Raw genomic sequence first — 115343 nt, forward strand, 5'->3', positions numbered from 1 at the left:
CTGGAGTTGTTGGCGCAGTATTCGCCGTCGTTCGGGTGTACGTTCGCCAATTTCGTGCCGGTGGTGCAGAACGCGCAGGACGTGATCGGTGTCGGCGACGAGTACCGAGGCATCAACGTGTCCGCTGCTTTCGTCAATCCGAAGGGGCGCTACCTTCCCAACCAGGACGAGCCGCGCCTGTTCGACGACCGCGGACCGCGTTGCTACACCCCGGCGGACACGGCTGCGGGGGAGTTCTTCCCGCAGTACCCGGGCGGATCGGCGAACGACGGTTCCTACCAGGTGCCGTCGAGGAACCCGGGACCGCAGGATGTTCCGGAACTGCCTGCTCCGCAGTACTCGCCGCTGCCGGGCATCGTCGAACAGACGCCGGTGTCCTACGCGGGCTCGGATTTCGAACGTGACACTCTCGCCGTGATCTACGGCGGGGCAACGGGAACCGCTCCGGAGGATGTTCCTTCCTGGGTTACTTCGGCGGGGGCGCCGGCATTGAGGGGTGTGGAGGTGACCATCAAATGAGGGGGCTACTCGCACCGCTCGTCAAGCTGATCGTGTTCGCTGTCGTCACGATTCTGGCGACCGCCACCCTGGCGTTCTCGATCGCGAACATCTCCGGGGGCGGGGGAAAGACGTTCAACGCGATCTTCAGTGACGTTGCATCGCTCAACAAGGGTGACGAGGTCCGCATTGCCGGTGTCCGCGTCGGCGACGTCAAGAACATCGAGATCGTCAACGAGCGCGAAGCCATGGTCGAGTTCTCGGTCGACGGCCGGGATTACCTGCCTGCCTCGGCGACGGCCAACCTCCGTTACCGAAACCTCGTCGGGCAGCGGTACATCGCGATCGAACAGGGTGCTGGTGACCAGGGCGGCAAGATCAACCCCGGTGAAACCATCCCGTTGAGCCAGACCAAGCCCGCCGTCAACCTCACAACTCTGTTCGACGGCTTCAGGCCGTTGTTCCAGACATTGAGCGCCGATGACGTGAACAAGCTGTCCTACCAGATCATCCAGGTCTTCCAGGGTGAGTCCGGAACGATCAGCGAACTGGTTCGCAGTACCGCAAGCTTGACCAATACGGTCGCAGACAAGGACGCGGTGATCGGCGCCGTCATCACCAACTTGAACACGGTGCTGCAGACGGTCAATCAGAACGACGACCAGCTGGATTCCCTGATCACCAACACTCAGGCGTTGGTGTCGGGACTGTCCTCCGACCGCGACGTCGTCGGATCTGCCGTCACGTCTCTCGCCGGCCTGACGGACGCTACCGCGGATCTTCTGGAACCGACGAGGCCGTCCATCCAGGGATCGATCGCCGCACTGAACACTTTGGCGACCACGCTGAACAACCGTGAAGCAGAGGTCACCAAGGTCATCCAGACCATGCCGAAGAAGCTCGACAAACTGATCCGAACGGCCCAGCAGGGTTCGTGGTTCACGTTCTACCTGTGCGGCATCGACATTCAGGCAGGCCCGGGCACGTCGCCCAACCTGAACTTGCCGACCGGGCTTCCGACGGTGAATCAACCGCTGTACACCAACGCGGCCGAGCGTTGCAAAGCTGGGGGGATCAAGGAATGAAAAAGCGTAGCCCGCTCGTGGCCGGCGCGCTCGGCATCATGATCGTGCTTCTGGCTACCGTGTCGGTGTTCTTTCTGGACAAGCTGCCGATCCTGGGAGCCGGCTCGACGTACACGGCGCAGTTCAAGGAAGCGGCCGGGCTCAAGCCCGGCAACGAAGTGAGAATCGCGGGTGTCAAGGTAGGGCAGGTCGATTCCGTCGAGCTCGACGGCGACAGGGTCAACGTCGACTTCCGCGTGCAGGACGCGTGGGTGGGCAACAACTCGTCGGCGTCCATCCAGATCAAGACCGTCCTCGGGCAGAAGTATCTGGCCATCGATCCTCGTGGTGACGACGTGCTCAAGCCGAAGGATCCCATTCCGTTGGAGCGCACAACTTCCCCGTACGACGTCATCGACGCGTTTTCCGACGCAGCATCGACGATCGAGGACATCGACACCACTCAGTTGGCGTCGAGCTTCGAAACTCTGTCGCAGGCGTTCTCCGAGACCCCGGCGGACATCCGTGCCTCGCTCGACGGTGTCAGCCGGTTGTCGCAGACCATCGCGAGCCGGGACGCCGAACTGCAGAGGCTGTTCGAGGCGACAGGTCAGACGTCGAAGGTGTTGGCGGACAGGAACGAACAGTTCACCAGACTCATCGCCGATGCGGGGCCTCTGCTGGAAGAGCTGAACAATCGCCAGCAGGCGATCTCGCAGCTGCTCAGCGGAACCAGGCGTCTGTCGACGGAACTGACCGGCTTGGTCCGCGACAACGAAGAGCAGATCACTCCGATGCTCGAACAACTGAACGGCGTGATCGACATCCTCAACGAGAACAACGAGGCCGTCGAGCGCGGCCTGCAGCTGTACTCACCGTTCGTTCGCATGTATGCGAACGTGGTCGGTAACGGCCGCTGGCTCGACATCACCCTGGCGAACCTCACGCCTCCTGGTCTGCCGTTGATCCCCGGCTACCGTCAGCCCGCGCGTGATCTGGGAGGCAACTGATGACCGACAGCACAGCTGACGGAACCACGGAGAACACCAAGAAGACCGGTGGCACGCGCGCAGTCATTGCAGGCGTCGTCATCGCAGCGCTGGTGATCGCAGGCGGCCTCTGGTGGCTGTTCACCCGTGCGGGTTCGACCGACATCACGGCATACTTCGACAAGTCCGTCGGTATCTACGAAGGTTCCGACGTCCGTGTCCTCGGCGTCGCAGTCGGCAAGGTCACCTCGGTCGTGCCGCAGGGCGATCAGGTCGAAGTCAAGATGCGCGTCGAGCGCGGCGTCGACGTTCCAGCCGACGTGAGGGCGGCGCAGATCACGCCGTCGTTGGTGTCGGATCGATACGTTCAGCTCGCACCTGCCTACTCGGGTGGGGAGAAGATGTCGGGCGACGCGGTGATTCCGCGTGACCGGACCGCAACTCCCGTCGAGGTGGATCAGATCTATGCCAGCATCGACGAACTGTCCAACGCACTCGGACCCAACGGGGCCAACGCGAACGGGGCGCTGACCGATCTGGTCAACACCGGCGCCGCGAACCTCGACGGCAACGGCGAAGCGCTGGGCAACACCATCACTCAGCTCTCGGAAGCGTCGCGGACACTCAGCGACTCCCGCGGAGACCTGTTCGACACGGTCAAGAACCTGCAGACGTTCGTCTCGGCCCTCGCGGCCAACGACGCGCAGGTCCGCGAGTTCAACAACCAGCTGTCCGATCTCACCGGATTTCTCGACGGGGAGCGGGAGAATCTCGGTGCGGCACTGAATCAGCTGTCGATTGCCCTGGGCGATGTGGCTGGATTCGTGGCGGACAACCGCGATCAGTTGGTGCGGGCGGCCGACGGACTGGTGCAGCCCACTCAGGCGCTGTCCGACAATCGCCAGCAGCTGGTGGAGACACTGACGATTCTGCCGCTCGCGATCAGCAACCTCGTCAACTCGTACGACGCCGAATCGGGCACTCTGGCCTCACGTGCCAACCTGCAGAACGAGACTCAGGACCCACTCGGCACGGTGTGCCGCCTGATCGACCTCGGCAAATTGGTTCCCGGTGACCCGAGGTTCGAACAGCTCGGTGCCCAGATCCAGCCGATCATCGACCGGTGCGGTGAGATCACGACGCTGATCCAGGGCCCGGTTCGCGATTCCGGACTGGTGCTTCCGTTCGGTGTGCTCACGAACGACACCCAGCAGGGTGACGTCGTGCCGGGGACGGTGCCGGGTGTCGTGTCACCGAGGTTGGGCGAGAACAACACGCTGCCAGGACTGCAGGAATCGCTTGGAGGGGGACGATGAGCGCGTCGATGAGAACGTGGATTTCGTCGAAACGGTCGTTGACGTCCGTCGTCGGTGCAGCCGTTGTGGTCATGTCGGCCACGGCATGCTCGCAGGGCGTGTACGGAATTCCGTTGCCCGGTGGTGCAGATGTCGGCAGCAACCCGATTCGTCTCACGATTCAGTTCCAGGACGTTCTCGATCTGGTCCCGCAGTCGACCGTCAAGGTCGACGGAGTCGAGGTCGGCCGGGTCGACTCGATCAGCGTTCCGGACGGTGAGTGGACCGCGAACGTCGATGTCATCGTCAACGACTCGACCGATCTGCCGGCCAACGCGACTGCGGCGGTCGAGCAGACGTCGATCCTCGGCGAGAAGTTCATTCAGCTGTCGGTTCCTGCGGGTGACGCGGATCCTCAGAAGCTGAAGGACGGGGACACCATCCCACTCGACCGGACCCGCGTGACGACGAACATCGAACAGGTTCTCGGCGCTCTGTCGCTGGTGCTCAACGGCGGTGGCGTCGGGCAACTGGCTCCGATCGTGAAGGAACTCAACGCAGCTTTCTCCGGTCGAGAGGGAACCACCAAGAGTCTTCTCCAGGAAGCGAACACGCTGATCGGTGGACTCGAAGAGCAGCGCGACGACATTACTCGAGCGCTCGACGGTCTCGACCTCCTGACCACGCAGGTCAGCGGGCAGACCGAGAAGATCGACCGGGTCCTGCAGGATCTGCCGATCGCGACGGAGGTCCTCGAACAACAGCGTCCGCAGCTGACGCAGATGCTCGGCCAGCTCGACAGGCTCGGCAGCGTCGGGACGGACGTGATCAACCAGTCCAAGGACAACTTGATCGCGGACCTGCGAGCGCTGCGTCCGACCTTGCAGGCGCTCGCGGCGTCGGGTGACGACATCGTGACCACACTGCCGCTGATCCCGACGCTTCCGTTCCCGGACGGAATCGAGGAGATCACCCAGGGCAACTCGGCCAACTTGTATCTCTCGCTCGATCTGTCGATCGGCACCGCTCTGCGCAACTTCGGTGTCGGCGAGGGAGATCCGGTCTACATCCCGCCGAAGTACGGCGACACGCTCCCACTGGTGGATCCGTCGAACCCGTACTACAACGGGAACGGTCCGCGACCGGGGTGGCCCACCATCTCGCTGTTGCCGTTGCCCCCGATCATTCCCAATTCGTCGCCTCCTCCCGGGGTGCCGGTAGCGCCTGGGGCCGAACCGGACGAGGGTGAGACCGGTGCGCCGCTCACTCCGTTCGAGCCCCTGAACGATCTGCTCGAACAACTCGGAGGTGGGCTGTGAGATCGCGGCTGGTGAAGGTGCAGCTCATCTTCTTCGTCATCGTCGCAGTCGTGGGCGTTGTCTACGTTGGCGGAAAGTACGTGCGGCTCGACAATCTGCTCGGCTTCGGCCAGTACAGCGTGACCGGTCAGTTCGCCGATTCCGGTGGAATCTTCACCAACGCCGAGGTCACGTACCGCGGCGTGCCGGTGGGCACCGTCGGCGCGTTGTCGCTCACGAACGACGGCATCGACGTGGAACTGTTGCTGGACAACGGAGGTCCGCAGATTCCGTCGTCGGCGCGCGCTGTCGTGGCCAACCGCTCGGCCATCGGTGAGCAGTACGTAGATCTTCAGCCGACGAGCGACGAAGGGCCGTATCTCGAGAACGGTTCGACCATCGCCACGGCGGACACGCAGACGCCGGTGCCCGTCGAGAACGTCCTCGCCAGCACGGATCAGCTCGTCAAGACCGTTCCGCTCGAGAACCTGACGACGGTTGTCCGAGAGCTCGGGGCTGCGTTCGACGGAAAGGGTGACGACCTGCAGGTGCTCGTCGACTCTCTCGGTGCGTTGTCCGAGACGGGCAACGAAGCACTGCCGCAGACGCTCGCTCTGATTCGCGACAGCCGAACCGTGTTGGACACGCAGTCCGAGCAGTCGTCGGCCATCCGGCAGTTCAGCACGGATCTGGCGTCGGTGACCGCGCAGCTGCGGAGCAGCGATCCGGACATCCGGAGATTGATCAACACCGGAACCGCAGCGAGCGATCAGGTCGGTGCGTTGATCAACGAAGGTGGTGGATCCTTGACGACGGATCTGACCAACCTGCGCAACGTGTTCGAGCTGGCCGCTCCTCGCACTCTGGCGCTCAAGCCTCTGCTGATCTTCCTGCCTGCACTGGCAGCTGGTGCGCAGACATTGACGCCGGGCGATGGGACGATCCATCAGGGTCTGTTGCTCGAGACGAACAACCCGCCTCCGTGCACGTTGGGTTACGAAGGCTCGCAGGCGATTTTGGACGAAGAAAAGGCGAAGAACCCCAACTTCGACCTGACCGAGGAGAACTACCCGCTGAATCTCGACGCGAACTGCACGACACCGCAGGGCAGCGTCACCGGCGTTCGTAGTGCCAACCGGATCGTGTTCGCGGACCCCGATACCCCGCAGCCGTGGGACAGCAAGCCCAAGGTGGATCCGGACAAGCTCAACCTGAATCCGATCGCCTCGCAGCTCGCTCCGCTGATCGGAGTCACTCCGAAGTAACTGTGCACGCTCGTATCGTGTTCGTCGGCGGTGGATCTGCGGAATCCAAGCAGATTCACCGCCGTTTCGTGTTCCACGGTTACTCCGGCGTCGTCGATGCCGGTGTTACCGAAGAGTAAGGTTGAAGTGTGACGTCAAACACCGAGGCCGCAACACCGCGGCCGAAGAAGACACAGCGGCCGAAGAACAAGTCCCGGCCGGTCCTGGTAGCCCTCTCCATCGTTGCCGTGGTGGCCCTGGCGGCCTGTGTGTGGTTCGGGATCGGATGGAAGAGCGCGTGGGACGAGAAGGCGATTGCGGACACCCGCGATTCGGCGCTGAACGACGCACGTCAGGCCGCGATCAATCTCAGTACCGTCGACTCCGCCGACATGGACGGGTCGCTGGATCTGATGCTCACCTCGGTGACGGGCGACCAGATGACCAGCTATCTCGAGGAGACCAAGAAGGCCGTCACCGACGAGCAGCGTAATTCCGGCCGTAAGATCACCGCCGAAGTGCTCGACGCCACCATCACGGAACTCAACGTCGACGACCGGACCGCCACTGCGATCGCGATCGTCGCGAACAACACGTCTGGGCCGGACGGATTCACCGAACGCACACGCAGTGTGATGCGGATGTATCTCGAAGAAGTCGACGGAACGTGGAAGGTCAACAACCTTCTGCCTGTCGGAGACCGGGTGCCGCTGAATCCCGTCGATGCACCGGCCGATCCGGGCGTGCAGCAGCCCGACGCAGGCGCGACCGACCCCAGCGTGACCGACCCCAGCGTGACCGACCCCAGTGTGACGCCTCCCTCGGGAGAGCCAGCGCCTGCTGATTCCGGCGCAACCGAAGGTCCGTAGCCGAGGCCACGCCTTCCGTCCGTCGCACACGTTCCAGTCAGGAGTACCTCAGTGCCCCCACAGCGTCGCAAGATAGTTCCACCCGTCACCACCAGCAAGGTGCGTAAGAAGGTCGCGGGGACCAACCGCAAGCCCACCGATTCCAGTGCACCGGATTCCAGTGCACCGGACTCGAGTGCTGTGGATTCGAGTGCCTTGGATTCGGGTGCGCCCGATTCTGCGGATCTCGACAGCCCCACGTCAGTAGAGGCTGCCAACACGGTTTCCATCTCGAAGACGCCGGAGCAGAAAGCGTCCGTAGCAGAGACTGCTGAAACAGAGACTCCTGACTCTGAGACTCCTGTCGCCGAGCCTTCTGTGACCGAGCCTTCTGTGACCGAGCCTTCTGTAGCCGAGGCAGGCTCACCCGAGGCAGAACCGGCCGGCCGGACCAACTGGGTGCCGACGATCGTGATCGGTGCTGTTGCTGCGTTGTTGGTTGCGTTCGCGGCAGTTGCGGCGCTGAAGCCCGGTACCGAGGTGGACAACGCCGCGTGGGTCGATCAGGGCGAAACGTCCGAGGTGACGCGAGCGACGTCGGACGCTCTGGTCGGGTTGTACAGGTACAACTTCGCCACGATCGACGCCGACATCGCGGCCGGGCTCGAGAAGATGACGCCGGCGTTCCGTGAGGAGTCACAGAAGTTCATCGAGGAGATCAAGTCGACTGCAAACGAGACGCAGACGGCAACGGACGTCGACGTTCTCGACATCGGTGTCGTGAGGCTTCAGGACGACAAGGCCGAACTGTTCGCCAACATCAACGTGAGTGCGACGAGTGCCGGTGTCGCGTCGGGCAACGTCGTGTTCCCGCTCATCGCCAACATGGAGAAGATCGACGGTCAGTGGCTGTTGTCGGCGACGCAGGACAAATGATCGGTGTGATTTCGGCGACACGACATCGAGTAGATCTCGACATAAACCGACTGTAGGTGCGGTTTTGCAGCTTTGATCTGTAGTCGAGGTATTTTCCTACGCTAACTTCGGTCCTCTCGGCAGCTACCATCGCGCTTGCGTCCCACCACGGGGCGAGCTCTGGTTGCGCGAGAACGCCTCCCGGCAGCTCGTGCCACCGGAGGCGGTTTCGCGAGAACACGGAGCTCACATGACCGACTTATCTTTTCGCCCGTCCGGTACTCGACACTCGCCAGGCCGAGAGGGGTTCGCGGAGAACGTCAATCCCGAGCTGCACAGGCTCCTGTCGGCGGTGGACGTGGACATCGAGTACGTGTCCGGCAAAGGTACCGAACTGCTCGATGCGTCGGGCCGCACTCATCTCGATTTCGCCGGAGCGTACGGAGCACTTCCCTTCGGGCACAACCCCGAGAACGTGTGGCGAGCAATGGAAGCCGTGCGGGACTCCGGCGAGGCGGTGTTCGTCCAACCGTCGGTGCTGTATCCCGCGGGCGAGCTCGCTCGGCGACTGGTCGCCGTCGCACCGTCCGGATTGACGAGGGTGACGTTCGTCAACAGCGGCGCCGAGGCCATGGAGGTAACCATCAAGATCGCTCGCGCCGCGACGGGACGCCTGGGCATTCTCAGTACGACCAACAGCTTCCACGGCAAAACACTCGGAGCGTTGTCCGCGACAGGGAACACCATGTATCAGGCTGGATTCGGTGCTCCGATCCACGGATTCGATACCGTTCCGTACGGTGACGCCGACGCACTCCAAGCAATGCTCGTCGCGGCGCCAGAGCAGTTCGCGGCGTTCGTCGTCGAGCCCATTCAAGGTGAGGGCGGCGTCGTCGTTCCTCCCGACGGATACCTGACGCGTGTGCGCGAGATCTGCACCGAGCACGGGGTTCTGCTGGTACTCGACGAGGTCCAGACCGGTTTGGGACGTACGGGCACGATGTTCGCGTGCGAGAGGGAAGGCGTCGTACCCGATGTTCTCGCCCTGGCCAAAGCGCTCGGGGGCGGAGTGCTGCCGAGCGGGGCGGTGTTGAGCAAGCCCGAATGGATGGGGGAGAGCTTCGCGTTGCGGCACACGTCGACGTTCGCCGGCAACGCGTTGACGGCGAGGGTCGGCGTCGCGGTGCTCGACGAGCTCGCTGCGAACGGCGGTGCTCTGATCTCCCGAGTGCAGGAACTGGGGGATCTGCTTGTTCGTGAACTGAGGAGGCTCGCCTCCGAGTATCCGACGGTGGTGTCGGATGTGCGTGGTCGTGGCTTGCTGTTGGGTGTCGAGCTCACCGACGACATCAATTTCGTGGGGAGGCAGTCCATTCTGGGTTCGGTTGCGGACCAGGAGAACCTGGCGGTGATGATGTCCTCGTACCTGTCACAGGTGGAGGGGATTCGGCTGGCGCCCACGATGTTCGGGGCGCGAGTGCTGCGGGTGGAACCGCCCCTGACGGTCACCGAGTCCGAATGCATGCGGTTGGTCGAGGCACTCGGTCGCGCGTGTGCGCTCGCGGCGGCAGGTGACCTTGCCGGTTTGATCGGTCATCTGGTCGGACGGGATCGGTCCGGTGGGTTGCCTGCTCGGACCGAACCAGGCCGCTCCGGTAGTTCCGTGGGTGCACGACTCCCGCACACTCCGGTGCAACCTGGTGACAGCCGGTTCGGGTTCGTCGCACATCCGTTGGATCTGAGCATCTTCGAGGCATTCGATCCGTCGCTCGCCGAGTTCTCGCACCCCGAACGTGCGGAGCTCCTGGAGAGGTTCTCCGCGGCGACGTCGGAACTGAAGCCTGCGTCGTACATCATCGGTAGCGGGCGGATCGTGACCGAGCACGACGGCGCAGCGCACGGCAACTTGATCGGGCTTCCCTTCACGTCGAAGGGTCTGCTGACGCTGCCACCGCACGCTGCGGTAGCAGCAGTAGGAGCTGCGGCGAACCTCGCGTTCGAGCGAGGCGCCACCGTCGTCGGACTGGGCGGATACTCGTCGGTCGTCACGGCGAACGGTCTGGCCCTCGGTTCGATGGCGGGCGTTCTCACCACCGGAAATTCCTTCACCGCAGCGGCCAGTATCCGCGCGGTGCACCGAGTGTGCGCGGAACGCGGAATCGATCTCGGGGCAGTTCGGGTGACCGTTCTGGGTGCGGCCGGTGCGATCGGTAAGACCATCGCGCGTGCGTTGGCACCCGACGTCGGCGCGATCGCTCTCGTCGGGCGGCCCGGTGAGCAGGGACGGATCGCGCCGAAACTGTGGGACGCAGCGGGGGAGATAGTCGACGCTGCCGGCGGCGGTGAAGGCGCGCTCGCTGCGGCGGCGAACGGGCGAACCGTCGACGATCTCGTGGCCAGTGGGCACATCGAGTTCTTCGACGATCCGGCCGCCGGCGTCGCTCGAGCGCAGGTGGTCATCGCTGCGACGTCGGCGCCGCACTCGTTGATCGACGCCGCCGATCTTGCGCCCGACGCCATCGTCTGCGACGTGGCGCAGCCACCGAACATCCCGCACGACGTCGGCCTGACGCGGCCCGATGTGACGGTATTCGACGGCGGAATCGTCTCGATGCCCGCAGGATCGGATTTCGGTCTGACGTTCGGTCTCGCGCCAGGGCTCACCTACGCATGCATGGCGGAGACGATGTTGCTGTCGTTGTCCGGCGAATTCGAACTGCGAAGTATCGGAACAGCGTTGAACGGTGCGAACGTTCGACGCCTCGGCGTTCTGGCGGATCGGTACGGGTTCGAACTGGCGGAGTCCACTCGGTGGCGCGAGGGAAAGTAACTGTGCACCGGCACCGGACTCAGTACTGACGTCTCGGCAGGGGCCTGCGGAACCCGGTGACGGAGTTCTGCAGGCCCTGGCGGTGTCACGGCGGACGCGGCTACGGCCGTGCGATCGGAGGGCGATTCATGCGGTGGACGAGTGGCCCGTCCGGACCGATCGTGTCCGTTCCGACTTCCTCGAACCCCATCGCGGTCCAGAAGGGAATGTTGCCCTGCTTGCAGATCCCGAATGTCGTTCGGCCCTCGCGGTCCACTCGCTCGAAGAAGGATCGCGACAGTGCCGCGCCTACCCCGGATCGGTGAAGCGTCGGCTCCACCCCGAGATACACCCACAGCACCGCGTCGTCGTCGGGTGCCCCGGCGTCGAGCATCTTGTCCATGTGTATGCCTGCTCGGACACCACTGCGCATGGCCCACAACAAGTGTGGACCGGCGACCAGGATTCGCCACCATGCAGGTGACGCGTCGTGTGGATGCCACAAGCTGACGCCGACAATTCTTCCGCCGAGCACTGCAAGCTCTGCACCTCCCGTGGGCAGGTAGCGGTGCCTGATCAGCGCCGACATCATCCGCCGCTGCATCTTCGGCCGCCGTGCGTCCTTCGGGAAGAAGTAACTGCTCACAGGGTCGTCGGATTGGAAGGCGCGTGCCATCAGGTCGGACATCTCGCGGATGTCGGTTCTCTGTGCGGCTCTGATCTCGACCGTGCTGACGTCAACCGGCATGTTCGATGTCCTTTTCCAGTGGTGTGTCGGGGGGACTGTCGCGCGGAGGCGCTTTCGGGTGCAGCCACCAGTTCGCCTCACCCATCAATGCGACGAGGGCAGGGACCAGAAGCATGCGAACGACCGTCGCATCGATGATCAGCCCGACGATGACGCCTATCCCGAGCAGCCGCATCATCGACAGTTCCGAGAGCGAGAACGCCGCGGTGACGGTGATGAGCAGCAGGGCGGCGGCCGTGACGACTCGGCCGGTGCGTGCCGTGCCGATACGGACCGCGTCGCGGGTCGACTCTCCCCGATCGTGTGCTTCGACCATGCGGGAGAGCAGAAAGATCTCGTAGTCGGTCGAGAGCCCGAAGACGACAGCAAGGATGAGGATGCTCATCGTCGCCTGAAGGGGGCCAGGTGTGATGCCGAGAAGCCCTGCGCCGTGACCGTCGTGGAAGATCCAGGTGAGTACGCCGAACGTCGCGGCGAGGCTGACCATCGCCATGCCGATTGCTTTGACGGACAGTACGACAGAGCGGAAAGCGGCAGTGGTCACGACGAACGTCGACGCGATCATGATCGCGAACATCCAGGGGATCGTGCTGTGGATGGCGGCGATTCCGTCCTGGCTCAGCGCGGTGGGGCCGCCGAGCGATATTCGGGTACCGTCCGGCACGGGGAGGTCGCGCAGTGAATCCACTGCGGCGAGTGCACCTTCCGTTCGGTCGGGCGAGGACAGGATGGCTCGCACGACTGCGTAGTTTTCCGCCGAACCGCCTGGCGCCGCGGCCGCGAATCCGTCGAGTGCGCCGATGTCGTTCGTGATCCGTTGGACCGCACGGGGGTCGGGCGCTGTGCCGTCGGTGGCCCGGACCACGACGGTGACTCCGGAGTTGGCGAGCGGGAAGTCCGTGAACAGTGCGTCGGTCGCGATCCGCGCCGGTGAGTCCGACGGAAGCCCGCGGTGGTCGAGATCGCCCAGGGCGACGCCGAACACCGGGGCGCTGAGCAGGGCGAGCAACGCGAGGATGGCGCCGGCGACGATCAGCGGCCGCTTCATGACCGAGGTCGCCACCGCGCCCCAGAAGCGTTCGGCGCGTTCGTCTCCGCGATCGACGGCGCCCGTCCTCCAACTCAACGAGTCGATCCGAGGACCGAGAAGCGCAAGCGCGGCCGGAAGTGCGGTGAGCGAGACGAACGCGGCGGCGGCAACGGCTGCCATACCGCCGAAACCGAGCGACCTGATCATCGCCTGCGGGAAGATCAGCATCCCGACGAATCCACACACCAGCAGCAAACCGGAGAAGGCGACGGTCCGACCGGCGGTGGACATGGTCGCTCGGACCGCGTCCGGTGCGGTCGATCCGCGCCGAAGCTCTTCCCGGAAACGAGTGAGTACGAACAGGCTGTAATCCACGGCCATACCCAGACTCACGAGAGTAGCGATGTTGGTGGCGAACACACTCACCTCGGTGAACGATGTGAGAATGCGCATCACGGCGAGCGATGCGAGTATGCCGAGACCGCCGATGCACAGCGGAACAGCCGCCGCCGTCACCCCGCCGAAGATGATCAACAACAGCACCATCAGCACCGGGAAGGTGATGAGCTCAGCACGGATCAGGTCGGCGCGAGCCTCGGCGTTGTAGGCGTCGATGATGGTCGAGAAGCCGCCGAACTGCACGTCGACGCCGTCGATCGCGCGTGCATCCTTGATGCTCAGGTATGTCTTGACGCGGTGATCCTCGCTGCCGTTCAGCGTCAGAACGGCGATTGCCGATTTCCCGTCGAACGACCTCAGGCCCTGCTGCAGTGCGGGGGCGATGTTCCAGTACGTCGTGGGAGGGCGCGTCAGCAGAGCCGGGTCGATATCGGCGAGGTCGGCTGCAACGTCGTCGCCGATCTCGTCGATCGACCGCCCGTCGTGTGGGGTGTACAGAACGACGACGTCGGGGACGGTTCGTCCGAACTGTGCGTCCACGATGTCGTCGACGCGAGCAGCCTCGCTCGACGGATCCGAGTATCCACCGAGGCTGAGGTCCTCGATGACGCCGATACCCCAGACACCGGCGGCGACGATCACGACGAGACACGTGGCAACCACCGCTCTGGCATGCCCGATGACGAACTCCATCAGAGGTTTACGAGCCGTAGGGTCGATCAGCGCGCTCTCACGGTTCGATGAATCCTGGGTCAACGGCCGTCCTGTTCGATGCGAGAACGCGAAGCGAATGGGTGAAAGACGTGCTTGATCACAGCAGGGGGTCTTCTCGATGTTGCCGTGACCCTACACCGATAAAATTGCTCCGTCGAGACTGTTCGATCGACTGGTGCGAGGCTACGATACAGCTCGACTCACCGCGCCTGTCGATGCCAGTGAAGTCGTTCTCCCGCTTGTAGTTTCGGGCTCCATCTCTGGTCAAGAATTCAACTTCTGTCGAGCGAACGGACACTCGTGAACATGCCCCCAGTCCCCAGCGTCACCGTCGGTCACTTCACGGACGCCGTGCCACCTCGAACCGTGGACAACGTCGAACTGTGCGCCACCCTCGACACCGACGATCAATGGATCGAAGAGCGCACCGGAATCCGGTCCAGGCGGTTCCTCGACTCCGCACTCGCTGCCTCCGACCTCGCCCTCGACGCTGCCCGAAAGACGCTGCGCTCCAGCGGATCGGTGGCGGCCGACATCGACGCGATCGTGCTGGCGACCGCCAATCCGGATCAACCGTTCCCGTCCACGGCACTGACCGTCGCGCACGGGTTGGGGGCAGCACGCGCAGTGCCGATCGACCTCACCGCAGCCGCGTGCTCCGGTGGGTTGCTGGCCATCGAAGTCGCGTCGTCGATGATCGGCCCCCGCTACCGCACCGTCCTCGTACTGGCGGTCGAGGTGTTCTCCCGGCAGACCGACCCGAACGACAGGACCACGCGAATATTCTTCGGCGACGCAGCCGGAGCTGCCGTGGTGACCGCGGCCCCGGCGTCGGGACGCGGTATCAGGTCGGTGGTTCTGTCGTCCGAACTCGACATGTCCGTCGGGATTCGAGCAGGGGGTTCGCGGCATCCGGTCGACGCCGGTGCAGTGGGGCGCGGGGAGCAGTACATCTACATGGACGGGCCGCGGGTGTGGACGCTGGCGACGACACTGCTGCCCGAGGTGGTGCGGCAGGCTGTGTCCGACGCGGGAATGTCGTTGAGCGACATCGATAATTTCTGCTTCCATCAGGCGAATCGAAACATCGTGCACGACGTCATGGACACCCTCGAGATCGAGCGACTACGCGCGCCGATCACACTGGATCGGCTCGGAAACACCGGTGCCGCCAGTATTTTCACCGTGCTGGCGTACCTCGAGCGGGAGGGGCGGACGCTACCCGGCCGCACGACCGTCATCGCGACGATCGGGGCCGGGTTCATCTGGGGTGCGATGGTCGTCGTCCACTGAGCTTCGTCGTCCACTGCACTGCGTCGTCCACTGAGCTGCGTCGGTCACATCCTGTCGAGTACGGACGCCACCGTCGTCAACGCGGTGTCGATCTGCTGCTCGGTGTGCTCGCTGGAGACGAACAGACGCAGCCTCTCCTCGCCCAGCGGCACCGATGGGTAGGTGATCGAGTTGACGTTGACTCTTGCCTCGAGAAGCGACACTCCGGCCAGAACTGCCTTCTGAGTGTCTCCGACGATGATCGGCAGAATCGGCGTTCCCTCGGCGAGGCCGGTGCGAAGACCCAGGCGCTGTGCGTGATCGAAGGCATACCGTGCGCGCGCATGCAGGCGAGCAATGCGTTCGGGTTCGGCATCGATGACGTCGAGGGCCGCGGACGCCGCGGCGATGGAGGCCGGGGCTGGTGCGGTGGCGAACATGCTCAGCCCCGGTGCCGAGTATTTGAAGGCTCGGATCAGTTGTCGGCTTCCTGCGAGGAATCCGCCGACACTGCCGAGCGCCTTGGACATCGTGCCCATCCATACGTCGACGGCATCGCCCGGCAAACCGTACAGGTCCCGGATGCCGTGGCCGTGCTCTCCGAGTACACCGAATGCGTGTGCCTCGTCGATCATGACCGCGCAGTCGTACCTACGTGCGACCTCGACGAGTTGCGGAAGCAGCGCGACGTCGCCGTCCATGCTGTAGTGGCTTTCGAGAATCACCATGGCACGATCGAAACTGTTCCTGGACATCTTCAGAATTGCCTCGAGCGCTGCAGGATCGTTGTGTCGGAACGTTATTCGTCTGGTTCCTGCCCATTCGGTGCCGGAGACGATGCTGCTGTGCACGAGGGTGTCGCACACGGCCAGGTCTCCTTTGCCGAGCAGATATCCCACGGCTGCCGCGTTGGTCAGGTAGCCACTGGTGGTGATCACCGCGTCGTCGACGCCGTAGATGTTCGCGATCCTCGACTCGAAGTCCGCGTACAGCGGGATCTGGCCGGATACGATCCGGCTCGCGGACACCGACGTGCCGTACTCGTCGATCGCGGCCTTCGCCGCCTCCGCCACTCGGTCGTCGTTTCCGAGGCCCAGGTAATTGAACGCCCCGAAGTTGATCATGTCGCGACCCTGCTGCCGAATTGTCGCACCGCTCTTGCCGTGGTGCTCCAGGTACAGCGGATTGGTGACACCCAACGACTCGAACATCGAGTCGACTCCGTCGAACTGCGCAACCGTGGACACGATGTCCGGGTGGTCGAGCAATCCGCGTCCACGAACCTTCGGCGCAGGAGTGGCAGGCCGAGGTGCCGTGGGTCTCTGCGGGGGCGTCGGGCTGGAGGCGTCGTCGACCTGGACCGTCGAATATCCACTGCGAGAGAGAAGTTGACGTGCAATCTCCCGTGCTTCGTCGGTCATGTCAGACGGCTCCGGACGTGTCGGTCGAGGCCAGGGCGGGTTCGGCATCCGTGGGCGCGGAGATCACGTCGGTGACCACCGTGTCCGTTCCGCGTGCGTGGTCCGGGACGGTCGCCTGGCCGACGGTGGGGTCCTGCTCGGCCGGGTTCTCGTCGGCGGGGGTTGTTGCAGCCGGGTGTGCAGGAGTCCGGTCCTCACCGTGGGCTCGTGCGGTCAGTCCTGCGGCGAGCTTTCCTCCGATGGCGGCGAGGCCGAGCCCACGACCGAACTCGAGTACCGACAGTTCCAGTCCGACGGTCTTGCCCACGCGGGCCGCGAACTCGACGGCCATCAGCGAGTCGAGCCCGAGCTCGGGCAACGGTGTCTGCACGTCGACTGCCTCGGCGTCGATGCCCATCACCAACGCCAGTTGCTCGGCCAGGATGAACGTCAGCACGTCGGCGCGTTGGTCCTCGGGTAGCGCGAGGATTTCGGCGTGCAGCGCGGTGATGCCCGACCCGCCGGTGCTCGCTGCGGCGATGTGTGCCGCGAAGCGCGGAATGGTTGCCGACGCCGGGTTGGCGATTCCCCACTGCTCCCAGTCGATTCCGACGAGAGCGACGTGCGGAACGTCGAACGTGAGAGCCTCGCGCAGCAGGAGCGTAGCTTCGTCCATGTCGATGTTCTTGAAGCCGAGCATGTCCAGATACCGCACCACTTCTTGTTTGGCCTCGGCCATGCCACCGCCTGCCATCGATCCCCAGCTGACGGTGAATGCCGCCTTTCCGCGCCGACGCCGAGTCCACGCCAGCGCGTCGAGCACCGAGTTGGCGGCCGAGTACGACACCTGCGGCGCACCTCCGGTGAGGCTGCTCATCGACGAGAACATGACGAACACCGACGGGTCGGCACCTGCCTCGTCCAGTGCTCGGTCGAGGTTCACGGCACCGGTCACCTTGGGCAGGAAGATGCTGCGCAGGGAGTCGTCGGTGATGTCGTTGACGGCGTAGTTGTCGACGAGGCCCGCCGTGTGGAAGACACCCGCGATCGCGACACCGCGTGCGTGTACTCGTTCGATAAGGCCGTGGACGGAGGCGTAGTCGGAGATGTCGAGCAGTTCTTCCCCGACCGTCACGCCCTGCGCGGCGAATTCTGCGAGCGTCTGCTTGGCGCGGTCGGTGGTGGCACCGCTGCGGCCGACGAGCACCAGATCACGTGCGCCTTCGTCGACGAGCCATCTGGCCACGGCGGTTCCGAAGGCTCCGAAGCCGCCGGTGATCACGTACGACGCCGCCGGATCGATGTCGACGGTGGGGATCTGTGGCCGTACGACGGGAGCATCGTCGGCCAGCGACAGCACTACACGTCCGGTGTGCGAGGACCGGACGACCGAGTCGAAGGCGTCACCGACTCGGTCCATCGAGAACGTCGTGTACGGCAACGGTGCGTAGTCACCGGCCGACATCTTGTCCAGAACCTCGCGGGTCACCTGCCGAGCCAGGTCGGGTTTGTGCTGGAACATCCGGTCCATGTCGACGGCGTAGAACGTCAGGTTTCGGTCGAACGGTTTCAGATCCATGACGCCACCGAAGTAGATGTCGGCCTTGCCGATCTCCACGATCCGGGCGAATTCGCCTGCCACGTTCAGGTTCTGCGCCATGATCTCGCCGGGGGAGGAGTTGAAGACCACATCGACACCCCGGCCGTCGGTCAACGCCATGACCTCGTCCGAATAGTTCAACGACCTCGAGGCCAACACGTCGTCGGCACCGGCATCCCGGGCAACTGCGCGGCGTTCCTCGGTTCCCGCCGTCGCGATGACGCGTGCTCCCATCAGCTTCGCGACCTGAACTGCGGCGAGGCCCATCCCACCTGCGGCACCATGGACGAGTACCGTCTCACCGGGCAGAACGCGTGCGAGGTGCACCAATCCGTACTGCGCGCACAGGAACGGCAGTATCGAAGAACACCAGCCCGTTTCCCAGTCCGACGGAATGGACATCGTCCCGCCTTCGTCGATGCCGACGGTGACGTACCGGCGCATCATGTTTCGAGCGCACACACCCATATGGTCGCCCGGAGACACCTCGGTGACTCCTGGCCCGACCCGGGTGACGATGCCCGCGCCTTCGAGCCCGAGCGTGGTCCCGAAATAGGTACCGGCCAGTTCCTTGTCGGTGAGGACACCCATGACCTTGAGCGGATCCTTGTAGTTCACCCCTACCGCTTCCATCCTGACCTCGATCTCACCTGGACCGGGATCGCGACGGGCATGGGCGCGGAAAGTCAGGTCGGACAGCAGTTTCGACGCAGGAACCTCGATGGCGAACGACTGCTCCGGATCGCGCACGACAGTCGGCTGATCGCGAACTGCGAGATGCTCGTCGGCGTTGCTCTGCAGCGTCACCACCCATCGTGACCCTTGCCGGAGAGCGACCTCGTCGACGACGTCGTTCTGGAACGGACCGAACGCGAACGTCTCGGTCGTGATGTCCGACAACGGTGTCGACGGCTCGGTGTCGACGAAACGCCACGCTGCCGGCGATTGCTCGTTGCGCAGCGACCTGCGTGCCCCGACGAGTCCCGCGTGCGCGAGATCGGCACCCTCGGTGTCGCCCGGCATGCAGAACGCTCGCTCGGTGACGATGACGGCCGACACCGATCCGGGATCCGTCGCAGGACCGGTTTCGTCGCCGTAGATCGCGATGTGCACGGCGCGAGCCGCGACGAGCGCCGAGCCGACGGCGGACGCCGGATCGGTGAACGCCCCCGCGACCGCGACGACGGTGGCCCGGTCGACGCCCGGTGTGGCCAACCCTGCGCGGAGAGCGGTCACGATGTCACCCACCGGCGTCTCTGCGGCGTCGAGAACGATCGACGACGGTCGGGATGCGGCGATGGCGTCGGCGCGCGTGCGGGTTGTCGGGGTGGCGTCACCGAGGGTGAGGACGAGGGCGAAATCGCGCGCGGCCTCGTCACCGATCGCCGCCGAGTCTCGGTTGTCACGTAGCTCCCACACCGGCTCGTAGAACACCTTCGACAGGCGCGCATGCAGCGACTGCGGGGGAGCGATGGGCCGGAACTCGACGTTCCCGAGCGTGACGGCTGCGCGTCCCTCGGAGTCGGTCACGGCGATGTCGGCACGCATGGGCTCCGTGCTGGTCCTCGTGACGACGACGGTCGCGTCGTCCGGAACCGGCCCGTATCGCCTGACCGTTCCCACCGAGAACGGGACGACGGCCCCCGACGGCCCGGTGGCCAGCGTCGCGACGCACTGCAGCGCGGTGTCCAGGACGGCAGGGTGCACGAGGTGGCCCGAGCCTGCGTGGCGCCCGGCGTCGATGGAGGCGACGACGGTGTCCTTGCCGATGCGCGCGGACCTGATGCCCTGGAATGCCGGCCCGTACCGGAGCCCCGCCGACGCGAGCAGCGGGTAGAGCACGTCGCCGGTGATCTCGGTGCTGGTCTCGTCGATCTCCGACGCCACGAACGGAGCGTCGAACTGTCCTTCGACGAGCCGTCCGGTTGCGTTGATCGTCCACACCGAGTCCGTCGCCGACCTGGACCGAATGACGAAGCGCCTCGTGCTGTTCTCGACGGCGACTTCGAGCACGGGCACGTCGTGCTTGTCGACGACGAGAGGCGCGACGAACTCGACGTGTTCGAGGCCGACTTCCTGGCGCCCGGACCGGACTGCGGCGGCGCTCATCGCCGCGTCGAGGTAGGCGGTACCCGGGAGAAGCACGAGTCCGTCGACGACGTGGTCCTGTAGCCACGGCAGTTGCGATACGGCGAGTTCGGCGTGCCATTCCGACGCCAGTGCCGAGGTTCTGTCACCGAGCATCGGATACAGAGTGTCGGTCCCCATCCGATCCGCGACGGTCTTCTCGTCCTCGTGCCAGACGCGCGACTTCTGCCACGGGTAGGCGGGAAGTGGCACGTGCGGCGACGGTTCGGTCCTGCCGCCGACGAACGAGCCGGCCGCGTACAGCGCGGACACCGTCGTGATCAGCGACTCGGCGTCGCTCTGCCTGCGGACCAGCGTGCCGATGGACGTGCCGGGATCACCGGTGCGGATCAGGATCTCGCGGATGTTGCCGGACAGGACAGGATGCGGGCCGACCTCGAGGAACACTCGGTGGCCCCGACCGATCAGCGCAGTCACGGTGTCGGCGAACCGCACCGGCTTGCGCACGTTGTCCACCCAGTACCCGGCGTCCCAGCTCGCGTCGGTGACCTCGCCGGCAGTGACGGTGGAAAACAGCGTCAGGTCGGGTTGCCGCGGGTCGATCGACGCCAGGCTGCCGGCGACGTCGTCGAGAATCGGGTCCATCAGATGACTGTGGTACGGCACCTCGACCTGGAGACGTTTGGCGAAGAACCCTCCCTCGGTGAGGCTTTCGGCCAACTCGGTCAGGTGCTCGGCGTCGCCGGCCAACGTCACCGCGGTGGGGCTGTTGACCGCTGCGATCGACACGTGCGCGACCATGTCCTCGCCTGCTTTCGCGAGGTAGGCCAACGCGTCGGCCTCGGACAGGCCCACCGCCAACATCGACCCCGTGCCTGCGGTCGTCGCCTGCAGCCTGGCGCGATGGCAGCTGACCAGCAACGCGTCGTGCAGGCTGAGGGCGCCGCTGACGTATGCCGCACTCACTTCGCCCACGCTGTGCCCGACGACGGTCTCCGGTTCGATACCCAGTGCTTTCAACTCCGCGACCAGAGATACCTGGACGAGGAAGTTGGCAGGCTGAGCTACCTCCGTGTTCGTCACCCGCGAGTATTCCTCGTCGCGGCTCAGTTCTTCGATGATCGACCACCCCGCGATCTCGATGAACGCGTCGTCGACGATGCCCGCCGTGCGGGCGAACTCGCCGCCTGCCAGCAGTAGTTCACGCGCCATGCCCCACCACTGCGGACCCATACCGCTGAACACGAACACCGGCGCGCGTCCGCCGGCATCCACGACGTGGGACGTCTGCCCTGTCCCGGACGCGAATTCCCGAAGCGTCGCGGCCAGATCCTGTGCGTCGGTGTAGGGAAACGACGCGCGGACAGGATGGTGGGCACGCCTGGTCCAAGCAGCCGCCGTGAACGCCTCGAGCGCACCGTCGGACCCGTCGAGTCGCTCCAGCGCGTCGGCAAGGGACGTTGCCACGGCGCGGACCGCGGCATCGGTGCGCGCCGAGAGCGGGAAGATCCGGGCCGGGCGAGGCGCGGTCGGGGTCGATGGGGCGGCCGATGGGCAGGCGGGAGCGGCGTCCATCAGCACGTGAGCATTGGTGCCGCCGTAGCCGAAACCGTTGATCGCGACGATGCGGCGGTCGTACTCCTCGGGAAACGGTTCGACCTCGGTGGGGATACGAATCGCCAGGTCGTCGAACGGTATTGCCGGATTCAGTGTGTCCAGCCACGCCTGGGGAACGATGGTGCCGTGGTGCAGGGACAGTGCACTCTTGATGAGACCGGCGATGCCCGCAGCCGCCTCCGTGTGCCCGATCGACGCCTTGACGGACCCGACGACCAGTGGCGTCGTCCGACCGGGAACCGACCCGTACGCACCACCGAGCGCTTCGATCTCGAGCGGATCACCGACGGACGTGCCGGTTCCGTGCGCCTCGACGTACCCGACCTGTGCTGGGTCGATGCCTGCTTCGGCGCAGACCCGCTCGGCCAGCACCCGCTGGGACACGGGATTGGGAACGGGAATGGCGATGGTGCGACCGTCCTGGTTGACGCCCGATCCCCGAACGACCGAGTAGATTCGGTCGCCGTCGGCGATCGCGTCGGCGAGCGGGCGGAGCAGCACCATGCCCGCACCCTCGCCGCGGCCGTAACCGTCCGCGGCGGCGTCGAACGATTTGGAACGGCCGTCGAACGCGAGGAATCTGCCCTTGCACATCGACACGAACGTTTCCGGCCTGATCATCGTGTTGGCGCCGCCGACGAGAGCCATCGTGCATTCACCACGGTCGAGCGCGCGCACCGCCTCGTGCACCGCGACCAGCGACGAGGAACACGCGGTGTCGATCGTCATCGACGGACCCACCAGGTCAAGAGCGTAGGAAATACGGTTGGACAACAGCGTGTGCGACGAGCTGGTCGCGCTGTGTGCATTGATGAAGGCCCTGCCCATCTGCGAACCCCGCAGTCCCGCAGAGTCGTTGGTGAAACCGCCGACGTACACACCGATCGATCGACCAGACACCCGTCCGGCATGGCCGGCGTCGTCGAGAGCCTCCCACGCGACCTCGAGCAGCAACCGTTGCTGCGGATCGGTCACCGCAGCCTCACGCGGGGAAATGCCGAAGAACTCCGGATCGAAATCCCACAGCGACTGCGTCAGAAAACCGCCCTTACGCGTGTACATGCGGCCCGGAGCATCCGGATCGGGGTCGTAGAACCTGTCCGCATTCCACCTGTCTGCAGGAATGTCCACGATGCCGTCGCCCTTGGAGACCATGAAGTCCCAGAAACTCTGCCCGTCGTGCACTCCGCCCGGGAACCTGCATCCGATACCGACAATCGCAATCTCGACCATGATTCTCCCCCGATACAGTGTCGACCAGACCATGGACGGCCCCCCGGAGAGCACACGGACAACACCCGTACCCCCCGGAACAGACGCCCCCCGAAACGCTGTCGAGCACGGAGAACGCCGTCGATGTGCGGTCCGATCTCCGTGCTGGGTGAAATATAAGCAGACTCCACCGACAACCGCCATAGGGAAATCAATTGCGAGCGCGCGGTCTTCGCTGTCTCAATGGTCAATGGCAAGGTCCAGTTTTCAACCGTTTCCCGAACCTCGATCGTCGATGCCCTGATGCCGCGAACGACGAAAACTTGTGATGGTGACCAGTTTTCGAGCACCCGTCGCGGAACTGTCTGTCGTTCAGCGGATTTCCAGCCGTCGTCCCCTCCGTGTGCCCGGGTGCCCTGGTTTTCCGGACCGAACGTGGCGTTCGGTCCGTCTGACTGACCGAACGTGGCGTTCGATCCATCCGAGGGTGCACATGTGCCATGTGGCATGTGCCGCGTGGTCCGGTGGGGCGGTGTCGGTCGGACAGTGTGTTCTGTGTCGGCGGCGGGTGGCCGGGTAGGCATTTCCGACGAGTCCGACTCGTGCCCCCGGAGGAGCGAACGTGGCGTTCGGTCACTTGGAGTGACCGAACGCCACGTTCGGTCAAGACGTCGGCGGTCGGGTGGGTCGGGGCGGGGCGGGGGAGTCTTCGGACGGACCGATCGGGATGGTCACGAAACGGGCAGCGAGTACGAAACTCGACGGATGTTCCTCTTGACGCCGAGGCGCGCAGGGGTCACTCTTGTCCTGACGAAGGCACCCCGAAGCGATCGTGGAAGTCGATTGCTCGACCGCGACACGCCGTGTTCGAAGGCGACGCCGGTCCTTGGCTCGGGTGCTACTTTTGATGCCCCTGTTGCGCCCTGCGCACATTTGGGGTACCTTTGGACGTTGCGCTGGCTGCCTCCTGTCCACCTCTCGATTGCCGTGTCTGCGAAGTGTTACTTCGAAGAGATTGCAGTGGGGATTCGGTCTGGTTGTGACCAGCGAATTCGCCCCACATTGAAGCAAGCAGATACAGCGGCGGTCGCACTGCACGAGCGGCCCGCGTGAGGTGCTGGAAGGACGCATCTTGGCAGTCTCTAGCCAGACCAAGGCAGTTGTCGGAACACCGGGAGCCCCGAGGAGGGTTTCGTTCGCGAACATTCGCGAACCGTTGGAGGTACCCGGTCTCCTCGATGTACAGACGGACTCTTTCGAATGGCTGGTAGGCGCGCAGAGTTGGCGTGACCGTGCCGCCGCGCGCGGGGACAGCAATGTCTCCGGTGGTCTCGAAGACATCCTTACCGAACTTTCTCCGATCGAGGATTTCTCGGGTTCGATGTCTCTTTCCTTCTCCGACCCACGGTTCGACGAGGTCAAGGCCTCGCAGGACGAGTGCAAGGACAAGGACATGACGTACGCGGCTCCGCTGTTCGTCACTGCCGAGTTCATCAACAACAACACCGGCGAGATCAAGAGCCAGACGGTGTTCATGGGTGATTTCCCCATGATGACCGACAAGGGCACCTTCATCATCAACGGAACCGAGCGCGTCGTCGTCTCGCAGCTCGTCCGTTCGCCCGGCGTCTACTTCGATCACTCGATCGACAAGACGACGGAGAAGGACCTGCACAGCGTCAAGGTCATTCCTGGCCGCGGTGCATGGCTCGAGTTCGACGTCGACAAGCGCGACACGGTCGGTGTTCGTATCGACCGCAAGCGTCGCCAGCCCGTCACGGTGCTGCTGAAGGCTCTCGGCTGGTCCACCGAGCAGATCACGGAGCGCTTCGGCTTCTCCGAGATCCTCATGGCGACGCTCGAGAAGGACAACACCGCCGGTACCGACGAGGCTCTCCTCGACATCTACCGCAAGTTGCGTCCGGGCGAGCCGCCCACGAAGGAGTCGGCGCAGACTCTGCTGGAGAACCTGTTCTTCAAGGACAAGCGCTACGACCTCGCTCGCGTCGGCCGCTACAAGATCAACAAGAAGCTGGGCCTGAACTCGGGCCAGCCGATCGTCGCGTCGACCCTCACCGAGGAAGACATCGTCGCCACCATCGAGTACCTGGTGCGTCTGCACGCAGGTGACACCTCGATGACGGCTCCGGACGGCGTCGAGGTTCCCGTCGAGGTCGACGACATCGACCACTTCGGCAACCGTCGTCTCCGCACCGTCGGCGAGCTGATCCAGAACCAGATCCGCGTGGGCCTGTCCCGCATGGAGCGCGTCGTTCGTGAACGTATGACCACTCAGGACGTCGAGGCGATCACGCCGCAGACCCTGATCAACATTCGTCCCGTCGTCGCCGCGATCAAGGAGTTCTTCGGAACCTCCCAGCTGTCGCAGTTCATGGACCAGAACAACCCGCTGTCGGGTCTGACGCACAAGCGTCGTCTGTCGGCCCTCGGCCCCGGTGGTCTCTCGCGTGAGCGCGCAGGCCTCGAGGTTCGTGACGTTCACCCGTCGCACTACGGCCGTATGTGCCCCATCGAGACCCCTGAAGGCCCGAACATCGGCCTGATCGGTTCGCTGTCGGTGTACGCACGGGTCAACCCGTTCGGTTTCATCGAGACGCCGTACCGCAAGGTCGTCGACGGACAGGTCACCGACGACGTCGATTACCTGACTGCGGACGAAGAGGATCGCCACACGCTCGCGCAGGCCAACTCGCCTGTAGACGCAAGCGGGCACTTCACCGAGGACAAGATTCTCGTCCGTCGTAAGGGTGGAGAGGTCGAGTTCGTCTCGTCCTCGGACATCGACTACATGGACGTGTCGCCTCGCCAGATGGTGTCGGTCGCAACCGCGATGATTCCGTTCCTCGAGCACGACGACGCCAACCGTGCCCTGATGGGCGCGAACATGCAGCGTCAGGCTGTGCCGCTGGTGCGGAGCGAGTCGCCGATCGTCGGAACGGGCATGGAACTGCGTGCTGCCGTCGACGCCGGTGACGTCGTCATCACCGAGAAGACCGGTGTCGTCGAGGAGGTCTCCGCGGACTACGTCACGGTCATGGCCGACGACGGAAGCCGCAAGACCTACCGCATGCGTAAGTTCGCGCGCTCCAACCAGGGCACGTGCGCCAACCAGCGTCCGATCGTGGACGAGGGTCAGCGCGTCGAGTCCGGTCAGGTCCTCGCCGACGGCCCGTGCACCGAGAACGGTGAGATGGCGCTCGGCAAGAACCTGCTGCTCGCGATCATGCCGTGGGAAGGCCACAACTACGAGGACGCGATCATCCTGTCGCAGCGCCTCGTGGAAGAGGACGTCCTCACCTCGATCCACATCGAGGAGCACGAGATCGATGCCCGCGACACCAAGCTCGGTGCCGAGGAGATCACTCGCGACATCCCCAACGTCTCCGACGAGGTCCTCGCCGACCTCGACGAGCGCGGCATCATCCGTATCGGTGCCGAGGTTCGTGACGGTGACGTTCTCGTCGGAAAGGTCACGCCGAAGGGCGAGACCGAGCTGACCCCGGAAGAGCGCCTGCTGCGCGCGATCTTCGGTGAGAAGGCCCGCGAGGTTCGCGACACGTCGCTCAAGGTTCCTCACGGCGAGAGCGGAAAGGTCATCGGCATTCGCGTGTTCTCACGCGAGGACGACGACGATCTGCCTCCCGGCGTCAACGAGCTCGTTCGTGTGTACGTCGCGCAGAAGCGCAAGATCCAGGACGGCGACAAGCTCGCCGGCCGCCACGGAAACAAGGGCGTCATCGGCAAGATCCTCCCGCAGGAGGACATGCCGTTCCTGCCCGACGGCACCCCGATCGACATCATCCTGAACACCCACGGTGTTCCGCGTCGTATGAACATCGGTCAGGTTCTCGAGACGCACCTGGGATGGATCGGCAAGACTGGTTGGAACGTCCAGATCGCCACCGACGGCACGAAGCCCGATTGGGCCGAGCGTCTGCCGGAGGAGATGCTGGCTGCTCCAGCCGACAGCAACATCGCCACCCCGGTGTTCGACGGCGCCAAGGAGCACCAGCTCGCTGGTCTGCTCGAGAGCACGATCCCCAACCGTGACGGCGTGCAGATGGTCGGCCCCGACGGAAAGGCCACGTTGTTCGACGGTCGTTCCGGCGAGCCGTTCCCGTACCCGGTGTCGGTGGGCTACATGTACATCATCAAGCTGCACCACTTGGTCGACGACAAGATCCACGCTCGTTCGACCGGGCCGTACTCGATGATCACGCAGCAGCCCCTCGGTGGTAAGGCTCAGTTCGGTGGTCAGCGCTTCGGTGAGATGGAGTGCTGGGCAATGCAGGCGTACGGCGCTGCCTACACGCTGCAGGAGCTCCTCACCATCAAGTCGGACGACGTCGTCGGCCGCGTGAAGGTGTACGAGGCCATCGTCAAGGGCGAGAATATCCCGGAGCCCGGTATCCCCGAGTCCTTCAAGGTGCTCCTCAAGGAGCTCCAGTCGCTGTGCCTCAACGTGGAGGTGCTGTCCTCGGACGGTGCAGCCATCACGATGGCCGACGGTGACGACGAGGACCTCGAGCGTGCCGCAGCCAACCTGGGAATCAACCTCTCCCGCAACGAAGCTGCCACCGTCGACGACCTCGCGCAGTAGATTTCTCGGTCCCGTGGGCCTCACCGCACTGCCGACACGCAGCAGGTGGGCCCACGGGGCGATCGACTTGATCTGATTCGCACAGCACAACACCCATCACGGGGAAAGGAAGTTACGTGCTCGACGTCAACTTCTTCGATGAACTCCGCATCGGTCTCGCGACCGCGGAGGACATCCGCAATTGGTCCTACGGCGAGGTCAAGAAGCCGGAGACCATCAACTACCGCACGCTCAAGCCCGAGAAGGACGGCCTCTTCTGCGAGAAGATCTTCGGCCCCACCCGGGACTGGGAGTGCTACTGCGGCAAGTACAAGCGCGTCCGCTTCAAGGGCATCATCTGTGAGCGCTGCGGCGTCGAGGTCACTCGCGCCAAGGTGCGTCGTGAGCGCATGGGCCACATCGAACTGGCTGCTCCGGTCACCCACATCTGGTACTTCAAGGGTGTTCCGTCGCGCCTCGGTTACCTGCTCGACCTGGCACCGAAGGATCTCGAGAAGATCATCTACTTCGCTGCCTACGTCATCACCACGGTCGACGACGAGCTCCGCCACAACGAGCTCTCGACGCTCGAGGCCGAGATGGAGGTCGAGAAGAAGGCTGTCGCCGATCAGCGTGACGCCGACCTGGAGGCTCGCGCTCAGAAGCTCGAAGCCGACATCGCCGAGCTCGAGGCGGAGGGCGCCAAGTCCGACGTCCGTCGCAAGGTCAAGGACGGCGGCGAGCGCGAGATGCGTCAGCTCCGTGACCGCGCACAGCGTGAGCTGGATCGTCTCGAGGAGATCTGGAACACCTTCACCAAGCTGGCTCCGAAGCAGCTGATCGTCGACGAGCTCATCTACCGCGAGCTCATCGACCGGTACGGCGAGTACTTCACCGGTGCCATGGGTGCCGAGTCGATCCAGAAGCTCATGCAGAACTTCGACGTCGACGCCGAGGCCGAGAATCTGCGCGAGACCATCCGCAGTGGCAAGGGGCAGAAGAAGCTCCGCGCTCTGAAGCGTCTGAAGGTCGTCGCCGCGTTCCAGGCCGGCCGCAACTCGCCGATGGGCATGGTTCTCGACGCCGTCCCGGTCATCCCGCCGGAGCTTCGTCCGATGGTGCAGCTCGACGGTGGACGCTTCGCGACGTCCGACCTCAACGATCTGTACCGCCGTGTCATCAACCGCAACAACCGCCTCAAGCGACTGATCGACCTCGGTGCTCCCGAGATCATCGTCAACAACGAGAAGCGGATGCTGCAGGAGTCGGTCGACGCCCTGTTCGACAACGGCCGTCGTGGACGTCCGGTCACCGGACCGGGCAACCGTCCGCTGAAGTCGCTGTCCGATCTGCTCAAGGGCAAGCAGGGTCGTTTCCGTCAGAACCTCCTCGGAAAGCGCGTCGACTACTCGGGCCGTTCGGTCATCGTCGTCGGCCCGCAGCTGAAGCTGCACCAGTGTGGTCTGCCGAAGCTGATGGCTCTCGAGCTGTTCAAGCCGTTCGTGATGAAGCGTCTGGTGGATCTCAACCACGCGCAGAACATCAAGTCGGCCAAGCGCATGGTCGAGCGTCAGCGTCCGCAGGTGTGGGACGTTCTCGAAGAGGTCATCGGCGAGCACCCCGTGCTGCTGAACCGTGCACCTACCCTGCACCGGTTGGGCATCCAGGCGTTCGAGCCGCAGCTCGTCGAGGGCAAGGCCATCCAGCTCCACCCGCTCGTGTGTGAGGCGTTCAACGCCGACTTCGACGGTGACCAGATGGCTGTCCACCTTCCGCTGTCGGCCGAGGCTCAGGCCGAGGCACGCATCCTGATGCTGTCCTCGAACAACATCCTCTCGCCGGCTTCGGGCCGTCCGCTCGCCATGCCGCGTCTGGACATGGTGACGGGTCTGTATCACCTCACGCGTCTCGACGCGGGTGCCGTGGGCGAGCGCGTCGATGCCAAGACCGACGAGCCGGAGTTCGGTGCGTACTCGTCGCCTGCCGAGGCTCAGATGGCAGTGGACCGTGGCGCTCTTCGGGTGCAGTCGCAGATCAAGGTTCGTCTGACGAACCAGCGTCCGCCGCTGGACCTCGAGGCCGAGCTGTTCCCGAACGGCTGGAACCGCGGTGATGCATGGACCGCGGAGACCACTCTGGGACGTGTCATCTTCAACGAGCTGCTCCCGGCGGACTACCCGTTCGTCAACGAGCAGATGCCGAAGAAGCGTCAGTCGACCATCATCAACGATCTCGCCGAGCGTTACCCGATGATCGTCGTCGCACAGACTGTCGACAAGCTGAAGGACGCAGGCTTCTACTGGGCCACGCGTTCGGGTGTCACCATCTCGATCTCCGACGTCCTCGTGCCGCCGGAGAAGCCGCAGATCATGGAGACCTTCGAGGCTCAGGCCGATCAGATCGAGAAGAAGTACCAGCGTGGCGCACTCGACAAGGTCGAGCGCAACTCTGCGTTGGTCAAGATCTGGCAGGACGCGACCGAGCAGGTCGGTAAGGCCATGGAGGCGCACTTCCCCGACGACAACCCCATCCCGATGATCGTGAAGTCCGGCGCAGCCGGAAACATGACTCAGGTGCGGTCGCTCGCCGGCATGAAGGGTCTGGTGACCAACCCGAAGGGTGAGTTCATCCCGCGTCCGATCAAGTCTTCCTTCAAGGAAGGCCTGACGGTCCTCGAGTACTTCATCAACACGCACGGTGCTCGTAAGGGTCTGGCCGACACGGCGCTTCGTACCGCCGACTCGGGTTACCTGACGCGTCGTCTCGTCGACGTGTCGCAGGACGTCATCGTTCGCGAGGTCGACTGTGGCACCGAGCGCGGAATCGTCACGACCATCGCCGAGAAGCTCGCCGACGGCACGATGATCCGCGACGCACACGTGGAGACCAGCACGCGTGCTCGCACGCTGGCCACGGACGCGGTCGACGAGAACGGCAACATCATCGTCGCTCGTGGACACGACGTCGGCGATCCTGCCATCGATGCTCTGATCGAGGCCGGCATCACCGAGGTCAAGGTCCGTTCGGTGCTCACCTGCACCACCGGCACCGGCGTCTGCGCCACCTGCTACGGCCGTTCGATGGCCACCGGCAAGCTCGTCGACATCGGTGAGGCCGTCGGTATCGTCGCCGCACAGTCGATCGGTGAGCCCGGTACCCAGCTGACCATGCGTACCTTCCACCAGGGTGGTGTCGCCGGAGATGACATCACCGGTGGTCTGCCTCGTGTGACGGAGCTGTTCGAGGCACGTGTGCCGAAGGGCAAGGCTCCTATCGCGGACGTGTCGGGACGCATCCAGCTCGAGGACGGCGATCGTTTCTACAAGATCACCATCATCCCGGACGACGGCGGCGAAGAGGTTGTCTACGACAAGCTCTCCAAGCGTCAGCGTCTGCGTGTCTTCAAGCACGACGACGGCACCGAGCGCCTTCTGGCGGACGGTGACCACGTCGAGGTCGGCCAGCAGCTCATGGAAGGTGCTGCCGATCCGCACGAGGTGCTGCGCGTGATGGGTCCTCGCCAGGTCCAGATTCACTTGGTGAACGAGGTCCAGGAGGTCTACCGCAGTCAGGGTGTGTCGATCCACGACAAGCACGTCGAGACGATCGTGCGCCAGATGCTCCGTCGCGTGACGATCATCGACTCCGGCTCCACCGAATTCCTGCCCGGTTCTCTGACCGAGCGCAGCGAGTTCGAGGCGTCGAACCGTCGTGTCGTCGCCGAGGGTGGCGAGCCCGCAGCCGGACGTCCGGTCCTGATGGGTATCACCAAGGCGTCGCTGGCCACCGACTCGTGGCTGTCGGCAGCGTCCTTCCAGGAGACCACTCGTGTGCTCACCGATGCGGCTATCAACACCCGCAGCGACAAGCTCATCGGTCTCAAGGAGAACGTGATCATCGGTAAGCTCATCCCGGCTGGTACCGGCATCAACCGGTACCGGAACATCCAGGTGCAGCCCACCGAGGAGGCACGCGCTGCGGCATACGCAGTGCCGTCGTACGACGATCAGTACTACAGCCCGGACGGCTTCGGCCAGAACACCGGCGCCGCAGTGCCGCTCGACGACTACGGTTTCTCGAACGAATACCGCTAGGACTCACAGCAAGAGCCCCGCATCCGATTGGGTGCGGGGCTTTTGCGTGTCCCCAGCAGTGTTCTCAGCCGTGTCCCCAGCCGTGTCCCCAGCCGTGTTCTCAGTCGTGGTGGCAGACGGCTTCGAGATCGATGCCGTTGAGATCGCGTACGAACGAACCGTAGTAGGTCGCGTGGTACTCCGGTTGCAACCCGGGAGCCCTGAGTTCGGTGGCGCCGGCTGCGAGTGCGGCCACGTGAAACGCGTCGACCGTCGCCCGGTCCGGTGCACTGAAGGCCAAGTGTGTGTGCGGACCGATCCGTGAGCCTGGTGCGTCGACGATCCAGAAGAACGGTTTCACCGCGGCCCAACCGAACGCGATCATCGCGAGCTGATCGGGTCCGACCGGCACTCGCATGATCTCGGTGATGCCCAGCGGTTCGAGGGCTGCACTGTAGAACTCCGCGCTGGCCGCGAGATCGTGGACGCCGAAGTTCAAGTGGTCGATCTGGGATCCTGTGCGATCGAGTGATGTCATGAGTCCAGAATGCACGGTATTGCGGACACCGACAGTCCGCGTTCATCGAAATGTCGGACGCCCGACAAGTCCAGTTCGTGCCCACGGGAGAGCCTCGGAGGATGGGGCATCGAGACGTGAACATCGGACGGGACATCTCTCTGCGAGGAGGGGCGACGAGGCGACAGTTTCTGACGTGGAGTGCGCTGGTCGGGGCGTTGGCGTTCGCGCCGGAACTGAACCCCGCCAAGGCGAGCGCGCAGTCGGGGACGCCCAGCAGCTATCCGTTCCGGCTCGGAGTCGCGTCCGGTGATCCTCTGCCGGATTCGGTGGTGCTGTGGACGAGGCTCGCCACGGATCCGTTCGCTCCTGCCGGTGGTATGACGCCGGGTGTGGTGCCGGTGCAGTGGCAGATCGCGGCCGACGAACGCTTCACCCGGGTGACGGCGCAGGGCGTCGAACTCGCGACGGAGTTCGACGGGTGGTCCGTCCACGTGGATGTGCGTGGCCTGGAGCCTGCGCGCGAGTACTTCTACCGGTTCCTGGTCGGCCCGCATGCCAGTCCGGTCGGTCGGACGAAGACTGCGCCGTCCGCTGGGCAGCCGCTGAGCAGGCTCGATTTCGGGTGGGCGTCGTGCCAGAAGTGGGAGGACGGGTACTTCGGTGCCTACGCGGATCTGGCGGCGTCGAACCTCGACGTCGTGTTCTTTCTCGGGGATTACATCTACGAGTACGCGATCAAGGACGAGGGCGCCCGGGCCGGTCGACCGAGGCCGGAGTCCGCGAGCCGAGAAACCATGCAGCTCAGCGACTATCGCGACCGGTACGCGATGTACAAGGCCGACGAGAACTTGGCGGCAGCGCATGCGTCGGCGCCGTTCGTGTCGGCGTTCGACGATCACGAGGTGGACAACAACTGGGCTTCGCAGATCAGTCAGGACGACGACGATCCGGTGTTGTTCCTGAACAGGAGGGCCGATGCGTTCAAGGCGTGGTGGGAGAACACTCCGGTGCGGGCGAATCTGAAGCCGCAGGGCCCGGACATGAAGGTCTACCGCCGTCTGAGTTTCGGTGACCTCGTGGATTTCTCGGTGTTGGACACGAGGCAGTACCGCAGCGACCAGGCCAACGGAGACAAGGAACACGCGCAGAACGCGGAGACGGCCGATCCTTCGCGCACCATCACCGGCGCCGAGCAGGAGAAGTGGATTCTCGACGGTTTCGCATCGCCGTCGAAGTGGAATTTCCTTGCGCACCAAACGGTCATCTCGGATCTAGCGCAGGGCTTGGACGGCGATCGCAAGGTCGGAATGGATCCGTGGAGCGGATACGAGGCGTCCCGTCATCGGATTCTGGACGGCGCACGGGAGCGCGGGACGACGAATGTCGCGTCGATCGTCGGCGACATCCATCGCACGATCGTGTCGGAACTCCGGCGGGACTACCAGGATCAGGCGTCTCCGGTGGTGGGTGTCGAGATCGCGACGACGTCGATCGCGTCGGGCAAGGACGGTGCCGACGTGGACACGACGGGTGCGGCCATCGCGAACGGCTCGCCCCACGTGAAGTACGGCAATGCGCGTCGCGGTTACCTGCGGTCGATACTCACTCCGGACGAATGGCGTTCGGAGGTAAGGGTTCTCGACGCGGTGTCGAGGCCGGGGGCTGCGGTCCGGACGGCGACGACGGTCACCGTTCCGGACGGTCGCCCGGAGATCCAACTGGGTTGATCGGCACGGGCGTCGGAGCCGCTCTACCGCCCGTCGGCGATGATCCGGGCGATGTTGCGCTCGGACAACGCCGTGATGGTCAGTGAAGGGTTGGCGGCACCCGTGCTGCCCGGGATGAGGGCGCCGTCGACGACGTACACGCCATCGTGCCCCTTGACGCGGCCGTAGGAGTCGGTGACGTCGCCGATGACTGCGCCGCCGAGGGGGTGGGCGGTGAAGGTGTCGTCGACGTCGCGGGTGAACGGCTCGGCGGAGACGACGGTGCCGCCGGCGTCGGCCATCCGGTTCTGTACTGCGCGTAGTGCTTCCACGGTGTCTCGGCTGCCGCCCTTGGGCCACGACAGTGACATCGAGTCGGTGGCCGCGTTGTAGCTGAAGTTGGCGCGCAGCGGGTCGATCGTCATACCGAGGGATCCGATGAACCCGAGATCCCACGGGACTCCGGGCACGTACCAGTTCTCGACGGTCAGGGGTAGGCCGGAATCGTCGACGATGCGTGACGCGCACGGCGCGGCCTGCGGGACTCCCGCCGCGGGCCCGAGGGATCGGGTCATGGACGCGTCGCCGTTGGTTCCCCACCCGCGTCCGACGAATTCGTTGAGGTTGCCCAGTGCGCCGGTGGCCTGTGCGCGCAGCAACAGTTCGGTGGTGCCGATGGATCCGGCGCCGAGTACCAGCTTGTCACACGTCAGGGTGCGCGTTTCGAGTACGTTGCCCTCGGGATCGACTCGGCGTACCTCGACGCGGTATCGGCCACCGGATTCGGTGCCGATGGACGCGACCTCGTGGCTGTGCGCGACGAGTGCGTTGCCGGTGGCTTCGGCCTGCGGGATGTAGTTCTGGGTGAGGTCGTGCTTGGCGCCGTTGGAGTTGCCGAACGTGCTGGCGCCGACGGTTGCCGACGGGCGGGATCGGCCGGCGATCTCGTCGCGGACGACGTTCCAGTTCCAGTTGCCGTCGACGGCCTCGGGAGTGAAGCCTGCTCGTCGGGCATGGTCGTCCCATGTGCGCGAGTGCGCGAAGTTGGGACTGCCCAGGATGTCGGCAGGGATCGGCGACGGCAGCAGCATCGACCGGGCTTTCGGGTACCAGGTGCCTGCCATCTCGTCGTAGGACAGGCGTCCGCCGAAGGACATGTCGAAGAATCGGCGATCCGGTGCGATGGTGACGCCGGTGTAGACGACGGAACCGCCGCCGACAGCGGCGGCGCGCCAGACCGACAGGTTCTCGAAGCGGGTGGTGTCGAGGACACCACCGAAGTGATCGACCGGCCCGACGGGCAGTCCGGTGATGTTGGTGAACGAGCTCTGCCGCCACAGGCCGCGTCCGTCGGCGGTCATGTCGGAGGTGAAGATGTCCCGCCACGGGTCACGCGGCCACCGCAGGCCGCGTTCGAGGACGGTGACCTTGGTGCCGGACTGGGCGAGGCGCAGTGCCGCAGCGCTGGCTCCGAAGCCGGATCCGATCACGATGACGGGGGAATGGTCCGGTGGGCGAGGGGGATCGGCGAAGAGTTCGGGAACGAGGCCACGGATGGACCCGACCCCGATGGGAATGGCACCGGCTCGGCCTGCCGAGGCGAGCGGCGGTACTGCCAATCCGACGATTCCAGCTGCCGCCAGTTGCAGCAGTTGACGTCGCTTCACGTGTGTAGCCCCCTGCAGTTCGAAAACCCTGTGTCCGTCCCGACCACCGGCCATTGTTCCTCATTCGGACACCGAAAAGCGACCGGATGTCCGTGACCTTGGGAAATTTCCAGATCGGCCGTGCCGGGGCGTCAATACTGTGGCAGCTGCTGGACGGCCCACTTGTTGCCGTCGGGGTCCGCGAAGAACACGAACTTGCCCCAGCCCATGTCGACGACGGGGTCGATGTCGAGTCCGGCGTCGATGAGGTGTGCTCGGGCTTCCTCCGCGTCGGCGACGACCACCTGGAGGCCCTCGACGCTGCCGGGGGCGGCGTCGGTGATGCCGCGTCCGACGGCGATGGAGCAGGCGGATCCCGGGGGAGTCAGCTGCACGAACCTGATGTCCTCGGTGGGACTCGAGTCGTGATCGGCGTTGAATCCGATCTTCACGTAGAAGTCCTTCGCGCGGTCGACGTCGGAGACGGGAATGATGACGAGTTCGAGTTTGATGTCCATGACGATCAGTCTGAACGTGATCGCGGACAGAAACGGTCCTCTTCGGTGACTTCGTCGTGAAGAAATATGCCCGACGCGATACTGGTTGGCGTGAAGGTGCGCGTCTCCGTTCTCGATCGTTCTCGAACCCGGCTGGGGTCGCCGGACGCTGCTGCGTTGACGGCGACGATCGAACGTGCTGTCCACGCGGAGCAGCTCGGCTTCCACCGATTCTGGGTCGCCGAGCATCACGGTGTTCCCGGTATCGCCAGCGGCGCTCCTCCGGTGCTGCTCGCGGCGATCGGAGCCAGGACGTCGACCATTAGACTCGGGTCGGGCGGGGTGATGTTGCCCAACCATCAGCCGTTCGTCGTGGCCGAGCAGTTCGCCATGCTCGAAGCGTTGTATCCAGGTCGTGTCGACGCCGGGGTCGGGCGTTCGTTGGGATTCACCGGTCCCGTACGTGAGGCCCTTCGTACGAGCGCCGCGGATACGTTCGAGGACGATCTGGACGAGCTACGGCGATATCTCGACGGGTCGGGCCCGGTGACGGTGCGGCCGGCGACCGCGGCACCCCCGCTGTTCGTACTCGCGACGGGGCAGGGGTTGGCGATCGCGGCTCGTGCCGGGTTGCCGGTGGTTGTGGGTGGACCGATCCTGAAGGGCGACGCGTCGGCGATCGAGGTGTACCGGAGGCGTTTCCAGCCGTCCGAGTCCAATCCCGAACCGACCGTGATTGTTTCGCTGGACATCACCATCGCCGATACTGCCGAGCGAGCGCGTGAACTGGTTCTCCCCGAGGCCTGGGCCATGGCCCAATCCAGGCGCACCGGAGAATTTCCGCCGCTGACGCCGCCGTCGGACATCGACCTCGATTCTGCGCCGCCACGGACGCGGGAACGTGTCGAGCGATCGATCGCGGCGGGGGTCCACGGCACACCGGACGAGGTGGCGTCGCAACTCGAGAAGCTGATCGACCGGACCGGCGCCGACGAGATCCTCGCGTCGACGTCCACGTACGACAGAGATGCCCTGTGGCACGCCGACGCCGAGCTGATTCAGCTGGTGAGTTCGCTGTCCGGATAGGCCGTCCGTGCTGCGGCGGCACCGAGTCGATGCGCGCTACTGTGGAGAACACGGCATAACGGACTCGCCTCGGACGTCCGCGACAACTGGGAGGTTCCCCATGGCAGGCAAGAAGATCGATCGCGTTCACGCGCAGACGGCACTCGAGACGGTTCGCGAGAACCCGGGCATCGCCCTGATCGCCGCAGCGCCTGCCCTTGTGGTGTTCGCCGTGGTGTGGTGGCTCGCCGGTTTCGGTACCGCGCTGCTGTTGTTGATTGCTCTCGGCGTCGTCGGTTTCGTGGCCGCCAAGCTCAAGAGCTGACGCGCGCTAGCGGGGAACGTGGTACCGGGTCAGTACCCCGGTACCACGGCCGATCTCGGCCCACGACGTGTCGAATGTCAGAACGGCGATCGCCGACGTCGGGAACTTCCTGCCGATCTCGATAGCGGCTTCGGACCCGTCGGCTTCGGCCAATTCCAGTGCCGTGAACGGGATCCCGGGGGCATGCCCGACGACGAGGAGTGTATGCACCGCGTCGTCGGTCAGAGCGATCTCGTCGATGATCTCGTCCGGTGACGCGCCGTAGATGCGCTCTTCGAAGGTCACGGGGGCCTCGATTCCCGTCGCGACGAGGGTCTCGCGGGTGCGGGTGGCCGTCGAACACAGGATTGCGTCGACCGTGCCGATGTCCGAGATGATCCACTGACCACCGAGCGCCGCTTCACGCTGTCCACGCTCGGCGAGCGGGCGATCATGGTCGGGAACACCGTCGGGGTAGCCGGACTTGCCGTGTCGCATCAGGACGAGGGTGCGCGTCATGGATACCACCGTATCGGCCCGCGCGAGCCGCGCTCGGTCTACGTTGTCACTCGATCAGGGGTGGATCGTGTCGAGGGGGAATCTCGTGCGCAGTTCGGTGACGACAGTTGTTGCTGCGGTTCTGCTGGTTGTCGTAGGCAGTCCGGCGGGAGCGGTGCCTGGGGTGTCGGGTGCCGAGCGCAGGAGCGAGACGCCGGTGGTGTCGAGTTCGCCCGTCACGGAGGTGGAGGCGTCGATGGTCTCGGTGTTCGCGCCGCTGCCGCCCGACGCGTTGCCTCATCCACCGGAGTGCGACACCCTGTCCTATCTGCGGTGGAAGTCCGTCGACGGCCCCACCGACTCGGCCGACGCCGACCGCATCCTCGTCGCTCAGCCCGGCATCTTCGAGGGCGCGAGCGCGTTCGAGTCGGTCGCCGGAAACACCGTGTCGGCTGCCGCCGCGCAAGGATCGTACGTCGAGTTCTGGGCGCTCGATCGTCGGTCGAACTGCCTGGAGGATCACACCGGTACCCGGGCGGCGCTGGCAACCGGCAACCTCGAGACGGCCACCGATTACTACTACGGTGGCGCGGAGATCGACGGCCGAACCTTCGACGGTTTCGCGGACGGTGACCGCACTGCGTGGTTGTCGAATCAAGGTATCGAGCAGACAGTGCGTGACCAGTACGATCTGTTGCGCTTCGAACTGCCGGATCAGAAGCTTCGTAAAGAGAAAGTGTTGTGTGGTGGCCACTCGCTCGGCGGGTTCGTCACCGGGTACTTCGCCGAATGGGACTTCGACGGAAATCCTGAAACACTCGACGACGCCGGCTACAACCAGTGCGGCGGCTACTTCGCCCTCGACACCATCGTCAAGGCCGGCACCCCGCCACTTGTTCGCGGAATCCCGGATCTCGATCTGCCTGCGGCTGTTGCCGATCCGATTGCGGATCTCACAGGCCTCGTGGACAGTGCGCTTCCGGTTCTCGCGCTGCCCGCCGTCATCAATCCCGAGACCACCAATTTGCTCGCGATGGCCGGAGTAGCGGCGAGGCTGGACCCGGGCGGTGTGAACGATCTGGTGAACGTGTTGCCGAACAACGTCAACATCGACGCGACATTGAGGGCGCTGCTGTCGAAGGACGCACTCATGGCAACCACCGGGAATCCGTCGGTACGCACCTTGTACGCCACGAACGACGCTGTCCTCGGTGCGTTGCTCGACGACAATTCACAGCCGTTCGGCTTCCTGCAGGCCAGTGTCGGGTTCATCGGTGCACAACCTGTGGTCGACAAAGCATTTCCCACGTTGCCGGGAATGGAGACCCTGCCGGTGGTCGGGAGTGCACTCGGTGACGCGAAGAAGGCGGCCCCTGCGCTCTACGGCGACCCGAACACCGTGTACACCTGGAACGACTACGACTCGCTCGACAGCTCGCCGCAGACCGCGCGTTACACCGATTCCAGCAGCGAGGTCACGTCGATTTCACAGCTGGCGCGCAGTCTCGCCGAGCCGCCGCTCGACTTCACCGAGTGGTACTTTCCCACGAAATTGAGCACAGACCTGGCGCAGTCGAGTTCGACGGCCATTCGCGAGCATCGCCTGCACCGTGACGGAGTGCACCGCAATCCAATCCTCACTCTGCAGGGGACCGGCGGGATCGAGCTTCCTCCCTCCGGTCACCCTGGCGACCGTCCGATCGTTGTGCAGGGGTACAACCACCTCGACGTGCTGACGGCTGCACGCACCCAGAACAACGGGCTGCCGGAGGTGGTCAGCACCGAACTCGCACGGTTCGCTGCGAACCCGTCGTAGGGACGCGCGTGTCGCCACCCTCGTCGACCTGCTACCTTGAACGCCGTTCAAGTCTGCATCACGAGGAGTGGTCATGTCAGGTTCCGAAGGCGTACAGGAGTCACCGGTGGCGAGTTCGAGGTTTCACGTCTCCGCTCGAGACATGGCGCAGGTCGCAGTGTTCGCCGCGCTCATCGCAGCTCTCGGACTCGCCGGGGCCATCACGGTCGGCTTCAGTGGCGTTCCGATCACGCTGCAGACCCTCGGTGTCATCCTGGCGGGCGCCGTTCTCGGACCACGCAAAGGCGTCATCGCTGTAGCAGTGTTCATCGCGTTGACCTTGATCGGGCTGCCGCTGCTCTCGGGCGGACGCACCGGGCTCACCGCGCTGGCAGGGCCGAGCGCCGGCTACCTCGTCGGCTGGATACCTGCCGTCTTCGTGATCGGGTTGCTGACCGTACGGATCCTGCCGAAGTACCCCGTCGTGCTCGGACTGCTCGCCAACGCGATCGGCGGCATCGTCGTCGTCTACATCTTCGGGACCATCGGCTTGCTGCTGCGCACGGACCTGAGTGTGTGGGCCGCCGTCTCCACCAACTTCGCCTTCGTTCCCGGTGACCTCGTCAAGGTCGTCATCGCCACCGTCGTCGCGAAGAGTGTTCACCGGGCGTACCCGGGCATCGTCCACACGTGAAGTTGCCGCACGCCGCGGATGCTCTCGCGATCGACTGGGCAGGCACCCGGCTGACCTACGCGGAGTTCGACGCCGCGGTCGACGCCTGGCCCGCACCTCGTCTTCACGAACACTCGGCACACGACGCGTCGGAACTCGCTGTTCCCGATGCCTTGATCTGCGTGTTCGCGGCAGCCAGGCAGGGCCGAGCGGTGCACGTCGAGGACCCGGCAGCCAGGCCCGAGCGCCAGTCCGTGCCTGCGGGCGCATGGTTGCTGATCGGCACGTCCGGGTCGACGGGCAGGTCTCGGCCGCTCGCCCGGACAGTGCAGTCCTGGACGGACAGCTTCGACGAGTTCACCTCCATCACCGGTATCGACGGGTCCGATCGGGTGCTCGTCACCGGTCCGTTGCACGCGACCATGCACTTGTTCGCCGCCGTCCACGCCCTGTGGGTCGGTGCATGCGTGACCGACGATCCGCGAGGTGCGACGGTCGCTCACGCAGTACCCGCTGTCCTCCGAACTCTCGTCGAGACCGCCCCGGAACTGCGCCTCGCCGTCGTGGCAGGCACGACTTTCGATTCCGGGGCAGCCGAGGGCTGGAGTGGAGCTGGCAGGAACGACCGATTCGATCGACTACATCTCCGTGTGGTCGAGTACTACGGTGCGGCCGAACTGTCGCTCGTCGCTGCCCGCGTGGTCCCGGAGCCGCTGCGGTTGCTTCCCGGCGTGGACGCGGAGATCCGCGACGGTCTGCTGTACGTCAGGTCGCCGTACCGCGTCCTCGGCGCCGACGAGTGGGTCTGCGTCGGCGACCTGGCCGAGCGCGGGCCGAACGGTGACCTCGTCGTCCGCGGCCGAGGTGACGCAGCCGTCGACGTCGGTGGTACGACGGTCATCGCCGAGGACGTCGAACGACTGCTCGACGCCATCGACGGGGTGCGTGCGTCGGCGGTCGTCGGGACACCACATACGGTCCTCGGGGCGACGGTGACTGCCGTCCTCGAACTGGACGACCCGGTCGTCCTCGATTCCGTCAAGGCCCGTGCTCGCGCCGCATTGCAGAAGGAAGCAGTCCCGAGGCGGTGGGTCGTCGTCGACCGTCTACCTCGCACCGGTAGCGGAAAGATCGCCCGCGCCCGAGTGAGAGACTCGTTGTCATGAGTCGGTCTGCGTACAGTGCTGCTGCGCCGGTTCTCGTGGCACCACGTCGAACGCCGGTCGGCAGCGCGGGCCACGGATTCTCCCAGCTGACCACGACGGACCTCGCGGCTCCGGTCCTCACCGCGGTACTCGAGACGTTGCGCGACGCCGGGGCGCCACACCAGGTGGACGACGTCGTCCTCGGCAACTGCCTCGGCCCCGGCGGCGACCCTGCGCGAATCGCATCCCTGGCCGCCGGGCTCGGCGTCGACGTGCCCGGGGTGACAGTGGACCGGCAGTGCGGTTCCGGCCTCGACGCCGTCGCGCTCGCCGCCGCCCGAATCCGCAGCGGCGAGGACAACCTGATCCTGGCCGGTGGCGTCGAATCCGCCAGCACCGCACCGTGGAGACTCTGGCCGGACACGCGCGAGCGCTACACCCGTGCACCGTTTGCTCCTCCTGGTTACCCCGACCCCGACATGGGAGTCGCGGCGGACGATCTTGCCAGGATCCGAGGGATCAGCCGAGAACGTCAGGACGCCTATGCGGCCCGTTCGCATGCGCTGGCCGCGGCGACGGATTTCTCGTCCGAGATCGTTCCGATAGCCGGCGTCGACCGCGATCAACGCATTCGATCGAACATGACCGAGGCCAGGTTGAGCCGACTTCGTCCGGCATTCACACCGGACGGCACCGCGACCGCGGGAAACTCGTGCGGAATCTCCGACGGCGCAGCCGTTCTCGCCGTGACGACGCAGGCGGGTTCGAAAGGTCTTCCGGCGCTACGTGTTCTGGGGTCCGCGGTGGCGGGATCCGATCCGTCGCTGCCCGGTCTCGGCCCGGTTCCCGCCATCGAGAAAGTGTTACGTCGCACCGGGGTTGCGCTGTCCGACATCGGCGTCGTCGAGATCACCGAGGCGTTCGCATCCGTCGTGCTCGCAGTCGCCGACGAACTGGACATCGACGAGGATCTGCTGTGCCCGCAGGGCGGTGCCATTGCGATGGGGCACCCGTGGGGTGCATCGGGCGCAATCCTGCTCGTGCGGTTGGCGACTTGGATGTTCGCGTCGGACGGGCCGGAACTGGGACTGGCCGCGTGCGCCATCGGCGGCGGCCAGGGGGTAGCGATGATCGTGGAGCGTGTGCAGTGAGCGAGATCGTGTTCGAGCAGGTTCGTCATGCCTTCGGTGAACGAGAAGTGTTGCGGGGCATCGATCTCACCATCACCGAGCGGCGTGTCGGCATCATCGGGTCCAACGGATCCGGCAAGTCGACGCTGGCGCGGACGATCAACGGGCTGCTCGCGCCGACATCCGGAAAAGTGACCGTCGACGGCATCGACGCGGCGAAGAAGGGCGCACAGGTCCGTAAGAAGGTGGGGTTCGTCTTCACCGATCCGGACACGCAGATCGTCATGCCCACGGTCGCGGAGGATCTCGCGTTCTCGCTCCGCCGATCGGGGCTGAGCAAGCCCGAGATCGCCGAGCGAGTCCAGGACATACTGACGAGGTTCCGCCTCGACGGTCACGCCGAGCATCCCGCGCATCTGCTGTCCGGCGGTCAGAAGCAGCTCCTGGCAATCGGAGCCGTCCTGATCCGCAGGCCGGAGGTCGTCGTCGCCGACGAGCCGACCACTCTGCTCGACCTCCGCAACGCCCGAGTCGTCGCCGACGCGTTGGACTCCATCGACCAGCAGGTCATCGTCGTCACCCACCAGCTCGCTCTTCTCGAGTCGTTCGAGCGCGTCATCGTCGTCGACGACGGTGCGGTTGCGTTCGACGGCACCCCCGACGCGGCGGTTCCGGCGTACCGGGAGTCGGTCCTGTGATCGGGCTGTACCGGCCGGGGAACTCTCTGTTGCATCGGTTGCCTGCGGGTACCAAGCTGCTATTGCTCCTGGCGTCGATCATCCTCGCTACGATCTTCGCGCGCACACCCGTGCACGTCGGCGCGGTCGCACTCGTCGTTGCCGGGTTGTTCGTCGTGGCACGTATTCCGCTGAAACTTGCTGCAGCGCAGCTACGTCCCGTGCTGTGGATGGTGCTGATCATCGGTGTCTTCCAGGTGATCATCACCGACTGGCAACGAGCGGTGGTGGTGTGCGGAGTGCTCGTGATCTCCGTTGCCCTCGCCGCACTCGTCACGTTGACGACCCGAGTGACGGACATGCTGGACACCGTCACTCGCGCGCTCGGACCACTCCGTCGGTTCGGCGTCGACCCCGACCGCATCGGTCTGATGCTCGCCCTCGCCATCAGGTGCATCCCGGTGCTGGCCACCATCGTGCACGAGGTGTCCGAGGCGCGCAAAGCACGCGGATTGCAGTGGTCCATGACTGCCCTCGCCACGCCTGTCCTCGTCCGCGCACTCCGCACCGCCGACGCGATGGGCGATGCCCTCGTCGCTCGTGGCGTCGACGATTAGAGGGGCGATCAGCGCGTGAGCCCGCTACTCACCGACCGCATCGCCGGTCACGCACGCGAGAATCCCGACGCGATCGCCGTCGTCGACCGTCGGGAATCGGTGACGTACGGCGACTTCTGGGAACGTGTCCGCCGCACCGGCGCCGGGATGAACGGCATGCGACGCGTTGCGGTCCTTCCCACCTCGGACGTCGGCTCGCTCGTCGCGGTGACCGCGGCGATGGCGTCGGGAATCGGTGTGGTGCTGTTGCACAGGCATTTGCTGCCCAGCCAGTTCGGCAGGGTCGTCGAACTCGCCGCCCCGGACGTGGTGATCGCCGCGGAGCAGCAGCATCGACGGGTGGCATCGCTCGGCTGGTCCGACCCGGTCGCCGGTCTGGACGGCCGAGGGCCGCACGGGAGCCCCACCGAGGGCAGTGAATTGTTGGTCGGGATCACGTCGGGAAGCACCGGCGAGCCCAAGCTCTTTCTACGCAACCAGCGTTCGTGGGCCAGGACGCTGGACCGCAGCGACGCCGTGTTCGACGTTCAGCGGGGAGACCGCGTGTCGACGCCGGGTGTGCTGGACCACACGCATTTCCTGTACGGCGCGCTGCACGGGCTGACGCGGGGTGCGGCCGTCGACGTCCGGTCTGCGGTCGACGCACTGAACAGTGGCGCGACGCATCTCTATTCGGTGCCGACGATCGCGTGGGACGTCGTGCGCGCCGATGTCGGCCCGGTAGGGAGTGTGCGTGAAGTGCTCTCCAGTGCGGCCCGTTGGCCGGAGTCGGGGCGTCGAACGCTGCAGAACGTGCTGCCGAACGCGTCGCTGGTTCACTTCTACGGCGCCTCGGAGCTGAGCTTCGTGTCCTACGACCGCGGCGTCGATCCCGGCCCGGGAATACTGTTCGACGGTGTCGAGGCGCGGATCGTCGACGGGATCGTTCATGTGCGCAGCGATATGCTGTTCGACGGCTACCTGACCGACGAGGGACTTGCAGGCGGACCGGTCGACGGCTGGATGACGGTGGGAGACCGAGGAAGTGTGGACGGGTCGTCGCTGACTCTGTTCGGTCGTGATTCCGAGACGTTGATCCGGGGTGGGCTGAACGTCGAGCTCGCACCGATCGAGCATGCAGCCCTGAGTATTTCCGGTGTTCTCGAAGCGGGAGTCGCTGCGATTCCCGACGCACGATTCGGTGAAGTACCCGCGCTCGCACTCGTCGTGGGCGCGGGCGCACCGCCCGTCGAGCGCATTCGTCGGTTGTTGCGCGAGGCCCTGCCCGCCCCCAGTGCGCCGACGCGGATCCTCGTGGTGCCCGCCCTGCCGCGCACCCCGCGCGGCAAGTTGGACCGTCAGGCCCTCGGGGCGACCTTCGCGACGGAGCGCACCGCATCGTCGACGACGAACCACACGGTGAGTGCGCCGCCCTCGTAGCGGTGACGAATGGTCACGTGGTCGCCCGCCAGAATGGGGGAGAGGTACTCGATGACGGCCCGGTGCGGGGCGTGCAACAGGTCGGCGTGATCGACCAACAGCTCCTCGACGGCGTGCCAGTACGCGGCGTTGTTGACGTGGTTGAACGGGTCGATGTCGGTGGCGCGCAAGGGAAACTGCACGTCGGTGTGTGCGGGTGACGGCACCGGCTCGGTCAGCCAGGCCTTCCACCGCAACCGATGCTCGTCGGTGGTGCGTGCCAGCAGGGCCAAGGCCTCGTCGCTGATCCTGGTCGGCATACCGGTACTGGCACTGATGTTGATCCAGAATCCCTCGGTCTCGATGGACGCGCCTTTGTCGGTGGTGATGTTCACGCGCATGTTCGACCACCTCGTCGACATCGACGAGCACCACCGTCTCATGTGCACTCGGTCCGGGAACTCGACCGGGGTGTGCACGTCGATGACCGTGCGCCGCACGATCCAGAACGGGTCCGTGACGCCGAGCGAGGTGGCATCGAGATTGTCCGACCCGATGTCCTGCAGGTAACGGGCCATACCGTCGAACCGCAGGCGGTTGTTGGGGTCGACGTCTCCGGTGCGGACGGTCCAGTTGGTCTCGAAGCCCTCGCCGTCCGCCGGTGCCGGGGCAAGAGGGTCGTCGAAGCCGACAGGTTCGGGGCTTCGCCGTGCTGCGCTGGTTCCGTCGGTCATGGTGACCGAACCTACCCGGCCCGGCGCGTCACAGGACCCGGCGCGCCTTCATTCCGTCGAACACCGGCCCGATCTTGACGACGTCACCGAAGGTGGGCGCGTGGACCATCTGCCCGTTGCCGACGTAGATCGCGACGTGCCCGGGACCACCCGCCTGCCAGTTGCCGAACAGCAGGTCGCCAGGCTGAGCCAGCCCGAGCGGGATTTCGGTGCCGACGTTCCACTGTGTCTCCGAGGTCCGCGGGAGGGTCACCGTGCCTCCGGACGCCTTGAAGATGGCGTAGGACGTCAGACCGGAGCAGTCGAACCCGCCGCCCGACGGTCCGTTGATGTTGCCGCCGCCCCACACGTACGGCAGACCGAGATAGTTCATGGCGGACCGGACGGCATTGGCGCCTGCACCGGCGATGTCCAGGGCGGAGAACGGGTTCAGTATCGCGGAGAACTGCATTTCCGTCGCGCGGATCTTCGCGACGTACGGCTTCGTCTGATTCTCGTAATCCGGTGTTCCGGAGGGCATCCCGCCGGAACGAAGGACTGCGCCCGCACCTGCGTTGTACCCGGCAATGGTCAAGTCGAGGGTGTCACCACTGACCCGTCCTTCGGACTTCCACTGGGAAACTTGACTGTGAATGTCGCACAACATGTTTCCCGACGCCATCACCGAATCCGCGATCGCGTTGATGTCGGCCACACCGTCACCGTCGGCGTCCTTGCCGTAGGTCGCCCACGTTCCCGGCATGAACTGCCCGGGGCCACGTGCCCCGCTCGAGGACACCGGGGCCGTCGGACCGTGCCGGAACCCGTTCTCCGCGGCGTACAGCGCGGCGATGACCGGTGCCCCCACGCCGTCGCAGATGGCCCCGGCCTTCATGAGCCAGGGAACGAACGCGGTGATCGCACCGATGGGCGACGCGGATACTCCGGTGAACGTGGCAGGTACCCCCGGGAACAGCGCACGCCGAAGTGCCTCGGCGGCGGGCATGAACGCCGTCTGCGACACCAGATCGCCCAGGGAAAACGTCGACGTGCCGAACTGCATGGCGCCGCTCGCGCTCGGAATCAGTGCCCCGAGTGAGGTGATGGGCGAACTCGCCACCGAGGTGACGGGCACCTGCGGCAGGGGCGGCGTCGGCGGTGTTTCCGGCGCGGCGCCCGAGTCCGCCGGTTCGGTCTCCTCGGTCTTCTCGGTGTCCGGTTCGTCCGGGAGCATCGGGTCGGCCGCGGATTCGATCGCGGACGCGGCATCGTCGAGCATGGCGGAGGCGTCGTCGCGCTGGGTGTCGGGAAGGGACCCGAGAAGGTCGTCGAGTTGCTGTTGCAGGCCGGGTGCGGCGTTCTCCGCGGATTCGGCGACGCCCGCAGCTCCGTCCTGGATCGGTGGGGGAAGGTCGGTCCCTGCTGCCGCCCCCGCTGCGGACACGATGACGGCCACGATGACTGCGATCGGATCGCCTGCCATGTAACAACTCCTGGTGCTGTGCGTGTCTCCCCGAACTGCTGCCGTGCCCACTCATCCCCGCGTGAGGTGGCTCACATCATCATGCCCTGCGACAGCGTTCTGTGGTTCGGAATGCGCGGACGCAACCTACGCGTCGCACCTTCCATTGCGGCCGCGGTGCGTAGGTTGGCGGTGCGGACGAGAGGAGAACGAATGGACAAGCGAGTGGTGTCACCGGTGAGCGTGTGGGATCCCGGCGCTCAGTTGTTGTCTCAGTGCGTTGCGGTGGAGAACGCGTCGACGACGCTGTATCTGTCGGGTCAGACGGCGATCACGGCGGACGGTGAGTTCGCGGGAATCGGGGATGTCGAGGCGCAGATTCGCCTGGCGTTCGAGAACATTCGCCTGATCGTCGACGCGGCCGGTGGAACCCTGGAGAACGTGGTCAAGCTGACCGTGTACTTCGTCGACATCGCACACCTCGACACCTACACCGCGGTTCTCGGTGAGCTGTTTCCCGAGACCAGGCCCGCGCAGACCGTCGTCGAAGTCGTTCGGCTTGCGATGCCGGAGTTGCTGATCGAGATCGACGCCGTCGCGGCTCTCTAGACGAGCGTCGACCAGTAGTCCGAGAACCTGATGCCGACGAGGGCGATCACCACGGCGTACCAGAGCGCGAGGATCGTCCAACGCCATTCGAGCAGCAGCCTCGGGACGGTGCCCGCGCGCTCGCGGTCGACGAGTTGGGACAGCGTGACGACGAAGATCGGCATCGTGACCGCCCAGACGACCATGCAGTAGGGGCACAGTGCGCCGATCTCGTAGAGGCTCTGGTCGATCAACCAGTGGATGAACACCTCGCCGAGCAGGGTGCCCAGCGACAGTCCGAGCCAGTACCAGTGCGGTAGTGCGACCTTCGCGAGGGTCAGGATTCCGGTGACGAGCACGACCGTGAAAGCGACGATCCCGATGATGGGATTGGGAAACCCGAACAGTGCGGCCTGATCGGTGGTCATCACCGAACCGCACGACAACACCGGATTCAAGCTGCACGACGGCACGTAGGACGAGTCCTCGAGCAGCTTGAATCGTTCGATCGTCAGGGTCAGTGCCGCGAGGAGTCCGAGTATGCCGCCGACCGTGAGGACCCAGGCGGTGACCTTGCTGGTGGGCACTGCTCTACTGTGCCGCGGTGATCGCGGCCCGCAGGTTGTCCGGCGTCGGGACGTCGACGACGGTGCCGTTGACCGACACGGTCGGGGTTCCGGTGACGCCGGAGTCGATGACGTTCTGCGTCTGGCTGGTGACGAAATCGGTGTAGGTGCCGTCGGTGATACAGCTGCCGACGTCGACCTGAAGTGTCCGGGCAATTCCGTTCAGGTCGTCGTCGCTGAGGCCTGCGCCGCCCTCGGCCGGTTGCTGTTCGAACATGGCTTTGTGCCATGCAGGCCACTTGGAGATGTCGGCCTCGGCGACGCACATGCTTGCGTTGGCTGCGCGCGTCGAGTAGTTCGTCGACGACATTCGGTCGAGAATCGCGATCGGCTTGTAGTCGACGGCGATGGTGTTGTCGGCCACGAGCTCGGAGAGGGTGTCGCCGGAGATCGCCTCGAACTGCTTGCAGGCAGGACACTGGAAGTCCTCGACGGCGGTGACGACGACGGCAGCATTCGGATCACCGATGCGGATCGCACCGTCCTCGGTGACGACCGACGGCGTGGCGGCCGGCGTTGCGGTGGTGTCGTCGGAATTCTTCGACGCGATGTTGAATCCGATGACGGCGACCAGCGCCACGAGAACGACGGCGACGCCGACCTGGATCAGGGTGCGTCGCTGTTTGTCCTTCTTGCCCTGCAGTGCAGCCGCAGCTGCCTGTGCCTTCTTCTTGCTGTTGTTGCTCGCCCTGTCTTTGCTCACCGATATCCCTCGTTCAGCCGAAATGCTCGACCCAGCATATGCAGGCGAACCTGAGGACTAGGTGAGAGAGACGAGCCGTTCGATGGCGAATCCGTAGCCCGCGATTCCGAGTCCGGCGATGACCCCGGATGCGATGGGGGAGACGAACGAGTGGTGACGGAACTCTTCTCGCGCGTGAACGTTGCTGATGTGGACCTCGATGATCGGTACTTCCGGGATCACCAGTGCGTCGCGGAGGGCGACGGAAGTGTGGGTGAGGCCACCGGGGTTGATGACGATTCCCGACACGCGCCCCCTGGCTTCGTGGATCCAGTCGATCAGGTGGCCCTCGTGGTTGGACTGCTCGGCTCGGACGGTTCGTCCGTGCGCGGCGGCGGTCTTCTCGCACAGTGCGACGACGTCGGCAATCGTCTCGTGGCCGTACACCTCTGGCTGACGCGTTCCGAGCATGTTCAGGTTCGGTCCGTTCAACACCAGGATGGGGTCGGCCATGGGCTTGCTCACTTTCGTCTTCGTCGCGTTCTGTCGGATTCGATCCTTGCACAGGGCACCGGGCAGAATGTGGGCAGTGAGAAGCGTGTGGGTGGTCTGGGGTGTCGGTGTCTTCGCGTACATCGTTGCCGTGCTGCACCGCACCGCGTTCGGTGTCGCAGGGCTCGACGCCGCCGACCGGTTCGTGATCAGCCCGTCGCTGCTGTCGTCGTTCGTCGTTCTTCAGGTCGTCGTCTACGCGGCGATGCAGATCCCGGCGGGTGTGGTGCTGGATCGCGTCGGGTCTCGGAAGATGATCGCGCTCGGTGCGTTGTTGATGACCGTCGCGCAACTGGTACTGGCATTCACCGATTCGCTTCCTCTGGCTGTGGCGGCTCGTGCGTTCGTCGGAGTCGGGGATGCTCTGACGTTCATCTCGGTGTTGCGTCTGGTCCCGCAGTGGTTCCCTCCGAGGCAGGTTCCCATCGTGTCCCAGCTGACCGGTCTGCTCGGCCAGATGGGACAGATCCTGTCTGCAGTGCCGTTCCTCGTACTGCTCAACGGGCCGGGCTGGACGGTCGCGTTCGGCAGCGCCGCGTCCCTGGGACTCGTCGCCTTGGTCCTGACGCTTGCCCTGGTTCGAGATTCTCCTCCCGGCACCGAAGTCACCGAGAAGGCGACGTCGATGCGCGAGACGTTCGCGACGATCGCACAGGTCTGGAAGCGTCCCGGCACGCGACTCGGGTTCTTCTCCCACACCGGTACGCAGTTCTCGATCACCGTGTTCGCGCTGTTGTGGGGCATTCCGTACCTGACGTCGGCACAGGGTTTGTCGTCGTCGACGGCTGGAGCACTGTTGTCGATCTCGGTGGTGTCGGCAGTGTTCTCCGGCATCGGACTCGGCATCCTCACCGGGCGGTATCCGATGCGCCGATCGTGGATGGTGCTGACCATCATGTTCAGCAACGCGGCGATGTGGGGGATCGTGCTCGCACTCCCAGGTCCGGCTCCGCTGTGGCTGCTGGTCGTCCTCGTGGTCGTGATTTCCGTGGGAGGTCCCGGATCGGTCATCGGTTTCGACTACGCACGTACGTTCAATCCGAGCGCCAACCTCGGCACCGCGCAGGGCATGGTCAACATCGGCGGATTCACCGCGTCGCTTCTGGTCATCGCCTCGATCGGATGGATCCTCGACGCGTTCGGCGGGTACACGTTCGAGGGCTTCCGGGTCGCGTTCCTCGTCCAGTACCCGGTGTGGATCGTCGCGATCACCGGCGTCGTGTTGACCCGTCGCAAGACCCGCAGGCAACTCGCCGACGAGGGGATCTACCCGCACACGATGCGCGAAATCCTCCAACGCTTCCGAGACCGCTGAGCCGCGGAGCCGCCGGGACCGCTAAGCGTCGGAGACCGCCGAGACCTCGACCGGCGTCTGATATCCGCGCAGCTCCACCGGCCCGGTCGACTGCCAGTGACGTGCTTCATCCGCGCCGGCGTCGTCGACGAGTCGACTGCTGACCAGCACCCTGCCCGGCGCGAGTTTGGCGAGATCGGACAACCTCGCTGCGCAGTTCACCGGCTCTCCGATCACGGTGTACTCGTATCGCTGCAGTGCTCCGATGTCCCCGGCGAACACATCACCTGCAGCAACGCCGATCCCGAAGTCCATAGGAGCGGAGCCGGCTGGGTTTCCGGCGGAGTGACCGGGGGTGGCGGGAGCGGAGCCGGCTGGGTTTTCGGCGGAGTTGCGGGTGTCGAGGGATCCGAGTGCGAGGCGTAGGCGTCGGGCAGCTTTCAAGGCGGCGGCAGCCGGATTGTCGATGGGTTGGGGCGCGCCGAAGACGGCGAGTGCGGCGTCGCCTTCGAATTTGTTGATGAAGCCGAGGTTGTCGTCGACGGTGTCGACGACGATGGCGAGGAATTCGTTGAGTACTTCGGCGACGCGTTCGGGCGGATGGTCGACGGCGAAGGCCGTCGACCCGACGAGATCGATGAACAGGACAGCGGCGTACTGGACGTCGCCGCGGGGGAAGTCGGATTGTTCGAGTGCTCTCGAGGCGACCTGGGTGCCGACGTGACGACCGAAGAGGTCTCGTAGTCGCTCGCGCTCGGTGAGTCCGCGCGACATGCTGTTGAACCCGCGTTGCAGACTCCCGATCTCCGACGAGTCGTAGACCGGGACGGCGACGTCGGTCCGTCCCTTCTCGATCTCCGTCATCCCTTGGCTTACTTCTCGGACCGGCTCGGACACCGATCGAGCGACGAGGATGGTTCCGCGCAGCCCGGTTCCGAGGGCAATTGCGGACACGATGAGGATGGGGAGCTCGATCGGGGCGGGGATTGCGATGGGCTTTCCGGTCGAGTGCACGATGACGATCAGCGTGATCGCAGCCACCGGAATGGCCGTGCACACCAACCAGGTGAGGATCAGTCGTGCGAGGACACTCAGCTCACGTCGCGCCGGGGTGCCCGTCGACGCCAGCACGGTGACGGGACGCAGTGACCTCTCGGTCAACAGGTATCCGGTTCCGGCAGTGGTGACCGCACCGAACACGGTGCCGATGACGATGAGGACCGTCACGTCGTGTTCCGCGTCGTGCGTCAGCGCTGCCATCGAGAACCCGAATGCCAGCCACAGCGCGAGGTGCGACGCAGTGTGGTGCAGCGGAATCCGCGTCGCACGTTTCGATTGCTCGACCGTCGGGATGTCCTCGTGTGCGAACCACCGCAGGGTGGGCAGGATCAACACGATGCCTGCGAGGGCTCCGACCGTGATGCCGAGCGGGACGATCCATCGGAATGCGCTGAATGCGGGGTCGGTCAGAATGCTGCCGACCGTCGCGGTCTCGGATCTGGCGAGCAACGCCACAACGAAGATCACCTGCACCGCAGCGGCGATGTTCAATGCGATCAGCGACGCCCCGTACTTGACGGCGACGCGTCGGGCTTGCCGGGCGGTCACCGGAGTTCCCGAGGCGGTGACGGGGTGATTGCTGCGACGAGGGCGGTCATCGCGGACTGCGCGCTGTCGGTTTCCGTCGGCCCGAGCGCGGCAAGGGCCGCGATCAACGCGGCGATCTCCTCGAACGACAAGTTCAGGGGAGCGGGCTTGTCGTGGCTGGGAAGTCGGCTGCCGCCGCCTGTTCCCGGTACCGACACGATGGGAACGCCGGAGTCGACGAGACGACGGCGGTCGCGTTCCACAGTTCTGGCGCTGACCTGTAGTTTCTCGGCCAGAGCGTCCGTCGGTACGGGCAGTGGCGAGTCGGCGAGGATTTCGATGAGACGCTGCTGACGCACCACGCGTCGCAGCGTCAGGTGGTTGTCGCGTGAGTCGGAGCTCGTTTCGCGGGGCACAAACGGAGATTCTTTCCGATTACCGTCACCGGCGTGGCGGGAATGCGTCGTAGGTTGTTCGTTCATGACTACCACCAGCACCGAATCGATAGAGGACTTCTTCGACCGCTACACCGGTTACCTGTCCTCGGGCGACATCGACGCCCTCGCGGACATCTACCACTATCCAGCTCTCGCGGTGTCGCCGCGTGGGTGCCTCGCCGTCACCGATCCACAGCAGACGCGTGACTTCTTCAGCCAGGGACAGCAGTTCTACCGATCCCGCGGAATCCAGGGCGTCCGAGCGAAGGACATCGTGACCGACATCGAGGGCAACGGGATCTGGGTGGGACATCTGCTGCTCGAGAACCTCGATGCCGACGGCAGACCCGTCGGCGTGGAGCGCAATGCCTATCAGATCGTGCTCGACGCCGATGGCGCTCGCCGTATCGCGGTCACCACCCCTCTGGACGGAGTCTGACGCGTTCGACGGTGTCTGACGCGTTCGATCTTGGTTGCGGGCGTTCACAGCATTTCTCGAGGTTGTTCCCAGCGGGGTCGAACCCGGTCCGGTCACTCTGGTCTTCGATACCACCGACGGAGGACTTTCTCGTGACCACAACACTTCTGCCGCCGACGCCTGCGGAACCACAACCCCGGCATCGTAAGACAGTGCGGTTCTCACCGAACCGTCACCACGTACTGCTGGGCGTGCTCCTCGCGGCGACCGCCGTGCTGTACCTGTGGAACCTGACCGCCAGCGGATACGCCAACACCTTCTATGCCGCTGCGGCGCAAGCTGGTTCGAAGGACTGGACTGCATGGTTCTTCGGTTCGCTCGACTCGGAGAACTTCATCACCGTCGACAAGCCGCCGGCATCGCTGTGGGTCATGGGATTGTCGGCTCGGATCTTCGGGTTCTCCAGCGCCAGCCTTCTGGTGCCGCAGGCATTGATGGGTGTGGGTGCGGTCGCTGTCGTCTACGCCTCAGTCAAGCGTGTCGCAGCGCCCACGGCAGGGCTCCTGGCCGGTGCGGTCTTGGCGTCGACGCCGGCGGCGGCGTTGATGTTCCAGTTCGACAATCCCGATGCACTGCTGGTGTTGCTGATGTCGATCGGCGGATACTTCGTCGTGCGCGCCCTGCAGACGTCTGTCGGTCGACGGGCGGCGATGTGGCTCGCGTTCGCCGGCGTCGCGCTGGGTTTCGCGTTCCTGACCAAGATGCTCCAGGGCCTGCTGGTGCTCCCTGCTTTCGGGTTGACGTATCTGGTTGCAGGACAGGCGCGTCTGCGCGCAAGGTTGTTGCATCTTGTCGGTGCGTTCGCCGCGCTCGTCGCCGGAGCCGGGTGGTGGGTTCTGACCGTTGCGCTCTGGCCTGCCGACGCACGCCCGTACATCGGAGGTTCGACGGACAACACCGTCATGGATCTGGTGCTCGGCTACAACGGACTCGGCCGCATCTTCGGATCCGACGGCAATGCCGGTGGCGGAATGGGCGGCGGAGGAATGGCAGTAGCCGCGGGCTCCAGCTTCGGCGGCAGCACGGGACTGGACCGGCTGTTCGGTAGTGAGATGGGCATCCAGATCTCGTGGCTGATCCCCGCCGCGCTGGTGGCGCTGGTGTTCGGGCTCGTTGCTCGGGGACGCGCACCGCGCACCGATCTGCTGCGCGCGTCGCTCGTTCTGTGGGGCGGTTGGTTCCTGGTGACGGGTTCGATCTTCAGTTACATGTCCGGAACCATCCACCCGTACTACACGGTGGCCCTCGCGCCGGCTGTCGCAGGCATGGTCGGGACCGGCGGCTATGCATTGTGGATCGCACGCGAATCCGTGTGGGCGCGGCTCGGTCTGGCGTCGATGATGCTCGCGGCAGGCGGATGGGCCTGGGTTCTGTTGCACCGCAACGCTGACTGGCTGCCCGCTCTGAAGTGGATCCTGTTGCTCGGAACCGTCGTCGCTTCTGTCGCGATCCTCGGTGCGGGTCGGTTCCGTGTACTCGCCGTCACCGCTGCCCTCGTCGGCTCGATCGCAGGTCTCGGCGGCGGTGCGTCGTATGCCATCGCCACCTCGTCCACCGTCCACAGCGGATCCATCCCCACCGCGGGTCCCGTCGGTGCCGTCTCGGACTCCGGCATGGGCGGCGGTATGCCGGGTGCAGGTATGCCGGGTGGAGGTATGCCGGGTGGCGGTATGTCTGACGGCGCAGTTCCCGCGGGTGGGATCCCTGAGGGTGGTATGCCCGAGGGTGAAATGGCCGAGGGAGAAATCGTCGAGGGTGAAATGCCCGGTGCTGCCGCAACAACCGATGGTGACGGCGCAGGTGCTGCCGGCCAAGTCCCGGACAGTCCGGTGGCCGGAGACGAAGCCGATGTCATGGCTGGTGGTGGCCCCGGTATGGGTGGCGGTTCCGCTTCCAGTGATCAGGTGAACGCTCTGCTCGAGTCGGCCGACACCAGGTGGTCCGCTGCGGTGAACGGATCGCAGACAGCCGCGACCTACGAGTTGGCTACGGACACAGCGGTCATCGCTATCGGAGGGTGGAGCAGTGATCCCGCGCCGACGCTCGATCAGTTCATCTCCTACGTCTCGAATCACGAAGTCAAGTACTACATTTCCGGTGGCCGAGGCGGCGGAATGGGCGGCGGCATGCCCGGTGGTGGTGACTCGCAGTCCACATCGTCCGACATCGCGGAGTGGGTCGCAGCGAACTTCACCGCTACCACCGTGGATGGCGTCACCGTGTACGACATGAGCGGATACACAAGCTGACCGACAGTCCATGGACGCCGATTCGTCCGAGCCCCTGCACCGTTCAGAACGGTGCGGGGTCGTCGGTGTCGTTTGTCGGTGGGGTGTGGGTTGGGTGCGTGGTGGTGGTGGTGGTGGGTCTGCGTTTGCGGGGTATGTGGGGGATGAGTGATTGTGCGGTGAGGTCGGTTGTTCCGTAGGTGTTTCCGGGGAGGGTGACTGCGGTGGTGCCGGAGTTCGATTGCCAGTGTTCGGCGGCTCCGGCGAGCATGGTGGGTGTCCAGGCGCCGATGGTTTTGAGGGAGTGGTGGTATCTGCAGAGGCAGTGGAGGTTGGTGAGGATGGTCCAGCCGCCGCGGGTGGGGTTGTGGTGGTCGAAGGCGATGACGTGGTCGATGTCGCAGCCGGCTGCGGGGATGTCGCATCCGGGGTGTCGGCAGGTGCGGTCGCGGTGTCGGACGAGTCCTGCGAGCGCGGTGCCGGGTCGGTAGGTCAGTGCGCCGGGTGGTGGGGTGGTGAGTCCGCCGTGGCCGTCGGGGTAGAGCGGGACTGCCAGTGCGGGGTTAGTGGTGAGTGCTTTCTCGAGTGCGGCGATGAGGGTGTATCGGCCTTCGTACTGTCCGGCCGGGGTGTCGGTGTCGGTGTTGGTGGGTGTGCGGGTCGGGTGTGGGGCCGGGGGTGTGGGGAGGTCGAGTCCGCGGCGTCGTCGGCCGCGTCCGAGTGGATGGAAGGTCGGGTGTGCGGTGGGGCGTGGTGTGCGTGTGGGCTCGGGATCTGTGTCTCGTGCGTCGGCGGGGTCGGCGTTGTTGCTGTCGCTGTTGTTGCTGTTGCTGTTGCTGTTGTTGGAGTCGGTGTTGTTGTCGGCGGCGTTGTTGTTGTCGGGGTTGGGGTTGGGGTTGGTGATGTGGCCTAGTTCGTGGGCGAGGTCGAGGGCTTCGGTGATGAGGATTTGCAGGTCGCTGTTGTGGGCTAGTTGTCGGGCGTAGTCGGGGTCGATGGTGCCGTGGTCGGCGAGGTAGGCGGGGAGGTCGGCGAGGTGCAGGAGGGTGTCGATGTCGATGGTGACGGTGGTGAGGGGTCGGCGGCGGTCGGGGGGTTCGGGGTTGGCGGTGCAGGGGTGGTTGTCGTCGGGTTCGCAGGTGCAGGCGATGTGGGTTTCGCTGTGCATGAGGGCGGTGTAGGCGGCGGCGCGGCGTTGTCCTCGGGTGCGGGGGTCGCGGGGGCAGAGGGTGTCGGCTACTTCGTTGATGCGTTGCCAGCTGGCGGCGGCGTCTGCGGCGTCGAGGTTGGCTTCGATGGTGGCGATCATGTCTTTGTCGCGGTATTTCACGCCGGTCAGGCGGGTGAGGTCTGTGCGTAGTTGTGCTGCTTCCTCGGGTGCGCAGCGGTGCATGATGGTGTTGATTTCGGTGGCGAGTGGTCCGGGGGACAGGTGTAGGGCGGCGGTGAGGATGTCGGTTTGTGCGTGTTCGACGGCGGGGGTGCTGTAGGGGGCGGTGAGGCGGTGGATGGCGCGTACTCGGGGTAGGTCGAGGTCTCCGGCGTCGAAGGCTGCTTTGATGTGGGGGAGGCGTAGGCGCAGGTCCATTCCGATGTCGGAGTAGGTGTCTGCGACTGTTTTGGAGCAGCCGAGTGCGGCTGCGGTTTCGGAGGATGCGTAGTTGCCGGCGTCGGTGATGCGTTCGCCGATGTGGATGGTTTGTTCGATGCAGGTTTCCCAGATGTGTGCGGCGTGGGCGACTTTGCGTGCGCAGGCTTTGTTTTCTTCTCTGGCTGCGTCGGTGAGTTCGGTCAGGAGTGTTGGGTCGATGGTGGGTGGTGTGTGTGGGCCCAGGTAGCGGGCGTATCTGCTGGGCGTGGTGTGTGGCATGTGGTGAACCCCCCGGTTCATGGGAACGTATGTTCGAATATACCGCCCGTTCTGTTCGGCTGCAAGGTCTTTCGGGTTGTGGGGTAACCGTTTTCGAATTTCGAGCTGCTAGCACACGACACCGACAAAAATGCTTACAAGGCGCCGTCCGACTAGCGGGGCTGGATCAGTCGAAAGGATTCCAGAACTACTTTCGTGTCGTCGTCGACAGTGAAGGTGGGATCGCCCAGTGCCGAGCGCATTTCCGTAGAGTGCCAGAATGATTCGTGGCCGCGCCGCCAGTCGGCTATCGAGCGGTGGCCTTCGCCCTCGGCCATGGCGTGGTCGAGTGAAACGTCGGCGAGTCGCACGATGCGCACTCCCGTCACTTCGATGACACCGACAGGTTTCCCGGACGAATCAATGACCGAGAATCGATCGCCGACGGCCGGAATGGGGTCACCGGATGCTGTGTAGTCGGCCACCAAGCCCGTCGTCGATGTCTTCTTGCCGTCGAGGACAGCGGCCACGAGGGAGTCGCGCAGCGGACCGGGGAAGGCGAACTCTACTGCGGGTAGCTGGGTCATGGCGTAACGGGCCGAGAGTCATCGCCGGCGTTCTGAATTCGAAAGCTGATGGCTTCGAGTGCAATTCGGCGTATCTCGTTCACGGCCTGTCCGATCACGACGGTTCCTATGGCCATGGCCTCCACGGCGGAGGCGCGGTCCGGTCGCGTACGGGCGTAGTTCACCTCACCCCAAGCGGTTGCCTCGGCAGCGTCGGCCACGTCGTCGAAGTAGTTCAAGTCGATCGGAAAGTCGAAGCGTCTCAACGTCGCCACGAGTTCTGCCAGCCTGAAGGGAGCGGGGGCCGCAGGGTCCACGTGCCAATCACGCGCGGAAATCCATTCTCGCACTTCGTCGTAGGTTCGGGCGACGTCCGTTGTCGCGTCGTCGGGTTCGATGTCGTCCAGCCCGTGCATCACTGCTCCGAACGTGTCGTGAGCGGAGGCTGATTCGTGATCGATCGTTGCCAGGGTGGCGCGGGCGACGGAAACGGAGAGTCCGCCGACGTCGATCAAGGCGCGGATGAGACGCAACCGTCGTACGTGCTGGTCGTTGTAGTCGGCCTGATTGGGTGCGGTCTGCTTGCCTGCGGGGAGGAGGCCCTCGCGCAGGTAGAACTTGATGGAGGCTGTCGACACGCCGGAGTGCTTGCTCAGCTCGGAGATCCTCATCCGAGCACCCTTGACTTCACGAACGGAGAGTATCACTATCTATTATAGATAGTTCTTCTATCCATAGTCTGGAGGTTCGACATCGTGAACCGCAACAGAGTGCAACCCGGCCGCTACACGGCCTCGATGGACGGAGATTTCGTCGTCTTTCTCATCGGCATGCGGATAAACAAGCTGTGGAAGGTGCACAAGTGGTTTCCGCCGTTCGTCGCCATGCCGAAAATGTTGCGCGAGTTGCGGAAGCAGCCGGAGAAGGGGCTCTTGGGCGCTCGCCTGTCCTTCGGCGGACGTACGGTAACGGTGGTCCAGTACTGGCGGAGCTTCGATCGGCTCGAGGCGTTCGCCCGGAACCCGAGTGATCCACACTTGCCGTCGTGGAGGGCGTTCAACATCAGAGTCGGCAGTAGCGGTGACGTCGGCGTCTATCACGAGACCTATCGGGTGGGCCCTGGCAATCACGAGTCGATCTACTCGAACATGCCCATCATGGGGCTGGCTGCCGCGGGAACTTCCGTCGTAGTCGGAAAACGAACCGAATCAGCACGGGCTCGAATCTCGAAGTGACTGTGCGACAGCATCCTCCGTCAGGGCATGTCCGCAATGCTGTCGATTCTGTGGTCGAACTCGCCCCTCGCATCGTCCACCGAACGATCGACTCGGCCGAATTCCAACGGGCGATGAACGAACACGGTCTTCATGCCGACGGCCCTGGCGGCCCGGAGGTCGTACGGGTGTGATGCGACCATCGCTGCACGGTCGGGTTCGACCCCGAGGTAACGACACGTTCGCTCGTACAGGAAAGAAGCCGGCTTGAAAGCGCCGAACACTTCGGCGGTCAGCACTGCGTCCCAGTCCATCCCGGCTCGCTTGAACAGATGCACCATGGTCGCCATGTCGGTGTTGGACAAGCTCGCGACTACCGAGGTCTGTCGTAGATCTCGCAGGCCGTCCACTGAATCGGGCCACGGCCGCAGGTTCTTCCATGTTTCGGCCAACGCCGTCCGGGCAGGAGAAGGGATCTGTAGCCCGAGTTTCTTCACGACCGAATCCAGCCCGTCTCGGTAGACGTTCTGCACCGGCTGCCAATGCTCGGCCGACTGCGTCAGGGTGGACGTTCGCTCGAAATAGTCCTGGCGCCAGGCTCGCACTGCATCGCCGACGACTTCGTCGTCCATCCATTCGGACAAGGCGTCGGCTACCGGCCCGAAAAAGTCGAACAGTGTGCCCTGGATATCGAAGACATACGCGTCGTAGACCCCCATGGCATCGATGGTACCGACGAGAGCCCTGGCCGAACCGTCAGGCGCGATCGTGGAGGGTGATGTGGTAGCCCTCGGGGTCGGCGAAGGTGAAGGTGCGGCCGAAGGGGCCGTCGATGGGTTCCGACACGATGATCTGAGTCTTGCTGTCGGGGTCGCTCTGCGCACTCCGCTCCTGGTCCGCTACAAGGGCGTCGTGGATGGACTGAACGTCGTTGGCGTGCAGCCAGATTGCGGCGCCGATGCCCGGCCGGTCCGCGGAGGCGAGATCGGTTCCGGCGACGATCTCTCGCAGAGCGAAAGCGATGGGAGTGGTCTCGAAGACCACGGCGTGGGGTGGGCCGGCCTGCGAACGAACGAGGCCGAGGTACTTCTCGTAGAACGCCTGCGATGCGGCGAGGTCGCGTACTTGGAGGGAGATGAAATCGGGGCCGGTGACTGCCATGGAGACTCCTTCGATGCGTGTCAGTTATCTGACACGAACAAATCTATGTCAGAATACTGACATGAGTCAAGCCGACCGAGGGATCGACCTGAACACCTCGTTGGGGTACCTGCTGAAGGAAGTCTCCAGTGTTCTGCGGACCTCGATGGAGGAAGTCCTTCGGCCGCTCGGGATGAGCGTGACGCACTACTCGTGCCTCGAACTACTTGCTCAGCGGCCGGGGCTGTCCAACTCCGAACTCGCCCGCGGCGCCTTCGTCACCAGGCAATCGATGAACGTGCTGTTGCAGGCTCTCGAACGGGACGGGGTCGTCGTCAGGCCGACGGAGGCTCCCGTCGGAAAGGCCCTTCCGGCTCGGCTCACCGCACACGGCCGGCGGGAGCTCGAGAAGGCGACTGCCGCGGTCAGGTCCGTGGAGGACCGGATGCTGGCCGGTATGTCCGGCGACGAACGCGAGACGGCGTTCCGGCTCCTCGGCGGAATGATCCGATCGCTCAACGACCGCGGAGACGCATCCTGAGTCAGAGCTCCAGATCCACCCACACCATTCGGTGATCCGAGGGGTGCGACGCATCGGTCGGCCAGACCACCTCCGAGCCTGTGACGGTCAGGTCGCTCGACGGCAATGCGTAGTCGACGCGCAGGTCGCCGGGAATCGGGTCGGAAAAGTCTGCCGTGTCGGTGTTGCCTTCGGGTCCTGACATCGGCGCCGGATCCTGGACGCGAGGGTTGTCGAGCAATTGCTGAATCGACCCTGCTACCGAGTCGCCGTCGACCGGATCACTGTTCTGGTCGCCGAGAACGACGAACGATGCGTCCTGCGTCAAGCCTCCGCGAACACCGTTGTCGTCGTACAAGTATTCGGCGCCGTCGATGTAGTCGGCGGTGAGGCGGATCTCGTCGTGATTGCGTTTTCCATTGCGGTCCTCCGGTCCGTCGAACGACGGGGGAGTCGGGTGCGAGGCCAGAACGTGCACGGTCTTTCCGTCGATGTCGACGGGCACGTCCCAGTGCGACTTGCTCGACAGGCGCAGTGCGTCCGAGTTCGCGCCGTAGTAGTCGCGAGGTAGAAGCGAATCCGGCATGTCCTTCCACAGGAAGTTCTGGAATGTTCGAACGCCGGAGGTGTCGATCGGGAACTTCGACAGCACGACCATGCCGTACTGGCCGGGAAACTGCCCGAAACCGAATGCGTCGTTCGGTCCACCGCGAGCACCGTCGGAATCGAGGTCGAGTCCGGAGTCGACGCCGGTGTTCACGGGTGCCGTGAAGGAGTGGGGGTACGCGCCGCCCAGGTAGTTCTCACGAAAAAGATCCAGTGCCTCGGGCGAATAGTCGAATTCGTTGATCAACAGAACATCCGGCGAAATTTCGTCGATCACGTCGGCGACGGCACGCGCCTGCGCGTTCTCGCCTTCCAATTCGGTGGCCAGCTGACCCTCGGCTGGTCGGTTGAGGCTTGCATTGAACGTCGCGACGCGCACCTGACGGGGCTCGGCGTCGCTCGCTCCCGACGTCGAACATCCGGCGATGAGTCCAGTGGCAAGTAGGGCGGCGGCAAGTCCGGCGGTCTTCACGATCGGAGACCGTACCGACCTTGTCTGAACAACATGTAAATTAACAAGCAGGCTTGCTTGCTTTTTATGCGGTGTGGTGTGAAGCTATTCCCATGGCCGACCTCGACTCGATCATCGATGACCTCCGCGCCGAGGGTGACGACCTCGACGCCCTGGTCAGCGACCTGACCGACCAACAATGGTCGACGCTCACGCCCGCCGAGGGCTGGACCGTCGCCCATCAGATAGGCCATCTGTCCTGGACGGACAATGTCGCCGAGCGCACGACGTCGGGTGCTGCAGGAGACGATCGCGCCAAAGCCGAGTTCGACATCGTTCTGAAGCAAGCCTGGTCCGATCCGACCGGTTTCGTCGACGTCGCGGCCGAGGAAGAGGCGCGGCGGCACGACCTCCTCGAAACCTGGCGCTCACGTCGTCACGCAATGACGGATGCCCTCGCGACGGTGCCCGCCGGAGTGAAGATCCCATGGTTCGGTCCGCCGATGAGCGCTGCCTCGATGGCGACGGCCCGACTCATGGAGACGTGGGCGCACGGACAGGACGTCGCCGACGCACTCGGCGTCCGCCGCGAGCCCACCGAGCGCATCAGAGGCGTCGCGCACATCGGAGTCAGAACCCGCGACTTCGCCTACGCCGTCAACCAACAGACCCCGCCGACCGAGCCGTTCCGGGTCGAGCTGACCTCCCCCTTGGGTGAGCTCTGGACCTGGGGCCCCGGTGACGCGTCTCAGCGCGTCACCGGCTCGGCGGCGGACTTCTGCCTGCTCGTCACCCAGCGCGCCCATCGGGACGACCTCGACGTTCGCGCCGAGGGCGCCGACGCCCAGCACTGGCTCACCATCGCCCAAGCCTTCGCAGGCCCTCCAGGACCAGGACGATCCCCGAAATGAGTACCCCCCACGTCAGAATCGGCAACTGTTCCGGTTTCTACGGTGACCGACTCTCCGCGATGCGAGAGATGCTCGAAGGTGGTGAACTCGACTACCTCACCGGCGACTACCTCGCCGAACTCACGATGCTCATCCTTGGCCGTGACCGTATGAAGGACTCATCCCGCGGATACGCCAAAACCTTTCTCCGCCAGGTAGAGGACTGCCTGAGTCTCGCTCTCGACAGGGGCGTGAAGATCGTCGCGAACGCCGGCGGACTCAACCCGAAAGGCCTCGCCGACGCGCTGACCCAGCTCGGCTCCGGCGCGAAAATCGCGTACGTCGACGGCGACGATCTCCTGTCCCGTGCGGACGAGCTCGGCTTGGGTAGCCCTCTCACCGCCAACGCTTACCTCGGCGCGTGGGGAATCGTCGAAGCACTGAAGTCCGGCGCCGATGTCGTCGTCACCGGCCGCGTCACCGACGCCTCGGTCATCGTCGGCCCCGCGGCGCACCACTTCGGTTGGAACAGAACCGACTACGACGCTCTGGCCGGCGCCGTGGTTGCAGGTCACGTCATCGAATGCGGCACCCAGGCGACGGGTGGTAACTACTCGTTCTTCACCGAGATCGCCGACATGGGCCGTCCCGGGTTCCCGATCGCCGAGATCCATGCCGACGGATCGTCGGTCATCACCAAGCACGACGACACCGGCGGCGCAGTCAGCGTCGGAACCGTCACCGCGCAGTTGCTCTACGAGATCACCGGCGGGCGATACGCGAACCCCGACGTCACAGCTCGTATCGACACCGCTGTGCTGACTCAGGAGTCCAGCGACCGCGTCAGGATTTCCCAGGTGAAAGGCGAGGCTCCGCCGCCCACGCTGAAGGTCTCGCTCAATTCGCTCGGCGGATTCCGCAACGAGTTCACCCTCGTTCTGACCGGTCTCGACATCGACGCGAAAGCCGAACTCGCGCAGAAGCAATTCGAATCCTGGCTGCCGACCAGACCCAAGGAACTCGAATGGACGCTGGTGCGGACCGACAAGCCCGACGCGCCCACCGAGGAAACCGCAAGCGCGCTCCTGAGGTGCGTGGCCCGTGACAGTGATCCGAACATCGTCGGCCGCCAGTTCTCATCGGTAGCAGTGGAGCTCGCTCTCGCCAGCTATCCCGGATTGTCGTTGACCGCGCCACCCGGACACGGTGCGCCGTTCGGTGTCTTCACCGCCGGATACGTCGATGCAGGCGAGGTCCCGCACGCGGTCACCCTCGCCGACGGCACCCGGGTCGACATTCCATCGGCCACCGACACGGCAGTACTCGAACCGCTCCCGGAGCCCGAACTTCCGCCGAAACGTCCTGGCGAGTCGACGATCACAGTGCCACTCGGTACCGTCGCCGCCGCACGGAGCGGCGACAAAGGCGGCAACGCGAACGTCGGAGTGTGGGTGCGCAGCGACGACGAATTCGCCTGGCTGGCTCACGCTCTCACCGTCGAAGAACTGAAGTCGCTGCTCCCCGAAGCCTCGAACCTCACCGTCACCCGGCATGTACTGCCGCACCTCAAGGCCCTCAACTTCGTCATCGAAGGCATCCTCGGCCAAGGCGTCGCATCGCAGGCGCGGTTCGATCCGCAGGCCAAGGGGTTGGGCGAATGGCTCAGGTCCCGGCACATCGCCATTCCCGAAACTCTCGTATTCCAAGGACAGATATGACCATGTGGACAACGACGGAGCGTGAACAACTCCGCAAGACCGTGCGCAGTTTCGTCGAACAGGACATCCTGCCGCACCTGAACCAGTGGGAATCGGACGGTGAACTCCCACGCGATCTCCACCGTAAAGCCGCGGCTCTCGGTCTCATCGGAGCGGGCTTCCCCGAGGAGGTCGGCGGCGACGGGGGCGACCTTGCCGACGCTGTCGTCATCTGCGAGGAAATGCACCAGGCAGGCGCGTCGGGAGGACTCTTCGCTTCGCTGTTCACCAGTGGAATTGCGTTGCCGCACTTGGTGGCCGCGGGTGATCCGGACCAGATCGAGAAGTGGGTACGCCCTACCCTCGCGGGTGAGAAGATCGGATCGCTCGCGATCACCGAACCTGGCGGCGGATCCGACGTCGGACATCTGCGGACGAGGGCCGTCAAGGATGGCGATCACTACGTCGTCAACGGTGCGAAGACGTACATCACGTCGGGGTGCCGCGCGGATTTCGTGGTCACGGCGGTCCGCACCGGCGGTGACGGCGCCGGAGGGGTCTCGCTGCTGGTCGTGGAGAAGGGCACTCCTGGATTCGAGGTGACGAGCAAGCTGGACAAGATGGGCTGGCGGGCGTCGGACACGGCAGAGCTCTCCTTCGTCGACGCTCGTGTGCCCGTGAGCAATGTCGTCGGCGCGGAGAACTCCGGCTTCGCACAGATCGCGCAAGCCTTTCTGACCGAACGCATCGCGCTTGCTGCGCAGGCATATTCGAGCGCTCAGCGGTGCCTCGACTTGACGCTGCAGTGGGTCCGTGACCGCGAGACGTTCGGAAAGCCATTGATCAAGCGGCAATCCGTACAGAACACCGTCACCGAGATGGCCCGCAAGATCGACATCGCTCGCGTCTACACACGCAGCATCGTCGAACGATCCATGACCGAGAACAACGATTTCATCGCCGAGGTCTGCTTCGCCAAGAACACAGCCGTCGAATCCGGCGAATGGGTCGCGAACCAGGCCGTCCAGTTGTTCGGCGGCCTCGGCTACATGCGGGAGAGCGAAGTCGAACGTCAGTACCGCGACATGCGCATCCTCGGTATCGGCGGAGGCACCACCGAGATCCTGACCGGACTGGCTGCAAAACGATTGGGGTACCAGGCATGAGCGTGCTGAAGTCCACCCTCGACACCGCGTCGGAGCAATTCACCGGTGCCACCGAAGCGATGAACACCAAACTCGCCGAGATCGACGTCGAGCACGGCAAAGCGCTTCTCGGTGGCGGTGAGAAGTACGTCGAGCGGCATCGCAAGCGCGGCAAGCTCCTGGCGCGTGAACGAATAGAACTCCTGATCGACGAGGATTCGGCGTTCCTCGAGCTGTGCCCACTTGCCGCCTGGGGCAGCGACTTTCCTGTCGGTGCGAGCACGGTCATGGGCATCGGCGTCGTCAGCGGTGTCGAATGCCTCATCGTCGCGAACGACCCGACGGTGCGCGGCGGTGCCAGTAACCCGTGGACGCTCAAGAAGGGTTTCCGCGCCAACGACATCGCGACGCAGAACCGGCTGCCGGTCATCTCCCTCGTCGAGTCCGGTGGTGCCGATCTGCCGACTCAGAAGGAAGTGTTCATTCCGGGCGGACGCATGTTCCGCGACCTGACGCAGTTGTCCGCCAAAGGAATTCCGACGATCGCACTGGTCTTCGGCAACTCCACGGCCGGCGGCGCCTACATTCCAGGCATGTCGGATCACGTCGTCATGATCAAGGAACGTTCCAAGGTGTTCCTGGCCGGACCGCCACTGGTCAAGATGGCGACCGGTGAGGACTCCGACGACGAATCCCTCGGCGGCGCCGAGATGCATGCCCGCAAGTCCGGTCTTGCCGACTACTTCGCGGTCGACGAGCAGGACGCCATCCGCATCGGTCGCAGCATCGTCAAGAGACTCAACTGGAAGAAGAAGGGCCCGGAGCCGCGAGCCGAGGTCATCGAACCGCTCGCCGATCCCGAGGACCTGCTCGGCATCGTACCGACGGATCTGAAGATCCCGTTCGATCCCCGTGAGGTCATCGCCCGCATCGTCGACGGCAGCGATTTCGACGAGTTCAAGCCGATGTACGGCGGGTCGTTGGTCACCGGCTGGGCCGAACTGCACGGCTACCCCATCGGCATCCTCGCCAACGCACGTGGCGTCCTGTTCAGCGAGGAATCGCAGAAGGCAACCCAGTTCATTCAACTTGCCAATCGCTCGAACACGCCGTTGTTGTTCCTGCACAACACCACCGGCTACATGGTCGGCAAGGAGTACGAGGAAGGCGGCATGATCAAGCACGGCTCGATGATGATCAACGCCGTCTCGAACTCCACGGTCCCGCACATCTCGATTCTGCTCGGAGCGTCGTACGGTGCCGGTCACTACGGCATGTGCGGCCGGGCCTTCGATCCCCGGTTCCTTTTCGCGTGGCCCAGTAGCAAATCCGCGGTCATGGGCGGCGCGCAACTTGCGGGCGTCATCTCCATCGTCGGGCGAGCCGCCGCGGAAGCCCGCGGGCAAGCATTCGACGAGGAGGCCGACGCAGGCCTGCGCGCGATGATCGAAAACCAGATCGAAGCCGAGTCGCTGCCGATGTTCCTCTCCGGACGCCTCTACGACGACGGCGTCATAGACCCCCGTGACACCCGCACGGTGGTGGGAATGTGCCTGTCGGCCATTGCCACCGCCCCGATCGAAGGCACCGAGAACTTCGGCGTCTTCCGGATGTGAAGCAATGATCACTTCTGTATTGGTCGCCAACCGCGGTGAAATCGCTCGCCGCGTCTTCGCCACCTGCCGCACCGAAGGCATCGACACCGTCGCAGTCTTCTCCGACGCCGACGCGAACTCCCCGCACGTCCGGGAAGCCGACGTCGCGGTCAACCTGCCGGGGAACTCGCCCGGCGAGACGTACCTGCGCGGTGAACTCGTCATCGCAGCAGCCGTACAAGCAGGCGCCGACGCAGTTCACCCGGGCTACGGATTCCTCTCCGAGAACGCCGAATTCGCCCAGCAGGTCCAGAACGCCGGACTGACATGGATCGGGCCACCCGTCAAAGCGATCGAACTCATGGGCTCGAAGGTGGAGTCCAAAGCGATGATGGCCGACGCCGGGGTGCCGGTCCTGACGCAACTCGATCCGTCGCAGGTCACCGAGAACGAACTGCCGGTGCTCGTCAAGGCCTCGGCGGGGGGTGGTGGACGCGGCATGCGTATCGTCCGCGATCTGAAGGACCTGCAGCGGGAAATCGAGACGGCAGGGCGAGAAGCGCTTTCGGCCTTCGGCGATGGAACGGTGTTCGTCGAACGGTACATCGAAACCGGCCGACACATCGAAGTCCAGGTCATGGCCGACCGTCACGGAACCGTGTGGACGGTCGGAGAACGCGAATGCTCCATCCAGCGTCGGCACCAGAAAGTGGTCGAAGAGGCGCCCTCACCGCTCGTCGAACGTATCGACGGAATGCGCGAGAGGTTGTTCGACGCCGCCAGACTCGCCACCGAGGCCATCGGGTACGAGGGCGCAGGTACCGTTGAGTTCCTCGCCGACGAGAAGGGCAACTTCTTCTTCCTCGAGATGAACACCCGTCTGCAGGTGGAGCATCCCGTCACCGAGTGCACGACTGGCCTCGACCTGGTCGCGTTGCAGATCAGCGTGGCATCGGGAGAGCCGCTCCCCGCAGATCAGCCGACGACACGCGGGCACTCCATCGAAGTTCGGCTGTACGCCGAGGATCCCAGTCAGGACTGGCAGCCCCAGAGCGGGCCGGTGCACACGTTCGACATCCCCGGTGAGCGGTTCTCCGTGCTGAACGAATCCGGAATCCGTGTGGATTCCGGCGTCGAAACAGGGTCACACGTGGGCACCTTCTACGACCCCATGCTCGCGAAGGTGATCTCGTTCGCGCCCACCCGAGAGCAGGCCGCGAATCTGCTGGCGAAGTCACTGCAGAAAACCACGATTCACGGGCTGGTCACCAACCGCGATCTACTCGTCAACGTCCTGCAGCACCCGGCATTCCTCGCCGGTGCCACCGATACGGCGTTCTTCGACACCCACGGTCTGGACGTCCTGGCGCAGCCGATCGCTCAGGGACGTGCAGTGCGGCTCTCGGCGCTGGCAGCCGCGCTGGCCGACGCCGCCCACAATCGGGCGTCCGCTCGTGTGAACAAGGGGCTCCCCAGCGGCTGGCGCAACCTCCCGTCGCAGCCGCAGCGAAAGCAGTACGGGGATGAGATTGTCGAATACACCCTCGGGCGCTACGGCCTGAAGACCGATCTCGACGGCGTCGCGCTGATCGAGAGCACTCCGAATCGAGTGGTGCTGGACGACAACAAGCTTCGTCGAACGTTCCACGTCGCGCGGCACGGACAGGATGTCTTCGTCGACTCCTCGCTCGGTCCGGTGCGGCTTACCAAAACGCCGCGGTTCGTCGATCCCACCGAGGAAGTCGCAGCCGGATCGTTGCTCGCTCCGATGCCGGGCAGCGTCGTCAGAGTGGCTGCAGCGCAGGGCGACACCGTCACGGCCGGGCAGCCGATCCTGTGGCTCGAAGCAATGAAAATGGAACACACCGTCACTGCGCCGGCGGACGGCGTGCTCACCGAACTGAACGTCTCCGAAGGCCAGCAGGTCGAGGTCGGCGCCGTCCTAGCAGTCGTAACAGCAGGAGTGGAGCCCGCGGAATGACCATTTCAACAGGAGTGGAGCCCGCGGAATGACCATTTCAACAGGAGTGGAGCCCGCGGAATGACCATTTCAGCAGGAGTGGAGCCCGCGGAATGACCATTTTTAAAGGAGAATCATGAGTTTCATCGAAACCGAAGAGCAGAAGGGCCTGCGGACGTCGGTCTCCTCGCTCGGCAAGCGCTACAACTACATCGACTACGTGCTGCCGAAGGCTCGCAAGGGTGAACCCCTCAGCGAATTGTGGAACGAGGCAGGCAAACTCGGATTCCTCGGCGTGAACCTGCCCGAGGAGTACGGCGGCGGAGGCGCAGGGATCTACGAACTCGCCCTCGTCCAGGAGGAACTCGCGGCACACGGGGCGGGGTTGCTATTGGTCGTCGTCAGCCCGGCGATCTGCGGCACCATCATCGGGAAGTACGGCACGGCGGATCAGAAGCAGACGTGGCTCACCGCTCTCGCCGACGGTTCGAAGATCATGGCCTTCGGCATCACCGAACCCGACGCCGGATCCAACTCGCACCAGATCACCACGACCGCCAGGCGAGACGGTGACGACTGGATCCTCAAGGGCAGCAAGATCTACATCTCCGGCGTCGACCAGGCCGACGCGGTGTTGATCGTCGCCCGCACCGAAGATTCCAAGACCGGCAAGCTGAAGCCGGCGCTGTTCATCGTCCCCACCGATTCCGAGGGCTTCCAGAAGACTCGGATGGAGATGGACATCATCGAGCCGGATCACCAGTTCACGTTGTTCCTCGACGACGTCCGGCTCCCGGCAGAGGCCCTCGTCGGTGAGGCCGACGCTGCGCTGATGCAGCTGTTCGCAGGTCTGAATCCCGAGCGCATTCTCGGCGCGGCGATGGCCGTCGGGATGGGCCGCTACGCACTCGACGCGGCGGTGAAATACGCCAACGAGCGCACGGTGTGGAAGACGCCGATCGGTGCGCACCAGGGGATTTCGCATCCGCTCGCCCAGGTCAAGATAGAACTCGAGCTCGCCAAGCTGATGATGCAGAAAGCGGCCGTTCTCTACGACTCCGGCGACGATTTCGGTGCTGCCGAGGCCGCCAACATGGCCAAGTACGCGGCCGCGGAAGCGAGTATCAAAGCGCTCGATCAGGCCATCCAGACCCACGGCGGGGCGGGCTTGACCGAGGAATACGGTCTCGCCGCCATGCTCGGTGCAGCGCGGATCGCGAGGGTCGCACCGGTCAGCCGGGAAATGATCCTCAACTTCGTCTCCCAACATTCCCTCGGACTACCCAGGTCGTACTGATGGCAGTTCAGGTACATACAGTCGACGCGGTCACCACCCTCACCCTCGACACCCCGCACAATAGGAACGCCCTGTCAACGGCCCTCGTCGACGAACTGACGGCAGGGCTGCACGATGCGGGCGAGGATCCCGACGTTCGGGCAATCGTCCTCACCCACACCGGTGGAACGTTCTGCGCGGGGGCCGACCTCACCGAAGCCGGCGGAACCGTCGAGGGACGCACGGCCCAGATGCTCGGACTGCTTCGTGCAATCCTCGAAACCCCGAAGCCCGTCGTCGGACAGATCGACGGGCACGTGCGCGCGGGAGGCATGGGGCTTGTCGGTGCATGCGACATCGTCGTCGCAGGACCGAACTCCACATTCGCCCTGACGGAGGCCCGCCTGGGTCTGGCCCCGTCCATCGTGTCGTTGACGCTGTTGCCGCGGATGAACTCCCGAGCGGCAGGCCGCTACTTCGTCACCGGTGAGAAGTTCGGCTCCCACGAGGCCGAGGCCATCGGCCTGATCAGCGAGGCCGCAGCCGACCCGGCATCCACCGTCGGCGACATTCTTGAGTCTCTCCGGAAAGGATCCCCGCAGGGCCTCGCCGAGTCGAAGCGGCTCACGACGTCTGCGATTCTGGCGGACTTCGACGCTCACGGAACCGACTTGTCGGACCGTTCTGCGAGGCTGTTTGCATCCGAGGAAGCGCGAGAGGGGATGATGTCCTTCTTGGAGAAGCGACCGCCCAGGTGGGTGGCCTCGCGAGTGGCGCCCGCGGAATGAGCGGGCCAGTGCAGAAGTAGGGAGAAGCAGGACCGATGGTGACGGCGCGGGAACCCAAGCAGGATCGAAGTAGGGCGACGCGTCAGCGGCTGTTGGAGTCCACTATCGACTCGCTCGCCGAGCAGGGATGGGGCCCGACGACGGTGGGCGTCGTCGCGGCGCGAGCAGGAGTCTCCCGCGGGGCGACCCAGCACCATTTTCCCACCCGAGAAGACCTGATCACCGCGGCGTTGGACTACATGTTCGACACCCGCATGGACGACGCACGCCGTGAATCCGCGGCGCTGCCACACGGCCCGGCCCGCACCGAACGCGTCGTCGAGCGGCTCGTCGAGTACTACACCGGTTCCGTGTTCAAAGCGGCCCTGCAGGTGTGGACCGCTGCCGCCGCGGACCCGGACATGCGGGCCAGGGTGCTGCCGCTCGAGGAGAAGTTCGGTCGAGTGGCCCACCGCATGGCCGTCGACCAACTCGGCGCCGACGACAGCGACCCGCAGACACACCGGCTCGTGCAGGCGACCCTCGACCTCGCACGTGGGCTCGGCCTCGCCGACGTCCTGAGCGACGACTCACGCCGACGCAGCGAAATCGTCAAGGCATGGGCAGGCGTCCTCGACGCAAGCCTGAAAATCGATCACGCCACCACCGCGGCCGGGTAGGCGAGCGCTCGATCTGCGGCGGTGCCCGGTTCGTGGTTCGCTCTCACCGTGAGTCGGATACGCAGCGCACCTGAAATACACAGCGCCTCTGAAATACCTAGCGCACCTGAAAAACACAGCGGACCTGAAATACATCGGGGCCATGTTTTCCATATCGCCGGATCGCCGACGGTGACCGCTGCTGCGGGTGCGTTGGTCTCGATACCCGACGGTGCCCTGGTGTTCGACGCCGACGGTGTCATCACCTATTCGGGACCGTTCGACGCGGTCACGGTCGGTGGCGGCACCGTCGTCGACCATCGTCCTGGTTTTCTTCTTCCCGGGTTCGTCGACACTCACGTGCATTTCCCGCAGACGTTCGCTGGGGACGCCTACGGCGGCGGGCAGCTGCTCGAGTGGTTGAACACCTGCATCTTCCCGTCGGAATCGATGTTCGAGGACCCGGAGTTCGCGGCGGAGGCGGCGGCCGCGTTCTGCGATCGACGTATCGCGGCCGGTACGACGCAGGCCATGGTGTTCGGGTCGGCGTTCCCGCACGCGCAGGACGCTTTGTTCGAGGAGACCCTTCGGAGAGGATTGCGCGTCGTCAGCGGCAGGGGAGTGCAGACGACGGGCCCCGACTCGGCGAAGTCACTCGTGACCACCGAACACGACGCGGTACGGCTGGTGTCGGAGGAGATCGAGAAGTGGCACGCCGCCGACACCGGTGACGTCGACACCGCTCTGCTGCACGTCGCGGTCGTTCCACGGTTCTCGCTGTCGGTGACCACGGAGACACTGAGGAACCTCGGCGAGCTGTACGACTCCGTACGGGACCGCGGCGTCTACTTCCACACGCACCTCAACGAGAACAACAGGCCCGGCACGGGCGAAATCGCGACGACGCTGGAGACCTACCAGGTCGACTCGTACCTCGACACCTACGACGGCAAGTTCCTCCCCGGCTCCGCGGCCGGTGGCAAGAGCTTCCTCGGCAGGCGGACCATTCTCGCCCACGCCGTGCACTGTCAGGACGACGAGCTCGCACGCATGGCGGAGACGGGCACGTCCATCGCGCACTGCCCGACATCGCAGCAATTCCTCGGATCGGGCACGATGCCGTGGAACCGAACCGTGGCCGCAGGGGTGAACATCGCCCTCGGTTCCGACTACGGAGGCGGTGACGAGTTCCTCCTCTCTCGCGTGCTCGGTGACGCGTACAAGGTGCACATCTCCGAACCCGGAGACGCGGGCGTGTCCCTGCATCCCGCCGAGTTGCTCTTCACCGGCACCCTGGCCGGCGCGCGGGCGCTCGACATGGAGGACCGCATCGGCAACCTCGATGTGGGCAAGGAAGCCGATTTCATCGTCGTCGATCCAGCGAAGTGGCAGCCCCTCGACGATCTGATGCGTCGTGGCATCCGTTCCGTGGACCCGGACATGGCACGCGATCAGACTCTGTTCGCCCTGCTCATGGCGATGCGCGAGCCTGCGATCACGGAGGTCTACGTGCAGGGTCGACGCGTCGACTCCGTCTGATCCGTGTCGGTCGGACTGGGTAGGGTCTGAAGACCATGCGGCGGACGGTGATTCTCCTGGGTGTGCTCGCTGCCGGGCTGGCCGGATGCGGATCGGGTGACGACGCGTCGCCGCAGCAGAACTCCACGTCGGCGTCTCCGGGGGAGGCCGGTCCGTTCTTCGGTCAGTGCGGTTCGGTGAACGACGACGAAATTCTGAGTACCTTCGCCGTGCCTGCATTCACGATGATCACGAGGAATTCGGTGGGGTGCGAGTGGGAGGTCGCGGGCAGCACCGGCCCTTCGGTGAGTTTCTCCTGGTACCGCGGCAGCCCCATCGATCGGGAGCGGTCCGGGTCCGAGCTGATCGGTCGACCCGCCGACGACATCGAGATCGACGGAAACCCTGGTTTCTCCGCGGCCACGGACAACTACCTGTGCGAGGTCGGGGTCCAGTTCGGGAAGGATTTCATGCACTGGTCGGTTACGTACGGTGACCAGCCGCCGTCGTCCGATCCGTGCGACGTCGCCACTCGATTGGCAACCCTCACCGTGGAGCGCGCGCAGTGAAACGGCTGTGGATGTCCGCGCTCGTCGTGCTGCTGGCGGGATGCAGCACGACGGTTCAGGGCACCGCGACACCCGAAACGTTAGCCAGCGGCGGCGACACGGAGTTCCGAGATCTCCTGACCGAATGCGACGCCGTCGCCGACGATCGGATCGCCGCGACGGTGGGTGGCGACGCCATCGCTCGCGGTTTCTTCGGGGCGATCTGCCGGTGGGACGTGGCCGGTCCCAACGGCATCGTGAAGGTGACGTTCAACTGGTTCGAGAACGGCTCGCTCGACGCCGAGCGCGAGGCCAACGAGAAGATGATGTACCTGGTCCAGGACATAACCGTGCAGGGCCGCAAGGCAATTCGAACCCAGCCGCCGAACGAGCCGACGTCCTGCGGTGTCACGGCCGGGTCTCCGGACTCCGGAGTGGTCGGATGGTGGGTGCAGTACCTGCCTGGATCGGGCGCGCCTGATCCATGTGAGGCTGCGACGACGCTGATGGATCTGACGATCGATCTGAGTCGGTAGCACGGCGGGGCCCGTTTTGACCCGAAGGCGCGCCGCCGGGTATCGTTATGGGTCGTGTCCGGCCTGGCCGGTCCGTCTGTGTGCCTATGCGAGGTACAGCCGTGCTCATGTTCAGTTCCGAGCGTGCGATGCGGCTGCCGTGTGGGGGTATGCGACACACCCGACCGCGGGGTGCAAGAGACCCGCGGTATGCAGTACAAGAACGACAGTAGTACGGGTGAGGAGCAGTGTTCTCTTGCTCCAACTGCTAGATCCCTGGGTCTTTCGAGAAGAAGACTCGCGACACAAAGAAAGCCGGTTCATGCCAACTATCAACCAGCTGGTCCGCAAGGGTCGCACCGACAAGGTTGCGAAGCTGAAGACCGCTGCCCTCAAGGGCAGTCCCCAGCGTCGTGGTGTGTGCACTCGCGTGTACACCACCACTCCGAAGAAGCCGAACTCTGCTCTGCGTAAGGTCGCGCGTGTGCGCTTGACCAGCTCGGTAGAGGTCACCGCCTACATCCCCGGTGAGGGCCACAACCTGCAGGAGCACTCCATGGTGCTCGTTCGCGGTGGTCGTGTGAAGGACCTCCCGGGTGTGCGTTACAAGATCATCCGCGGCTCGCTCGACACCCAGGGTGTCAAGAACCGCAAGCAGGCTCGCAGCCGCTACGGCGCCAAGAAGGAGAAGAGCTAATGCCACGCAAGGGCCCAGCACCCAAGCGGCCGCTGATCAACGACCCGGTCTACGGATCCCCGTTGGTCACGCAGCTCGTCAACAAGATCCTTCTCGACGGCAAGAAGTCCACCGCCGAGCGCATCGTCTACCAGGCTCTCGAGCAGGCTCGTGAGAAGACCGGCACCGACCCCGTCGTCACGCTCAAGCGTGCACTCGACAACGTCAAGCCGGCCCTCGAGGTTCGCAGCCGTCGCGTCGGTGGCGCGACCTACCAGGTCCCCGTCGAGGTTCGCCCCGGTCGCTCGACCACGCTGGCACTGCGCTGGCTGGTCACCTTCTCGCGCGCTCGTCGTGAGAAGACCATGGTCGAGCGTCTGGCCAACGAGCTTCTCGACGCCAGCAACGGCCTCGGTGCCGCTGTGAAGCGTCGCGAGGACACGCACAAGATGGCTGAAGCCAACAAGGCGTTCGCGCACTACCGCTGGTGACTTCCGGCCGGAAGGGTGCGGTGAAACTTTCCGCACCTTTCCGGCGTTGTACCGAGTACCTGGTCCGGCCCGGCTCACCGTTCACATGCTGGTGACAAGCTGGCCCAGTCCCACTTCTTCGACTTACAAGGCGGGATGAATTCCGTGGCACAGGACGTGCTGACAGACCTCAACAAGGTCCGCAACATCGGCATCATGGCCCACATCGATGCTGGTAAAACCACCACTACCGAACGCATCCTCTTCTACACCGGTATCTCGTACAAGATCGGTGAGGTCCACGACGGCGCAGCCACGATGGACTGGATGGAGCAGGAGCAGGAGCGTGGCATCACGATCACCTCTGCTGCCACGACGTGCTTCTGGAACGACAACCAGATCAACATCATCGATACGCCCGGACACGTCGACTTCACCGTCGAGGTCGAGCGTTCGCTGCGTGTTCTCGACGGCGCCGTCGCAGTGTTCGACGGCAAGGAAGGCGTCGAGCCGCAGTCGGAGCAGGTCTGGCGTCAGGCCGACAAGTACGACGTCCCGCGCATCTGCTTCGTCAACAAGATGGACAAGCTGGGCGCTGACTTCTACTTCACCGTGCAGACCATCAAGGACCGCCTCGGAGCCAAGCCGCTGGTCATCCAGCTGCCCATCGGCGCCGAGAACGACTTCGAAGGCATCGTCGACCTCGTCGAGATGAAGGCGAAGGTCTGGAGCGGTGAGACCAAGCTCGGTGAGAAGTACGAGGTTCAGGACATCCCGGCCGACCTCCAGGAGAAGGCGGAGCAGTACCGCCAGGAACTCCTCGAGATCGTCGCCGAGTCCGACGAAGCTCTGCTGGAGAAGTTCTTCGGTGGCGAAGAGCTCTCGATCGACGAGATCAAGGGCGCCATCCGCAAGATGACCGTCAACAGCGAGCTGTACCCGGTTCTCTGTGGCTCTGCGTTCAAGAACAAGGGCGTTCAGCCCATGCTCGACGCGGTCATCGACTACCTCCCGTCGCCTCTCGACGTCGAGTCGGTCCAGGGTCACGCACCCGGCAACGAAGAGGAACTCCTCCTTCGTAAGCCGTCTGCCGACGAGCCGTTCTCGGCTCTCGCGTTCAAGATCGCGACCCACCCCTTCTTCGGCAAGCTGACCTACGTCCGCGTGTACTCGGGCAAGGTCGACTCCGGCGCTCAGGTCATCAACTCGACCAAGGGCAAGAAGGAGCGTCTGGGCAAGCTCTTCCAGATGCACTCCAACAAGGAGAACGCGATCGCGACCGCTTCGGCAGGTCACATCTACGCCGTGATCGGTCTGAAGGACACGACGACGGGTGACACCCTCTGCGATCCGCAGAACCAGGTGATCCTCGAGTCGATGACCTTCCCGGACCCGGTCATCGAGGTCTCCATCGAGCCCAAGACCAAGTCCGACCAGGAGAAGCTGGGAACAGCTATCCAGAAGCTCGCCGAAGAGGATCCCACCTTCTCGGTGAAACTGGACGAGGACACCGGCCAGACCGTCATCGGCGGCATGGGCGAGCTCCACCTCGACATCCTGGTCGACCGCATGAAGCGTGAGTTCAAGGTCGAGGCCAACGTCGGTAAGCCGCAGGTTGCGTACCGCGAGACCATTCGCAAGAAGGTCGAAAAGCTCGACTACACCCACAAGAAGCAGACCGGTGGCTCCGGCCAGTTCGCGAAGGTCATCATCAGTCTCGAGCCTTTCGAGGGCGAAGACGGTGCGACCTACGAGTTCGAGAACAAGGTCACCGGTGGTCGTGTGCCGAGGGAGTACATCCCTTCGGTGGACGCCGGAGCTCAGGACGCCATGCAGTACGGTGTCCTCGCCGGATACCCGCTCGTCAACGTCAAGGTCACACTGCTCGACGGTGCTTACCACGACGTCGACTCGTCGGAAATGGCCTTCAAGGTCGCCGGCTCACAAGCGTTCAAGGAAGCCGCCAAGAAGGCCAGCCCGGTCATTCTCGAGCCCGTCATGGCCGTCGAGGTCACGACCCCCGAGGATTACATGGGTGAGGTCATCGGCGACCTGAACTCCCGCCGTGGTCAGATTCAGGCCATGGAGGAACGTAGTGGCGCTCGTGTCGTCAAGGCACAGGTTCCGCTGTCGGAGATGTTCGGCTACATCGGAGACCTTCGGTCGAAGACTCAGGGCCGCGCTAACTACTCCATGGTGTTCGATTCCTACGCCGAGGTTCCCGCGAACGTCGCGAAGGAAATCATCGCGAAGGCGACCGGAGAGTAAATCTCTCCCGAGCTGGACACGCTGGATCCGTAACACCGCACGACCATGCAGCTCAAAAGAGCTGTACGAGACAACCGCACTGCTGCATTTCAAGCAAGCACCAACAGTCCAGGAGGACACACAGTGGCGAAGGCGAAGTTCGAGCGGACGAAGCCGCACGTCAACATCGGGACCATCGGTCACGTTGACCACGGCAAGACGACGCTGACGGCAGCAATCACCAAGGTTCTGCACGACAAGTTCCCGGACCTCAACGAGGCCTCGGCCTTCGACGAGATCGACAAGGCGCCTGAGGAGAAGGCTCGTGGTATCACGATCAACATCTCCCACGTCGAGTACCAGACCGACAAGCGCCACTACGCGCACGTCGACGCTCCGGGACACGCCGACTACATCAAGAACATGATCACCGGTGCTGCCCAGATGGACGGCGCAATCCTGGTCGTGGCAGCTACGGACGGCCCGATGCCGCAGACGCGTGAGCACGTGCTCCTCGCCAAGCAGGTCGGCGTTCCGTACATCCTCGTCGCCCTGAACAAGGCCGACATGGTCGACGACGACGAGATCATCGAGCTCGTCGAGATGGAGGTCCGCGAGCTTCTCGCTGCGCAGGACTTCGACGAGGACGCACCGGTCGTCAAGGTCTCCGCACTGAAGGCACTCGAGGGTGACCCGAAGTGGGCCGAGAGCGTTGCAGAGCTCATGCAGGCTGTCGACGACTCCATCCCGGACCCCGTCCGTGAGACCGACAAGCCGTTCCTCATGCCCGTCGAGGACGTCTTCACGATCACCGGTCGTGGAACCGTCGTCACCGGTCGTATCGAGCGTGGCGCGATCAACGTCAACGAAGAGGTCGAGATCGTCGGCATCCGCCCCGGCTCGACCAAGACCACGGTCACCGGCATCGAGATGTTCCGCAAGCTGCTCGACTCGGGTCAGGCAGGCGACAACGTCGGCCTCCTCGTTCGTGGCATCAAGCGCGAAGACGTCGAGCGTGGACAGGTCATCATCAAGCCGGGCACCACGACTCCCCACACGGAGTTCGAGGGCAACGCTTACATCCTGTCCAAGGACGAAGGCGGCCGCCACACGCCGTTCTTCAACAACTACCGCCCGCAGTTCTACTTCCGTACCACGGACGTTACGGGCGTCGTGACCCTCCCCGAGGGCACCGAGATGGTCATGCCCGGTGACAACACCGAGATGTCCGTCACGCTGATCCAGCCGGTCGCCATGGACGAGGGCCTGCGTTTCGCTATCCGCGAGGGCGGTCGTACCGTCGGCGCCGGTCGCGTCACCAAGATCATCAAGTGATCTAGCTCCACCTAGCTACACCGAGAGCGGCACTCACCTTCGGGTGGGTGCCGCTTTTCGTTGTGCAGTCCTGGTGGTCGAGGAAAAATGCCGCGCAACCCGACCGAGCGTCCCGTAACGTCGACCGCGTGCTCTTGACTATGACCGCGGACGCGACAACCGATTTCACCGACACCACCGATCTCGGTTTTCTGTTGCACAAGCACCCCGACAAGGTGCAGACGTTCGGGTTGTCGGTCGGGTCGGCAACGGTGTTCTACCCGGACGCAAGTGCTAAATCGACTTGTGTAGCGGTGGTTCTCGACGTCGATCCCGTCGAACTCGGTAAGACGCTTCCGAAGTATTCGCCGAGCGAGTTCGCGTTGGGCCGTTACGTCAACGATCGACCGTATGCCGGTGCATCGTTGCTGGCGGTGGCGCTCTCACGGGTGTTCAAGCAGGCGATGGCAGGTACGTGCACGGCGAGGCCCGAGTTGCCGAATCTCGAACTGGCGCTGTCGATCAACCTGCCATCCGTTCCGTGTCGGGGAGGCAGTGAGCTCGCGAGAAACCTGTTCGAGCCGCTCGGCTGGTCGGTCCTTGCCACGCCGATACCACTGGACGTGGAGATCCCGCGCTGGGGTGACTCCGTCTATGTCGATCTGACCCTCACCGGAATCCACACTGTCTCCGATGCTCTGAAGCAGCTGTACGTACTGCTTCCGGTACTCGACGACGTCAAGCACTACTGGGTCGGTGAGGATGAGGCGGACAAGCTCGTTCGAGCAGCGGGTGAGTGGTTGGCCGATCATCCGCACGCCGATCTGATCACCGAGCGCTACCTCAAGCACCGCCGTGAACTGGTTGCGTACGCACTCGATCGCCTGGTGGTGGATGCTCCACGGCAGGAGCCTGCTCCGCGTGACCCGTCGCTCGGTGAACTGCGCGCGCGGGCAGTGCTGGCCGCGCTCCGTACCATCGGGGCGAGCAGCATCGTGGATCTCGGCTGCGGAGAAGGCCGGCTTCTGCGGGAGCTGTTGGCAGACACATCGTTTGCGAGGATCGTCGGTGTCGATGTCAGTGCGCGCGCACTCGACGCCGCAGAACGAAGGCTACGTGTGGCCGATCTTCCCGACCGTCAGCGCGGCCGAATCGAACTGCTGCAGTCCTCGGCGACTTACCGTGACTCGCGACTGTTCGGTGTCGATGCGTTCGTCTTGATGGAAGTGATCGAGCACGTGGACCAGGACACGGTGGAGTCACTCGAGCGATCGGTCTTTCGTGAAGCGCGGCCCACGTTCGTTCTCGTCACGACGCCGAACAGTGAGTACAACATCCTGTACGACGGGTTGGCGCCGGGCGAGTTCCGGCACCCCGACCACCGGTTCGAGTTCACCCGCGCAGAGTTTCAGCGGTGGGCCGACGGAATCGAGGGGTATGTCGCGCGGTTCGAGAGCATCGGTCCGGTCGACGAGCGCGTCGGCGCACCGACGCAGATGGCGATCTTCAGTAGGACGGAGGGCACGGTATGACGCAGTACGACATCCCGGACCTGGCACTCGTGGTGCTCGTCGGGATCAGCGGATCGGGTAAGTCGTCCTTCGCCGCACAGCATTTCGGGCCGTACGAAACGGTGTCGAGTGACACGTGCCGTGGCATGGTGAGCGACGACCCGAATCTGCAGAGTGCGACGAAGGATGCGTTCGAACTTCTGGAGTTCATCGTCGCCAAGCGGCTCGTCGCTGGTCGGTTGACGGTCGTCGACGCCACCAACGTCCAGCCTGCAGCTCGGAAAGCATTGGTGAAGCTTGCTCGTGACCACGATGTGCTTCCGGTCGCGGTCGTGCTGGATGTACCGGAGGCAGTGTGTGCGCAGCGTAACGACGCTCGCGCGGACAGGGACTTCGGCCGCGATGTGCTGCGGCGTCAGCATCAGCAGCTGGCCAGGTCGATGAGAGGTCTGTCGAAGGAAGGCTTTCGTACCGTCCACGTCCTGGGCGGCATCGACGCAGTGGAACACGCGAGTTTCACACGGACACCGCTCCGAAGTGATCGCCGGAGCGAAACAGGACCGTTCGATGTCATCGGTGACATCCACGGCTGTCTGGATGAACTGCGTGCTCTGCTCACGAAGCTCGGTTACCGGATCAGAGTCGACAAGGAAGGACGCGTGGCAGGTGCCGTCCCACCGCCGGGGCGAACTGCGGTGTTCCTCGGGGACTTCGTCGACCGCGGTCCGGATTCGGTCGGCGTGCTTCGGCTGGTGATGGGAATGGTCGGTGCCGGTGAGGCACTTGCCGTTCCAGGCAACCACGAGCACAAGCTCGTGCAGGCTCTACGCGGCCGCAAGGTCACTGTGTCCCACGGGCTGGAAGAAACACTGGCGCAACTGACAGAGGAGTCCGAGGAGTTCCGAGGCGAAGTCCTGAGGTTCTGCGACGGCCTCGTCGCACACCTCGTCCTGGACGAGGGAAGGCTCGTCGTCGCACACGCGGGGCTGATCGAGAAGTACCACAACCGGGCGTCGGGCAGAGTTCGTAGTTTTGCTCTCTACGGTGACACCACCGGCGAGACCGACGAGTTCGGGTTGCCGGTTCGTTACCCGTGGGCCCAGGACTACCGGGGCTCCGCGACCGTGCTGTACGGCCACACTCCGGTTCCGGAGCCCGAATGGCTGAACAACACGATGTGTGTGGACACCGGGTGTGTTTTCGGTGGGAAGCTGACGGCTCTGCGATACCCGGAGCGTGAAGTCGTGTCCGTACCGGCCGAGAAGCAGTGGTACGCGCCGGCGAAACCCCTCGGAGGCTTCGTGCGAGAGGAGAACTCGCTCGATCTCACCGATGTGGTCGGGCCGACGGGTGTCGAGACGGCGCTACGAGGTCGAGTCAGCATTCGCGCGGACAACGCGGCGGGTGCGCTGGAGGTGATGAGTCGGTTTGCCGTTGCTCCCGAGTGGCTCCGATACCTCCCGCCGACCATGGCGCCCTGTGCGTCGTCGAAGCGGGAGGGGTACCTCGAGTATCCGACCGAGGCGTTCGATGCCTATCGCTCAGTGGGCGTCAGGGAGGTGATCTGCGAGGAGAAGCACATGGGCTCGCGGGTCGTCGTCGTGCTTCACCGCGGTGGCGACGGTACCGCGTACACCCGGACCGGCCGTCGAGTGTTCGACGAGGTACTCACCCGTGAGCTGCTGTCGGCCGTCGACAGATCTTTCGAGGCGACCGGGTTGTGGACCGAGCTCGACACGGACTGGGCGATTCTGGACAGTGAGCTGATGCCGTGGTCGGTGAAGGCGGAGGGGTTGATCCGCACCCAGTATGCCGCCGTCGGGGCCGCGGCCCGGGCGGATCTCGCCGCCGAAGCATCGGTACTCGAACGTGCTTCGGCGCGAGGTCTTCCGGTCCAGGATCGAGTTCGCCGCGGCGCCTCGCGTGCACGCAACATCGATGCGTTCATCGACGCGTACCGCGGATACGTCTGGCCCACTTCAGGTCTCGACGGTGTGTCGTTGGCTCCGTTTCAAGTGTTGGCGACGCGGAAGGGCGTACATGTCGACCGACCGCACAGCTGGCACCTCGACTGCGCGGACAGGCTCGTCCAGCACGACGGGGCGCTGTTCACCACCACACGACGAACCGCCGTCGACCTGTCTTCCGAGGAATCCGCAGCAGCCGGCGCACGGTGGTGGGAGGAGTTGACCGCACAGGGCGGTGAGGGAATGGTGGTCAAACCTGCCGCGAACGGCCCGCGGGGAAAAGTGCAACCGGGCATCAAGGTTCGCGGGAGGGAGTATCTGAGGCTGATCTACGGACCGGAGTACACCGAACCCGAGAGGCTTGCGTCGCTGCGCGAACGCAACCTGGCACACAAGCAGTCGATGGCGCTGCGTGAATACGCTCTGGGAATAGAGGCGCTCGAACGCCACGTCGCGAACGAACCGCTGTGGCGAGTGCACCAGGCAGTGTTCGCGGTGCTCGCCATGGAATCCGAGCCCGTGGATCCTCGCCTGTGACTGCAGTGTTCGCCCCACGGGTGCAGTTGCGCGCTCAGACGTGCAGCTGCACCCGCAGAGCTACATCGCTGCCCTCGACTGCGCCGGCGAGGTAAGCGGCGCGTTCTTCGGCAGTACGAGTGAATGCCTCGATGTCGATGCCCGGTGACGTCTGCACTGTGACGGCCAATGTGGGCGTGCCGCGATCGTCGATGGCTCGACCCCGGGCCGATTCGACGCCGGGGAAGTCGGCGAGGTCCGCGGCGATGCCACGGGCCAACGCTCCCAGGTCGATTCGTAGCGAACAAGATTCGCTCGTCGAGATCTCGACGGTTCCTGTTCTTCTGGGGGAGAGGTTCCCGATCAGGAGCGCGACGGCGGCGAGTGTGCCGACGACGGCGGTCGCGGCCAGTGCGGCCTCCCACCACGATTGCGCAGGAAACGCTGCGAAGACGTCACGGTCGAATCTGGACAGGGATTCCACGGCGAACGGAACGTCGTAGTACCACGCGACCGCGAACGCCCCTGCGCCGACGAGTGCGACGCCGAGAAGCGTCACCAGTAGGCGATCGATCAACGTTGTCGCGCGCTTCACGCCTTGCTCTCCTTCACTCGGACGCGGACGGTCCTGGTGTCGGCCAGCAATGCAACTGTGGGTTCCACTGCAGCGCGGACGGATTCGACCGTGGCAGTGGAACCGGAGGTACTACCGGCGGCACGATGCACGTCGACGGTCACCCGCTTCGGCGTCACGGTGGTCCGCGCGGAATCCACGGCGGGCACCGAGCCCGCATGATCGCTACAGATCCGGGCGACGTCGGTGGGACGCAACCACACCATGGGGTACTGCGACGCCTTCGACCCAGCGCCCGTGTGAGTTTTCGTCCGCGGCTTCAGGCCGAGAACGACGAGTATCGAACCCACCACGACGCAGGCAGCGGCCGCACCGATCATCCATGGCTGCCAATGCAACTCCGCGATCCAGTTCACGGCGTTGGCGATCCACGGTGCGCCGTCGATGGTGTCGTGCGCGATCAGGAACTCTCGTCCGGCGACGAAGGCGACACCGAGCAGGACGAGCGACAGGACAAGGGTGATGGGTACAGCGGCCGGGCTCGCCGTCGGGGGCCTCGGACGAAACGCAGCAGCGTCGGACGGCGCAGACGGTTCAGGCGAACCAGCGGGCGACGTACCGACCACCAGAACGTTGAGCTGATGCAGCGGCAGACCGATGATGTCGTTCAACGCCCGCCCGACCTTCTCGGCGATCGCAGCCCCGGCGTCGGCGATCCGGCAGGGCCAGGCCAATGCCACGTACAGATTGACCGACACCGAATGCTCGCCGACGGACACGTCCGCACGCGGCAGCTCACGTCCGGTGAGCTTCGACATCCCGCCGACCTGCCTTACGACAGCAGGGACGGTCAGCGCCGCGGCGACAGCCACACGGGAGACGGCGCGCTCCTTGATGACAAGCGTGCCGGGGCCGCCGGTTCCCGGGACCTCGTCGGCCACGAAGCCCGGATCGGCACTCGGGGTCGCTACGTCCTTGCCGCCGTCAGCCACGGCCGCGGCTGCGGAGCAGGGACGTCAGATCGAGGCGACCGTCGAAGTGAGCGCCGACCGCCAACCCGACCGCGCCGAGGAACAGTGCGAGCACGAATCCGCTGAACCCGCCGATGATCCCGGCGAGAGCCAGCAGCAGACCGGTGAGCAGTCCGACGACGGTGTAACTCATGAACCCTCTCCTGAATCGATGTCCCCTGAATCGATGTCCTCGACGACGACTGCGACGGGCACCGACACCAGCTGCCCGATCGCTGCCTGAACTCCGCGAGCGACGCCGTGTACGTCGGACGGATATTCGGCGGTGATGTGCACTTCGCACCGCTCGTCGTCGACGCGGACACCGACGACCTTTCGGCCGGGCAGATAGGTCGCGATCTCGCCGAACTCCCCGGCGTGCAGGCCTGCTACGCCCGACACGGTCGTCGCGGCGGCGGCGATGGCGTCGGCGAGCTGGTAATCCCCTTCCGCGCTCACTGGACCCGAGGCGCGACGTCCGGGTCCACGCCGGTCTCGAGCTCGTCGAACAGGATGACGTCGTAGACGGTGATGTTCACTTCGGTGACCTCGAGCCCCGTCATCCGCTCGACGGCGGTGATGACGTTACGTCGGATGCCGGCCGCCAGTTCGTGCAATGCGACGCCGTACTCGGCGACGATGCCGATGTCGATGGCAGCTTGTTTCTCACCGACCTCGACGGCGACGCCCTGGCTGTGGTTGACGCGGGCGCCGGGGATGCGGTCCCGGAGCGCACCGACGACCCGAGCGGTCCCGCCACCGACGTCGTGGACGCCGTCGATCTCCCGCGTCGCGATTCCGGCGATCTTCGCGACGACCGCGTCGGCGATGATCGTTCGACCCTGCGTGGTGGTCAGCGCGGCCGAACTGGCGGCCGCGAAGCTGGGGTCTGTGCTCATGGTCTCGATCGTAGACGCGCAACCGGGCCGCCGTTGCTCAGTGGACGGAGTTGGTTCTCTGGTAGAGATTCCCCCATGACGATCGTGATCGTAGGAGCAGGCCTCGGCGGTTTACGCACGGCTCAGGAACTGCGCAAACAGGGGTACGACGGCGGGCTTGTGCTCGTCGGAGACGAACCCCACCTTCCGTACGACAGGCCGCCCCTGTCGAAAGAGGTGATCCGCGGGGAGCGCGAGGACACAACCTTCGAGAACGAGGAGTACTTCGCCGAGAACCGCATAGAGCTGCGGTTGGGTGTTGCAGTCGTCCGGGTGGACACCGAGAACACGATGCTCGAGCTGGCCGACGGCTCGACGCTCCCGTACGACCAACTCGTGATCGCGACGGGCTTACGGCCGAGACGGGTGCCGTCGCTGCCCGACCTGGACGGAGTGCACGTCCTTCGCAGCCGCGACGACGCCGAGTCGTTGCGCCGCGACGCCTCTGCCGCTGCACGCGCCGTCGTGGTGGGGGCCGGGTTCGTCGGATGCGAGGTCGCCGCAGGGCTACGGCACCTCGGCGTCGACGTCACGCTCGTCGAGCCGCAAGCGACCCCGCTCGCGTCGGTCCTCGGTTCCGACGTCGGCGAGCTGGTGTCGAGGCTTCACCGCGACGAGGGCGTGACGGTGCGCACCGGCGTCGGTGTCGACACTCTGCGCGGAACGGAGCGCGTGACGCACGTCGTGCTGAGCGACGGAACGGAACTCGCGGCAGACCTGGTGGTAATCGGAATCGGTTCGACGCCGGTGGTCGAGGTGCTGGAGGCATCGGGAGTCACCGTCGACAACGGCGTCGTCGCCGACGCGTACGGCCGCACCGATGTTCGAGGCGTCTGGGCGGTCGGCGACGTCGCAGCCTGGGATCACCCGCAGCACGGTCGCCGACGGGTCGAGCACTGGAGCAACGTCGGTGACCAGGTTCGCGTCATGGTTCCGGCTCTGCTGGGCAAGGAACCGGCGGCACCTCGGCCTGCCGTCCCGTACTTCTGGAGTGATCAGTACGACGTCAAGATCCAGGCGCTCGGAAGCCCATCGGCCGATGATTCCGTCGAGATCGTCGAGGACGACGGTAGAAAATTCCTGGCATACTACGTCCGTGACGGAATTCTTACGGCCGTGGTCGGCGCCGGTATGGCGGGAGCAGTGATGAAGATGCGTGCGAAGATCGGTCAGCCCACGTGAGCGGTGCGCTGCTGACTGCGTCGGACATCGCCGACGCCGAGGAATTGCTCGAGCCGGTCATGCGAAGAACCCCTGTCGTGGCTTCACGGATTCTGTCCGATCTGACCGGGCACGAAGTGCGACTCAAATGCGAGAACCTGCAGCGCACAGGCTCTTTCAAGCCGCGCGGAGCGTACAACCGCATAGCACGGCTCTCGCCGGAGGAACGTGCACACGGTGTAGTGGCCGCCAGCGCAGGCAACCACGCGCAAGGCGTCGCCTGGGCTGCAACGCAGCTGGGTACGACGTCGACGGTCTTCATGCCCACCGGCGTCTCGTTGCCGAAGCTCGTCGCCACCAAGGCCTACGGCGCGGACGTCCACCTGACCGGCCGCACGGTCGACGAAGCGCTCACGCACGCGCACGAATTCGCCGCTCGTACCGGCGCCGTGCTGATCCACCCGTTCGACCACTCGGACATCGTTGCGGGACAAGCAACTCTGGGGACCGAGCTACTTCGTCAGATGCCCGACGTCGGCACCATCGTCGTTCCGACGGGCGGCGGTGGATTGCTGGCAGGCGTCGCAGCAGCGGTTCACCTGCACAAGCCGAACGTCCGCGTCGTCGGCGTGCAAGCCGAAGGCGCCGCCGCGTGGCCGGTATCGCTGAAAGCCGGTCACCCCGTTGCCGCACAGTCGATGTCGACGATGGCCGACGGCATCGCGGTCGGCCTACCCGGCAGCGTTCCGTTCGACCACGTGGTGGACCGCGTCGACGAGATCGTGACGGTCTCCGAAGACGCGCTGTCCCGAGCGCTGCTGCTCTGCATCGAACGAGCGAAACTGATCGTCGAGCCCGCAGGTGCGGCCGCCGTGGCCGCACTGATGACCAGGCAGGACCTCCGGCTGGACGGACCGGTGTGTGCCATCCTGTCCGGCGGCAACATCGACCCACTCCTGCTGACCCACGTCATCACGCACGGACTGCGAGCCGCAGGACGCTACCTGGCTGTGCGCGTGACTATTTCGGACCGACCCGGCGGACTGATCGGGCTCCTCGACGTGGTCAAGGGAGTCGGCGCAAGCGTCGTCGACGTCGTTCACTCCCGCACCGGCGGTCAATTGGGACTCGAAGAAGTGGACGTCATGCTCACCGTCGAAACCCGCGGCCCAGCGCATCGTCAGGACGTCCTCGACGCACTCGGCACCGCGGGATTCGCCGTCGACACCACGTCCTAGACGCGACGTCCGTACTCCCGGGCCGGTCAGAAATACCGCTTCGTGATGATCTCGAGGTAGTTCCCACCCGGATCGAGGAAGTACACCCCTCGAACAGCACGTCGTCGACCGGAAACGCATAGTGCTGCGCTGGTTCGGCGACGAAGCAAGAGATTGTCGGCGGCTGCACGTAGGATCTCCGTCGTCGGTTCTCGGGTGGGCCGATGAGTTCTCGTCGGGTATCGAGTCTGCAGTACGTAAGCACCAAATGAATGGGGAACAGATCATGGCGAACGCCATCGAAGTCGAGAATTTGGTACTCGAGTACGGCAAGAACACGGCGCTGAACGGAATCAGTTTCTCCGTGCCGGAGGGCACGGTTCTGGGCGTCCTCGGACCCAACGGGGCGGGGAAGACGACGGCGGTCCGCATCCTCGCGACCCTGTTGAAAGCTACGTCAGGGTCCGCGCGGGTACACGGAATCGACGTCGGCGACAACCCGAACGAGGTTCGTAACACCATCGGACTCACGGGACAGTTCGCGGCCGTCGACGAATACCTGACCGGGTACGAGAACCTGGAGATGGTGGGCAGGCTGTTCGGCCTGAAGAAGGCAGAAGCGAAGACACGGGCGGATCAGTTGCTCGCTCGCTTCGATCTGGAATACGCACGCGACCGGACCGCGAAGCAGTACTCCGGCGGTATGCGTCGTCGCCTCGACATCGCGGCCAGCCTCATCGGCAGGCCGAAGGTGGTGTTCCTCGACGAGCCGACGACGGGCCTCGACCCCCGAAGTCGAATGGCGATGTGGGACTTCATCTCCGACCTGGTCAAGGACGGCACGACTATTCTGCTGACGACGCAGTACCTCGAGGAAGCGGACCGCCTCGCCGATCGGATCATCGTGCTCGACAAGGGGTCGATCATTGCCGAGGGCACAGCGGATCAGCTCAAGGCGCAGGTCGGTGGTGAACGCCTCGAATTCGTTCTCACCGACGCATCGCAGAAAGACCGCGCGCTCGAGATCCTTACTCCCATCGGCCTCGACGCGCCGTCGTACGACGCGCAGACCCGTCGACTCGGCATGCCGGTCAGTGGCGGAGCCGACGATCTGACGACCGCCCTCGTCGCATTGAAGGAAGCCGACATCCACGTCGTCGACGTCGGGCTGAGGCGGCCGAATCTGGACGACGTTTTTCTCACCCTCACCGGCCGCGCCGCCGAGGACGAACAAGCAGTGGAGGAAGAGAAATGAGCGTGCTGCGCGATTCCCTCATCATCACCAAACGGAACCTGATCAAGCTCAAGCGAGTTCCGGATCTTCTGTTCTTCGCGACGCTGTCGCCGATCATGTTCGTGCTGCTGTTCGCCTACGTGTTCGGAAGCGCCATCGACATCCCCGGCGTCGACTACAAGAGCTTCCTCATGGGAGGCATCTTCGTGCAGACCATGATCTTCGGTGCATCCATCACCGGGTCCTCGCTCGCCGAGGATCTACAGAAGGGCGTGATGGACAGGTTCCGATCCCTGCCGATGGCACGGTCCGCTGTTGTAATCGGCAGAACTGCAGCCGATGTCGGCAACAACATCGTGACGATCACGATCATGTCCATCACCGGTTTGATCGTCGGGTGGCGCATCACGTCGTCGTTCCTCGAAGCCGTGGCCGGCTACGTGTTGCTGTTGCTGTTCGCCTACTCCATCTCCTGGGTGATGGCGTTCGTGGGCCTGACCGTCCGCTCGCCGGAGATCTTCAACAACGCGTCGTTCATCGTGATCTTCCCGTTGACGTTCATCGCCAACACCTTCGTGCCCATCGAAGGCTTCCCGACGGTACTCAAGACCATCGCCGAGTGGAATCCCATTTCTTCGGTCGCACTTGCCGTACGTGAACTGTTCGGCAACACCAACCCGCTCGCCCCACCGCCGGAAGCCTGGCCACTGCAGAACCCGATTCTCTACACGCTGATCTGGGTCGTGCTGTTCCTCGTCATCTTCGTGCCGCTCTCCGTGCGTAAGTACGAGAGAACTCTCACCGCCTGACACCGAGGCACGAAAAAGCCCCCGACCGCAGACGGTCGGGGGCTTTCTCGTCGTATGCCGACTCTTACGTGTGGTACGGCTCCGCGCTGAGCAGCGTGACCTTCATGGTCTTGCCGTTCGGCAGAGCGTATTCGCGAGTGTCGCCGACCTTAGCGTCGATGAGCGCGCCACCCAGCGGCGAGCTGGGGGAGTAGACCTCGAGCTTGCCGTCGCGAGCACCCTCTTCACGAGTGGCGATGAGGAACGTCTCGGTATCGGACTCGTCGCCGTCGTAGTAGACCTTGACGACGGATCCGGGTAGAGCCACACCGGACTGCGTAGGCGCCTCGCCGACCTTCGCCGAGTTGAGCAGCTCCTGCAGCTGACGGATGCGAGCCTCCTGCTGGCCCTGCTCCTCGCGTGCAGCGTGGTAGCCGCCGTTCTCCTTCAGATCGCCCTCTTCGCGTCGCTCGTTGATCTCGGCGGCGATGACCGGGCGATTGGAAATGAGTTGGTCGAGTTCGCTCTTGAGCCTGTCGTGGGATTCCTGGGTAAGCCAGGTCACCTGGGTCTCGGTCATCTCGATCACTCCCTTGTAGTCGAAGTCGCGGTGGACTCCCGGTCTGTTGCTGACGGAGGCATGCGTCTAGGCGGGTCCCCCGGGTATTGGGTGGATCCCCCTGGTGCGGCCCACTGCCTGAGCCGGCTGCCGTAGCGGTCGCTGTAGCGTCTTACAGGGCCGTCTATTCGCACCCCGCAGGCCGTCAATGCAGCAATACACGGTTCCAGTGCGGAACCGTGTACCGGCCAATCTTACCACGAGACGGCGGGAGGTCAGCCTGCCCGTAAATACTCGGGGACATTCGTGCTGCAACCGTAGACATCCCCGACAGCCGGCGGTTGGGACGTACGCAGGACAGTGGTCAACTGCACTTCTTGATCCGAAGAACCGGGTACGAGCACCTCGCGTCGGCCGGTCTCCGAACCGTCACGCGAACGTGCTCGCACGATGCAGACGGCCTCCTGCTGGGGATCGGCCCGAGTCACACTGAAGCCGATGGATATGGTCTCGTCGTCGACGAGGTCGAACGTCAACGCCTTGCCTTCGACGTCCTGTACCGAGAATCGCTGGTAGGCGAGATACGCGACCACGAGTCCCACCAACACGACCACGGCGAGCAGGAGATTTCTCGTCCGAGGTGCAACTCCCCGCCGCGAGCTCGACGCCGGGTAGCGGCCTTCGGGGAGGGTGGCAGTCATGGGAACTTCGCTTTCGAAAGGAACCGTCGATCAACGTACGGCAGCCGGTGCATGCTGTGTCGGCGCCAAGTGGAACTATAGGGGGCGGATAAGTTTCCGGTGAAGCTGAGGTGAGGAAAGAACGTGTCCGGACTACGGCTCATGGCGGTGCACGCCCATCCCGACGACGAGTCGAGCAAGGGTGCCGCAACGACGGCTCGGTACGCAGCCGAAGGTAACGACGTCCTGATCGTCACCCTCACCGGCGGTGAGCGCGGCGACATCCTGAACCCCGCGATGGACATCCCGGGCGTGAAGGATCGGATCAACGAGGTCAGGCGCGAGGAAATGGCCGAGGCCGCCCGTATTCTCGGTGTCCGACAGACGTGGCTGGGGTACATCGACTCCGGTCTGCCCGAGGGCGATCCGCTGCCTCCGCTTCCCGAGGGATGCTTTGCGCTCGTGCCGCTCGAGGAATCCACCGAAGCTCTCGTCAAGGTAGTTCGCGATTTCAAGCCCCACGTCATCACGACCTACGACGAAAAGGGTGGCTACCCGCACCCGGACCACATCAGATGCCACGAGGTGTCGGTCGCGGCGTACGAAGCAGCGGGCGACCCCACCAAGTTCCCTGACGCCGGCGAACCATGGACGCCGTTGAAGCTGTACTACTCCCACGGATTCCTGCGGAAGAAGATGCAGCTCTTCCACGACTGGTTCATCGAACGCGGTGAGGAAAGCCCCTTCGTGGACTGGCTGAAGAGGTGGACCACGGACCGCGACGAGATCATGGAACGCATCACCACGCAGGTCACCGTCGGCGACTACTTCGAGCAGCGAGACGACGCACTGCGCGCACACGCCACGCAGATCGATCCCAACGGATCGTTCTTCGCCGTGCCGATCGAGGTCCAGCGCAAGCTGTGGCCGACGGAGGAGTACGAGCTCGCGCGCACCCGCGTCAAGACGTCCATTCCGGAGACCGAGCTCTTCGCCGGGATCGATCCGGAGACCGCCACATGATCGTGTCGTTGTTGGCGCAGGGCGCCCCAGGGCCGGAGTTCGGCAAATCGTCGCCCGTCGGCCTGGTCATCATCGTTGCCCTACTCGTGGGAACAGCGCTGCTGATCTGGTCGATGAACAAGCAGATCAAGAAGCTGCCCGAGTCCTTCGAGAAGGACGACCCAAGGCTCGACCAGGCGCTCGACGAAGGTACGGACCGCGGCGCCGTTCGCGAAGACGCACGCGAGACCAAGCCCGGCGAGAGCTGATCGTGCTCGGGGCGAACGCGCTCGACAGATCCACCAGCCCCTACCTGCGTCAGCACGCGGACAATCCGGTGCACTGGCAGGAGTGGACGACGGAGGCGTTGGAATCCGCCCGCGAGCGCGACGTCCCGATCCTGCTGTCCATCGGGTACTCGGCGTGCCACTGGTGCCATGTCATGGCACACGAGTCGTTCGAGGACGCGGAGACGGCGGCGCTGATGAACGCGAACTTCGTCTGCATCAAGGTCGATCGTGAGGAGCGTCCCGACCTCGACGCCGTGTACATGAGCGCGACCGTCGCGATGACCGGCCAAGGCGGATGGCCGATGACGTGCTTTCTGACTCCGGACGGCGAGCCGTTCTACTGCGGAACCTACTTCCCGCCCAAGCCACGAGCGGGGACCCCGTCGTTCACGCAGTTGCTCGAGGCCGTCTCGGACACCTGGACCACCCGTCGAGCAGAGGTGTTCGACGCCTCGACCGCGATCACCGAGGCCCTGCGGGACAACTCCGGCCGGCTCCCGGCGTCGGGCAAACCCGTCGACGCAGACCTGCTCGCGGAGGCGGTGTCGTCGGTTCTGGCCGACGAGGACGTCGAACGAGGCGGATTCGGCGGCGCACCCAAGTTTCCTCCCAGCTCACTGCTGGAAGGTTTGCTCCGGAACTACGAACGAACCGGGTCGACGACGGTGCGGGGCGCCGTCACGCGCACCGCGTCGGCCATGGCTCGCGGCGGAATTCACGATCAGATCGGCGGCGGATTCGCGCGCTACGCCGTCGACGCGGAGTGGATCGTTCCGCATTTCGAGAAAATGCTCTACGACAATGCTTTGCTGCTCCGGTTCTACGGTCACCTCGCCCGCGTCACCGGTGACGCGCTGGCAACGCGGGTAGCCGACGCCACCGCTGCTTTCGTTCTCGGCGCGATGCGCACCGAGGAAGGGTGTTTCGCGGCTGCGCTGGATGCAGACACCGAGGGCGTGGAAGGACTCACGTACGTGTGGAGTCCCGAGCAACTCGTGGAAACCCTCGGCTTCGAGGACGGCGTGTGGGCCGCGGGGCTGTTCGCGGTCGACTCGTCGGGCACGTTCGAGGCCGGCATGTCGGTGCTGCAACTGCCGGAGGATCCCGAGGACATCGAGCGCTTCGAGCGAGTGCGTGCAGCCTTGATGGAGGCCCGTGACCTGCGCCCGCAACCGGGGCGCGACGACAAGGTGATCACCGCATGGAACGGCCTGGCCATCACGGCCCTCGCCGAGGCCGGGTCTGGACTCGGACGCAGTACCTGGGTCGATGCTGCCGCCGAATGCGGCGAACAGATCTTCGCTCGGCACGAGGAGAACGGTCGACTGCGTCGGGCATCGCTCGGGGCTCACGTCGGCGACGCGGCAGGAGTTCTGGAGGACTACGCGTGCATGGCCGTCGGATCGCTGTCGTTGCTGTCCGCGACCGGGGACACGGTGTGGCTGGAACGCGCCGTGCGACTCGTCGACGCAGCCATCGCTCACTTCGCCGACCCGGACAACCCCGGCAGTTGGTTCGACACCGCCGACGACGCCGAAGCGTTGGTCACCCGGCCCAGGGACCCCCTCGACAACGCCACCCCGTCCGGCGCGTCGACGATCACCGAGGCCTTGCTCGCGATCGAAGCGCTCGTGCCGTCCGAGTCCGCCGCCACGTACGGTGACCTGGCGGCAGCGGGCCTGGCTCGGGCGTCGGTCGTGATGGAACGAGCGCCTCGGTCGGCCGGGCATTGGCTGGCCGTAGCCGAGGCATCCGTACGCGGTCCGCTGCAGGTGGCGATATCGGTCGACGGTGACAGTCGACTGCTGGATGTCGCTCGCAGGCACGCACCGGGCGGCACCACCATCGTTGCAGGCGTCGTCGATTCGTCTCCGCTGCTCACGGACAGGCCGACCGTCGACGGCAACGAGGCAGCCTACGTGTGCCGTGGGTTCGTCTGCGACAGGCCGGTGACGACGGAGGAAGAACTGGTCGCGGCGTTGCGCCGCTAGAACAGCACCAACCACACCGCGACCAGGTGACAGATCGCGGCGAGAACGGTAGCTGCGTGGAAGAACTCGTGATGGCCGAACGTCGTCGGCCACGGGTTCGGCCACTTGGTGGCGTACAGGACAGCTCCGACGCTGTACAGAATGCCGCCGACCAGCAAAAGGATGAACGGTGCGAAGCCGACGTGGTCGATGAGCGTCGGCGCGACCGGGACGATGGCCCACCCGAGAATCAGGTAGAGCGGAACTCCGACCCACCGCGGCGCCTGCGGCCACAACATCTTCAGAGCCACCCCGCCGAGAGCTCCCAACCAGACGATGATCAGGAGGGTGCGGCCGGTGCTCGTCGGCAGACCGAGTATCGCGAACGGGGTGTAACTGCCCGCGATGAACACGAAAATCATCGAATGGTCGGCGCGCTTCATCCACACGCGGTGAGCAGGGTTGTCCCAGTGAATGCGGTGATAGGTGGCACTGACACCGAACACGCCGCAGACGGTGATCGCGTACACGGCAGTTGCGATCCCGGCGCCGACCGACACCAGTGCGAAAGCCAACGTGACCAGCACGATGCCGGAGATCACCGCCACTCCGAACGCATAGAGATGGATCCAACCGCGCATGCGTGGTTTGACCGGTAGTTCGTCGATCCCGAACATCGTCATAGCCCCACCTCCGACTCGAAACGCAAGATCCGCTCCCTGCAGAACCTACGCAACCGTAAGTTCGCTGCCTACTGTACCGGCGAGTAGCTCGCCACGGTCGTTCCCCAGGCTCCACTCCTGCTTCCTGGGTCATTCCGCAGGCTCCACTCCTGCTTCCTGGGTCATTCCGCAGGCTCCACTCCTGCTTCCTGGGTCATTCCGCAGGCTCCACTCCTGCTTCCCGGGTCATTCCGCAGGCTCCACTCCTGCCCGGCGTAAGGTTGTGCCCCGTGGTGATGTCTCGGTGAAGATTCTCCCGACCAAGGTGCGCAGCGTCCTCTACAACGTGTACGAGCGACGCCTGCTGACACAACTCGACGACGTGGCGCATCCCCGCCACGTCGCTGTGATGTGCGACGGCAACCGCCGCTGGGCTCGAGAGAACGGCTTCACCGACGTCGCGCACGGGCACCGGATGGGGGCCTTGAAGATCGCCGAGATGCTGGGCTGGTGTGACGCAGCAGGCATCGAGATGGCGACGATCTACCTGTTGTCCACCGAGAACCTTCGACGCGACCCCGACGAGTTGGAATCGCTGCTCGAGATCATCACCGACGTCGTCGAGGAAATTTCCGGCCCGGAACAGAACTGGACCGTGAAGATAGTCGGAACACTCGACCTTCTCCCGGCCGCAACTGCACGTCGTCTCAAGGAAGCCGCGGAACTGACGGCCGGTCGCACCGGAACCCATGTCAACGTCGCAGTCGGATACGGCGGCAGGCAAGAGATCGCCGACGCCGTCCAAGCGCTGCTGAGCGAGAAGATCGCCGAGGGATTGACCGGGGACGAGCTCGTCGGCTCGGTCAACGTCGACGGCATCGACTCCCACCTGTACACGTCGGGTCAGCCCGATCCGGACCTGGTGATCCGCACCTCCGGCGAACAGCGACTCTCGGGGTTTCTGCTGTGGCAGAGCGCGTACTCGGAAATCTGGTTCACCGAGGCGTACTGGCCGGAATTCAGGCGCGTCGACTTCCTGCGCGCACTGCGCGACTACGCCGCCCGGCACCGCCGCTTCGGCATCTAGGTGAGCGGAAATGTACCTCATGGTCACTCCGCAGGCTCCGCTCCTGCCTGCCCTGGCCTAGATTTCTGCTCACAGCTTGCGTAGTCGCAGCCTGTTGATGGTGTGGTCGGCGTCCTTGCGCAACACCATCGTCGCGCGTGGACGCGTCGGCAGAATGTTCTCGACGAGGTTCGGCAGGTTGATCGAGTGCCACAGGTCTTCGGCCGCGATCTTCGCGTGCTCGTCGGAGAGATTCGCGTAGTGGTGGAAGTGCGCGTCCGGATCGGCGAACGACGTCTCGCGCAGTGCGAGAAAGCGTTTGACGTACCAGTGCTCGATGTCCTCGATGCGCGCGTCGACGTAGATCGAGAAGTCGAACAGGTCCGACACCATCAACCGTGGGCCGGTCTGCAGAACGTTGAGGCCCTCGACGATCAGGATGTCCGGCTGACGCACCATGTGGAACTGACCCTTGATGATGTCGTACGAGACGTGTGAGTACACCGGCGCCGACACTTCCTCCGCACCGGACTTCACCTCGGTCACGAAGCGCAACAGTTTGCGTCGGTCGTAGCTCTCCGGAAAGCCCTTGCGGTGCAGGATCCCACGGCGCATCAGTTCGGCCGTCGGGTACAGGAAACCGTCGGTCGTCACCAGGTCGACACGGGGATGATGATCCCACCGTGCCAGAAGCGCCTGCAGCACACGGGCCGTCGTCGATTTGCCGACGGCGACACTTCCTGCCACGCCGATGACGAACGGCACCTGCCGATCCGGGTGTTTCTCACCGAGGAACGTCGCGGTCGCCGCGAACAACCGTTGCCGCGCCGCGACCTGAAGGTGGATGAGCCTGGCCAACGGCAGATACACCTCGGCCACCTCGTCGAGGTCGATCTGCTCACCCAGTCCGCGAAGCCCGACCAGTTCCTCTTCGGTCAGAACCAGCGGAGTGGACTGACGGAGCGTTCTCCACTGCGCACGGTCGAACTCGACGTACGGGCTGGTCTCGCTCATGCGCGCCGTCCACCACGATGGGTCCGTTCCTGCAGGCGTGAACTCCGGGGGAGCGCGAGTCGCATGAATGACGATTGTGCTCGGTGCCACGAGGACTCGCACGGGCGGGGTAGTTCACTGGTTGTTCACCCGGTCGGTGACGCTAGTGTCGGACAGCATGAACGCCGATTCCTTCGTCCGCGACTACCTCACCCTCGGCCTGAAATTCGATCGCCTCGAAGAGGGGTTCGTCGACGCGTACACCGGTGACCCCGAGCTACGACGGCAGGTGGGGAACGCACCGGCGCCCGAGCCGAAGGAACTCGCGCGGCGAGCAAGGGAGCTTCGCAAGGAACTCGGCAACGCAGGCCTGCCCGAGCAGCGTGCCGAGTTCATCGACGTCCATCTTCGGGCTCTCGAATGCTCGGCCCGCAAGTTCGCCGGCGAGGACATCGGCTTCGTCGACGAGGTCTTCGCGTACTTCGACGTTCACATCGAGCCGGGCGATCAGGACGAATACCGACAGGCCCACCGAAAAATGGACGATGTGCTGGCCGGCCCCGGTTCGCTCGCCGAACGTCTTTCCGCGCACCGGGCGCACGACGTGATACCCGCGGATCGGTTGCAGGAGTGCGTCGACGCCTTCTCCAGTGCCCTGCGGGACCGAGTGCGTGCCGAGTACACGCTGCCGGACACCGAGCAGGTGACATACGAGGTCGTCGGAGACAAGCCGTGGTCTGGGTTCAACTACTACCTCGGTGACTACAAGTCCACAGTCGCGATCAACTCCGACCTGCAGCAGCAGATGGCGAACCTGCCGCACCTGATCGCGCACGAGGCGTACCCGGGGCATCACACCGAGCACTGCCGCAAGGAGGCCGGGCTGGTGGCGTCGGGCCAGATGGAGCAGACACTGTTTCTGGTCAACACTCCGCAATGCCTGATGGCCGAAGGTCTTGCCGACCTCGCGTTGAAGTCGATCGTCGGTCCGGGGTGGGGTGTGTGGGCGCAGGAGATCTACGCGGACTTGGGGCTCCGCTTCGACGGTGACAAAGCGGAGCGGTTGTCCGAGGCATCGGGGCAGCTGCTCGGCGTGCGTCAGGACGCGGCACTGCTGCTGCACGATCAGCACAAGTCCCAGGACGACGTCGCTGCCTACCTCGAGCGCTGGTCCCTGACGTCGCCGCAACGTGCCCGGCAGAGTCTGAAGTTTCTGTCCTCGCCGCTGTGGCGCGCGTACATCAGTACCTACGTCGAGGGCTACAAGCTTCTCGGGGGCTGGCTCGACACGGGCAAAACGGTCACCGAGCGATCCGCGCTGTTCGGCCGCCTTCTCGACGAGCCGCTCATCCCCAGCGCGCTGCGTGAGCACTGAGGTGCATCTCGTAAACTGAATGCGCCAATCCCGGAGCTCACCCTTGGAGACACCTGTAATGACCGACGTCAACACCCAGTCGCTCGCTGAACTCGACCCCGAGGTAGCCGAAGCCATGGCGGGCGAACTCGGTCGTCAGCGCGACACGCTCGAGATGATCGCGTCGGAGAACTTCGTTCCACGCGCAGTCCTCCAGGCACAGGGCAGCGTGTTGACGAACAAGTACGCCGAGGGCTACCCGGGACGCCGCTACTACGGCGGGTGCGAGCACGTCGACGTCGTCGAAGATCTGGCGCGCAACCGTGCCAAGGAACTGTTCGGCGCCGAGTTCGCCAACGTGCAGCCCCACGCAGGCGCGCAGGCCAACGCCGCAGTCTTGATGGCCCTGATCAACCCGGGCGACAAGATCATGGGCCTCGACCTGGCGCACGGCGGTCACCTGACGCACGGTATGAAGCTCAACTTCTCCGGCAAGCTGTACGAGGTCGAGTCCTACGGGGTCAGCAAGGAAGACCACCGCATCGACATGGACGAGGTGCGTAAGCAAGCCATCCAGTCCAAGCCGCAGGTTCTCATCGCCGGCTGGTCGGCCTACCCGCGCCACCAGGACTTCGAGGCATTCCGATCCATCGCCGACGAGGTCGGAGCCCTGCTGTGGGTCGACATGGCGCACTTCGCCGGACTGGTTGCCGCGGGCGTCCACCCGTCGCCCGTGCCGTACGCCGACGTCGTGTCCTCGACGGTGCACAAGACGCTCGGTGGTCCCCGCTCCGGCCTGATCCTCGCCAAGAAGGAGTGGGCCAAGAAGATCAACTCCGCCGTCTTCCCCGGCCAGCAGGGTGGGCCGCTCATGCACGCCGTCGCAGCGAAGGCCGTCGCCTTCAAGATCGCGGCGACGCCGGAGTTCAAGGAACGTCAGGAGCGCACACTGCTGGGCGCTTCTCTGCTCGCCGATCGGTTGACCGCCAAGGACGTAGCGGACAAGGGGATCTCCGTCCTCACCGGCGGAACCGACGTGCACCTCGCGCTCGTCGACCTGCGTAGTTCGGACCTCGACGGCCAGCAGGCCGAGGACTTGCTGCACGAGGTCGGAATCACCGTGAATCGCAACGCCGTTCCGTTCGATCCTCGCCCCCCGATGGTCACGTCGGGCTTGCGCATCGGAACTGCAGCCCTCGCTACTCGCGGCTTCGGCGAAGCCGAGTTCACCGAGGTCGCGGACATCATCGCCACTGCTCTCGCCACCGGCGAGGCAACCGACTCGCTCAAGGAGCGCGTCGTCGAGGTCGCTCAGTCCAAGCCGCTCTACGACGGTCTCGAGGACTGGGGACTGCTGGGATAGGCACCCGTCGTCGCACGAAAGGCCCACTCGTTCGAGTGGGCCTTTCGTGCGTTCTGGTCCGTTTTTCTCCGTTCGGTCCCACCCGGACAGTACTGAGGTGGTACATGTAGAAGAAGGAGCAGTCGAACGTCGATTGTTCATCGCCCAGGCGCCGCAGAACGTACGCGGACACGCCTGGTTCTCTTGCGCATCAGCCATTCTCGAACGCCTGATCCGGTTAACGTGTTGTTCACCGACACGCCCCGAACTCGCCGAGCCAATTGCCGGTTTCGGCTGTACCGTCGGCAGTAACAGGCAGCGGGGAAGCTACCTGTGCGGGAGGTTCTGATACGTGACTGAGCTAGTGAGCGCGAGAGGGCCGGCACCCGGCCCTCGTGTCATCTGACACGCCAGGACCGACCGGCCGAGCGACAAATGTCCGCGCGGTGCCGCGCCGGACGTAGGAGCCCCACGTGACCACTTCACGCTCCGTTTCCGCCCCCCTTCGGACATTCGTGCTGGACACCTCGGTTCTGCTGTCGGATCCCTGGGCTGTCATCCGGTTCGCCGAGCACAATGTGGTTCTTCCGCTGATCGTGATCAGCGAACTGGAGGGTAAACGCCACCACCACGAATTGGGATGGTTCGCGCGGGAATCCTTGCGTATGCTCGACGATCTCCGCGTCGAGCACGGCCGCCTCGACCAGCCGGTTCCCATCGGAACCGACGGGGGCACACTGCAAGTCGAGCTCAACCACACCGATCCGTCCGTGCTTCCCGTCGGGTTCCGCACCGACTCCAACGACTCTCGCATCCTCGCCTGCGCCCTCAACCTCGCCGCCGAAGGCAAGGACGTCGTCCTGGTCAGCAAGGACATCCCGCTTCGCGTCAAAGCAGGCGCCGTGGGCCTTCCCGCCGACGAGTACCACGCACACGACGTCGTCCCGTCGGGCTGGACCGGAATGGCCGAACTCGACGTGCAGGCAGCCGACATCGACCGACTGTTCGCCGAAGGCGTCATCGATCTCGACGGCGCACGGGACATGCCGTGCCACACCGGTGTTCGACTGCTCGGTGGACGCTCCAGCGCACTCGGACGCGTCACGGCCGACAAACAGATCCAGCTCGTCCGCGGCGAGCGTGAAGCATTCGGGCTGCACGGGCGTTCAGCGGAACAGCGAGTCGCACTCGACCTTCTGCTCGACGAGAGCATCGGCATCGTCTCTCTCGGCGGCAAGGCCGGAACCGGCAAGTCCGCACTGGCGTTGACTGCAGGTCTCGAAGCGGTCCTCGAACGGCGCACGCACCGGAAAGTCGTCGTGTTCCGGCCGCTCTATGCCGTCGGTGGTCAGGAACTGGGTTACCTGCCGGGCAGCGAAAGCGAGAAGATGGGTCCGTGGGCTCAGGCCGTCTTCGACACCCTCGACGGCCTCGCCAGCCCCGAGGTGATGGAAGAGGTCATCGCCCGCGGAATGCTGGAAGTGCTGCCGTTGACCCACATTCGCGGTCGATCGCTGCACGACTCCTTCGTGATCGTCGACGAGGCACAGTCACTCGAACGCAATGTGCTGCTGACCGTGCTCTCCAGGCTCGGGAGCGGCTCACGCGTCGTGCTGACCCACGACGTCGCGCAGCGCGACAACCTGCGCGTCGGGCGGCACGACGGCGTCGCTGCCGTCATCGAAAAGCTCAAGGGTCATCCGCTTTTCGCGCACATCACACTCACCCGAAGCGAGCGGTCCCCGATCGCTGCACTGGTGACCGAAATGCTCGAAGAGTTCGGCCCCGCCGGCGCCTGACGTGAATGGAAATGTAGGCCTGGCCTACATTTCCATTCACAGCGCGCGGAGCGCGCCTTTGATCAGGCCCTCGAGGAAGTCGAGGTTGTCGAAGTAATCACGCCAGACGAGGATTTTGCCGTCGCGTAGTTCGAAGGTGCCGCACACCCAGAACTCGATGCGCAGCCGCCGCCAGATCAGCACGTCGGTTCGTTCGGTGAGCACGGTGTCGCCGTCGGACGCGATGTTGTGGATGGTGACGTCGAAGCCGTACTGGGGTTTCGCGAGAAGACGCATGAACTTGCCGACTCGTCTCACGCCACGAACTCGAGGCAACCCCACGTTGTGCCACACCACCGCGTCGTCGAGGCGGTCGACGACCTTCTCGACGTCGCGGTTCCTCAGGGCGTCGAACATGCCCTCCACTACCTCGTTCGCCTTCGTCGTTTCGATCACTCGGTCCGCTCCTTCACCTAGGACGTGAGCCCGCAGTCTATGAAAGTTCACAGACGTCCGGGGCGCTACTCCGCGTTCACCGGGCCAGACGCTACGGTTGCTGGTATGTCTACGAATCTGACGGACGGTGACCTGCTGCTTCGACTCGAGCCAGCCGTCGAAGAGAACCTCAGCCGCCACATCGAGGAGGCGGAGGACTGGCATCCGCACGACTTCGCACCGTGGGACGACGGCCGCAACTTCGCGTTCCTCGGGGGCGAGGACTGGGCTCCCGAGCAGTCGCACCTCTCCGACGTGGAGATTCTGTCCGCGACGGTCGGCGTACTGGTCGCAGACAATCTGCCTGCGTACCACCGCGAACTCGCTCGCGCGCTCACCGGCCTCGGCGCGTGGTGGAAGTGGACGGGTCGATGGACGTCGGAAGAAAACCGTCAAGCCATCGTGCTGCGTGACTTCCTGGTTCTGACGCGCGCGGTGGACCCCGTCGCGCTCGAACGGGTGCGCATGGAGGAAATGACGAGGGGGTACAGCGCTCCGAGCCTGCACGTGCTGGACATCATCTCCCACTTCGCCATCGACGAGACCGCGGCCGCGCTGCGCAACACCAACACCGTTGCTCTCGGCGGCGACGAGGTGCTCGGCAAGATCCTGACCAAGATCGCGGCCGACGACACCCGTCAGGCAACGTTCTACGTCAACGTCGTCAACGAGGCGTTCGGCGTCGCACCGGACCAGATGGCTCGTGCTGTCGCGGATCGGGTGAGCGGCTTCGCGATCCCCGTCGTCGACCTGCCGAGCAAGAAGAACAGCACCGAGGCACTCGCAGAAGCCGGCATCTACGACGAGGACCAGCAGCGAGACAAGGTGTTCAAGCCGCTGCTGGAGCGCTGGAACTTCTTCGGCCGCGACGACCTCGGCGACGACGGCAAGAAAGCTCGTGAGGAGCTAGCTCACCTCGCCTGAGCTCGACCCCCCCGAACATGACTGTGCCACCGCAACTGTACGACCGTTGCGGTGGCACATTCATGCCGGAAGGGGAGCAGAGACCGACTAGTCCTTGACCTTCGCCATGGCGAGGACGTCGAGACGCTTGTCGAGTTCTTCCTCGCTGAGCTTGTCGCCGATGAGTCCGCGGTCGATGACGGTCTGACGGATGGTCTTCTTCTCCTTCAGAGCCTGCTTGGCGACGGCTGCTGCTTCCTCGTAGCCGATTGCCGAGTTCAGCGGCGTCACGATGGACGGCGAGGACTCGGCGAGGGTCTTGAGGTGGTCGACGTTGGCTTCGAGGCCGACGATGCACTTGTCCGCGAAGAGGACCGAGACGTTGGCGAGGAGCTTGAACGACTCGAGCACGTTGCGAGCCATCATCGGGATGTAGACGTTGAGTTCGAATGCTCCCGATGCACCGCCGAATGCGACGGCGGCGTCGTTGCCGATGACCTGTGCGGCGACCTGCGTGACTGCCTCGGGCAGAACGGGATTGACCTTGCCGGGCATGATGGAGCTACCGGGCTGCAGGTCGGGGAGGGCGATTTCACCGAGGCCGGTGAGCGGTCCCGAGCCCATCCAACGGACGTCGTTGGCGATCTTGGTCAGCGACACGGCGATGGTGCGCAGTGCGCCCGATGCCTCGACGAGGCCGTCGCGTGCTGCCTGTGCCTCGAAGGAATCCTTCGCTGCGGTCAGGGCGTCGATTCCAGTCGACTTCACCAGTTCGGCAACAACTTTCGGGCCGAAGCCGTCGGGTGCGTTGAGGCCGGTACCGACGGCAGTGCCGCCGATGGGCAGCTCGCCCAGGCGAGGGAGGGTGGCCTCGACGCGCTCGATGCCCGCTTCGATCTGACGGGCGTAGCCGCCGAATTCCTGGCCGAGCGTGACCGGCACGGCGTCCATCAGGTGCGTGCGGCCGGACTTCACGACGGTCTTCCACTCGGTCGCCTTCGCGGCCAGTGCCTCGTGCAGGTGCTTCAGCGCAGGCACCAGCGAGGTGACGGCTGCCTCGGTGGCGGCGACGTGCGTGGCCGTCGGGAACGTGTCGTTGGAGCTCTGCGACATGTTGACGTGGTCGTTGGGGTGAACCTCGACACCGTTCGCCTTGGCGATCGACGCGATGACCTCGTTGGCGTTCATGTTGGAGCTGGTGCCGGAACCGGTCTGGAAGACGTCGATGGGGAACTGATCGTCGTGCTTGCCGTCGGCGATCTCGGTTGCCGCGGAGATGATGGCGTCGGCGAGGGCGCCGTCGAGCAGCCCGAGGTCCTTGTTGACCTGTGCGCATGCAGCCTTCAGCAAGCCCATTGCGCGGATCTGGGTGCGCTCGAGGGGGCGGAAGGAAATGGGGAAGTTCTCCACCGCGCGCTGCGTCTGTGCACGCCACAACGCGTCGACGGGGACGCGAACCTCTCCCATGGTGTCGTGCTCGATCCGGTACTGCTGTTCGTCTGTCTGCGTCATGAGCCTTACTTTGCCAGTTGAAGTTGCGGAGGGGTGAGCGCGCCCTGGGCCGGGAGTGGAGCCTGCAGGAATGACCCGGATCAGAACGACGGAGCTTGCCCTGATTCGTCGCCGTCGAAGTCGACGGAACTGTATTCGCGGAGCTTCTCGAGGCGGTGGTAGGCGTCGATCATGCGCACGGTGCCCGACTTGGAGCGCATCACGATGGACTGGGTGTGTGCGCCCCCGCCTGCGTAGCGAACGCCGCGCAGAAGGTCGCCGTCGGTGACGCCGGTGGCAGTGAAGAAGACGTTCTCTCCGGAGACCAGGTCGCGGGTGTTCAGGACGCGATCGAGGTCGTGACCTGCATCGATGGCCTTCTGGCGCTCGGTGTCGTCGGTCGGGGCGAGGCGTCCCTGCAGGGCGCCGTCCATACACCGCATCGCGGCGGCGGCGATGATGCCCTCGGGTGTTCCGCCGATACCGATGAGCAGATCGGTGCCGGAATCGGGACGTGCTGCGGCGATGGCACCCGCGACGTCACCGTCGGAGATGAGGCGGATGCGGGATCCGGCGTCGCGAACTTGCTGGATCAGTTCGGCGTGGCGCGGACGGTCCAGGATGCACACCGTGACGTCGGATGCGGAGCCTTTCTTGACCTTCGCAATCCGAGCGATGTTCTCCTTGACCGGTGCAGTGATGTCGATGACATCGGCGTACTCGGGTCCGACGGCGATCTTCTCCATGTAGAACACGGCCGACGGATCGAACATCGCGCCGCGCTCGGCAACGGCCAGCACCGAGATCGCGTTGGGCATGCCCTTGGCCATCAACGTGGTTCCGTCGACGGGATCGACGGCGAAGTCGACCTCGGGACCATTGCCGTTGCCGACCTGCTCACCGTTGTAGAGCATCGGCGCTTCGTCCTTCTCGCCTTCACCGATGACGACGACGCCGCGCATGGAAACAGAGCTGACCAGCTGACGCATGGCGTCGACGGCGGCACCGTCGCCACCTTCCTTGTCGCCACGTCCGACCCAGCGACCCGACGCGAGGGCACCGGCCTCGGTGACACGTACGAGCTCGAGGGCGAGGTTGCGATCTGGCGCCATGGCGCGAGTGGACTCGGTGCTGGCCGTCATCGGTTTGTAGCCTCCTGGTAGATGGGGGTCTTACCCAGGCGCGATTATCTCATTCGTGAGCCGCGTCATGCGAGGTAGGGCATGCGCCGACCGAGCGCTGGCATGCAGCGGACACCCTGGGTCGTCCCGCAGGCTGCTCTCCCGGATACTGGAGGTGTGGCGAACAGCAAACCCCGGATCCTCAACAACAACCGCGACATGGTGTGGTCCCTCATTCCGCTTGTCATCGCCTGTCTGCTGATCGCCGGTATCGCCTCCCAGTGCTCTCTCAGCCCCGGCGGACCGTCGCAGGGCCCCATCCCGAACTTCGACGTCGACGCTGCCCTGCAGTACGACGCTTCCGAGCTGAACTTCCCGATCCGCAATCCTCGGGTCCCCGAAGGGTGGACTCCGAACTCCGGCAGCCGCCAGTCCATCGCGGGGGAACAGGGCGGTGACGTCAGCAACGTCGGTTTCATCTCCGACGCCGGTCGCTACATCAAGTTGACGCAGTCCAGCGCGAGCGAGGAAGTCCTCGTTCCGTTCGCCGTCGGCGAGGCGCGGTACGCGTCGGGCACCGAATCGATCGACGGTGCGGAGTGGATCGTCTACGACCAGGAGGGAAGCGAGGCGGTGTGGGTCACCGATCTGGGTGACGTTCGACTGCTCGTGACCGGTAGCGGCAGCACCGAGGAATTCACGACGCTGGCCGCCGCAACGACGAGCGCCGAGCCGCTCACTCCCTAGTTCTCTTCTTCCTCGATGTGCGCGAGCGCGTTCTCTACGCGCTTGCGTGCACCCGCGAGGTGTTCCTCGCAACGGGTGGCCAACTGTTCGCCGCGCTCCCACAGCGCAAGTGAGGCGTCGAGATCCAGCCCGCCCTGCTCCAGGACCTTCACCACGTCGACCAGTTCGTCGCGGGCGGCCTCGTAACCGAGTTCGGTCACCGGTGTGTCACTCATCGATTCTCCTATCGCACTTTGCCCATGACCGCAGCGGTCACGGCGCCGTCGGCTACACGTACACGAATCTGGGTTCCAGGGGGTGCGTCGTCGACCGAGCGCAACACCTCGGGATCGTCCCCGGCGACAACCCGCTGCACGACGGCGTATCCCCGCGCCAGTGTCGCGGCGGGCCCCAGCGTCGTCAATCGGGCTTTCAGATGTTCGACGAGGGTGTCCTGTTTCGCGAGTTCGCGGAGGACATCCCGGCGGGCGGTGTCGCGGAGACGTTCGATTTCGTCGGCGCGGTGGGTGATCCCGGCGACGGGGTCGGCGAGGACCGGTCGATGGCGGATCATCTCGAGCGCGCGCGCCTCGCGTTCGACCCAATTACGTAGGGCGGCCGCTGTTCTGGAGCGGAGCTCGGCGATCAGGTTCTGCTCGGCGACGGCGTCGGGAACCACCAGTTTGGCCGCGTCGGTCGGTGTGGCGGCGCGGAGATCGGCGACGTGGTCGCTGAGCGGGCTGTCGGGTTCGTGTCCGATGGCGCTGACGATCGGGGTCGTGGCCTTCGAGATGGCACGGCACAGGGCCTCGTCCGAGAACGGCAGGAGGTCTTCGACGCTGCCGCCGCCGCGAGCGAGGATGATGACGTCGACATTGCCGTCGAGGTCGGAGAGCGCGTCGAGGATCGCCGGTACTGCGGTCGGTCCCTGGACCGGGGTGTGGCGAACCTCGAAGTGCACTGCGGGCCAACGCCGCCGGGCGACAGTGAGAACGTCCTTCTCGGCTGCCGACGCGCGGGCCGTGATCAGTCCGATGGTGCGGGGGAGGAACGGCAACGGGCGCTTGAGGCGAGGATCGAACAGTCCTTCGGCGGCGAGAAGGGCACGCAGGCGTTCGATGCGTGCCAGCAGTTCGCCGACGCCGACGGCGCGAATGTCGGTGGCGCGCAACGAGATGGTTCCGCGGCCCGTGTAGAACGACAACTTGCCGTACAGGATCACCCGCGCGCCCTCGGTGAGCGGGACGGGGGAGCGGTCGAGCAACTGGGGCGAGCACGTCACCGACAGAGACATGTCCGCGGACGGATCACGGAGAACGAGAAATGCAGTGCGTGTACCCGGCCGAGCGTTGATCTGCGTCAGCTGGCCTTCGACCCATACGCTGCCGAGCTTGTCGATCCATCCCGCCACTTTCATGGCGACGGTTCGGACAGGCCACGGCTCCTCTGCAGTACTTGCGGTCACTTGGCCTTCGCGGTGGTGATTCGATTGTCGAGCATGGTCAGAAACGGAGCGCGGCGCAGCGACGCATCCTCGTATTCACGCAGGGTCTCGAGGTCCGCGAGAGACAGCGACCGCAGCCGGGCGCGCAGCTGAGCGAGCGCGAGGGTGTCGTAATCCACCATCTCGACGATCTCCGGACGGTCGGCTGCGACCGTCGGCTCTTCGTCGGTCTGGATCTCCTCCGGAGGCGTCGAGTACAGGGCGAAGCGCCCCGACGCAGCGACCGGCTCGCCGGCGACATCGTCGTGATCGGGGATGTCGACGTCACCGTCGGTGGCGCCGGGAACGTCGTCCTCGAACACCGCCCAGGACGGCTGCTCCTGATCCGGTGTCCCGATGAGCGGAAGCGACGAGATCACCTGATCGCCCTTGATGGCCAGCGCCGTCACTTGCTGCTGAAAGCGCATCGTGCTCGCCAGAACTTCGCTGACGACGGTCATCGGAAGCGTGATCGCAGTACTGGGGAGTTTGCGAGCTTCTTCGACGACCGTCACGGCCACACCGGCAGCTACGCGTGCGGCGAACGGAACACGAGTCATGCGCACCAGAGTGCCTGAATTCCGAGTGTTTGGGTAGCCGACATGCTGTGCTCGGCCGGTGAAGCCGAGCCGGGCACGTATCCTTGAGGACATGTCTTCGGCTGTTCCCTTGAATCTCGGTATCGCACGTCCGTCCGGCGACGGCGCACCTGCGTACTCCGGTGCCAAACGAGTCCTCCTCGCAGAGCCACGCGGCTACTGCGCCGGGGTGGATCGCGCCGTCGAGACGGTGGAGAAAGCGCTGGAGAAGCACGGTGCGCCCGTCTACGTTCGCAAGGAGATCGTGCACAACAGGCACGTCGTGGAGACGTTGGCGGACCGCGGTGCCGTCTTCGTCGAGGAGACCGACGAAGTTCCCGAGGGCTCGCTCCTCGTCTTCTCCGCGCACGGGGTGTCCCCGGCTGTGCATGCATCGGCAGCCGAGCGCCAGCTCCGCACCATCGATGCCACGTGCCCGCTGGTGACCAAGGTGCATCAGGAAGCCAAGCGTTTCGCTCGGGACGACTACGACATCCTGCTGATCGGTCACGAAGGCCACGAAGAGGTAGAGGGAACCGCAGGCGAGGCTCCGGACCACGTTCAGCTCGTCGACGGCCCCGACTCGGTCGACAACGTCACCGTGCGCGACGAGAACAAGGTGATCTGGCTGTCTCAGACGACGCTCAGCGTCGACGAAACGATGTTGACGGTTGCTCGTCTGCGCGAGAAGTTCCCGACGCTGCAGGATCCACCGAGCGATGACATCTGTTACGCGACTCAGAACCGTCAGGTCGCCGTCAAGGCGATGGCACCCGAGTGCGACCTCGTCATCGTGGTGGGATCGAAGAATTCGTCCAACTCGGTGCGCCTCGTCGAGGTCGCACTGACTGCGGGCGCGCGTGCCAGCTACCTCGTCGACTACGCCAAAGAGGTGGACACCGCCTGGTTGGACGGCATCACCACAGTGGGCATCACCTCAGGCGCGTCGGTGCCGGAGATCCTGGTGCAGGGCGTCATCGAATTGCTCGCCGAGCACGGCTTCGGGGATGTTCAACCGGTCACCACGGCCAACGAAACCCTGGTGTTCTCCTTGCCCCGCGAGCTGCGCCCAGCGAAGGCCTGAGGCCGGTTCCGGCCAACCCGATCGCTACGCCTCAGGCGTCTCCGCGATCGCGGTAGCGCACCTGCGGTACGGGATGCGGCGGGATGTGCGCGCCGCCTTGCGTAGTCGATCGGGGTGTCGCTGCCGGTCGGGGTGTGGCTGCCGGTCGGGGTGTGGCTGCGCGAGGGGCCGAGTACGGGTCCACCTCGGGTGGCCGAGGAACCCGCGGGGGCTGTGACCTGGGGACAGGTCGGCGCGCGGGATCTGCAGCGGGCTGTTCGGTCCGCGCAGGCCGGTAAGGATCGGCGGCCGGCCGATCGAGGAGAGGGTCGACGCGGTCGCGACGGCTCCTTCGACCCTCGCCTGCATCGGCACGTGCCGCGGACACGGCTTCGCCACGGCCGTGGGCAGCGCGAGTATCGGCGCCCCGGCGCTCGGCAGCTCTGGCCTGCGTCCTCTGGCCGCCGTCTCGGGACGTCCGACGGTTGTCCTGTGCCGCCCGACGGTTGTCCTGTGCTGTCTGGCGGTTGTCACGGGCGCGCTGGCGGGTTTCCTGTGCACGGTCACGGATGGTTCGCTTGGCAGCGCCTGCCGGTGCGTGGCTCGCCTGCTTCTTCAGGAAGATGCGTGCCCCTCCGACGGCAAGGGCAAGCACTGTGCCGAGCAGCATCAGCGGAAACCGGTTGACCAGCGGAATCGCGACGTTCAACAAAATGTCGCGCAGGCTCGTCCCAGCGTTCTCGATCATGAACTGATACGAGAGCGGTACAGCGACGAACAGGATCAACGGTGCCTGCACCATCGCGGTGAACAACCCGCGGTAGCGCACCAGCACGACGGCAGCGACGGCGCCGATGATGTAGAACGACGCGAAAGCCGACGTCAGTTCGGATCCGCGTGCAGCATCGATGGCAACGCCGAGAAACGTCGCGCCGACGGCGATGGCCACTGCCCCCCAAGCAGGGACGCCGGGCACGGAAGCGAGAGCTGAACGTTGATCCAGCGGTACCCCGGAACGGGCACGTTGGGAGGTAGACACCCCTCGAGGTTAGCGGCTGTTCACCCCACCGCGTCGTTGACATGACCGAACTGCCCCCGAGAGTGCGACGAATCGGACGTTCTCGGGTGTTGATCGATCCGCTTCACGTCCACGACGTCCGCGTCGAACAGTTCCAGTTCGTGAAGCTTGCGGGCTGTGACGCCGACACGCGCGTCCACCGAGGAGACCGTCGAATTGAACGAGTCGACGGCCTTCCCGAGATGCGATCCGAGCTTGTCGAGGTGCGAGGACACGACGCCGAGCCGGGTGTACAGCTCGCGTCCGAGCTGCTGGATGCGAGCAGCGTCCTCGGCGAGTGATTCCTGCTTCCACGTGTACGCCACCGTCCGCAGCAGCGCGACCAAAGTGGTCGGGGTGGCAAGTATCACGTTCCGAGTGAAGGCGTACTCGAGAAGCGACGAGTCGGATGTCAACGCTGCGTCGAGGAACGGGTCTCCGGGGACGAACAGAACGACGAACTCCGGCGTCGGCTCGAACGAACGCCAATATTCCTTGGCCGCCAATTGATCGACGTGGGTCCTGAGGTGACGTGCATGACGCGTCATCGCTTTGCCACGCCGCTCCGGGTCCTCCTCCTGCGCTGCGTCGAGGTAGGCGGCGAACGGAACCTTGGCGTCCACGACGATCTGCCGACCACCGGCGAGCCTCACGATCATGTCCGGACGAATCCCGTCCTTGGAGACCTGGGTGTCGAAGTCGCAGTGTTTGACCATGCCCGCCAGCTCGACCACACGCTCCAGTTGCATCTCACCCCACCGACCGCGGATCTGCGGAGCCCGCAGCGCAGTGACCAACTGCGAAGTCTGGGTCGACAGCTGCACCGACGCACGGTGCATGCCCGTCACCTGCTCGCTGAGCCCCGCGTACGCGCGGATCCGATTGTGTTCGACCTGGCGCACGTGCTCGGTGAGCGCGTCGACAGCGTCGTGCAGCGGCTCGACAAGGTGCGAGACCTGCTGGCCGATAGCTCCCGAGTGTCTGCGTGCCGAATCCTCGTTGACCGCAGCGAGGGACCGACGGAGAAGCGCCTCGTTGTCCCGCAACGCGGCCAACTGCGCTTCGGCTCGAACCGCGCGATCCCCGGTGCGGGACGCATGCAGCAGCCACCCGATGGCGGCCCCGACGAGCAGCGCCAGCATCATCCCGAGGGCAGTCAGAGCATTCATGTCGCAGATGATGCACGAGAGCACCGACACACCAGCCGCTCCGCCGGCTCCACTCCTGCCCACCCGGGTCGTTCCGCAGGCTCCACTCCTGCCAGTCCGGGTCGTTCCGCAGGCTCCACTCCTGCCTGCCGACAGGCCGCGCCACGTCACGGAGTTTGTCGGTAGGTGAAGTTAGCGTCTTGTTCCATGAGGATCCTGCACACGTCGGACTGGCACATCGGCCGCACGTTTCACGGCACCGATCTGCTTGCCGACCAGGCTGCCGCGTTGAGCGCCATTGCAGATCTGGTTGCCGAGCGCGGTGTGGACGTCGTCGTCGTACCCGGTGACATCTACGACAGGGCGGTACCCAGCGCCGACGCTGTTCTCGTGTGCAACCGCGGGCTCGAGGCCATTCGTGCCGCAGGAGCGGTCATCGTCGCGACGTCGGGCAACCACGACTCGCCTGCACGCCTGGGCGCTGGGTCCGCGTTTGCCGCGGCCGGCGGGTTGCATCTGATGACCCGCGTATCCGAGGTGGGCACACCGGTGCTGCTCGACGATAGGTTCGGCCGTGTCGCGTTCTACGGCATCCCGTATCTCGAGCCGGAGACTACCCGCGGCGAGCTCGACATTCCAGGCGCACGTAGCCACGCCGAGGTGCTCGAGGCCGCGATGAGTCGAGTGACGGCGGACCTGGCGCAGAGGCGCAGCGCCGGGGACGCAGTGCGGTCGGTCGTACTGGCGCACGCGTTCGTCGTCGGCGGGGAAGCAACCGGTTCGGAGCGGTCGATCTCCGTCGGCGGGGTGGAGACGGCACCGGCGTCGGCGTTCGACGGTGTGGACTACGTGGCGCTGGGGCACCTGCATTCTCCGCAGACCCTGACGGACCGGGTGCGCTACTCCGGGTCGCCGCTGCCGTATTCGTTCGGCGAGCGCAGCCACCGCAAGGCAGTCTGGATTCTCGATCTCGACGGTCAGGGTCTCGCCGATGTCGAACGCGTGGAGCTTCCGACCGTCCGCGGACTGAGCCAGGTCCAGGGGACCGTCGAGGAACTGCTCACCGAAGATCGCTTCACCGAGGCCGAGGACCATTACGTCTCTGCCGTACTGACCGACGCCGTGCGGCCGGTCGACGCGATGCGTTCCTTGCAGACGAGGTTCCCCCATGCAGTTCACCTCGAATGGAAGCGTCCCGCAGACGATTCCACTGTTCGCTACCGTGACCGTGTGCGCGGTCGGACCGACAGCGAGATCATGGCCTCGTTCGTGACGGACATGCGCAGCGCGCCCAGTGCTTCGGAGATCCGCTTGCTCGAACGCGCCCTTGCCAGCGTTCAGCGAGACGAGGTCACAGCCGACGAGGCGACCGGCCAGTACGAGCTGTTCGGGAAGTCCGCGTGAGGCTGCATTCTCTGGAGATCACTGCATTCGGGCCGTTCGCCGGCACGGAGAAAGTGGATTTCGACGCTCTCGGAGCCGACGGGCTCTTTCTGCTGCACGGTCGTACCGGCGCCGGCAAGACCACTGTGCTCGACGCCGTTGCGTTCGCCCTGTACGGGACGGTGCCCGGTGCCAGGAAAGAAGGCAAGCGTCTGCTGTCCGATCACGCGGAGATCGGCGCCGTCCCCACGGTCACATTGGAAGCGACATTGGGCGGCAGGCGAATTCGCATCGTTCGAAGCCCGGAGTTCCACCGCCCGAAGAAGCGTGGAACGGGCACCACGAAGCAGAACGCCAAGGCATCGATGACGTGGCTGGACGGCAAGAGTCAGAACCTGACGCGGTTGGACGAGATCGGCGACGCCGTCGGCGCGGCTCTTGGCATGAGCGCGGATCAGTTCTTCCAGGTGGTGTTGCTTCCCCAGGGTGAGTTCGCACGGTTCCTCCGGGCGGACAGCGACGAGCGCGGCAACTTGCTCGAGCGATTGTTCGACACGGCACGGTTCGGCGACATCGAGGAATGGTTCGCCGAGCAGCGACGCACCAGCGCAGCTGCCCTCGAATCGAGCCGGATTGCAACGGACAAACTACTGGGGCAGATTTCCACGGCGTCGGGCGTGGCGGAGGAGCTGGACCGGCCGCCGGTGGAGTGGGCGGGCGATGTTCTCGAATCGGCGCGGCACGCATCGGTGGACGCTACGCGCACGTTGGCTCTCGCGCGCGAGGTGTCCGAGTCGGCAACCAAGGAACTCGCGGCACTGGACGCGACCCGGCAACTGCAAACACGCCGAGAGCTGGCCCGGCAACAGCTGGCGGAATTCCACGCCGCCGCGCCCGCGAGGGACGCACTCGCCAAGGAACTGGATCAATCCGCAGCCGCAGGCCCCATCGCAGATCTTGCCGCGGACTGCGCGCGTATCACCTCGGCAAGCGAGACCGCGACGCGGGAATTCGACTCCGTCCGAACGCTGTTCGAGCGCACCGAAGGATCGTCCGTCGTGCTCGACGCCCTGGCGGTGGATCGATCGCCCGACGCCTCGGACCCGCCCGACGCCTCGGACTCGCCTGAGGCCCGGGCCGTCGTCGCGGCAGCAGTACGGCAGTGGACGACGGAGGTCGCGGCGTTCGAAGAACTTCGTGTGCTGACACGTAAAGCCGACGCAGCGGACAGATCGGCTCGGTCTCTTCTGGCCGAGCACGCAGCCGTCGAGAAGAAGTCGAGCGCTCACCGCGCCGATCGCAACGTCCTGCCCGAGCAGATCGCTCAGGCCGAGTCGTCGTTGCGCGCGGCCGTGCGCGCGGCTGCCGAAGTGCCTGCGCTCGAAGCAGAATGGTCGCGTATCACGAGCGCCGTGGAAGCAGCGATCGAACTCGCGAAGACTCGGAAGCGGCTCGTCGCTGCGGAGAAAGCACATCACGTAGCAGTGGCGTCCTTCAACGATGCGCGTGCTCACACCCTCGACCTGCGTGAGCAACGGCTGTCAGGAATGGCCGCCGAGTTGGCGTCGAGCCTCGTCGACGGAGCGCCGTGCGGAGTGTGCGGGTCGCTGTCTCATCCCGCGCCTACCC

99 protein-coding genes (1 of these 99 running past the window's edge) are annotated in these 115343 nt (G+C 64.8%); 61 read left to right on the top strand and 38 right to left on the bottom strand.

The window, feature by feature from the left end:
• From ACFULT_RS17940 to ACFULT_RS17980, 9 genes are all read left to right on the top strand, one after another.
• A partial coding sequence (locus tag ACFULT_RS17940) for an MCE family protein (RefSeq protein ID WP_378482059.1) occupies positions 1-519 on the top strand: 519 nt, incomplete at its 5' end.
• The gene (locus ACFULT_RS17945; protein ID WP_037105619.1) at positions 516-1583 is read left to right on the top strand and encodes an MCE family protein; all 1068 of its coding nucleotides are present in this window, start codon (positions 516-518) and stop codon (positions 1581-1583) included. The genes ACFULT_RS17940 and ACFULT_RS17945, both read left to right, overlap by 4 nt.
• Complete coding sequence (locus ACFULT_RS17950; RefSeq protein WP_037105621.1) at positions 1580-2572, top strand: MCE family protein; 993 nt, start codon at positions 1580-1582, stop codon at positions 2570-2572. The genes ACFULT_RS17945 and ACFULT_RS17950 overlap by 4 nt, the downstream gene beginning before the upstream one ends.
• Positions 2572-3867 carry an MCE family protein gene (locus ACFULT_RS17955; protein ID WP_094720816.1) on the top strand — a complete coding sequence of 432 codons (1296 nt, stop codon included), beginning with the start codon at positions 2572-2574 and terminating at the stop codon, positions 3865-3867. The genes ACFULT_RS17950 and ACFULT_RS17955 overlap by 1 nt, the downstream gene beginning before the upstream one ends.
• On the top strand, positions 3864-5165 hold the full coding sequence (locus ACFULT_RS17960) for an MCE family protein (protein WP_094720817.1): 1302 nt from the start codon (positions 3864-3866) through the stop codon (positions 5163-5165). Before ACFULT_RS17955 ends, ACFULT_RS17960 begins: the two co-directional genes overlap by 4 nt.
• Complete coding sequence (locus tag ACFULT_RS17965; protein WP_094627417.1) at positions 5162-6409, top strand: MCE family protein; 1248 nt, start codon at positions 5162-5164, stop codon at positions 6407-6409. The genes ACFULT_RS17960 and ACFULT_RS17965 overlap by 4 nt, the downstream gene beginning before the upstream one ends.
• Positions 6410-6537: 128 nt before the next feature.
• Positions 6538-7257 (top strand): hypothetical protein, encoded by a 720-nt coding sequence (locus ACFULT_RS17970; protein ID WP_378482060.1) that lies wholly within the window; start codon positions 6538-6540, stop codon positions 7255-7257.
• A gap of 372 nt (positions 7258-7629) precedes the next feature.
• The gene (locus ACFULT_RS17975; RefSeq protein WP_378482061.1) at positions 7630-8172 is read left to right on the top strand and encodes a hypothetical protein; all 543 of its coding nucleotides are present in this window, start codon (positions 7630-7632) and stop codon (positions 8170-8172) included.
• A gap of 229 nt (positions 8173-8401) precedes the next feature.
• Positions 8402-10981 carry an aminotransferase class III-fold pyridoxal phosphate-dependent enzyme gene (locus ACFULT_RS17980; RefSeq protein ID WP_378482062.1) on the top strand — a complete coding sequence of 860 codons (2580 nt, stop codon included), beginning with the start codon at positions 8402-8404 and terminating at the stop codon, positions 10979-10981.
• A 100-nt stretch (positions 10982-11081) separates the two neighbouring features.
• Here the strand turns inward: ACFULT_RS17980 and ACFULT_RS17985 are convergent, their stop codons facing one another.
• Positions 11082-11708: an N-acetyltransferase gene (locus tag ACFULT_RS17985; RefSeq protein ID WP_378482063.1), complete on the bottom strand. Its 627-nt coding sequence runs from the start codon at positions 11706-11708 to the stop codon at positions 11082-11084.
• On the bottom strand, positions 11698-13830 hold the full coding sequence (locus ACFULT_RS17990) for an MMPL family transporter (RefSeq protein WP_378482174.1): 2133 nt from the start codon (positions 13828-13830) through the stop codon (positions 11698-11700). Before ACFULT_RS17990 ends, ACFULT_RS17985 begins: the two co-directional genes overlap by 11 nt.
• Positions 13831-14157: 327 nt before the next feature.
• Between ACFULT_RS17990 and ACFULT_RS17995 the strand changes: the two genes are divergently transcribed.
• The gene (locus ACFULT_RS17995; protein ID WP_378482064.1) at positions 14158-15144 is read left to right on the top strand and encodes a 3-oxoacyl-ACP synthase III family protein; all 987 of its coding nucleotides are present in this window, start codon (positions 14158-14160) and stop codon (positions 15142-15144) included.
• Between the two features lie 44 nt (positions 15145-15188).
• On the opposite strand, the gene ACFULT_RS18000 is transcribed toward ACFULT_RS17995, so the two are convergent.
• Both ACFULT_RS18000 and ACFULT_RS18005 read right to left on the bottom strand, forming a co-directional pair.
• Positions 15189-16544, bottom strand: a complete 1356-nt coding sequence (locus tag ACFULT_RS18000) for an aminotransferase class I/II-fold pyridoxal phosphate-dependent enzyme (protein ID WP_378482065.1) — start codon at positions 16542-16544, stop codon at positions 15189-15191.
• A gap of 1 nt (position 16545) precedes the next feature.
• Entirely contained in the window at positions 16546-23061 is a 6516-nt protein-coding gene (locus ACFULT_RS18005) for a type I polyketide synthase (protein WP_378482066.1), read from the bottom strand.
• A 1093-nt stretch (positions 23062-24154) separates the two neighbouring features.
• Between ACFULT_RS18005 and ACFULT_RS18010 the strand changes: the two genes are divergently transcribed.
• Both ACFULT_RS18010 and ACFULT_RS18015 read left to right on the top strand, forming a co-directional pair.
• Positions 24155-27661: a DNA-directed RNA polymerase subunit beta gene (locus tag ACFULT_RS18010; protein ID WP_037105654.1), complete on the top strand. Its 3507-nt coding sequence runs from the start codon at positions 24155-24157 to the stop codon at positions 27659-27661.
• Positions 27662-27777: 116 nt separating this feature from the next.
• Positions 27778-31734, top strand: a complete 3957-nt coding sequence (locus ACFULT_RS18015; RefSeq protein ID WP_019665535.1) for a DNA-directed RNA polymerase subunit beta' — start codon at positions 27778-27780, stop codon at positions 31732-31734.
• A 100-nt stretch (positions 31735-31834) separates the two neighbouring features.
• Here the strand turns inward: ACFULT_RS18015 and ACFULT_RS18020 are convergent, their stop codons facing one another.
• Positions 31835-32251, bottom strand: coding sequence for a VOC family protein (locus tag ACFULT_RS18020; RefSeq protein WP_378482067.1), 417 nt, complete (start codon positions 32249-32251; stop codon positions 31835-31837).
• Between the two features lie 101 nt (positions 32252-32352).
• On the opposite strand from ACFULT_RS18020, the gene ACFULT_RS18025 reads away from it, so the two are divergent.
• Positions 32353-33960, top strand: a complete 1608-nt coding sequence (locus ACFULT_RS18025) for an alkaline phosphatase D family protein (RefSeq protein ID WP_378482068.1) — start codon at positions 32353-32355, stop codon at positions 33958-33960.
• Positions 33961-33983: 23 nt separating this feature from the next.
• Here ACFULT_RS18025 and ACFULT_RS18030 read toward each other — a convergent pair whose 3' ends face one another.
• Together ACFULT_RS18030 and ACFULT_RS18035 are read right to left on the bottom strand one after the other, a co-directional pair.
• Entirely contained in the window at positions 33984-35606 is a 1623-nt protein-coding gene (locus tag ACFULT_RS18030) for a GMC oxidoreductase (RefSeq protein ID WP_378482069.1), read from the bottom strand.
• A gap of 131 nt (positions 35607-35737) precedes the next feature.
• Positions 35738-36103 (bottom strand): VOC family protein, encoded by a 366-nt coding sequence (locus tag ACFULT_RS18035; RefSeq protein ID WP_026347865.1) that lies wholly within the window; start codon positions 36101-36103, stop codon positions 35738-35740.
• 96 nt (positions 36104-36199) lie between these two features.
• On the opposite strand from ACFULT_RS18035, the gene ACFULT_RS18040 reads away from it, so the two are divergent.
• Together ACFULT_RS18040 and ACFULT_RS18045 are read left to right on the top strand one after the other, a co-directional pair.
• Positions 36200-37168 (top strand): LLM class flavin-dependent oxidoreductase, encoded by a 969-nt coding sequence (locus tag ACFULT_RS18040; protein WP_378482175.1) that lies wholly within the window; start codon positions 36200-36202, stop codon positions 37166-37168.
• Positions 37169-37268: 100 nt separating this feature from the next.
• On the top strand, positions 37269-37472 hold the full coding sequence (locus ACFULT_RS18045; protein ID WP_037105667.1) for a hypothetical protein: 204 nt from the start codon (positions 37269-37271) through the stop codon (positions 37470-37472).
• 6 nt (positions 37473-37478) lie between these two features.
• Here ACFULT_RS18045 and ACFULT_RS18050 read toward each other — a convergent pair whose 3' ends face one another.
• A complete protein-coding gene (locus tag ACFULT_RS18050) occupies positions 37479-37970 on the bottom strand; it encodes a SixA phosphatase family protein (RefSeq protein WP_378482070.1) in 492 nt (163 codons plus the stop codon).
• Here ACFULT_RS18050 and ACFULT_RS18055 point away from each other — a divergent pair.
• The 7 genes from ACFULT_RS18055 (at position 37969) to ACFULT_RS18085 (ending at position 45405) form a co-directional block, all read left to right on the top strand.
• Positions 37969-39765: a hypothetical protein gene (locus tag ACFULT_RS18055; RefSeq protein ID WP_378482071.1), complete on the top strand. Its 1797-nt coding sequence runs from the start codon at positions 37969-37971 to the stop codon at positions 39763-39765. The two genes, ACFULT_RS18050 and ACFULT_RS18055, sit on opposite strands and share 2 nt — an antisense overlap.
• A gap of 142 nt (positions 39766-39907) precedes the next feature.
• Complete coding sequence (locus ACFULT_RS18060; protein WP_019665527.1) at positions 39908-40438, top strand: biotin transporter BioY; 531 nt, start codon at positions 39908-39910, stop codon at positions 40436-40438.
• The gene (locus ACFULT_RS18065; protein ID WP_378482072.1) at positions 40435-41583 is read left to right on the top strand and encodes a synthetase; all 1149 of its coding nucleotides are present in this window, start codon (positions 40435-40437) and stop codon (positions 41581-41583) included. Before ACFULT_RS18060 ends, ACFULT_RS18065 begins: the two co-directional genes overlap by 4 nt.
• Positions 41580-42713 carry a thiolase family protein gene (locus ACFULT_RS18070; protein WP_378482073.1) on the top strand — a complete coding sequence of 378 codons (1134 nt, stop codon included), beginning with the start codon at positions 41580-41582 and terminating at the stop codon, positions 42711-42713. Before ACFULT_RS18065 ends, ACFULT_RS18070 begins: the two co-directional genes overlap by 4 nt.
• Positions 42710-43390 carry an energy-coupling factor ABC transporter ATP-binding protein gene (locus ACFULT_RS18075; RefSeq protein WP_037105680.1) on the top strand — a complete coding sequence of 227 codons (681 nt, stop codon included), beginning with the start codon at positions 42710-42712 and terminating at the stop codon, positions 43388-43390. The genes ACFULT_RS18070 and ACFULT_RS18075 overlap by 4 nt, the downstream gene beginning before the upstream one ends.
• Positions 43387-43986, top strand: coding sequence for an energy-coupling factor transporter transmembrane protein EcfT (locus ACFULT_RS18080; RefSeq protein WP_037105683.1), 600 nt, complete (start codon positions 43387-43389; stop codon positions 43984-43986). The genes ACFULT_RS18075 and ACFULT_RS18080 overlap by 4 nt, the downstream gene beginning before the upstream one ends.
• 15 nt (positions 43987-44001) lie before the next feature.
• The gene (locus tag ACFULT_RS18085) at positions 44002-45405 is read left to right on the top strand and encodes an AMP-binding protein (protein WP_378482074.1); all 1404 of its coding nucleotides are present in this window, start codon (positions 44002-44004) and stop codon (positions 45403-45405) included.
• Here the strand turns inward: ACFULT_RS18085 and ACFULT_RS18090 are convergent.
• Both ACFULT_RS18090 and ACFULT_RS18095 read right to left on the bottom strand, forming a co-directional pair.
• Positions 45324-46118: an acyl-[acyl-carrier-protein] thioesterase gene (locus tag ACFULT_RS18090; RefSeq protein ID WP_037105688.1), complete on the bottom strand. Its 795-nt coding sequence runs from the start codon at positions 46116-46118 to the stop codon at positions 45324-45326. The two genes, ACFULT_RS18085 and ACFULT_RS18090, sit on opposite strands and share 82 nt — an antisense overlap.
• 28 nt (positions 46119-46146) lie before the next feature.
• Positions 46147-47580, bottom strand: coding sequence for an NlpC/P60 family protein (locus ACFULT_RS18095; protein ID WP_378482075.1), 1434 nt, complete (start codon positions 47578-47580; stop codon positions 46147-46149).
• A gap of 192 nt (positions 47581-47772) precedes the next feature.
• Between ACFULT_RS18095 and ACFULT_RS18100 the strand changes: the two genes are divergently transcribed.
• A complete protein-coding gene (locus ACFULT_RS18100) occupies positions 47773-48168 on the top strand; it encodes a RidA family protein (RefSeq protein ID WP_378482076.1) in 396 nt (131 codons plus the stop codon).
• Here the strand turns inward: ACFULT_RS18100 and ACFULT_RS18105 are convergent.
• The 3 genes from ACFULT_RS18105 to aroQ are packed head-to-tail and all read right to left on the bottom strand — an operon-like array spanning position 48165 to position 49968.
• Positions 48165-48734, bottom strand: coding sequence for a vitamin K epoxide reductase family protein (locus tag ACFULT_RS18105; RefSeq protein WP_094720831.1), 570 nt, complete (start codon positions 48732-48734; stop codon positions 48165-48167). The genes ACFULT_RS18100 and ACFULT_RS18105 overlap by 4 nt on opposite strands.
• A 4-nt stretch (positions 48735-48738) precedes the next feature.
• Positions 48739-49476, bottom strand: a complete 738-nt coding sequence (locus tag ACFULT_RS18110) for a thioredoxin domain-containing protein (RefSeq protein WP_037105694.1) — start codon at positions 49474-49476, stop codon at positions 48739-48741.
• A gap of 57 nt (positions 49477-49533) precedes the next feature.
• Entirely contained in the window at positions 49534-49968 is a 435-nt protein-coding gene (gene aroQ, locus ACFULT_RS18115) for a type II 3-dehydroquinate dehydratase (protein WP_170947486.1), read from the bottom strand.
• Positions 49969-50035: 67 nt separating this feature from the next.
• On the opposite strand from aroQ, the gene ACFULT_RS18120 reads away from it, so the two are divergent.
• Entirely contained in the window at positions 50036-51322 is a 1287-nt protein-coding gene (locus ACFULT_RS18120; RefSeq protein WP_378482077.1) for a nitrate/nitrite transporter, read from the top strand.
• A 21-nt stretch (positions 51323-51343) separates the two neighbouring features.
• Here the strand turns inward: ACFULT_RS18120 and ACFULT_RS18125 are convergent, their stop codons facing one another.
• On the bottom strand, positions 51344-52909 hold the full coding sequence (locus tag ACFULT_RS18125) for an adenylate/guanylate cyclase domain-containing protein (RefSeq protein ID WP_378482078.1): 1566 nt from the start codon (positions 52907-52909) through the stop codon (positions 51344-51346).
• The gene (locus ACFULT_RS18130) at positions 52906-53304 is read right to left on the bottom strand and encodes a YafY family protein (protein WP_241483636.1); all 399 of its coding nucleotides are present in this window, start codon (positions 53302-53304) and stop codon (positions 52906-52908) included. Before ACFULT_RS18130 ends, ACFULT_RS18125 begins: the two co-directional genes overlap by 4 nt.
• Before the next feature lie 64 nt (positions 53305-53368).
• Here ACFULT_RS18130 and ACFULT_RS18135 point away from each other — a divergent pair, with 64 nt between their 5' ends.
• Positions 53369-53764, top strand: a complete 396-nt coding sequence (locus tag ACFULT_RS18135; RefSeq protein ID WP_378482079.1) for a hypothetical protein — start codon at positions 53369-53371, stop codon at positions 53762-53764.
• A gap of 131 nt (positions 53765-53895) precedes the next feature.
• A complete protein-coding gene (locus ACFULT_RS18140) occupies positions 53896-56052 on the top strand; it encodes an ArnT family glycosyltransferase (RefSeq protein WP_378482080.1) in 2157 nt (718 codons plus the stop codon).
• A 43-nt stretch (positions 56053-56095) separates the two neighbouring features.
• Here the strand turns inward: ACFULT_RS18140 and ACFULT_RS18145 are convergent, their stop codons facing one another.
• The 3 genes from ACFULT_RS18145 to ACFULT_RS18155 all read right to left on the bottom strand — a co-directional run bounded on the left by ACFULT_RS18145 (position 56096) and on the right by ACFULT_RS18155 (position 59117).
• On the bottom strand, positions 56096-57901 hold the full coding sequence (locus ACFULT_RS18145) for a DUF222 domain-containing protein (RefSeq protein WP_378482081.1): 1806 nt from the start codon (positions 57899-57901) through the stop codon (positions 56096-56098).
• Positions 57902-58053: 152 nt separating this feature from the next.
• Positions 58054-58467 (bottom strand): ASCH domain-containing protein, encoded by a 414-nt coding sequence (locus ACFULT_RS18150; protein ID WP_378482082.1) that lies wholly within the window; start codon positions 58465-58467, stop codon positions 58054-58056.
• Positions 58464-59117 (bottom strand): MerR family transcriptional regulator, encoded by a 654-nt coding sequence (locus ACFULT_RS18155; RefSeq protein ID WP_378482083.1) that lies wholly within the window; start codon positions 59115-59117, stop codon positions 58464-58466. Before ACFULT_RS18155 ends, ACFULT_RS18150 begins: the two co-directional genes overlap by 4 nt.
• Positions 59118-59201: 84 nt before the next feature.
• On the opposite strand from ACFULT_RS18155, the gene ACFULT_RS18160 reads away from it, so the two are divergent.
• Positions 59202-59681, top strand: coding sequence for a DUF4188 domain-containing protein (locus tag ACFULT_RS18160; RefSeq protein ID WP_378482084.1), 480 nt, complete (start codon positions 59202-59204; stop codon positions 59679-59681).
• A gap of 20 nt (positions 59682-59701) precedes the next feature.
• Here the strand turns inward: ACFULT_RS18160 and ACFULT_RS18165 are convergent, their stop codons facing one another.
• Both ACFULT_RS18165 and ACFULT_RS18170 read right to left on the bottom strand, forming a co-directional pair.
• Entirely contained in the window at positions 59702-60379 is a 678-nt protein-coding gene (locus ACFULT_RS18165) for a haloacid dehalogenase type II (RefSeq protein WP_094720845.1), read from the bottom strand.
• A gap of 37 nt (positions 60380-60416) precedes the next feature.
• The gene (locus ACFULT_RS18170; protein ID WP_094720846.1) at positions 60417-60821 is read right to left on the bottom strand and encodes a VOC family protein; all 405 of its coding nucleotides are present in this window, start codon (positions 60819-60821) and stop codon (positions 60417-60419) included.
• A 61-nt stretch (positions 60822-60882) separates the two neighbouring features.
• Here ACFULT_RS18170 and ACFULT_RS18175 point away from each other — a divergent pair, with 61 nt between their 5' ends.
• Positions 60883-61341 carry a MarR family winged helix-turn-helix transcriptional regulator gene (locus ACFULT_RS18175; protein WP_094720847.1) on the top strand — a complete coding sequence of 153 codons (459 nt, stop codon included), beginning with the start codon at positions 60883-60885 and terminating at the stop codon, positions 61339-61341.
• Position 61342: 1 nt separating this feature from the next.
• On the opposite strand, the gene ACFULT_RS18180 is transcribed toward ACFULT_RS18175, so the two are convergent.
• Positions 61343-62398, bottom strand: coding sequence for an endonuclease/exonuclease/phosphatase family protein (locus ACFULT_RS18180; RefSeq protein ID WP_094720848.1), 1056 nt, complete (start codon positions 62396-62398; stop codon positions 61343-61345).
• Between the two features lie 92 nt (positions 62399-62490).
• Here ACFULT_RS18180 and ACFULT_RS18185 point away from each other — a divergent pair, with 92 nt between their 5' ends.
• The 17 genes from ACFULT_RS18185 (at position 62491) to ACFULT_RS18265 (ending at position 83669) form a co-directional block, all read left to right on the top strand.
• Positions 62491-63288, top strand: coding sequence for a TIGR03084 family metal-binding protein (locus tag ACFULT_RS18185; protein WP_094720849.1), 798 nt, complete (start codon positions 62491-62493; stop codon positions 63286-63288).
• Positions 63285-64985 (top strand): acyclic terpene utilization AtuA family protein, encoded by a 1701-nt coding sequence (locus ACFULT_RS18190; RefSeq protein ID WP_378482085.1) that lies wholly within the window; start codon positions 63285-63287, stop codon positions 64983-64985. Before ACFULT_RS18185 ends, ACFULT_RS18190 begins: the two co-directional genes overlap by 4 nt.
• Entirely contained in the window at positions 64982-66130 is a 1149-nt protein-coding gene (locus ACFULT_RS18195) for an acyl-CoA dehydrogenase family protein (RefSeq protein WP_378482086.1), read from the top strand. Before ACFULT_RS18190 ends, ACFULT_RS18195 begins: the two co-directional genes overlap by 4 nt.
• The gene (locus ACFULT_RS18200) at positions 66127-67725 is read left to right on the top strand and encodes an acyl-CoA carboxylase subunit beta (protein WP_094720852.1); all 1599 of its coding nucleotides are present in this window, start codon (positions 66127-66129) and stop codon (positions 67723-67725) included. Before ACFULT_RS18195 ends, ACFULT_RS18200 begins: the two co-directional genes overlap by 4 nt.
• Positions 67726-67729: 4 nt before the next feature.
• A complete protein-coding gene (locus ACFULT_RS18205) occupies positions 67730-69685 on the top strand; it encodes an acetyl/propionyl/methylcrotonyl-CoA carboxylase subunit alpha (RefSeq protein ID WP_378482087.1) in 1956 nt (651 codons plus the stop codon).
• Positions 69686-69800: 115 nt separating this feature from the next.
• On the top strand, positions 69801-70961 hold the full coding sequence (locus ACFULT_RS18210; RefSeq protein WP_094720854.1) for an acyl-CoA dehydrogenase family protein: 1161 nt from the start codon (positions 69801-69803) through the stop codon (positions 70959-70961).
• Entirely contained in the window at positions 70961-71728 is a 768-nt protein-coding gene (locus ACFULT_RS18215) for an enoyl-CoA hydratase family protein (RefSeq protein WP_094720855.1), read from the top strand. The genes ACFULT_RS18210 and ACFULT_RS18215 overlap by 1 nt, the downstream gene beginning before the upstream one ends.
• Before the next feature lie 35 nt (positions 71729-71763).
• Complete coding sequence (locus ACFULT_RS18220) at positions 71764-72387, top strand: TetR/AcrR family transcriptional regulator (protein ID WP_026347861.1); 624 nt, start codon at positions 71764-71766, stop codon at positions 72385-72387.
• Between the two features lie 171 nt (positions 72388-72558).
• Positions 72559-73905, top strand: a complete 1347-nt coding sequence (locus ACFULT_RS18225; protein WP_378482088.1) for an amidohydrolase family protein — start codon at positions 72559-72561, stop codon at positions 73903-73905.
• Between the two features lie 35 nt (positions 73906-73940).
• Positions 73941-74453 carry a DUF3558 domain-containing protein gene (locus ACFULT_RS18230; protein ID WP_094720856.1) on the top strand — a complete coding sequence of 171 codons (513 nt, stop codon included), beginning with the start codon at positions 73941-73943 and terminating at the stop codon, positions 74451-74453.
• Positions 74450-74968: a DUF3558 domain-containing protein gene (locus ACFULT_RS18235; protein WP_378482089.1), complete on the top strand. Its 519-nt coding sequence runs from the start codon at positions 74450-74452 to the stop codon at positions 74966-74968. The genes ACFULT_RS18230 and ACFULT_RS18235 overlap by 4 nt, the downstream gene beginning before the upstream one ends.
• Before the next feature lie 301 nt (positions 74969-75269).
• Entirely contained in the window at positions 75270-75644 is a 375-nt protein-coding gene (gene rpsL, locus ACFULT_RS18240; protein ID WP_008714048.1) for a 30S ribosomal protein S12, read from the top strand.
• Positions 75644-76114 (top strand): 30S ribosomal protein S7, encoded by a 471-nt coding sequence (gene rpsG / locus ACFULT_RS18245; RefSeq protein ID WP_003941856.1) that lies wholly within the window; start codon positions 75644-75646, stop codon positions 76112-76114. The genes rpsL and rpsG overlap by 1 nt, the downstream gene beginning before the upstream one ends.
• 135 nt (positions 76115-76249) lie before the next feature.
• On the top strand, positions 76250-78361 hold the full coding sequence (fusA, locus tag ACFULT_RS18250; protein WP_019665492.1) for an elongation factor G: 2112 nt from the start codon (positions 76250-76252) through the stop codon (positions 78359-78361).
• A 123-nt stretch (positions 78362-78484) separates the two neighbouring features.
• A complete protein-coding gene (gene tuf, locus ACFULT_RS18255) occupies positions 78485-79675 on the top strand; it encodes an elongation factor Tu (protein ID WP_019665491.1) in 1191 nt (396 codons plus the stop codon).
• Between the two features lie 128 nt (positions 79676-79803).
• Entirely contained in the window at positions 79804-81186 is a 1383-nt protein-coding gene (locus ACFULT_RS18260) for a 3' terminal RNA ribose 2'-O-methyltransferase Hen1 (protein ID WP_378482090.1), read from the top strand.
• Positions 81183-83669, top strand: a complete 2487-nt coding sequence (locus ACFULT_RS18265) for a polynucleotide kinase-phosphatase (RefSeq protein ID WP_094720859.1) — start codon at positions 81183-81185, stop codon at positions 83667-83669. Before ACFULT_RS18260 ends, ACFULT_RS18265 begins: the two co-directional genes overlap by 4 nt.
• 34 nt (positions 83670-83703) lie before the next feature.
• Here the strand turns inward: ACFULT_RS18265 and ACFULT_RS18270 are convergent, their stop codons facing one another.
• From ACFULT_RS18270 to ACFULT_RS18290, 5 genes are read right to left on the bottom strand one after another with little or no spacing between them, the layout of a single operon-like run.
• Positions 83704-84243: a hypothetical protein gene (locus tag ACFULT_RS18270; protein ID WP_094720860.1), complete on the bottom strand. Its 540-nt coding sequence runs from the start codon at positions 84241-84243 to the stop codon at positions 83704-83706.
• On the bottom strand, positions 84240-85214 hold the full coding sequence (locus ACFULT_RS18275; protein ID WP_094720861.1) for a DUF6286 domain-containing Asp23/Gls24 family envelope stress response protein: 975 nt from the start codon (positions 85212-85214) through the stop codon (positions 84240-84242). Before ACFULT_RS18275 ends, ACFULT_RS18270 begins: the two co-directional genes overlap by 4 nt.
• On the bottom strand, positions 85207-85386 hold the full coding sequence (locus ACFULT_RS18280) for a hypothetical protein (RefSeq protein WP_019665488.1): 180 nt from the start codon (positions 85384-85386) through the stop codon (positions 85207-85209). The genes ACFULT_RS18275 and ACFULT_RS18280 overlap by 8 nt, the downstream gene beginning before the upstream one ends.
• Entirely contained in the window at positions 85383-85691 is a 309-nt protein-coding gene (locus tag ACFULT_RS18285; protein ID WP_094720862.1) for a hypothetical protein, read from the bottom strand. The genes ACFULT_RS18280 and ACFULT_RS18285 overlap by 4 nt, the downstream gene beginning before the upstream one ends.
• Entirely contained in the window at positions 85688-86131 is a 444-nt protein-coding gene (locus ACFULT_RS18290; RefSeq protein ID WP_094720863.1) for an Asp23/Gls24 family envelope stress response protein, read from the bottom strand. Before ACFULT_RS18290 ends, ACFULT_RS18285 begins: the two co-directional genes overlap by 4 nt.
• A gap of 75 nt (positions 86132-86206) precedes the next feature.
• Between ACFULT_RS18290 and ACFULT_RS18295 the strand changes: the two genes are divergently transcribed.
• From ACFULT_RS18295 to ACFULT_RS18310, 4 genes are all read left to right on the top strand, one after another.
• Positions 86207-87352, top strand: coding sequence for an NAD(P)/FAD-dependent oxidoreductase (locus tag ACFULT_RS18295; protein WP_094720864.1), 1146 nt, complete (start codon positions 86207-86209; stop codon positions 87350-87352).
• 59 nt (positions 87353-87411) lie between these two features.
• Positions 87412-88569, top strand: a complete 1158-nt coding sequence (gene ilvA, locus ACFULT_RS18300; RefSeq protein WP_255122893.1) for a threonine ammonia-lyase — start codon at positions 87412-87414, stop codon at positions 88567-88569.
• Positions 88570-88834: 265 nt separating this feature from the next.
• The gene (locus ACFULT_RS18305) at positions 88835-89803 is read left to right on the top strand and encodes an ATP-binding cassette domain-containing protein (protein ID WP_206539350.1); all 969 of its coding nucleotides are present in this window, start codon (positions 88835-88837) and stop codon (positions 89801-89803) included.
• Positions 89800-90591 (top strand): ABC transporter permease, encoded by a 792-nt coding sequence (locus ACFULT_RS18310; RefSeq protein WP_019665481.1) that lies wholly within the window; start codon positions 89800-89802, stop codon positions 90589-90591. Before ACFULT_RS18305 ends, ACFULT_RS18310 begins: the two co-directional genes overlap by 4 nt.
• A gap of 64 nt (positions 90592-90655) precedes the next feature.
• Here ACFULT_RS18310 and greA read toward each other — a convergent pair whose 3' ends face one another.
• Together greA and ACFULT_RS18320 are read right to left on the bottom strand one after the other, a co-directional pair.
• Entirely contained in the window at positions 90656-91150 is a 495-nt protein-coding gene (gene greA, locus ACFULT_RS18315; protein ID WP_026347856.1) for a transcription elongation factor GreA, read from the bottom strand.
• Positions 91151-91404: 254 nt separating this feature from the next.
• The gene (locus ACFULT_RS18320; RefSeq protein WP_037105772.1) at positions 91405-91830 is read right to left on the bottom strand and encodes a DUF4307 domain-containing protein; all 426 of its coding nucleotides are present in this window, start codon (positions 91828-91830) and stop codon (positions 91405-91407) included.
• A gap of 123 nt (positions 91831-91953) precedes the next feature.
• Between ACFULT_RS18320 and mca the strand changes: the two genes are divergently transcribed.
• From mca to ACFULT_RS18335, 3 genes are read left to right on the top strand one after another with little or no spacing between them, the layout of a single operon-like run.
• The gene (mca, locus tag ACFULT_RS18325) at positions 91954-92832 is read left to right on the top strand and encodes a mycothiol conjugate amidase Mca (RefSeq protein WP_170945266.1); all 879 of its coding nucleotides are present in this window, start codon (positions 91954-91956) and stop codon (positions 92830-92832) included.
• Entirely contained in the window at positions 92829-93080 is a 252-nt protein-coding gene (locus tag ACFULT_RS18330; RefSeq protein ID WP_094720866.1) for a hypothetical protein, read from the top strand. Before mca ends, ACFULT_RS18330 begins: the two co-directional genes overlap by 4 nt.
• 2 nt (positions 93081-93082) lie before the next feature.
• Positions 93083-95092, top strand: coding sequence for a thioredoxin domain-containing protein (locus ACFULT_RS18335; RefSeq protein ID WP_094720867.1), 2010 nt, complete (start codon positions 93083-93085; stop codon positions 95090-95092).
• On the opposite strand, the gene ACFULT_RS18340 is transcribed toward ACFULT_RS18335, so the two are convergent.
• Entirely contained in the window at positions 95089-95754 is a 666-nt protein-coding gene (locus ACFULT_RS18340) for a hemolysin III family protein (RefSeq protein ID WP_037105781.1), read from the bottom strand. The genes ACFULT_RS18335 and ACFULT_RS18340 overlap by 4 nt on opposite strands.
• 283 nt (positions 95755-96037) lie before the next feature.
• Here ACFULT_RS18340 and ACFULT_RS18345 point away from each other — a divergent pair, with 283 nt between their 5' ends.
• On the top strand, positions 96038-96820 hold the full coding sequence (locus tag ACFULT_RS18345) for an isoprenyl transferase (RefSeq protein WP_037105783.1): 783 nt from the start codon (positions 96038-96040) through the stop codon (positions 96818-96820).
• Between the two features lie 69 nt (positions 96821-96889).
• Here the strand turns inward: ACFULT_RS18345 and coaA are convergent, their stop codons facing one another.
• Positions 96890-97813, bottom strand: a complete 924-nt coding sequence (gene coaA, locus ACFULT_RS18350; RefSeq protein WP_037106325.1) for a type I pantothenate kinase — start codon at positions 97811-97813, stop codon at positions 96890-96892.
• 157 nt (positions 97814-97970) lie between these two features.
• On the opposite strand from coaA, the gene ACFULT_RS18355 reads away from it, so the two are divergent.
• From ACFULT_RS18355 to ACFULT_RS18365, 3 genes are all read left to right on the top strand, one after another.
• Positions 97971-99167, top strand: a complete 1197-nt coding sequence (locus tag ACFULT_RS18355) for a DUF885 domain-containing protein (RefSeq protein ID WP_378482091.1) — start codon at positions 97971-97973, stop codon at positions 99165-99167.
• Positions 99168-99225: 58 nt separating this feature from the next.
• The gene (gene glyA, locus ACFULT_RS18360; RefSeq protein ID WP_094720868.1) at positions 99226-100509 is read left to right on the top strand and encodes a serine hydroxymethyltransferase; all 1284 of its coding nucleotides are present in this window, start codon (positions 99226-99228) and stop codon (positions 100507-100509) included.
• Between the two features lie 452 nt (positions 100510-100961).
• Entirely contained in the window at positions 100962-102287 is a 1326-nt protein-coding gene (locus tag ACFULT_RS18365) for a PhoH family protein (RefSeq protein ID WP_176458398.1), read from the top strand.
• Between the two features lie 36 nt (positions 102288-102323).
• Here ACFULT_RS18365 and ACFULT_RS18370 read toward each other — a convergent pair whose 3' ends face one another.
• Positions 102324-102692 (bottom strand): limonene-1,2-epoxide hydrolase family protein, encoded by a 369-nt coding sequence (locus ACFULT_RS18370; protein WP_037105791.1) that lies wholly within the window; start codon positions 102690-102692, stop codon positions 102324-102326.
• Between the two features lie 135 nt (positions 102693-102827).
• Between ACFULT_RS18370 and ACFULT_RS18375 the strand changes: the two genes are divergently transcribed.
• Positions 102828-103685: an acyl-ACP desaturase gene (locus ACFULT_RS18375; protein WP_037105795.1), complete on the top strand. Its 858-nt coding sequence runs from the start codon at positions 102828-102830 to the stop codon at positions 103683-103685.
• A gap of 87 nt (positions 103686-103772) precedes the next feature.
• On the opposite strand, the gene ACFULT_RS18380 is transcribed toward ACFULT_RS18375, so the two are convergent.
• Positions 103773-105176 carry a class II fumarate hydratase gene (locus ACFULT_RS18380; RefSeq protein ID WP_037105798.1) on the bottom strand — a complete coding sequence of 468 codons (1404 nt, stop codon included), beginning with the start codon at positions 105174-105176 and terminating at the stop codon, positions 103773-103775.
• Positions 105177-105256: 80 nt separating this feature from the next.
• Entirely contained in the window at positions 105257-106297 is a 1041-nt protein-coding gene (gene glpX, locus ACFULT_RS18385) for a class II fructose-bisphosphatase (RefSeq protein ID WP_037105800.1), read from the bottom strand.
• Between the two features lie 156 nt (positions 106298-106453).
• Between glpX and ACFULT_RS18390 the strand changes: the two genes are divergently transcribed.
• Entirely contained in the window at positions 106454-107023 is a 570-nt protein-coding gene (locus ACFULT_RS18390; RefSeq protein ID WP_378482092.1) for a DUF4245 domain-containing protein, read from the top strand.
• Here the strand turns inward: ACFULT_RS18390 and ACFULT_RS18395 are convergent.
• Genes ACFULT_RS18395 through ACFULT_RS18405 form a run of 3 tightly spaced genes read right to left on the bottom strand, consistent with a single transcriptional unit; the run spans position 107020 to position 109045 of the window.
• Positions 107020-107238, bottom strand: a complete 219-nt coding sequence (locus ACFULT_RS18395) for an exodeoxyribonuclease VII small subunit (RefSeq protein WP_037105804.1) — start codon at positions 107236-107238, stop codon at positions 107020-107022. The genes ACFULT_RS18390 and ACFULT_RS18395 overlap by 4 nt on opposite strands.
• An 8-nt stretch (positions 107239-107246) precedes the next feature.
• Positions 107247-108467 (bottom strand): exodeoxyribonuclease VII large subunit, encoded by a 1221-nt coding sequence (xseA, locus tag ACFULT_RS18400; RefSeq protein ID WP_037105806.1) that lies wholly within the window; start codon positions 108465-108467, stop codon positions 107247-107249.
• Positions 108464-109045: a lipid droplet-associated protein gene (locus ACFULT_RS18405; protein WP_378482093.1), complete on the bottom strand. Its 582-nt coding sequence runs from the start codon at positions 109043-109045 to the stop codon at positions 108464-108466. The genes xseA and ACFULT_RS18405 overlap by 4 nt, the downstream gene beginning before the upstream one ends.
• Positions 109046-109136: 91 nt before the next feature.
• On the opposite strand from ACFULT_RS18405, the gene ACFULT_RS18410 reads away from it, so the two are divergent.
• Positions 109137-110147, top strand: coding sequence for a 4-hydroxy-3-methylbut-2-enyl diphosphate reductase (locus ACFULT_RS18410; RefSeq protein WP_378482094.1), 1011 nt, complete (start codon positions 109137-109139; stop codon positions 110145-110147).
• Positions 110148-110178: 31 nt separating this feature from the next.
• Here the strand turns inward: ACFULT_RS18410 and ACFULT_RS18415 are convergent, their stop codons facing one another.
• Both ACFULT_RS18415 and ACFULT_RS18420 read right to left on the bottom strand, forming a co-directional pair.
• Positions 110179-111165, bottom strand: coding sequence for a DUF6542 domain-containing protein (locus ACFULT_RS18415; protein WP_378482095.1), 987 nt, complete (start codon positions 111163-111165; stop codon positions 110179-110181).
• Positions 111166-111185: 20 nt separating this feature from the next.
• A complete protein-coding gene (locus ACFULT_RS18420) occupies positions 111186-112352 on the bottom strand; it encodes a DNA recombination protein RmuC (protein WP_037106330.1) in 1167 nt (388 codons plus the stop codon).
• 186 nt (positions 112353-112538) lie between these two features.
• On the opposite strand from ACFULT_RS18420, the gene ACFULT_RS18425 reads away from it, so the two are divergent.
• Both ACFULT_RS18425 and ACFULT_RS18430 read left to right on the top strand, forming a co-directional pair.
• Complete coding sequence (locus tag ACFULT_RS18425; RefSeq protein WP_378482096.1) at positions 112539-113735, top strand: exonuclease SbcCD subunit D; 1197 nt, start codon at positions 112539-112541, stop codon at positions 113733-113735.
• Positions 113732-115343: the 5' portion of an AAA family ATPase gene (locus ACFULT_RS18430; protein ID WP_378482097.1), read on the top strand. 1409 nt of this gene lie beyond the right edge of the window; only the first 1612 of its 3021 coding nucleotides appear in the window; the start codon lies at positions 113732-113734; its stop codon lies off the right edge, out of view. Before ACFULT_RS18425 ends, ACFULT_RS18430 begins: the two co-directional genes overlap by 4 nt.

Source organism: Rhodococcus sp. NPDC057297 (assembly GCF_042667435.1).
GTDB lineage: Bacteria > Actinomycetota > Actinomycetes > Mycobacteriales > Mycobacteriaceae > Rhodococcoides.

Excerpts from the sequence above, each read along its gene's own strand:
- fusA (WP_019665492.1), top strand. The coding sequence starts at position 76,250 with ATGAATTCCGTGGCACAGGACGTGCTGACAGACCTCAACAAGGTCCGC.
- ACFULT_RS18055 (WP_378482071.1), top strand. The coding sequence starts at position 37,969 with ATGGATACCACCGTATCGGCCCGCGCGAGCCGCGCTCGGTCTACGTTG.
- ACFULT_RS18145 (WP_378482081.1), bottom strand. The coding sequence starts at position 57,901 with ATGCCACACACCACGCCCAGCAGATACGCCCGCTACCTGGGCCCACAC.
- ACFULT_RS18305 (WP_206539350.1), top strand. The coding sequence starts at position 88,835 with ATGGCGAACGCCATCGAAGTCGAGAATTTGGTACTCGAGTACGGCAAG.
- ACFULT_RS18025 (WP_378482068.1), top strand. The coding sequence starts at position 32,353 with ATGGGGCATCGAGACGTGAACATCGGACGGGACATCTCTCTGCGAGGA.
- ACFULT_RS18215 (WP_094720855.1), top strand. The coding sequence starts at position 70,961 with ATGGCAGTTCAGGTACATACAGTCGACGCGGTCACCACCCTCACCCTC.
- ACFULT_RS18220 (WP_026347861.1), top strand. The coding sequence starts at position 71,764 with ATGGTGACGGCGCGGGAACCCAAGCAGGATCGAAGTAGGGCGACGCGT.
- ACFULT_RS18355 (WP_378482091.1), top strand. The coding sequence starts at position 97,971 with ATGAACGCCGATTCCTTCGTCCGCGACTACCTCACCCTCGGCCTGAAA.
- ACFULT_RS18095 (WP_378482075.1), bottom strand. The coding sequence starts at position 47,580 with ATGGCAGGCGATCCGATCGCAGTCATCGTGGCCGTCATCGTGTCCGCA.
- coaA (WP_037106325.1), bottom strand. The coding sequence starts at position 97,813 with ATGAGCGAGACCAGCCCGTACGTCGAGTTCGACCGTGCGCAGTGGAGA.
- glpX (WP_037105800.1), bottom strand. The coding sequence starts at position 106,297 with ATGACGGCCAGCACCGAGTCCACTCGCGCCATGGCGCCAGATCGCAAC.
- ACFULT_RS18200 (WP_094720852.1), top strand. The coding sequence starts at position 66,127 with ATGAGCGTGCTGAAGTCCACCCTCGACACCGCGTCGGAGCAATTCACC.
- ACFULT_RS18395 (WP_037105804.1), bottom strand. The coding sequence starts at position 107,238 with ATGAGTGACACACCGGTGACCGAACTCGGTTACGAGGCCGCCCGCGAC.
- ACFULT_RS18340 (WP_037105781.1), bottom strand. The coding sequence starts at position 95,754 with ATGACGATGTTCGGGATCGACGAACTACCGGTCAAACCACGCATGCGC.
- ACFULT_RS17955 (WP_094720816.1), top strand. The coding sequence starts at position 2,572 with ATGACCGACAGCACAGCTGACGGAACCACGGAGAACACCAAGAAGACC.
- ACFULT_RS18380 (WP_037105798.1), bottom strand. The coding sequence starts at position 105,176 with ATGACGCAGACAGACGAACAGCAGTACCGGATCGAGCACGACACCATG.
- ACFULT_RS18155 (WP_378482083.1), bottom strand. The coding sequence starts at position 59,117 with ATGAGGATCTCCGAGCTGAGCAAGCACTCCGGCGTGTCGACAGCCTCC.
- ACFULT_RS18060 (WP_019665527.1), top strand. The coding sequence starts at position 39,908 with ATGGCGCAGGTCGCAGTGTTCGCCGCGCTCATCGCAGCTCTCGGACTC.
- ACFULT_RS18045 (WP_037105667.1), top strand. The coding sequence starts at position 37,269 with ATGGCAGGCAAGAAGATCGATCGCGTTCACGCGCAGACGGCACTCGAG.
- ACFULT_RS18005 (WP_378482066.1), bottom strand. The coding sequence starts at position 23,061 with ATGGTCGAGATTGCGATTGTCGGTATCGGATGCAGGTTCCCGGGCGGA.
- ACFULT_RS17980 (WP_378482062.1), top strand. The coding sequence starts at position 8,402 with ATGACCGACTTATCTTTTCGCCCGTCCGGTACTCGACACTCGCCAGGC.
- ACFULT_RS17960 (WP_094720817.1), top strand. The coding sequence starts at position 3,864 with ATGAGCGCGTCGATGAGAACGTGGATTTCGTCGAAACGGTCGTTGACG.
- ACFULT_RS18090 (WP_037105688.1), bottom strand. The coding sequence starts at position 46,118 with ATGACCGACGGAACCAGCGCAGCACGGCGAAGCCCCGAACCTGTCGGC.
- ACFULT_RS18000 (WP_378482065.1), bottom strand. The coding sequence starts at position 16,544 with ATGACCGACGAAGCACGGGAGATTGCACGTCAACTTCTCTCTCGCAGT.
- ACFULT_RS17985 (WP_378482063.1), bottom strand. The coding sequence starts at position 11,708 with ATGCCGGTTGACGTCAGCACGGTCGAGATCAGAGCCGCACAGAGAACC.
- ACFULT_RS18210 (WP_094720854.1), top strand. The coding sequence starts at position 69,801 with ATGAGTTTCATCGAAACCGAAGAGCAGAAGGGCCTGCGGACGTCGGTC.
- ACFULT_RS17990 (WP_378482174.1), bottom strand. The coding sequence starts at position 13,830 with ATGGAGTTCGTCATCGGGCATGCCAGAGCGGTGGTTGCCACGTGTCTC.
- ACFULT_RS18265 (WP_094720859.1), top strand. The coding sequence starts at position 81,183 with ATGACGCAGTACGACATCCCGGACCTGGCACTCGTGGTGCTCGTCGGG.
- greA (WP_026347856.1), bottom strand. The coding sequence starts at position 91,150 with ATGACCGAGACCCAGGTGACCTGGCTTACCCAGGAATCCCACGACAGG.
- rpsG (WP_003941856.1), top strand. The coding sequence starts at position 75,644 with ATGCCACGCAAGGGCCCAGCACCCAAGCGGCCGCTGATCAACGACCCG.
- ACFULT_RS18185 (WP_094720849.1), top strand. The coding sequence starts at position 62,491 with ATGGCCGACCTCGACTCGATCATCGATGACCTCCGCGCCGAGGGTGAC.
- ACFULT_RS18190 (WP_378482085.1), top strand. The coding sequence starts at position 63,285 with ATGAGTACCCCCCACGTCAGAATCGGCAACTGTTCCGGTTTCTACGGT.
- aroQ (WP_170947486.1), bottom strand. The coding sequence starts at position 49,968 with ATGGCCGACCCCATCCTGGTGTTGAACGGACCGAACCTGAACATGCTC.
- ACFULT_RS18420 (WP_037106330.1), bottom strand. The coding sequence starts at position 112,352 with ATGAATGCTCTGACTGCCCTCGGGATGATGCTGGCGCTGCTCGTCGGG.
- ACFULT_RS18290 (WP_094720863.1), bottom strand. The coding sequence starts at position 86,131 with ATGAGCACAGACCCCAGCTTCGCGGCCGCCAGTTCGGCCGCGCTGACC.
- ilvA (WP_255122893.1), top strand. The coding sequence starts at position 87,412 with ATGCGAAGAACCCCTGTCGTGGCTTCACGGATTCTGTCCGATCTGACC.
- ACFULT_RS18035 (WP_026347865.1), bottom strand. The coding sequence starts at position 36,103 with ATGGACATCAAACTCGAACTCGTCATCATTCCCGTCTCCGACGTCGAC.
- ACFULT_RS18165 (WP_094720845.1), bottom strand. The coding sequence starts at position 60,379 with ATGGGGGTCTACGACGCGTATGTCTTCGATATCCAGGGCACACTGTTC.
- glyA (WP_094720868.1), top strand. The coding sequence starts at position 99,226 with ATGACCGACGTCAACACCCAGTCGCTCGCTGAACTCGACCCCGAGGTA.
- ACFULT_RS18410 (WP_378482094.1), top strand. The coding sequence starts at position 109,137 with ATGTCTTCGGCTGTTCCCTTGAATCTCGGTATCGCACGTCCGTCCGGC.
- ACFULT_RS18295 (WP_094720864.1), top strand. The coding sequence starts at position 86,207 with ATGACGATCGTGATCGTAGGAGCAGGCCTCGGCGGTTTACGCACGGCT.
- ACFULT_RS18135 (WP_378482079.1), top strand. The coding sequence starts at position 53,369 with ATGACTACCACCAGCACCGAATCGATAGAGGACTTCTTCGACCGCTAC.
- ACFULT_RS18120 (WP_378482077.1), top strand. The coding sequence starts at position 50,036 with ATGTGGGCAGTGAGAAGCGTGTGGGTGGTCTGGGGTGTCGGTGTCTTC.
- ACFULT_RS18320 (WP_037105772.1), bottom strand. The coding sequence starts at position 91,830 with ATGACTGCCACCCTCCCCGAAGGCCGCTACCCGGCGTCGAGCTCGCGG.
- ACFULT_RS18170 (WP_094720846.1), bottom strand. The coding sequence starts at position 60,821 with ATGGCAGTCACCGGCCCCGATTTCATCTCCCTCCAAGTACGCGACCTC.
- ACFULT_RS17945 (WP_037105619.1), top strand. The coding sequence starts at position 516 with ATGAGGGGGCTACTCGCACCGCTCGTCAAGCTGATCGTGTTCGCTGTC.
- rpsL (WP_008714048.1), top strand. The coding sequence starts at position 75,270 with ATGCCAACTATCAACCAGCTGGTCCGCAAGGGTCGCACCGACAAGGTT.
- ACFULT_RS18405 (WP_378482093.1), bottom strand. The coding sequence starts at position 109,045 with ATGACTCGTGTTCCGTTCGCCGCACGCGTAGCTGCCGGTGTGGCCGTG.
- ACFULT_RS18050 (WP_378482070.1), bottom strand. The coding sequence starts at position 37,970 with ATGACGCGCACCCTCGTCCTGATGCGACACGGCAAGTCCGGCTACCCC.
- ACFULT_RS18100 (WP_378482076.1), top strand. The coding sequence starts at position 47,773 with ATGGACAAGCGAGTGGTGTCACCGGTGAGCGTGTGGGATCCCGGCGCT.
- ACFULT_RS18230 (WP_094720856.1), top strand. The coding sequence starts at position 73,941 with ATGCGGCGGACGGTGATTCTCCTGGGTGTGCTCGCTGCCGGGCTGGCC.
- ACFULT_RS18020 (WP_378482067.1), bottom strand. The coding sequence starts at position 32,251 with ATGACATCACTCGATCGCACAGGATCCCAGATCGACCACTTGAACTTC.
- ACFULT_RS18175 (WP_094720847.1), top strand. The coding sequence starts at position 60,883 with ATGAGTCAAGCCGACCGAGGGATCGACCTGAACACCTCGTTGGGGTAC.
- ACFULT_RS18280 (WP_019665488.1), bottom strand. The coding sequence starts at position 85,386 with ATGAGTTACACCGTCGTCGGACTGCTCACCGGTCTGCTGCTGGCTCTC.
- ACFULT_RS18195 (WP_378482086.1), top strand. The coding sequence starts at position 64,982 with ATGACCATGTGGACAACGACGGAGCGTGAACAACTCCGCAAGACCGTG.
- ACFULT_RS17995 (WP_378482064.1), top strand. The coding sequence starts at position 14,158 with ATGCCCCCAGTCCCCAGCGTCACCGTCGGTCACTTCACGGACGCCGTG.
- ACFULT_RS18070 (WP_378482073.1), top strand. The coding sequence starts at position 41,580 with ATGAGTCGGTCTGCGTACAGTGCTGCTGCGCCGGTTCTCGTGGCACCA.
- ACFULT_RS17950 (WP_037105621.1), top strand. The coding sequence starts at position 1,580 with ATGAAAAAGCGTAGCCCGCTCGTGGCCGGCGCGCTCGGCATCATGATC.
- ACFULT_RS18330 (WP_094720866.1), top strand. The coding sequence starts at position 92,829 with ATGATCGTGTCGTTGTTGGCGCAGGGCGCCCCAGGGCCGGAGTTCGGC.
- ACFULT_RS18150 (WP_378482082.1), bottom strand. The coding sequence starts at position 58,467 with ATGACCCAGCTACCCGCAGTAGAGTTCGCCTTCCCCGGTCCGCTGCGC.
- ACFULT_RS18205 (WP_378482087.1), top strand. The coding sequence starts at position 67,730 with ATGATCACTTCTGTATTGGTCGCCAACCGCGGTGAAATCGCTCGCCGC.
- ACFULT_RS18310 (WP_019665481.1), top strand. The coding sequence starts at position 89,800 with ATGAGCGTGCTGCGCGATTCCCTCATCATCACCAAACGGAACCTGATC.
- ACFULT_RS18425 (WP_378482096.1), top strand. The coding sequence starts at position 112,539 with ATGAGGATCCTGCACACGTCGGACTGGCACATCGGCCGCACGTTTCAC.
- ACFULT_RS18375 (WP_037105795.1), top strand. The coding sequence starts at position 102,828 with ATGTCTACGAATCTGACGGACGGTGACCTGCTGCTTCGACTCGAGCCA.